Annotated in this window: 113 protein-coding genes; 42 read left to right on the top strand and 71 right to left on the bottom strand. The window is 62.3% G+C overall.

Annotation, left to right across the window (positions count from 1 at the left end; all coding sequences use genetic code 11):
* The first annotated feature begins 69 nt into the window (after positions 1-69).
* Positions 70-330 carry a hypothetical protein gene (locus AB0305_RS03965; protein WP_366171576.1) on the top strand — a complete coding sequence of 87 codons (261 nt, stop codon included), beginning with the start codon at positions 70-72 and terminating at the stop codon, positions 328-330.
* Positions 331-408: 78 nt separating this feature from the next.
* Here AB0305_RS03965 and AB0305_RS03960 read toward each other — a convergent pair whose 3' ends face one another.
* Positions 409-972: a hypothetical protein gene (locus AB0305_RS03960; RefSeq protein WP_366171574.1), complete on the bottom strand. Its 564-nt coding sequence runs from the start codon at positions 970-972 to the stop codon at positions 409-411.
* Between the two features lie 153 nt (positions 973-1,125).
* On the opposite strand from AB0305_RS03960, the gene AB0305_RS03955 reads away from it, so the two are divergent.
* Positions 1,126-2,562 carry an aldehyde dehydrogenase family protein gene (locus tag AB0305_RS03955; RefSeq protein ID WP_366171572.1) on the top strand — a complete coding sequence of 479 codons (1,437 nt, stop codon included), beginning with the start codon at positions 1,126-1,128 and terminating at the stop codon, positions 2,560-2,562.
* Positions 2,563-2,624: 62 nt separating this feature from the next.
* Here AB0305_RS03955 and AB0305_RS03950 read toward each other — a convergent pair whose 3' ends face one another.
* Both AB0305_RS03950 and AB0305_RS03945 read right to left on the bottom strand, forming a co-directional pair.
* A complete protein-coding gene (locus tag AB0305_RS03950) occupies positions 2,625-2,885 on the bottom strand; it encodes a DUF1289 domain-containing protein (RefSeq protein ID WP_366171570.1) in 261 nt (86 codons plus the stop codon).
* Between the two features lie 11 nt (positions 2,886-2,896).
* The gene (locus AB0305_RS03945) at positions 2,897-4,786 is read right to left on the bottom strand and encodes a glycoside hydrolase family 15 protein (protein WP_366171568.1); all 1,890 of its coding nucleotides are present in this window, start codon (positions 4,784-4,786) and stop codon (positions 2,897-2,899) included.
* 15 nt (positions 4,787-4,801) lie between these two features.
* Here AB0305_RS03945 and AB0305_RS03940 point away from each other — a divergent pair, with 15 nt between their 5' ends.
* The 3 genes from AB0305_RS03940 to AB0305_RS03930 all read left to right on the top strand — a co-directional run bounded on the left by AB0305_RS03940 (position 4,802) and on the right by AB0305_RS03930 (position 8,320).
* Positions 4,802-6,055: a DUF2252 family protein gene (locus tag AB0305_RS03940; protein WP_366171566.1), complete on the top strand. Its 1,254-nt coding sequence runs from the start codon at positions 4,802-4,804 to the stop codon at positions 6,053-6,055.
* Positions 6,025-7,746 carry a methyl-accepting chemotaxis protein gene (locus tag AB0305_RS03935; RefSeq protein ID WP_366171564.1) on the top strand — a complete coding sequence of 574 codons (1,722 nt, stop codon included), beginning with the start codon at positions 6,025-6,027 and terminating at the stop codon, positions 7,744-7,746. The genes AB0305_RS03940 and AB0305_RS03935 overlap by 31 nt, the downstream gene beginning before the upstream one ends.
* A gap of 106 nt (positions 7,747-7,852) precedes the next feature.
* Positions 7,853-8,320 (top strand): hypothetical protein, encoded by a 468-nt coding sequence (locus AB0305_RS03930; protein WP_366171562.1) that lies wholly within the window; start codon positions 7,853-7,855, stop codon positions 8,318-8,320.
* 15 nt (positions 8,321-8,335) lie between these two features.
* On the opposite strand, the gene AB0305_RS03925 is transcribed toward AB0305_RS03930, so the two are convergent.
* Together AB0305_RS03925 and AB0305_RS03920 are read right to left on the bottom strand one after the other, a co-directional pair.
* The gene (locus tag AB0305_RS03925; protein ID WP_366171560.1) at positions 8,336-9,058 is read right to left on the bottom strand and encodes an MgtC/SapB family protein; all 723 of its coding nucleotides are present in this window, start codon (positions 9,056-9,058) and stop codon (positions 8,336-8,338) included.
* 99 nt (positions 9,059-9,157) lie between these two features.
* On the bottom strand, positions 9,158-10,261 hold the full coding sequence (locus tag AB0305_RS03920; RefSeq protein ID WP_366171558.1) for an SDR family oxidoreductase: 1,104 nt from the start codon (positions 10,259-10,261) through the stop codon (positions 9,158-9,160).
* A 57-nt stretch (positions 10,262-10,318) separates the two neighbouring features.
* On the opposite strand from AB0305_RS03920, the gene AB0305_RS03915 reads away from it, so the two are divergent.
* Positions 10,319-10,510 carry a hypothetical protein gene (locus tag AB0305_RS03915; protein WP_366171556.1) on the top strand — a complete coding sequence of 64 codons (192 nt, stop codon included), beginning with the start codon at positions 10,319-10,321 and terminating at the stop codon, positions 10,508-10,510.
* Between the two features lie 33 nt (positions 10,511-10,543).
* On the opposite strand, the gene AB0305_RS03910 is transcribed toward AB0305_RS03915, so the two are convergent.
* From AB0305_RS03910 to AB0305_RS03865, 10 genes are all read right to left on the bottom strand, one after another.
* Positions 10,544-11,575 carry an XdhC family protein gene (locus tag AB0305_RS03910; protein ID WP_366171554.1) on the bottom strand — a complete coding sequence of 344 codons (1,032 nt, stop codon included), beginning with the start codon at positions 11,573-11,575 and terminating at the stop codon, positions 10,544-10,546.
* Between the two features lie 62 nt (positions 11,576-11,637).
* Entirely contained in the window at positions 11,638-12,282 is a 645-nt protein-coding gene (locus tag AB0305_RS03905) for a carbon monoxide dehydrogenase subunit G (protein WP_366171552.1), read from the bottom strand.
* Positions 12,273-13,511, bottom strand: coding sequence for a VWA domain-containing protein (locus AB0305_RS03900; RefSeq protein ID WP_366171550.1), 1,239 nt, complete (start codon positions 13,509-13,511; stop codon positions 12,273-12,275). Before AB0305_RS03900 ends, AB0305_RS03905 begins: the two co-directional genes overlap by 10 nt.
* Positions 13,512-13,514: 3 nt before the next feature.
* Complete coding sequence (locus tag AB0305_RS03895; RefSeq protein ID WP_366171548.1) at positions 13,515-14,411, bottom strand: MoxR family ATPase; 897 nt, start codon at positions 14,409-14,411, stop codon at positions 13,515-13,517.
* Positions 14,412-14,432: 21 nt separating this feature from the next.
* Positions 14,433-15,239 (bottom strand): xanthine dehydrogenase family protein subunit M, encoded by an 807-nt coding sequence (locus tag AB0305_RS03890; RefSeq protein ID WP_366171546.1) that lies wholly within the window; start codon positions 15,237-15,239, stop codon positions 14,433-14,435.
* A gap of 15 nt (positions 15,240-15,254) precedes the next feature.
* The gene (locus AB0305_RS03885; protein ID WP_366171544.1) at positions 15,255-17,633 is read right to left on the bottom strand and encodes a xanthine dehydrogenase family protein molybdopterin-binding subunit; all 2,379 of its coding nucleotides are present in this window, start codon (positions 17,631-17,633) and stop codon (positions 15,255-15,257) included.
* A gap of 30 nt (positions 17,634-17,663) precedes the next feature.
* On the bottom strand, positions 17,664-18,191 hold the full coding sequence (locus AB0305_RS03880) for a (2Fe-2S)-binding protein (protein ID WP_366171542.1): 528 nt from the start codon (positions 18,189-18,191) through the stop codon (positions 17,664-17,666).
* Between the two features lie 374 nt (positions 18,192-18,565).
* Positions 18,566-18,742 carry a hypothetical protein gene (locus tag AB0305_RS03875; RefSeq protein ID WP_366171540.1) on the bottom strand — a complete coding sequence of 59 codons (177 nt, stop codon included), beginning with the start codon at positions 18,740-18,742 and terminating at the stop codon, positions 18,566-18,568.
* A 160-nt stretch (positions 18,743-18,902) separates the two neighbouring features.
* Positions 18,903-19,382, bottom strand: coding sequence for a CreA family protein (locus tag AB0305_RS03870; RefSeq protein ID WP_366171538.1), 480 nt, complete (start codon positions 19,380-19,382; stop codon positions 18,903-18,905).
* A gap of 39 nt (positions 19,383-19,421) precedes the next feature.
* Positions 19,422-20,384, bottom strand: coding sequence for a LysR family transcriptional regulator (locus AB0305_RS03865; RefSeq protein WP_366171536.1), 963 nt, complete (start codon positions 20,382-20,384; stop codon positions 19,422-19,424).
* Between the two features lie 64 nt (positions 20,385-20,448).
* Here AB0305_RS03865 and AB0305_RS03860 point away from each other — a divergent pair, with 64 nt between their 5' ends.
* Positions 20,449-21,840, top strand: coding sequence for an MFS transporter (locus AB0305_RS03860; protein WP_366171534.1), 1,392 nt, complete (start codon positions 20,449-20,451; stop codon positions 21,838-21,840).
* A gap of 428 nt (positions 21,841-22,268) precedes the next feature.
* Here the strand turns inward: AB0305_RS03860 and AB0305_RS03855 are convergent, their stop codons facing one another.
* Positions 22,269-25,289 (bottom strand): transglycosylase domain-containing protein, encoded by a 3,021-nt coding sequence (locus AB0305_RS03855; RefSeq protein WP_366171532.1) that lies wholly within the window; start codon positions 25,287-25,289, stop codon positions 22,269-22,271.
* 129 nt (positions 25,290-25,418) lie between these two features.
* On the bottom strand, positions 25,419-26,330 hold the full coding sequence (locus AB0305_RS03850) for a LysR family transcriptional regulator (RefSeq protein ID WP_366171530.1): 912 nt from the start codon (positions 26,328-26,330) through the stop codon (positions 25,419-25,421).
* Between the two features lie 110 nt (positions 26,331-26,440).
* Here AB0305_RS03850 and AB0305_RS03845 point away from each other — a divergent pair, with 110 nt between their 5' ends.
* The 7 genes from AB0305_RS03845 to AB0305_RS03815 are packed head-to-tail and all read left to right on the top strand — an operon-like array spanning position 26,441 to position 32,597.
* Complete coding sequence (locus tag AB0305_RS03845; protein ID WP_366171528.1) at positions 26,441-27,550, top strand: muconate/chloromuconate family cycloisomerase; 1,110 nt, start codon at positions 26,441-26,443, stop codon at positions 27,548-27,550.
* A 38-nt stretch (positions 27,551-27,588) separates the two neighbouring features.
* The gene (catC, locus tag AB0305_RS03840; RefSeq protein ID WP_366171526.1) at positions 27,589-27,879 is read left to right on the top strand and encodes a muconolactone Delta-isomerase; all 291 of its coding nucleotides are present in this window, start codon (positions 27,589-27,591) and stop codon (positions 27,877-27,879) included.
* A 39-nt stretch (positions 27,880-27,918) separates the two neighbouring features.
* Positions 27,919-28,869: a catechol 1,2-dioxygenase gene (gene catA / locus AB0305_RS03835; protein ID WP_366171524.1), complete on the top strand. Its 951-nt coding sequence runs from the start codon at positions 27,919-27,921 to the stop codon at positions 28,867-28,869.
* Positions 28,870-28,897: 28 nt separating this feature from the next.
* The gene (locus tag AB0305_RS03830; RefSeq protein ID WP_366171522.1) at positions 28,898-30,256 is read left to right on the top strand and encodes a Rieske 2Fe-2S domain-containing protein; all 1,359 of its coding nucleotides are present in this window, start codon (positions 28,898-28,900) and stop codon (positions 30,254-30,256) included.
* Complete coding sequence (benB, locus tag AB0305_RS03825) at positions 30,253-30,741, top strand: benzoate 1,2-dioxygenase small subunit (protein WP_366171520.1); 489 nt, start codon at positions 30,253-30,255, stop codon at positions 30,739-30,741. Before AB0305_RS03830 ends, benB begins: the two co-directional genes overlap by 4 nt.
* Before the next feature lie 48 nt (positions 30,742-30,789).
* A complete protein-coding gene (gene benC, locus AB0305_RS03820) occupies positions 30,790-31,818 on the top strand; it encodes a benzoate 1,2-dioxygenase electron transfer component BenC (protein WP_366171518.1) in 1,029 nt (342 codons plus the stop codon).
* Positions 31,815-32,597 carry a 1,6-dihydroxycyclohexa-2,4-diene-1-carboxylate dehydrogenase gene (locus tag AB0305_RS03815; protein WP_366171516.1) on the top strand — a complete coding sequence of 261 codons (783 nt, stop codon included), beginning with the start codon at positions 31,815-31,817 and terminating at the stop codon, positions 32,595-32,597. Before benC ends, AB0305_RS03815 begins: the two co-directional genes overlap by 4 nt.
* Positions 32,598-32,672: 75 nt before the next feature.
* Here the strand turns inward: AB0305_RS03815 and AB0305_RS03810 are convergent, their stop codons facing one another.
* A complete protein-coding gene (locus AB0305_RS03810; RefSeq protein ID WP_366171515.1) occupies positions 32,673-32,846 on the bottom strand; it encodes a hypothetical protein in 174 nt (57 codons plus the stop codon).
* Between the two features lie 55 nt (positions 32,847-32,901).
* On the opposite strand from AB0305_RS03810, the gene AB0305_RS03805 reads away from it, so the two are divergent.
* The 6 genes from AB0305_RS03805 (at position 32,902) to AB0305_RS03780 (ending at position 37,811) form a co-directional block, all read left to right on the top strand.
* Positions 32,902-33,120 carry a hypothetical protein gene (locus AB0305_RS03805; protein WP_366171513.1) on the top strand — a complete coding sequence of 73 codons (219 nt, stop codon included), beginning with the start codon at positions 32,902-32,904 and terminating at the stop codon, positions 33,118-33,120.
* 88 nt (positions 33,121-33,208) lie between these two features.
* The gene (gene bioA / locus AB0305_RS03800; protein ID WP_366171511.1) at positions 33,209-34,624 is read left to right on the top strand and encodes an adenosylmethionine--8-amino-7-oxononanoate transaminase; all 1,416 of its coding nucleotides are present in this window, start codon (positions 33,209-33,211) and stop codon (positions 34,622-34,624) included.
* Positions 34,611-35,858 (top strand): 8-amino-7-oxononanoate synthase, encoded by a 1,248-nt coding sequence (gene bioF / locus AB0305_RS03795; protein WP_366171509.1) that lies wholly within the window; start codon positions 34,611-34,613, stop codon positions 35,856-35,858. The genes bioA and bioF overlap by 14 nt, the downstream gene beginning before the upstream one ends.
* Position 35,859: 1 nt before the next feature.
* Entirely contained in the window at positions 35,860-36,549 is a 690-nt protein-coding gene (bioD, locus tag AB0305_RS03790; RefSeq protein WP_366171507.1) for a dethiobiotin synthase, read from the top strand.
* Positions 36,550-36,590: 41 nt separating this feature from the next.
* Complete coding sequence (locus AB0305_RS03785; protein WP_366171505.1) at positions 36,591-37,133, top strand: hypothetical protein; 543 nt, start codon at positions 36,591-36,593, stop codon at positions 37,131-37,133.
* Between the two features lie 153 nt (positions 37,134-37,286).
* Complete coding sequence (locus AB0305_RS03780; protein ID WP_366171503.1) at positions 37,287-37,811, top strand: hypothetical protein; 525 nt, start codon at positions 37,287-37,289, stop codon at positions 37,809-37,811.
* Positions 37,812-37,907: 96 nt separating this feature from the next.
* On the opposite strand, the gene AB0305_RS03775 is transcribed toward AB0305_RS03780, so the two are convergent.
* On the bottom strand, positions 37,908-38,117 hold the full coding sequence (locus tag AB0305_RS03775) for a DUF1653 domain-containing protein (protein WP_366171501.1): 210 nt from the start codon (positions 38,115-38,117) through the stop codon (positions 37,908-37,910).
* Between the two features lie 7 nt (positions 38,118-38,124).
* The gene (locus AB0305_RS03770; RefSeq protein WP_366171499.1) at positions 38,125-38,472 is read right to left on the bottom strand and encodes a hypothetical protein; all 348 of its coding nucleotides are present in this window, start codon (positions 38,470-38,472) and stop codon (positions 38,125-38,127) included.
* A 157-nt stretch (positions 38,473-38,629) separates the two neighbouring features.
* Between AB0305_RS03770 and AB0305_RS03765 the strand changes: the two genes are divergently transcribed.
* Positions 38,630-38,968: a zinc ribbon domain-containing protein YjdM gene (locus tag AB0305_RS03765; RefSeq protein ID WP_366171580.1), complete on the top strand. Its 339-nt coding sequence runs from the start codon at positions 38,630-38,632 to the stop codon at positions 38,966-38,968.
* Positions 38,969-39,322: 354 nt separating this feature from the next.
* Here the strand turns inward: AB0305_RS03765 and AB0305_RS03760 are convergent, their stop codons facing one another.
* The 10 genes from AB0305_RS03760 to AB0305_RS03715 form a co-directional block, all read right to left on the bottom strand.
* On the bottom strand, positions 39,323-39,955 hold the full coding sequence (locus AB0305_RS03760) for a hypothetical protein (RefSeq protein WP_366171497.1): 633 nt from the start codon (positions 39,953-39,955) through the stop codon (positions 39,323-39,325).
* Between the two features lie 480 nt (positions 39,956-40,435).
* Entirely contained in the window at positions 40,436-41,344 is a 909-nt protein-coding gene (locus tag AB0305_RS03755; RefSeq protein ID WP_366171495.1) for a hypothetical protein, read from the bottom strand.
* A gap of 196 nt (positions 41,345-41,540) precedes the next feature.
* Positions 41,541-42,353 (bottom strand): zonular occludens toxin domain-containing protein, encoded by an 813-nt coding sequence (locus AB0305_RS03750; RefSeq protein WP_366171493.1) that lies wholly within the window; start codon positions 42,351-42,353, stop codon positions 41,541-41,543.
* 137 nt (positions 42,354-42,490) lie between these two features.
* A complete protein-coding gene (locus AB0305_RS03745) occupies positions 42,491-42,811 on the bottom strand; it encodes a DUF5455 family protein (RefSeq protein WP_366171491.1) in 321 nt (106 codons plus the stop codon).
* Position 42,812: 1 nt separating this feature from the next.
* Complete coding sequence (locus AB0305_RS03740) at positions 42,813-44,327, bottom strand: hypothetical protein (protein WP_366171489.1); 1,515 nt, start codon at positions 44,325-44,327, stop codon at positions 42,813-42,815.
* 137 nt (positions 44,328-44,464) lie between these two features.
* Positions 44,465-44,722 (bottom strand): hypothetical protein, encoded by a 258-nt coding sequence (locus AB0305_RS03735; RefSeq protein WP_366171487.1) that lies wholly within the window; start codon positions 44,720-44,722, stop codon positions 44,465-44,467.
* 910 nt (positions 44,723-45,632) lie between these two features.
* On the bottom strand, positions 45,633-45,860 hold the full coding sequence (locus AB0305_RS03730) for a hypothetical protein (RefSeq protein ID WP_366171485.1): 228 nt from the start codon (positions 45,858-45,860) through the stop codon (positions 45,633-45,635).
* The gene (locus AB0305_RS03725) at positions 45,857-46,159 is read right to left on the bottom strand and encodes a hypothetical protein (protein ID WP_366171483.1); all 303 of its coding nucleotides are present in this window, start codon (positions 46,157-46,159) and stop codon (positions 45,857-45,859) included. The genes AB0305_RS03730 and AB0305_RS03725 overlap by 4 nt, the downstream gene beginning before the upstream one ends.
* A 148-nt stretch (positions 46,160-46,307) precedes the next feature.
* Positions 46,308-46,571: a hypothetical protein gene (locus AB0305_RS03720; protein ID WP_366171481.1), complete on the bottom strand. Its 264-nt coding sequence runs from the start codon at positions 46,569-46,571 to the stop codon at positions 46,308-46,310.
* Positions 46,568-46,882 (bottom strand): hypothetical protein, encoded by a 315-nt coding sequence (locus tag AB0305_RS03715; protein WP_366171479.1) that lies wholly within the window; start codon positions 46,880-46,882, stop codon positions 46,568-46,570. The genes AB0305_RS03720 and AB0305_RS03715 overlap by 4 nt, the downstream gene beginning before the upstream one ends.
* Positions 46,883-47,047: 165 nt before the next feature.
* On the opposite strand from AB0305_RS03715, the gene AB0305_RS03710 reads away from it, so the two are divergent.
* Entirely contained in the window at positions 47,048-47,341 is a 294-nt protein-coding gene (locus tag AB0305_RS03710; RefSeq protein WP_366171477.1) for a hypothetical protein, read from the top strand.
* Positions 47,342-48,083: 742 nt separating this feature from the next.
* On the opposite strand, the gene AB0305_RS03705 is transcribed toward AB0305_RS03710, so the two are convergent.
* Complete coding sequence (locus AB0305_RS03705) at positions 48,084-48,473, bottom strand: AbrB/MazE/SpoVT family DNA-binding domain-containing protein (RefSeq protein WP_311529532.1); 390 nt, start codon at positions 48,471-48,473, stop codon at positions 48,084-48,086.
* A gap of 1,342 nt (positions 48,474-49,815) precedes the next feature.
* Between AB0305_RS03705 and AB0305_RS03700 the strand changes: the two genes are divergently transcribed.
* Positions 49,816-50,121 (top strand): helix-turn-helix transcriptional regulator, encoded by a 306-nt coding sequence (locus AB0305_RS03700; protein WP_311529531.1) that lies wholly within the window; start codon positions 49,816-49,818, stop codon positions 50,119-50,121.
* Complete coding sequence (locus tag AB0305_RS03695; RefSeq protein ID WP_366171474.1) at positions 50,102-51,070, top strand: reverse transcriptase family protein; 969 nt, start codon at positions 50,102-50,104, stop codon at positions 51,068-51,070. The genes AB0305_RS03700 and AB0305_RS03695 overlap by 20 nt, the downstream gene beginning before the upstream one ends.
* Before the next feature lie 37 nt (positions 51,071-51,107).
* Here AB0305_RS03695 and AB0305_RS03690 read toward each other — a convergent pair whose 3' ends face one another.
* From AB0305_RS03690 to AB0305_RS03670, 5 genes are all read right to left on the bottom strand, one after another.
* A complete protein-coding gene (locus tag AB0305_RS03690) occupies positions 51,108-52,808 on the bottom strand; it encodes a phage integrase family protein (protein ID WP_366171472.1) in 1,701 nt (566 codons plus the stop codon).
* A 145-nt stretch (positions 52,809-52,953) separates the two neighbouring features.
* Positions 52,954-53,232, bottom strand: a complete 279-nt coding sequence (locus tag AB0305_RS03685) for a DUF1488 domain-containing protein (RefSeq protein ID WP_366171470.1) — start codon at positions 53,230-53,232, stop codon at positions 52,954-52,956.
* Positions 53,233-53,262: 30 nt separating this feature from the next.
* The gene (locus AB0305_RS03680; RefSeq protein WP_366171468.1) at positions 53,263-54,204 is read right to left on the bottom strand and encodes a ribose-phosphate pyrophosphokinase; all 942 of its coding nucleotides are present in this window, start codon (positions 54,202-54,204) and stop codon (positions 53,263-53,265) included.
* Positions 54,201-55,565, bottom strand: a complete 1,365-nt coding sequence (locus AB0305_RS03675) for an MBL fold metallo-hydrolase (RefSeq protein ID WP_366171466.1) — start codon at positions 55,563-55,565, stop codon at positions 54,201-54,203. Before AB0305_RS03675 ends, AB0305_RS03680 begins: the two co-directional genes overlap by 4 nt.
* Positions 55,566-55,581: 16 nt before the next feature.
* Entirely contained in the window at positions 55,582-56,004 is a 423-nt protein-coding gene (locus tag AB0305_RS03670; RefSeq protein WP_366171464.1) for an Hsp20/alpha crystallin family protein, read from the bottom strand.
* Between the two features lie 339 nt (positions 56,005-56,343).
* Here AB0305_RS03670 and AB0305_RS03665 point away from each other — a divergent pair, with 339 nt between their 5' ends.
* From AB0305_RS03665 to ftsH, 3 genes are all read left to right on the top strand, one after another.
* The gene (locus AB0305_RS03665; RefSeq protein ID WP_366171462.1) at positions 56,344-56,850 is read left to right on the top strand and encodes a lecithin retinol acyltransferase family protein; all 507 of its coding nucleotides are present in this window, start codon (positions 56,344-56,346) and stop codon (positions 56,848-56,850) included.
* Between the two features lie 14 nt (positions 56,851-56,864).
* A complete protein-coding gene (locus AB0305_RS03660) occupies positions 56,865-57,086 on the top strand; it encodes a hypothetical protein (protein WP_366171460.1) in 222 nt (73 codons plus the stop codon).
* A 143-nt stretch (positions 57,087-57,229) separates the two neighbouring features.
* Positions 57,230-59,158 carry an ATP-dependent zinc metalloprotease FtsH gene (ftsH, locus tag AB0305_RS03655; RefSeq protein ID WP_366171458.1) on the top strand — a complete coding sequence of 643 codons (1,929 nt, stop codon included), beginning with the start codon at positions 57,230-57,232 and terminating at the stop codon, positions 59,156-59,158.
* Between the two features lie 12 nt (positions 59,159-59,170).
* Here ftsH and AB0305_RS03650 read toward each other — a convergent pair whose 3' ends face one another.
* From AB0305_RS03650 to AB0305_RS03635, 4 genes are read right to left on the bottom strand one after another with little or no spacing between them, the layout of a single operon-like run.
* Positions 59,171-61,561: an exo-beta-N-acetylmuramidase NamZ domain-containing protein gene (locus AB0305_RS03650; protein ID WP_366171456.1), complete on the bottom strand. Its 2,391-nt coding sequence runs from the start codon at positions 61,559-61,561 to the stop codon at positions 59,171-59,173.
* Positions 61,516-62,778 carry a putative glycoside hydrolase gene (locus AB0305_RS03645; protein WP_366171454.1) on the bottom strand — a complete coding sequence of 421 codons (1,263 nt, stop codon included), beginning with the start codon at positions 62,776-62,778 and terminating at the stop codon, positions 61,516-61,518. The genes AB0305_RS03650 and AB0305_RS03645 overlap by 46 nt, the downstream gene beginning before the upstream one ends.
* Positions 62,771-63,556: a polysaccharide deacetylase family protein gene (locus AB0305_RS03640; RefSeq protein ID WP_366171578.1), complete on the bottom strand. Its 786-nt coding sequence runs from the start codon at positions 63,554-63,556 to the stop codon at positions 62,771-62,773. The genes AB0305_RS03645 and AB0305_RS03640 overlap by 8 nt, the downstream gene beginning before the upstream one ends.
* 47 nt (positions 63,557-63,603) lie before the next feature.
* A complete protein-coding gene (locus AB0305_RS03635; protein WP_366171452.1) occupies positions 63,604-64,197 on the bottom strand; it encodes a rhomboid family intramembrane serine protease in 594 nt (197 codons plus the stop codon).
* A 176-nt stretch (positions 64,198-64,373) separates the two neighbouring features.
* Between AB0305_RS03635 and polX the strand changes: the two genes are divergently transcribed.
* From polX to AB0305_RS03620, 3 genes are all read left to right on the top strand, one after another.
* The gene (polX, locus tag AB0305_RS03630; RefSeq protein ID WP_366171450.1) at positions 64,374-66,122 is read left to right on the top strand and encodes a DNA polymerase/3'-5' exonuclease PolX; all 1,749 of its coding nucleotides are present in this window, start codon (positions 64,374-64,376) and stop codon (positions 66,120-66,122) included.
* Positions 66,123-66,706: 584 nt separating this feature from the next.
* On the top strand, positions 66,707-67,015 hold the full coding sequence (locus tag AB0305_RS03625) for a hypothetical protein (RefSeq protein WP_366171448.1): 309 nt from the start codon (positions 66,707-66,709) through the stop codon (positions 67,013-67,015).
* Between the two features lie 148 nt (positions 67,016-67,163).
* Positions 67,164-67,481, top strand: coding sequence for an HPF/RaiA family ribosome-associated protein (locus AB0305_RS03620; RefSeq protein WP_366171446.1), 318 nt, complete (start codon positions 67,164-67,166; stop codon positions 67,479-67,481).
* 14 nt (positions 67,482-67,495) lie between these two features.
* Here the strand turns inward: AB0305_RS03620 and phbB are convergent, their stop codons facing one another.
* Genes phbB through AB0305_RS03600 form a run of 4 tightly spaced genes read right to left on the bottom strand, consistent with a single transcriptional unit; the run spans position 67,496 to position 70,506 of the window.
* Entirely contained in the window at positions 67,496-68,242 is a 747-nt protein-coding gene (phbB, locus tag AB0305_RS03615; RefSeq protein ID WP_366171444.1) for an acetoacetyl-CoA reductase, read from the bottom strand.
* Between the two features lie 7 nt (positions 68,243-68,249).
* Positions 68,250-68,759 carry a hypothetical protein gene (locus AB0305_RS03610; protein WP_366171442.1) on the bottom strand — a complete coding sequence of 170 codons (510 nt, stop codon included), beginning with the start codon at positions 68,757-68,759 and terminating at the stop codon, positions 68,250-68,252.
* Between the two features lie 11 nt (positions 68,760-68,770).
* Positions 68,771-69,421 carry a SagB/ThcOx family dehydrogenase gene (locus tag AB0305_RS03605; protein ID WP_366171440.1) on the bottom strand — a complete coding sequence of 217 codons (651 nt, stop codon included), beginning with the start codon at positions 69,419-69,421 and terminating at the stop codon, positions 68,771-68,773.
* A 47-nt stretch (positions 69,422-69,468) separates the two neighbouring features.
* On the bottom strand, positions 69,469-70,506 hold the full coding sequence (locus AB0305_RS03600) for a zinc-dependent alcohol dehydrogenase family protein (protein WP_366171438.1): 1,038 nt from the start codon (positions 70,504-70,506) through the stop codon (positions 69,469-69,471).
* A gap of 121 nt (positions 70,507-70,627) precedes the next feature.
* Here AB0305_RS03600 and AB0305_RS03595 point away from each other — a divergent pair, with 121 nt between their 5' ends.
* The 5 genes from AB0305_RS03595 (at position 70,628) to AB0305_RS03575 (ending at position 74,720) form a co-directional block, all read left to right on the top strand.
* A complete protein-coding gene (locus tag AB0305_RS03595) occupies positions 70,628-72,223 on the top strand; it encodes an AAA family ATPase (protein ID WP_366171436.1) in 1,596 nt (531 codons plus the stop codon).
* An 88-nt stretch (positions 72,224-72,311) separates the two neighbouring features.
* Complete coding sequence (locus AB0305_RS03590) at positions 72,312-72,860, top strand: hypothetical protein (RefSeq protein WP_366171434.1); 549 nt, start codon at positions 72,312-72,314, stop codon at positions 72,858-72,860.
* A gap of 22 nt (positions 72,861-72,882) precedes the next feature.
* Positions 72,883-73,347, top strand: a complete 465-nt coding sequence (locus tag AB0305_RS03585; protein ID WP_366171432.1) for a CBS domain-containing protein — start codon at positions 72,883-72,885, stop codon at positions 73,345-73,347.
* Between the two features lie 34 nt (positions 73,348-73,381).
* Entirely contained in the window at positions 73,382-74,065 is a 684-nt protein-coding gene (locus AB0305_RS03580; RefSeq protein WP_366171430.1) for an alpha/beta hydrolase, read from the top strand.
* A gap of 37 nt (positions 74,066-74,102) precedes the next feature.
* Positions 74,103-74,720: a phosphoribosyltransferase family protein gene (locus tag AB0305_RS03575; protein ID WP_366171428.1), complete on the top strand. Its 618-nt coding sequence runs from the start codon at positions 74,103-74,105 to the stop codon at positions 74,718-74,720.
* Between the two features lie 31 nt (positions 74,721-74,751).
* Here AB0305_RS03575 and mgtA read toward each other — a convergent pair whose 3' ends face one another.
* The 11 genes from mgtA to AB0305_RS03520 all read right to left on the bottom strand — a co-directional run bounded on the left by mgtA (position 74,752) and on the right by AB0305_RS03520 (position 88,801).
* Positions 74,752-77,313, bottom strand: coding sequence for a magnesium-translocating P-type ATPase (gene mgtA / locus AB0305_RS03570; protein WP_366171426.1), 2,562 nt, complete (start codon positions 77,311-77,313; stop codon positions 74,752-74,754).
* Between the two features lie 68 nt (positions 77,314-77,381).
* Positions 77,382-78,566 (bottom strand): acetate/propionate family kinase, encoded by a 1,185-nt coding sequence (locus AB0305_RS03565; RefSeq protein WP_366171424.1) that lies wholly within the window; start codon positions 78,564-78,566, stop codon positions 77,382-77,384.
* A complete protein-coding gene (locus AB0305_RS03560) occupies positions 78,563-79,987 on the bottom strand; it encodes a bifunctional enoyl-CoA hydratase/phosphate acetyltransferase (protein ID WP_366171422.1) in 1,425 nt (474 codons plus the stop codon). Before AB0305_RS03560 ends, AB0305_RS03565 begins: the two co-directional genes overlap by 4 nt.
* Positions 79,953-80,471, bottom strand: a complete 519-nt coding sequence (locus AB0305_RS03555; protein ID WP_366171420.1) for a hypothetical protein — start codon at positions 80,469-80,471, stop codon at positions 79,953-79,955. Before AB0305_RS03555 ends, AB0305_RS03560 begins: the two co-directional genes overlap by 35 nt.
* Before the next feature lie 16 nt (positions 80,472-80,487).
* On the bottom strand, positions 80,488-82,236 hold the full coding sequence (locus AB0305_RS03550) for an alpha/beta fold hydrolase (RefSeq protein WP_366171418.1): 1,749 nt from the start codon (positions 82,234-82,236) through the stop codon (positions 80,488-80,490).
* A gap of 86 nt (positions 82,237-82,322) precedes the next feature.
* On the bottom strand, positions 82,323-83,798 hold the full coding sequence (locus AB0305_RS03545) for an efflux transporter outer membrane subunit (protein ID WP_366171416.1): 1,476 nt from the start codon (positions 83,796-83,798) through the stop codon (positions 82,323-82,325).
* On the bottom strand, positions 83,795-84,880 hold the full coding sequence (locus AB0305_RS03540; RefSeq protein ID WP_366171414.1) for a biotin/lipoyl-binding protein: 1,086 nt from the start codon (positions 84,878-84,880) through the stop codon (positions 83,795-83,797). Before AB0305_RS03540 ends, AB0305_RS03545 begins: the two co-directional genes overlap by 4 nt.
* Complete coding sequence (locus tag AB0305_RS03535; RefSeq protein ID WP_366171412.1) at positions 84,877-85,575, bottom strand: ABC transporter ATP-binding protein; 699 nt, start codon at positions 85,573-85,575, stop codon at positions 84,877-84,879. The genes AB0305_RS03540 and AB0305_RS03535 overlap by 4 nt, the downstream gene beginning before the upstream one ends.
* A gap of 2 nt (positions 85,576-85,577) precedes the next feature.
* Positions 85,578-86,714 carry an ABC transporter permease gene (locus AB0305_RS03530; protein ID WP_366171410.1) on the bottom strand — a complete coding sequence of 379 codons (1,137 nt, stop codon included), beginning with the start codon at positions 86,712-86,714 and terminating at the stop codon, positions 85,578-85,580.
* A 144-nt stretch (positions 86,715-86,858) separates the two neighbouring features.
* On the bottom strand, positions 86,859-87,506 hold the full coding sequence (locus tag AB0305_RS03525; protein WP_366171408.1) for a response regulator transcription factor: 648 nt from the start codon (positions 87,504-87,506) through the stop codon (positions 86,859-86,861).
* On the bottom strand, positions 87,503-88,801 hold the full coding sequence (locus AB0305_RS03520; protein ID WP_366171406.1) for a PAS domain-containing sensor histidine kinase: 1,299 nt from the start codon (positions 88,799-88,801) through the stop codon (positions 87,503-87,505). The genes AB0305_RS03525 and AB0305_RS03520 overlap by 4 nt, the downstream gene beginning before the upstream one ends.
* A 547-nt stretch (positions 88,802-89,348) precedes the next feature.
* Here AB0305_RS03520 and AB0305_RS03515 point away from each other — a divergent pair.
* Complete coding sequence (locus tag AB0305_RS03515) at positions 89,349-89,945, top strand: helix-turn-helix domain-containing protein (RefSeq protein WP_366171404.1); 597 nt, start codon at positions 89,349-89,351, stop codon at positions 89,943-89,945.
* Positions 89,946-90,008: 63 nt separating this feature from the next.
* Here AB0305_RS03515 and AB0305_RS03510 read toward each other — a convergent pair whose 3' ends face one another.
* From AB0305_RS03510 to AB0305_RS03485, 6 genes are read right to left on the bottom strand one after another with little or no spacing between them, the layout of a single operon-like run.
* Positions 90,009-90,656 carry a BON domain-containing protein gene (locus AB0305_RS03510; protein ID WP_366171402.1) on the bottom strand — a complete coding sequence of 216 codons (648 nt, stop codon included), beginning with the start codon at positions 90,654-90,656 and terminating at the stop codon, positions 90,009-90,011.
* 30 nt (positions 90,657-90,686) lie between these two features.
* Complete coding sequence (locus tag AB0305_RS03505; protein WP_366171400.1) at positions 90,687-91,049, bottom strand: TraR/DksA family transcriptional regulator; 363 nt, start codon at positions 91,047-91,049, stop codon at positions 90,687-90,689.
* A 46-nt stretch (positions 91,050-91,095) separates the two neighbouring features.
* Positions 91,096-91,626 (bottom strand): flavodoxin family protein, encoded by a 531-nt coding sequence (locus AB0305_RS03500; protein WP_366171398.1) that lies wholly within the window; start codon positions 91,624-91,626, stop codon positions 91,096-91,098.
* A gap of 55 nt (positions 91,627-91,681) precedes the next feature.
* Entirely contained in the window at positions 91,682-92,335 is a 654-nt protein-coding gene (locus AB0305_RS03495) for a BON domain-containing protein (RefSeq protein WP_366171396.1), read from the bottom strand.
* A gap of 33 nt (positions 92,336-92,368) precedes the next feature.
* Positions 92,369-93,208: a universal stress protein gene (locus AB0305_RS03490; RefSeq protein WP_366171394.1), complete on the bottom strand. Its 840-nt coding sequence runs from the start codon at positions 93,206-93,208 to the stop codon at positions 92,369-92,371.
* 40 nt (positions 93,209-93,248) lie between these two features.
* Complete coding sequence (locus AB0305_RS03485) at positions 93,249-93,749, bottom strand: universal stress protein (RefSeq protein WP_366171392.1); 501 nt, start codon at positions 93,747-93,749, stop codon at positions 93,249-93,251.
* Between the two features lie 286 nt (positions 93,750-94,035).
* Between AB0305_RS03485 and AB0305_RS03480 the strand changes: the two genes are divergently transcribed.
* The gene (locus tag AB0305_RS03480) at positions 94,036-94,503 is read left to right on the top strand and encodes a CBS domain-containing protein (protein ID WP_366171390.1); all 468 of its coding nucleotides are present in this window, start codon (positions 94,036-94,038) and stop codon (positions 94,501-94,503) included.
* A 33-nt stretch (positions 94,504-94,536) separates the two neighbouring features.
* Complete coding sequence (locus AB0305_RS03475; RefSeq protein ID WP_366171388.1) at positions 94,537-94,719, top strand: DUF2892 domain-containing protein; 183 nt, start codon at positions 94,537-94,539, stop codon at positions 94,717-94,719.
* On the opposite strand, the gene AB0305_RS03470 is transcribed toward AB0305_RS03475, so the two are convergent.
* Positions 94,720-96,102 carry an MgtC/SapB family protein gene (locus tag AB0305_RS03470; RefSeq protein WP_366171386.1) on the bottom strand — a complete coding sequence of 461 codons (1,383 nt, stop codon included), beginning with the start codon at positions 96,100-96,102 and terminating at the stop codon, positions 94,720-94,722. It abuts the gene before it with no gap.
* Here AB0305_RS03470 and AB0305_RS03465 point away from each other — a divergent pair.
* Positions 96,101-97,111 carry a zinc-dependent alcohol dehydrogenase family protein gene (locus tag AB0305_RS03465; protein ID WP_366171384.1) on the top strand — a complete coding sequence of 337 codons (1,011 nt, stop codon included), beginning with the start codon at positions 96,101-96,103 and terminating at the stop codon, positions 97,109-97,111. The genes AB0305_RS03470 and AB0305_RS03465 overlap by 2 nt on opposite strands.
* A gap of 80 nt (positions 97,112-97,191) precedes the next feature.
* Positions 97,192-97,647: a universal stress protein gene (locus AB0305_RS03460; RefSeq protein WP_366171382.1), complete on the top strand. Its 456-nt coding sequence runs from the start codon at positions 97,192-97,194 to the stop codon at positions 97,645-97,647.
* Between the two features lie 448 nt (positions 97,648-98,095).
* On the opposite strand, the gene AB0305_RS03455 is transcribed toward AB0305_RS03460, so the two are convergent.
* The 4 genes from AB0305_RS03455 to AB0305_RS03440 form a co-directional block, all read right to left on the bottom strand.
* The gene (locus AB0305_RS03455) at positions 98,096-98,722 is read right to left on the bottom strand and encodes a hypothetical protein (RefSeq protein WP_366171380.1); all 627 of its coding nucleotides are present in this window, start codon (positions 98,720-98,722) and stop codon (positions 98,096-98,098) included.
* 787 nt (positions 98,723-99,509) lie between these two features.
* Entirely contained in the window at positions 99,510-100,784 is a 1,275-nt protein-coding gene (locus AB0305_RS03450; protein ID WP_366171378.1) for a glycerate kinase, read from the bottom strand.
* A gap of 35 nt (positions 100,785-100,819) precedes the next feature.
* Positions 100,820-101,887, bottom strand: a complete 1,068-nt coding sequence (locus AB0305_RS03445; RefSeq protein WP_366171376.1) for a tartrate dehydrogenase — start codon at positions 101,885-101,887, stop codon at positions 100,820-100,822.
* 526 nt (positions 101,888-102,413) lie between these two features.
* Positions 102,414-103,085, bottom strand: a complete 672-nt coding sequence (locus tag AB0305_RS03440; RefSeq protein ID WP_366171374.1) for a haloacid dehalogenase type II — start codon at positions 103,083-103,085, stop codon at positions 102,414-102,416.
* Between the two features lie 126 nt (positions 103,086-103,211).
* Between AB0305_RS03440 and AB0305_RS03435 the strand changes: the two genes are divergently transcribed.
* Entirely contained in the window at positions 103,212-104,171 is a 960-nt protein-coding gene (locus AB0305_RS03435) for a LysR substrate-binding domain-containing protein (RefSeq protein WP_366171372.1), read from the top strand.
* A gap of 461 nt (positions 104,172-104,632) precedes the next feature.
* Here the strand turns inward: AB0305_RS03435 and AB0305_RS03430 are convergent, their stop codons facing one another.
* The 4 genes from AB0305_RS03430 to AB0305_RS03415 form a co-directional block, all read right to left on the bottom strand.
* Entirely contained in the window at positions 104,633-105,832 is a 1,200-nt protein-coding gene (locus tag AB0305_RS03430) for a PepSY-associated TM helix domain-containing protein (protein WP_366171370.1), read from the bottom strand.
* The gene (locus tag AB0305_RS03425; RefSeq protein ID WP_366171368.1) at positions 105,829-108,150 is read right to left on the bottom strand and encodes a TonB-dependent receptor; all 2,322 of its coding nucleotides are present in this window, start codon (positions 108,148-108,150) and stop codon (positions 105,829-105,831) included. The genes AB0305_RS03430 and AB0305_RS03425 overlap by 4 nt, the downstream gene beginning before the upstream one ends.
* Positions 108,151-108,304: 154 nt before the next feature.
* Positions 108,305-109,141 (bottom strand): FecR domain-containing protein, encoded by an 837-nt coding sequence (locus AB0305_RS03420; protein WP_366171367.1) that lies wholly within the window; start codon positions 109,139-109,141, stop codon positions 108,305-108,307.
* Entirely contained in the window at positions 109,125-109,715 is a 591-nt protein-coding gene (locus AB0305_RS03415) for an RNA polymerase sigma factor (protein ID WP_366171366.1), read from the bottom strand. Before AB0305_RS03415 ends, AB0305_RS03420 begins: the two co-directional genes overlap by 17 nt.
* Before the next feature lie 302 nt (positions 109,716-110,017).
* On the opposite strand from AB0305_RS03415, the gene AB0305_RS03410 reads away from it, so the two are divergent.
* Positions 110,018-112,123: a TonB-dependent receptor gene (locus tag AB0305_RS03410; protein WP_366171365.1), complete on the top strand. Its 2,106-nt coding sequence runs from the start codon at positions 110,018-110,020 to the stop codon at positions 112,121-112,123.
* Between the two features lie 12 nt (positions 112,124-112,135).
* Here the strand turns inward: AB0305_RS03410 and AB0305_RS03405 are convergent.
* Positions 112,136-112,512 (bottom strand): hypothetical protein (locus tag AB0305_RS03405; protein WP_366171363.1); only part of this gene is annotated, 377 nt, incomplete at its 5' end.

Genomic DNA, 112,512 nt, shown 5'->3' with positions numbered 1-112,512 from the left:
GCTCGTCTTCTTGATCTTCATGCTCATGACGGCGGCCGAGGTTTGGCCGCGCAGGATGTGCTCGGCGCCGTGGATCCACTGCGCGAGCATCTGCGCCGCCACAACGTGCTGGCGCTGGACGAGCCGACCAACCACATGGACATGGAGTCGATCGAGTCGCTGCAGATCGCGCTGGACAAGTTCGAAGGCACGCTGATCTTCGTGTCGCATGACCGCGAGTTCGTGAGCGGCCTGGCTACGCGCATCATCGAAGTGCGCCCGGACGGCACGCTCACCGACTACCTCGGCACGTACGACGAGTACCTGCAGAGCCAGGGCGTGGAAGTTTGATCGTCGATCATTCTCTGTTCGACAAAAAGAAAGGCGGCCGGTGTGCCGCCTTTTTTGTTGCTACCGCCCACTTGGCCGCTAACTCGTCGCCTCGTCAATCAATAGATCGAGCTGGGCGATCACGTTGCCGGTATCGGGTTCGCCGCGCGTCTTGGTCAGGGCAGCCTTGAGCGTCTCGCGCAGGGCAACGAGTTCTTCAACGTTGCCGGCTTTTTCAACCTTCATCTCGAGCAGGTAGCCGCGCAGGCCGAGGTAGCGGCTGATGGTCTCGGTGTAGAACCGATACAGCCGCTGATAACCATCGATACCTTGCTCGCCCGTGGCCGAGGCTGTGGCGGGAGGCGCCGGGGCGGCCGCAACAGCAGTGTGTGGCGTGGAACTGGGCGGCGGCGGACTGGCCGGAGCACTGGTGCTGGGAGCAGCCGCGCCCGCGACATGCGCGCGGACGTATCCGCCTTGCTCCAGCTCATCGAACACCGCCCGCGTCATGCCCAGCGGCTGAAGCTGGAGCAGGATCTCGTCGCAGGTTTTTTCACCGTTGACCATCAGAAGCACGGCACGGTGACGTTGGTCGAGGTGGTTCGCGCGTGTGCGGATCTCGTCATGCCCCTTGTCGGTCTTCTGGTAGATGGTGGTGGTCATGCGATGTCTCCCTCGGCCGGCATGTCAGCGGCGCGCGCGCTGCTGGCTCTACAATAGGCTGATCATAACCGCCCGGGCGAGGCGTGAATCTTAGTCGCAACCCGGATAGCACAACGCGCAGACCGCGCATCGACCAGAGCGAGACGACCAACGATGCAGCAACGCGACAAGCTTTTCATCAACGGCAAGTGGGTGGCGCCGCAGGGCAAGGGCGTCATTGAAGTGATTCATTCGGCCACCGAAGCGGTGATGGGTACGATTCCCGAAGGCAGCGTAGCCGATGCCGAAGCAGCCGTGGCAGCGGCCCGCGCCGCATTCGACAGCTGGGCCGCCACGCCCGTTGCCAAGCGGGCGGAATACATCCAGAAGATCGCCGATGGCCTCAAGGCCCGCAGCGAAGAACTGGCGCAAATGATTGCCGGTGAAGTCGGCATGCCGATCAAGCTGGCGCGTGCCATCCAGGTGGGCGGCCCCGTCTACAACTGGGGCAATTTCGCCAAGCTGCTCGACACGTTTGCATTTGAGGAACACGTCGGCAACTCACTGGTGGTGCGTGAGCCCGTGGGCGTGGTGGGCGCTATCACGCCGTGGAACTACCCGCTCAACCAGATCACGCTGAAGGTCGCGCCCGCGCTGGCGGCAGGCTGCACGGTGGTGCTCAAGCCATCGGAAGTGGCACCGCTCAACGCGTTCGTGCTGGCAGAAGTCATTGAAGAAGCTGGACTGCCGCCGGGCGTATTCAACCTCGTCACCGGCTACGGCCCGGTGGTGGGCGAAGTGCTGGCGAGCCACCCGGAAGTCGACATGGTGTCGTTCACGGGGTCGACCCGCGCGGGCAAACGTGTGGCCGAACTCGCATCGCAGTCCGTTAAGCGGGTGGCGCTGGAGCTGGGCGGTAAATCGGCCTCGGTGATTCTGGAGGACGCGGATTTGGCAGCGGCGGTGAAGGGTACGCTGTCGGCGTGCTTCCTGAACTCAGGCCAGACCTGCTCGGCGCATACCCGCATGCTGGTGCCACGCGCCAAGTACGAAGAGGTGAAGGCCTTGGCCGCGCAGTTCGCCGAAAGCTATGTGCCGGGTGATCCCGCGCAGGAGAGCACGCGCCTGGGCCCGCTGATCTCGGCCGTGCAGCGCGACCGTGTGCTCGGCTACATCCGCAAGGGGCTGGAAGAGGGCGCGGAACTCATCACCGGTGGTGCGGAGGCGCCCGAAGGCCTGTCCACCGGTTTCTTCGTTAAGCCGACGGTGCTCGGCAACGTCAAGACCACCGACACCGTGGCGCGCGAAGAAATCTTCGGCCCCGTGCTGACCGTGATCTGCTACGACAACGAGGAAGACGCCATCCGCATCGCCAACGACAGCATCTACGGCCTGGGCGGTGGCGTGTGGTCGGGCGACGAAGCGCGCGCGATTCGTGTTGCGCGTCGCATTCGTACCGGGCAGGTCAATATCAACGGTGGGCCGTTCAACATGCAGGCGCCGTTTGGCGGCTACAAGCAATCGGGCAACGGGCGCGAGAACGGCAAGTACGGGCTGGAAGAGTTCCTGGAGTACAAGGCGCTGCAACTCAACCCCGCGCAGAACGGTTGATCGACGCGCGGCGCCCAAGAAAAACCCGGCTTCGGCCGGGTTTTTTGCGTTCGGTGCCCAGCTTACTTGCGGCTGCCGTCGGGGTTGTAGCCCTGTGCGGTGCCTTCGGCCAGGACGCGTGTCCAGACCACGTTGCGTTCGTCATCGCTCATGAACACCCAGTTGCTGACTTCCAGTTGGGTGCGCCCGCAGCCTTGGCAGACCTCGTCGAAGAGGGTTGAGCAGATGCCGATGCAGGGGCTATCGGGGCGGCCCAGCAGCGTGCTGCCGGACGCACTGGTTTCGTCGTCGGTCATGGGCGGGAAAGCGGTCGATTCGGTCATGGGGCGCTATTTTACCGGCTTCGCTTCGGCTTCGACCCTGGGCCCGGCTGCCCCGTCCGTTGGCCCACGTGATCCGCCGCCGCACACAGCGTAAGCGCGGAATTGACGAGCGCAATGTGCGAAAACGCTTGCGGGAAATTGCCGACCAGCCGCCCCACGCGCGGGTCGTATTCCTCCGCAAGCAGCCCCACGTCATTGCGCAGCGCCAGCAGCTTGATGAAGAGCGCGCGGGCTTCGTCGTCGCGGCCTTGCATGACGAGGTTGTCGACATACCAGAAGCTGCAGGCAAGGAAGACACCCTCGCCCTCGGGCAGGCCATCGGTCACGGCCTCGGTGCGGTAGCGGCGTACGAGGCCATCGACCAGCAGGTCTTCTTCGATGGCTTTGACGGTACCTCGGATGCGCGGGTCGGACGCCGGCAGGAAGCCGACCAGCGGCAGCATCAGCAGGGCAGCGTCCACTTCTTCGCTGCCGTAGCTCTGCACGAAGCAGTTGCGTCCGGCGTTGACGCCATGGGTGCAAACCTCGGCGTGGATGCGGTCGCGTATGGTGCGCCAGTGCTCTACGGGGCCTTCCAGGTTGAAGTCTTCGATGGTCTTGACCGCGCGGTCGAATGCGACCCAAGCCATCACCTTGGAATGCGTGAAATGCCGCGACGGACCACGCACCTCCCAGATGCCCTCATCGGGCGTCTGCCAGATGCTCTCCAGATGCGTCATCAACGCAACCTGCAGGCGCCAGGACGCTTCATCGCCATTGAGGCCGCCCTTGCGCGCGATGTAGAGCGCGTCCATCAGTTCGCCATACACGTCGAGCTGCAACTGCAGGGCGGCCGCGTTGCCGATGCGCACGGGTTGCGCACCTTCGTAGCCCGGGAGCCACGGTACAGTCCATTCGCCCAGGCGGCGTTCACCGGCTATGCCATACATGATCTGTACTTGCGACGGACTACCCGCGATGGCGCGCTCCAGCCATTCACGCCAGGCGCGGGCTTCGTTGTAGTAGCCGGCGTTCATCAGCGCGAGCAGGGTGAGGGTGGCATCGCGCAGCCAGCAGTAGCGGTAGTCCCAGTTGCGTACGCCGCCAAGCTGTTCGGGCAGCGATGTGGTTGGCGCGGCCACCACGCCGCCGGTGCGGTGGTACGTGAGTGCCTTGAGCGTGATGAGCGAACGCAAGACGGCCTCGGTCCATTCGCCCGCGCCCTGGCAGCGGCCAGACCACGCTCGCCAGCGGGCCTCGATGTCGACCTGCGCTTCAAGCGCATCGATGGAACCCGGCAACGGCAGATGCGATGGCGAATGCGTCAACACGAAGGGCATTGCCTCGCCTTCGCTCACAGAAAAGTCCGCCACGGTGGACAGGTTCTCGCCGCGGATGGGCGCCGGCGTGCGCAAGGTCACCATATCGGGCCCGGCGATGGCACGCAGCACGCAGTCGGGCATGTCACAGGGGGGGGCGGTGGGTGCACCGGTGGTTTCCGAGACGCGGCTGACCCACGGCACCGAGGCGCCGTAGTCAAAGCGCAGGGTCAGATCCATGCGCATCTCGACGGTGCCCGACAGCCCGCGCACGATGCGGATGAGATCGGATGTGTCATCGCGCGTGGCGGTGCCGGGCAGGCGCGCGGTCATCAAATCCGTCAGGCTGACCGTGCCGGTGTCGGTCTCAAACACCGTCTCCAGTACGAGCGTGCCAGGCAGATAGCGCCGATGCACTGTGTATACGTTGCCCTGCGGGGCGATACGCCACCGGCCATGGTCGGGCGTGCCGAGCAGCGCGGCAAAGCACGCACCCGAGTCAAATCGGGGCCAGCACAGCCAATCGATCGAGCCATCGCGCGAGACCAGCGCCGCGGTTTCGCAATCGCCAATCAACGCGTAATCTTCGATTTTCGAGGGCATTGCACTCCACTCCAGATGATCGACGAGGCCGCGACCATGCACGACAGCACCCGCACCATTCTTGAATACAACGCCGGGCGCGATCCTGAACGCCTTACCCGCAAGCTCGCCGCCATCGCGGCCGACCCGTTCTCGTTCTTTCGCGGCACCAACAACTTGTACGCTGCCTCTCTGGCCGAGGCCCCATTGCTCCATGATGCGCCGCGCACGCTGGTCTGCGGCGATCTCCACCTGGAGAACTTCGGCAGCTTCAAGGGCGACAACGGCCTCGTCTATTTCGACATGAACGACTTTGATGAGGCCCTGGTGGCGCCTTTCACGGTCGACATCGTGCGCGTGTTGTCGAGCCTGCAGGTGGCTGCACGCGGCTGGAAGCTGGCTGACGAAGACGCGCACAACCTGTGCCGCCGCTTTCTCGATACGTATGCTGCGTCGCTGGTCGATGGCAAGGCGCGCTGGGTGGAGCGCGCCACGGCCACTGGCATCGTGTACGACCTGTTGCGCGGTCTGCGCAAACGCAATCGCGCCGCCTATCTCGCCAGCCGGACCGAGCGCGACGGCAACCGCGTCAGCCTGCGCATCGATGGGCGCCGCACGTTGCGTGCCAGCAAGGAAGAGGCCCGCCGCGCCCGGCGCATCCTTGAGGCATATGGGGAACAGGGCAATGGCCACGGTCAGCGCTTCATCGCGATTGACGTGGCCCGACGCATTGCCGGCACCGGCAGCCTGGGGCTGGAGCGCTATGCCGTGCTCGCACGCCCCGAGAAAGACCCCGCCACGCTACGGATGATCGATATCAAGCTCTCCGTGCCCAGCGTCTGGGCGGATACGCTGGGCAGCGCGTGCAGTGTGGCGCCGTGGCGTAGCGAGGCCGGGCGCGTGGTGGACATCCAGCGCGTGTCGCAGGCGATTTCACCCGCGTTGCTGCGGGGGGTGGTCTATGGTGCCAAGGGCGAAAAACCGAAGTCGTACGTGGTCAAGAGCCTGCAGCCGACCGCCGACCGCGTGTCGCTGGGCACGGGCAAGCACGTTATCGCCAACCTGGACGACGCCCTGCAAACCATGGCGCGCGTGGCCGCGTGGTGCCACCTGCGCGGCTGCGGCCGGCACGGCACCGACCTGGTGGAGCGCGTGCAGGACTACGCCGCCGGCACAGCATGGCGCAAGTCAGCACTCAAGCTGGCGGCCCACGGGCGGCAGGTGTCCCTCAAGCAGTGGGCCGAATTTGCCGAGGACTATTGGCGGGCTCGCAGGGGCAAGCCCGGCTGACCCTGCGCCAAAATGCGGGCGATGGGTGCACTGATGCGCACATCACCCTCAAGTTCTGCGCCAAGGGAACCGATAGTGCGGAGGTAGCCGGCCGCCCGGCGCGATCGTCGCGCCTGCGTGAGAAGCCGTGCACGCCACTTTCGCCGCCCATGTCCGCCCGTCTGACCATCCGCACCCGTCTGGTGCTCTCGGTTTCACTCCTGTTCTTGCTCGCTTTGCTGATTGGCGCTGCCGGCTTGCTTGGGCTGCGCGATGCCAACCGCGCGCACGAAGAAACCTTCACCAACCAGTTTCCGTCCGCACTCGCGCTGGGCGAGTCTGACCTGAGCCTCACGCGTGCCCGTACGGCGCTCGACAAGGCAATGCTGTATCCGGAAGACAAGGGCGCGATGAAGCTGCTGGACCGCACCGAAGATCTGATTGCCGAGTCGGATGTCGCCTGGAAAAAATACCTGTCCCTGCCGCGCGACGCGGAAGAGGAGCGCTTGGCCAAGGACGTGGCCACCAAGCGTGAAGCTGCGTCCGGCAGCCTGCGCGACATCATCAAGGCGCTGCGCGCTGGGGACCGCGCAACGGCAGACAAGATCATGGAAAAGGGCGTCTCGGCGGCCTTCCGTGATTCCAATGATTCGAGCCAGGCACTGAGCAAGAAGCAGCTCGCGTTCTCGAAAGCCAACTACGACGCATCGCGCGAGGCGTATGCGCGCTTCCGCATGATCGTGGTCGCCGCCATCGCCTTTGCGCTGGTGGTGGCGCTGTGGTGTGCGTGGTCTTTGCTGCGCGCGATTGTGGGGCCGCTCAATGCCACGCTGGCGCAGTTCGAGCGCATTGCCGCCGGCGACCTCACGCAACCGGTGCACATTGACCGCCAGGACGAAATGGGCCGCCTGCTCGAAGGTTTGGCCCGCATGCAAAATGCGTTGACCGATACCGTGCGCCGCGTGCGTAACGGCTCGGAATCGATTGGCGCCGCCACCAAGCAGATTGCCGCCGGCAACGCAGATTTGTCGCAACGCACGGAAGAACAGGCCAGCTCGCTGGAAGAAACGGCCTCCAGCATGGAAGAGATGACCTCCATCGTGCGCCAGAATGCCGACAACGCCCGCCAGGCCAGCCAGCTGGCCGACAGCGCGTCGGACGTCGCCGCCCAGGGCGGTGCCGTGGTGACCGACGTGGTCGCGACCATGCGCGAGATCAGCGCGTCCTCGCGCACGGTGTCGGAAATCATCGGCGTGATTGACGGCATTGCGTTCCAGACGAACATCCTCGCGCTCAACGCCGCCGTGGAAGCGGCCCGTGCAGGCGAGCAGGGCCGTGGTTTTGCCGTGGTGGCTGGCGAAGTGCGCAACCTCGCGCAACGCAGTGCCGCTGCCGCCAAGGAAATCAAGGAGATGATCGAGGCGTCGCTGTCCAAGGTCGAGACCGGCAGCGCGCTGGCCGAACGCGCTGGCAGCACGATGGAAGACATCGTGTCCTCCATCCGCCGTGTGACCGACATCATGGGTGAGATTGCTGCCGCCTCCAACGAGCAAAGCTCAGGCATCGAGCAGGTCAACAAGGCCGTCACGCTGATGGACGAAGCCACGCAGCAAAACGCTGCGCTGGTGGAACAGGCAGCGGCCGCAGCCGAATCGCTGGAAGAGCAGGCGCAGGCGCTGAATGCTGCAATTGCGGCATTCCGCCTGGTCTGAGTGTATCGATACGATTTGCCGTATGCGTCGGCATGTGTTGCGATAACTTGCCTTGAGCACGGTTTCCGGTTGATATAACCGGCTGGCTCAATCAAGGAATCACACCATGCCGTTCATCATTGTCGGGTTTGCGCTGATTGGTCTGCTCGTCTACGGCGCAGTCCGGTTGTATGCAATCGTCGCTGCGGCTTACGGCGCCGTGGCAGGCAGCGCGGCGGTGCTGGTTGCCGTGACGCTGCTAGCCTGCGCGGTCATCACCCTCATCCGGCGTTACCGCGCCGTTCATGGCGTCAACGTGAAAGGGCAGCGGATCGTGTCCCTCACCGGGAGCTGGGGCCAGGTCGCAGTAGATGCCGAAAGCAAGCGCGGGACGCTGCAACTCCATGGCCAGGACGCCCGCTTTCTCTTTGCTGATATTGCCGGCGCCGATGCGGTCGAGCGCGAAGGCGCCTGGACGCTGGCGCTGCGTCTGAAGCATCAGGCGCAGGCGGAGTGGCTGATCCCGATGCGCAATCATCAGGAAGCCAAGCGCTGGGCGAAGATTTTTGCCCTGGCTGCCACGCAAGAGCTTTGATCGCAGACGGCGCGCTTACTCCGTCGTGCTCGGATTCCAGAACGCCTGGGCCACATGCGGCTGCGATTGCAGCGCATTGACGATGCGGTCCAGCTCGGCCGCATTCACGGCGGTGGACATCAGCATCGCTTCGATTTCCACATGGTCTTCGCCGAACGGCTCGACCGAGAGATCGCTGATCGGGTAGCTGGCGTCTTCCAGCAGGCGCTCCAGATCGGCCAGCGCTTCCTTTTGACGCTCGCTCGTGGAGATCACGCACATCGTGTACGTGACTTCGCTGGCCTGGTTGTCCAGCGGCGTGCGGTTGATGCGGTCCACCACGGGCCGCAGCAGGATGTTCGACGCAAGCACGAATAGCGTCACCAGAATGGCTTGACCGATCAGATCCGACCCCGCCGCCGCGCCCACCGCGGCTGAGCCCCACAGCGTGGCCGCGGTGTTCAGCCCACGCACGTTCAGCCCTTCCTTCATGATCGTGCCGGCACCCAAAAAGCCGACACCCGATACCACGTAGGCGATCACGCGGGTGGTGTCCGATGCGGTGCCGATCTGCGCGGCCATATCGACGAAGGCAGCGGCTGCCACAGCCACCAGTGCGTTGGTGCGCAAGCCAGCCGTGCGCTGCCTGACCTGCCGCTCGAAGCCGATCAATGACCCCAGCGCAAACGCCGAAGCAAGGCTGATGAACGAATCCACCAGCGTGGCGACATTGAGATGGACGAGGGCTTGCAGCGTCATCGGCAGCTCCTTATGGATGGTGACCGGAGTCTCAGTTCGGGCGCCGAGGGTTATAGCACGGCGCCATGACACGCCGTGCAGGCAGGGTAGGCCTGACGGCTACTTATAGTCCCACTGCATTTGCTCGGGGATCGGCACGGCGTCCGAGGTTTCGAGGCAGCGGTCAAGGTAAGCGAGCAAGGAACGCGGCTGGAATCCGGTCTCCTGCAGCAGCCGCGTGTTGTCGAACACGTAGCTCATGCTGGCGAACTTGGCGTACAGGTGGATGCAGCGCGCGACCAATCGCACGTTGCCGTCGCCTGTCATGCTCAGGAATTTGCGGGCCAATGCTTTTTCGGCGATTTTTTCCTGGTACACGTAGCCGGCCAGCGCCTGGGCGTCTTCTTCCGGCGTCTGGCAGCGCTTGAAGCGCGGGTACAGCGTTTCAATGCGCTCCGAGTTCGCATCGCCGGCGCTGATGTGGTACAGGTCGTGCGCCAGCGTGGGCTTGGTCGACAGCCGCACGATGGCTTCAGCGCAATCGTCCACGGGCAGGATGTCGACGCGGTCGCTCAGGCGGCAGCTGAAGGTCTCGAGCATGGCCACCATGCGCAGCATCCAGAAGATGCTGCCCGAGGGCTCGCAGCCCAGCGTGCTGTGTCCCACTACGATGGACGGCCGCACCACCACCAGTGGCAGCTCAGGCACGTCTTCGCGCAGCTTCAGCTCGGCCATCCCCTTGGAATACGTATACGGCACGGCGTGCTGCTCGATGGCCGGCACGTCCCAGCTTTCGCTGACATGACGGTTGGCCAATTGACCACACGACATGGCTGTGCCGATCTGCAGGAAGCGCTTGAGCCGCTTGCCCTGCGCGGCCAGCTTGCCGAGCGCCAGCACACCACCAACGTTGGTTTCCCACAGCGACGGGTGATTCGAGAACGTTGCCAGCGCCGCGCAATTGATGATGACTTCCGGATTGCCCAATTTGGCGGCCCCGGCATCGCGCAGGTCGAACAGCACGATTTGCGATTCGGTGATGGCGTCGAGCGCGGCCGCCTCGAACGCAAACCGGCGCAGATTGCTGCGCAGCCGCGCCAGCCCTTCGGCAGGCGTGTCACCGCGCACGGCAAAGCGCGTGTCAGCCAGCAAACCTTTGGCTGCCAGATTCGCGGCAATGGCGCCGCCTACGAAGCCGGTCGCGCCGGTCAGCAGAATACTCATGCGAAAAAACTCGAAATCCCAAGGGTGCGAAGCGGATGACCTTTCCGCTTGCAAACAGTGTTCCGCTACGACATGAGCGGCGCGCTATGCGGCATGCTCTGGCCGGGAACAGGCGTCGCCGCCCGCTCTGGGCAGCGCACGGTGCGAGGCGTGTCGGCGCGGCATCGCTGGCGCAATGCGGTGCGGCCGGAAACCCGCGCAAAACCGATCATTTATATGAATGTAACCTTTCAGGCACCTTTCGGTTAGGCCTTTTTGAGCGGTTCCTCGGGAGGGTTGACATCAGAGATGTGGTACGGCGCAGCCTGATGTCGCATTCGCGGCAATTTCGCGCGCGGCCTTGGCGCCTTCCACCTGCAGGATGGTTGGCAGCGACACGCCGTTCTTGGCGGCCGTCACCTCGGCCAGAATGGAAATGGCGATCTCTGGCGGCGTGCGGCTGCCGATGTAGATGCCGACCGGCCCGTGCAGGCGTGCCAGTTCGGCATCGCTCAGGTCGAATTCCTTGAGACGCTCGCGGCGATTGGCGTTGTTGCGGCGGCTGCCCAGCGCACCTACGTAGAACGCAGGCGTTTTGAGCGCCTCCATGAGCGCGAGGTCATCGAGCTTGGGGTCATGCGTGAGGGCGATAACGGCGCTGCGTTCATCCAGCTTCATGGCCATCACCGTGTCGTCGGGCATGGTGCGGACCATGGTGGCGCCCGGGATTGACCAGTCTTCGCAATATTCCTCGCGCGGGTCGCACACCGTGACCTGGTAATCCAGGCCCACGGCGATCTGGCACAGGTAGCGCGAGAGCTGCCCCGCACCAATCACGAGCATTCGATAGCGTGGGCCATGGATGGTGATCAGGCGCTGCTCGTCAAACTGCAGGCCGTCGATGGCGCTAGCGTGTTGCAGCAGCGTCGCGCCGGTGGCCATGTCCAACGTGCGGGCGACGAGCTGGCCGGCTTCCACGGCGTGCAGCAGGGCATCGATGCCGCTGGACGCGGTGAGCGGCTCCAGCACCAGTTGCAGCGTGCCGCCGCAGGGCAGGCCAAAGCGGTGGGCTTCTTCTGCGCTGATGCCGTATTTCACGGCTTCGGGTTTGGTGTGGTGCAGGCCTTCGCGGCGCACGCGGTCGATGAGGTCATCTTCAATGCACCCGCCCGACACCGAACCCACGACGACGCCGTCATCGCGCAGCGCGAGCATCGCGCCTTCCGGCCGGGGTGATGAACCCCACGTTTTGACCACCGTGACGAGCAGCACGCGCCGCCCCTGTTCCAACCAGCGCACGCTGGTTTTCAAGACTTCAAGATCGACGCTGTCCATGATGCGGCTCCTGCGCGTTGGCGCCAGTGCAAGGTGCGAGGGCGATACCCGGGGAGGCCAGATTATGCCCCGTGGTGCAAAAACAGGTAGGCCGCCACCACGGCCACCACGGCCACGATGATCCACGGCCACGGGTTGCGCGGCTGCACCGCCGGGCTGATGGCGGATGTGCCTTGCCGTGCACCGTGGGCCTGTAGTTCGCCGCCTGCCAGATCGGGGATGGCGTGTTCGGCGGACACGCCGTCCACGGCGGGTGCAGCGCCGAGCTCCGCTGCAAAACGCTGGAAAAACTCATCTGCCAGCTTGCGCGCGGCGCCATCGACGAGCCGCGAACCGATCTGGGCGAGCTTGCCGCCCACCTGTGCCGTGGCGGTGTAGGCCAAGCGGGTGACAGTCGGTCCCTCGGGTGTTAGCTGGACCAGCGCCGTGCCCTTGCTGAAACCAGCGGCGCCGCCCTGGCCATCGAAATGCAGCGTGTAGCTGCGCGGCGGGGTGATCTCCGACAGTTGCATGCGCCCCTTGAAGCGCGCCTTCACGGGCCCGACGGCCGCTTGCATGGCGATGTCGTAGGCAGGCGCATCGCCGTCGGCGGCAGCAGTGAGGCTTTCGCAACCGGGGATGCAACGCTGCAGCACGGCGGGGTCGTTCAACGCATTCCAGGCGGTCTGCAGGGGCACGGGCAGGAGGTGGGTCTGGGTCAGTTCCATGGGGCGGTCGATCGTGCTGGGGGGGTGTGAGACGGCGTGCGCGGGGTGCGTGTGCGGCGAGCATGCGCCAATTCCTGTTCCAGCGCAGTCAGGCTGTCGAAATGGTGAGCAGGCACCATCGCGTCGACGTGCGGCAGGATGGCTCGCACGCCACGTGCCCGGGGTTCAAAGCCCGCAAAGCGCAGCAGCGGGTTCAGCCAGACGATGCGGTGGGCGAAGCGTGCCAGACGCGCCATTTCCGCATCCAACAGGTCGATGTGTTCATGGTCGAGCCCATCGGTCACCAGCAGCACCGTCGCGCGGCCGAAGAGTGTGTGGCGCGCCCAGTGGCGGTTGAATTCCGCCAGCGCGGCGCCGATGCGCGTGCCACCAGACCAATCCGGCACAAGCTGCGCGATGGCTTGCACGGCGATGTCCGGATCGCGCTCACGCAGTTGCCGGGATACGTTGGTCAGCCGCGTGCCGAACAGAAACGCCTGGATACGCTCGCGCGATTGCACCAGCGCGTGGCAGTAGTACAGCACCGCGCGCGAATAGCGGCTCATCGATCCGGAAATGTCGAGCAGCAGCACGAGCGGCGGTGTGCGGTCGACGGGCTGGCGGTATTTCCAACCTGTCCATTCCCCGCCGGCACGCACAGCTTGGGCGGCGGTGGCGCGCAGATCCGGGTGCCGGCCGCGCGAGGCGGCTTTCAGCCGGCGCGTGCGTTCCTGCGCCAGACGCACACGCCTGCGCCGGATCATGTGTTGCAGCGCCCGCCATTCCGCAGCGTTGAGCGTGTCGAAGTCGCGCGTACGCAGGGCTTCGTTCGCAGAAAACGCCAGCGGCGCAACGACGTCATGGCGCTCGCCGTCGGGTGTGGAGGTACGCGGCAGGCTGGTCGATGACTGCGCGCGCAGCGCATCGGCCAGGCGGTTGCTGCGTGCGGCGGGTGGAACGCCGCCGCGCACCTTGGGCAGCAGCAGGGCGCGCAACTTGCCTTCCCAGTCCGGGTCACGCCAGAACACGTTGAAGGCGGCATCGAACAGCGTGCGTTCATCGGGGTGCGAGACGAGCAGGGCGGACAGCGCGGCCTTCACGTCGCCTCGGTGGCCGATATCGATATGGCTCAGCGCTTCGATGGCATCGACCGCACGTGACGGCGCCAGCGGCATGCCGGCATTGCGCAGCAGGCGTACGAAATGCGTCACGTTGCGAGAGAGCATCGGCAATGCGGTAGTGGCGTGCATGGCCTACTCCGGCAATGCGGGCGCGGCCAGCAATTGCTCGATGGTTGGCGTATCCACGCGGGCCAGGTCATCCTGATATTTGAGCAGCACACCCAGCGTGTCCTGCACCGATTGCGGGTCGAGCTCGGTCACATTCAGCGCGGCCAGTGCGCGACACCAATCGATCGCTTCGGCAATACCCGGTGCCTTGAATAGATCAATGCCGCGTAGGCGGTGTACGAAATCCACCGCGCGTTGCTGCAGGCGGGCAGCGGTTTCGGGCGCGCGTTGCGCCACGATCTGCAGCTCGCGCGCCTTGTCCGGGTAGCCGATCCATTGATACAGGCAGCGCCGCTTGAGCGCGTCGTGCACCTCGCGCGTGCGGTTGGAGGTCATGATGACCAGCGGAATCGCCTGCGCGCGCACCGTGCCGAATTCCGGAATCGACACCTGGAAATCCGAGAGCAGCTCCAGCAGAAAGGCCTCGAACGGTTCGTCAGCGCGGTCGATTTCATCGATCAGCAAGACGCGAGGCGTATCAGGGTGGTTGGGGTCCGGCAGCAGCGCCTGCAGCAGCGGGCGCTTGAGCAGGAATTCGTCACGGTACAGCGTATCGGCGCGCGGTCTGTCGCCTGCCGCTTCGGCCAGGCGCAGGGCCATGATCTGGCGCGGGTAGTCCCATTCGTAGAGCGCGCTGGCGGTATCCAAGCCTTCGTAGCACTGCAGCCGCAGCAGCGATGTACCTAGCAGCCCGGCCGCCGCCTTCGCCAGCTCGGTCTTGCCGACACCGGGTTCGCCTTCCAGGAACAGCGGCCGCTGCATGCGCAGTGCGAGAAACAGGGCCGTGGCCAGCTCGCGGCTGGCGAAGTAGCCCTGGCCTTGCAGTTGCGCGATGCAGTCGTCAATGGAGTCGACCGGCATGCCGTTCCTTGGCCAATGCGCTCAGTGGTGTTTCACCAGAGCGTGCTCGACCGCGCGTGCCGCCAGCACCGGGATCAGGTGCGCCCGATATTCCGGCGAGGCATGCAGATCGCCCACCAGATCATCGGCCGGCACCACCACGTGGCGCGCGGCTTCCGACGTGAAATTGGCCGACAGCGCCTGCTCCAGCGGCGTACAGCGAAACACGCAAGGCGCCGCGCCTGTCACGGCCACTCGCACGTTGTTGCCCTTGCGGCTGACGAACACGCCCACCAGCGCAAAGCGCGACGCCGGGTTGCGGAACTTCACATAGGCGGCCTGATCCGGCACGGGAAACTGCACCTCGGTGATGAGTTCATCTGATGCCAACGCCGTCTCGTACATGCCGAGGAAGAAATCATCCGCCGCGATGTTGCGCCGCTCGGTGACGACGGTGGCGTTCAGGCCCAGCACAGCCGCTGGGTAGCACGCCGCCGGGTCGTTGTTGGCGAGCGATCCGCCCAGCGTGCCCATGGCGCGCACCTGCTGGTCGCCGATACCGCCGGCCAGCTCTGCCAGGGCGGGCAGCATGCGGACGATATCGGCGTTCTCGGCTACGTCGGCATGGCGTGTGGCCGCACCCACGGTGATGACGCCCGGCTGCGAGCGGATGCCCCGCATGCCCGGAATGCTCGTGACGTCCACCAGCGTGGACGGTTGCGCCAGCCGTAGCTTCATCGCCGCCAGCAGGCTCTGGCCGCCGCCGAGGTACTTGGCATCGGCGTGCGTCTTCATCGCGGTGACGGCGGTCTGGGCGTCGGTGGCTTTCTGGTACTCGAAGTCGTACATGGTGGGCTCCTCTACCTAGGCCTTGGCCGCTTGGATGGCTTGCCAGACACGGTGGGGCGTGGCGGGCATCTGGATGTCTTTCACACCCAACGGCGCCAGCGCGTCGACGATGGCGTTGATGAGCGCCGGCGGCGAGCCGATCGCCCCGGCCTCGCCGCAGCCTTTGACGCCCAGCGGGTTATGCGTGCAGGGCGTACCCTTGGCGGTTTCTACCGTGAAGCTCGGCAGGTTGTCGGCGCGCGGCATGGCGTAGTCCATGTACGAGCCGGTCAGCAGCTGGCCGTTTTCGTCGTACACGCATGCCTCCATCAGCGCCTGGCCGATGCCCTGGCCAAGTCCACCGTGCACCTGCCCCTCGACGATCATCGGGTTGATGATGTTGCCGAAGTCGTCCACCGCAACGAACCTGTCGATGTGCACCTCGCCGGTATCGGGATCAACCTCCACTTCGCAGATGTACGCGCCGGCCGGATAGGTGAAGTTGGTCGGGTCGTAGAAGGCGTTTTCGTCCAGCCCGGGTTCGAGCTTGTCGAGCGGGTAGTTGTGCGGCACGTACGCCGTGAGCGCAACTTCACCAAAGGTCTTGGTGCGATCGGTGCCGGCCACGCGGAAGACGCCGTCCTTGAACTCGATGTCTTCGGCCGACGCCTCCAGCAGATGCGCGGCGATCTTCTTGGCCTTGGCCTCGATCTTGTCGAGCGCCTTCATGATGGCCGAGCCGCCCACGGCAATCGAGCGCGAACCATACGTGCCCATCCCGAACGGAATGCGGCCGGTATCGCCGTGCACGATCTCGACGTTCTCAAGCGGCACGCCCAGGCGATCGGCCACCACTTGCGCAAACGTGGTCTCGTGCCCCTGCCCATGGCTGTGTGAGCCGGTGAATACCGTGACGGAGCCCGTTGGGTGTACGCGGATTTCGCCGGCTTCAAACAACCCCGCACGTGCGCCCAGTGCACCGGCAATGTTGGATGGCGCCAGCCCGCAGGCCTCGATGTAGCAGGAGTAGCCGATGCCGCGCAGCCGCCCCTTGGCGCGCGAGGCATCGCGGCGGGCGGCAAAGCCCTTGACGTCGGCCAGTTCGATGGAGCGATCGAGCAGGGGCTCGTAGTCGCCGGTGTCATACGTCAGGCCCACCGGCGTGGCATACGGGAACGTGCGGATGAAGTTGCGGCGGCGCAGCTCCGCCGGGTCCATCTGCAGTTCGCGCGCAGCGGTTTCCACCAGCCGCTCCACCACGTAGGTCGCTTCCGGCCGTCCGGCACCGCGGTATGCATCCACCGGCGCCGTGTTGGTGAACACCGCTTTCACCTCGGCGTAGATGGCGGGCGTCTTGTACTGGCCCGCGAGCAGCGTCGCATACAGGATGGTCGGCACGCTGCTGGCAAAGGTCGACAGATACGCCCCCATGTTGGCCGTGGTGTGCACGCGCATGGCGAGAAAGTTGCCTTGCGCATCGAGCGCCAGTTCGGCATGCGTGACGTGGTCGCGGCCGTGCGCATCGGTGAGGAAGGATTCGGAGCGCTCCGCTGTCCACTTGATCGGTCGGCCGACCTTCTTCGATGCCCACGTGAGCGCCACATCTTCCGGGTACAGGAAGATCTTCGAGCCGAACCCGCCGCCCACATCGGGCGCAATCACGCGCACCTTGGCCTCCGTCAGGCCCAGCACGAACGCCGACATCAGCAGGCGTTCCACATGCGGGTTCTGGTTGGCGACGTAGAGCGTGTAGCTGTCGTCCTGGCGCGAATAGCTGGCGTTGACGGCGCGCGGTTCGATCGCGTTCGGAATCAAGCGGTTGTTGACGATATGGAGCTGCGTCACATGCGCGGCCTTGGCGAAGGCGGCATCGGTGGCGGCCTTATCGCCGTGGCCCCAGGTGTAGCAGGTGTTGTTGGGCACGTCGTCGTGCACGGCAGACCTGGCGGTGTCCGCGGTGGCGGTGTCGATCACGGCGGGCAGCTCGTCGTACTCCACGTCGATCATCTCGGCGGCGTCCTTGGCGATCTTCACGGATTCGGCCACCACCAGCGCCACCTGGTCGCCCACGTGGCGCACTTTGCCTTGCGCGAGCACGGGGTGGGGCGGCTCCTTCATCGGTGTGCCGTCAATGCTGTGGATCAGCCAGCCGCACGGCAGGCCATTGACTTTGTCAGCGGCCAGGTCGTCGCCGGTGAGCACGGCCAGCACGCCCGGATGCTTGCGCGCCGCATCGGCGTTGATGTGCTTGATGCGCGCATGCGCATACGGCGAGCGCAGGAACACCGCGTACGACTGGTGCGCCTGGACGACGTCGTCTGTGTACTGTCCGGCGCCGGTCAGGAAGCGGAAGTCTTCCTTGCGCTTGACGGCTGCGCCGATCAGGTGGTGGTTGGGTTCTGCGGGAGCGTTCATGGTGGTGTCCTCGCGTCGTGGGTCGCCTGATCAGGCAGCGTGGGCGCGGGCGGCGGCCAGGCCTTGCAGGGAGGCATCGTTGCCTTCGGCCTTGGCCATCGCTTCGGCGCCCTGGAGTACGGCGCGCACGATGTTGTGATAGCCCGTGCAGCGGCAGAGGTTGCCGTCGAGCTGTTCGCGCACCTGCTGTTCGCTTGGATGCGGGTTTTGCGCAACCAGCGCGGTGGCGGCCATGACCATGCCGGGCGTGCAGAAGCCGCATTGCAGGCCGTGGCATTCGCGGAAGGCCGCTTGCATCGGGTGCAGCGCACCATCTTTGGACAAGCCTTCGATGGTGGTCACATCCGCACCGTCGGCTTGCACGGCGAGGATGTTGCACGACTTCACCGCGCGCCCGTTCATATGCACCGTGCAGGCGCCACATTGCGCCGTATCGCAACCGACGTGCGTGCCGGTCAGGTGCAGCTGCTCGCGCAACAGTTGGACCAACAGGGTATGGGGTTCGACACTGACGGTGACAGGCGCACCGTTGACCGACAGCTTGAGGCTGATCGCCATGGGAGTCTCCTTGGGGATTGGGTCGCCGTGTGCCTGCGTCGCAGCGTCAATGCGCGCGTGGTCTGGGTATCGGTGGGCGCGGCTCTACTCAGTAAAGCACAGGCGATGGAGAAGACAACCGGGAAGCGGTCCGGGCAAAGCGGAGAGGAAAGCAATGCCGCAGCGCGCAAGAACAGGCACATGCGCGCGCCGCAGACATGACAAAGGGCCGGAAACCGGCCCTCGATTGGCACCAGGCGGTCATGACCTGGCGGGTGTGGCGGCAGGTGTCAAAACACATGGCCGGCGCACGATGCTACGGGTGTTGCGAGTACAGCGATACAGCTAGCTCGGGCACACGCCCATCGACAACAACGGCGGCTGATGACGACAGATCAGGCCTTGGCGGTGCGGTGCGTGCTGAACAGGCTCGCGATTGCCGAGAAGAACTGGGCAAACGAGAACGAGGTGCCGTTCGGACGGCGATAGTAGTAGATACCTTCGGACATTTCGCGCTCGATCAGTTCGCGTTCGAGTTGATCGGTCAGCTTCAGGTCGTTCGTGTTTTGCATGATTGGCCTCTTAGGGATTTCCCGGTTAGGGAATACCCTGACTATACACTAGATGATGCAATGCACCATACGTAGGCTTACGTATGCACCACTTCGCGTTGTTTGGCCGCCACGCTTGCGTCGAAGCGCACCACCATGGTGCGCACGCCGCTTTCGCGCCTTATTTGACCGGGATAGGCTGGCTGGCGGGCACCGGCACGGCCGTCACACTGTTCTTGGGGCTGCCCGAGATGACCTTGTCGGAATACGTGAGGTAGACCAGCACGTTGCGCTTGCGGTCCACCACCCGCACCACGTGCAGCGTCTTGAAGACGAGCGACAGGCGCTGTGTGAACATGTCGTCCTGCTGTGGCAGCGGCTTGACGAAGGTGATGTCGCCCACCTGGCGGCAGGCTACGGCGGCTTCGCTCACGTCTTCAGCCACGCCGAGCGTGCCCTTGATGCCGCCGGTGCGGGCGCGCGACACGTAGCAGGTGACGCCTTGCACGAGCGGGTCGTCATAGGCTTCCACGACGATCTTGTCAGAGCCGGTGATGCGGAAATTGGTGCTGACGCTGCCGATATCTTCGGCGCGGGAGCAGGCAGTGGCGCTCAAGGTGAGCAGGGCGACCAAAACAGGAAACCGGGTAAACGGGCGCATGGCTTTGCGTGATGAACGAGAAAAGGGCGGGTTGCAGGATCAGAGCAGCGATTCGGGCGGCCACGGCGCGGTTTCGTCCGCAAACGTGGGGCGCACGTCGCTGTGCTGGCGAGACTGTTCAATGCGGCGGTGCAGCGCATCCATGAAGACTTTCACCTTGGCGGGCATGAGACGGCGTCCGGGGAAGATGGCGTACACGCGCATTGGTGGGGACTGGAAATCGGTCAGCACCTCTTGCAGCGCGCCGGAGGCGATCAGATCCGTCGCAAACACCGAGGTGATTCGCGCGACGCCCAAGCCAGCGATGGCCGCCTGCATGCGCAATTCGCTATTGGAAGTCCGCATGCGGAAATCCAACGGCAGATTGAGGGTTTCGCCGCCGGGCGTGCGGAATTGCCATTCGGCTTCGTTCGAGACGCCGAGGCAAGGCCAATCGGCGAGTTGGTCCGGGTGGGACAGCGGCCCCAGTCTTTGCAGCAACTGCGGGGCGACCACCACCGCACGGCGCAGATCAAAGACGCGCTGCGCGACGAGGCCTGAATCTGGTAGCGGCCCGCGCGGCACCGTCAGCATGATGTCGTAGCCCTGGGCGAGCGGGTCGATCTGGCGCGGTGCGACATCCACTTCGATGCGCAGGCCGGTGTGCTCCCGCATGACTTCCAGCACCACCTCGGCAAACTGCCGTGCGGCAAATTCATATGGCATGGCAATGCGCAGGGTGCCCGCGGGCGACTGGAATGTGGCGGCCGCATCTTCGGACACTTCGCGCAGGCGCTGGAATAGGGGGCCGGCATCACGCAGCAGCGCTTCGCCGGCGTCGGTCAGGCGCAGGCGGCGCGTACTACGCTCGAACAGGCGCGCGCCGAGTTTGCCTTCCAGCCGCGACACCGCCGTGCTGACTGACGATTTGGGCAGCCCCAGCCGATCTGCCGCCCGGGTGAAGCTGCCGAGGGTGGCCACGGTGCAGAAGGTGTCCCAGTCGTTCCAGTCCGTCGTTCGCATAATTGAACAATGAATTTGTTGGCAGGCGATTTCCGCCGGTTTGCGGGCAAATTACCATCCCTGCATGAACACGCCAAGCACAGACCACACCATTTCACCCGCCCCTGCGCCGCGCCGCGCACCGGGGGAATCGACCGTCGGCAGCCGGATGGAACTGCGCATGGTGGGCATGGTGATCGGCCTGGCGACAGGCGTGGACTACATGGCCAACCTGATGTTTTCGATTGCGGGGCCGCATATCGAAGGCGGGGTGCTCGCGTCACAAGATGTGTATCTATGGGCCGTGACGGCGTATGCGGCGGCCGCCAGCCTGGCCATTCTGGTGATGGGCCGGCTGGCGGATCACATGACGTACCGCCGGCATACGTTGTTGTCGCTGGTAGTGTTCATTGCAGGCACGCTGATGTGCGCAGCGGCTGAGGGTGGCACGATGCTGATCGTGGGCCGGGCGGTGCAGGGGTTTGGCGCGGGGCCGATGCTTTCCACGTCGCGCATCTTTGTGCAGCATAGCCCTGCGCATGAGCGCCGCACGATGATGAAGGGGATGATCTACGGCATCTTCGGGCTGAGCTGCGTGTCGCCGATGCTGTCTGCGGCGCTGACCGAGCAGTTTGGCTGGCGCGCCATCTTCGTTGCGCAACTGCTGGTGGCGGTGGTGGTAGCGGGGCTGGTGGCGGCGTTCTATCCGCACCCCAAGATGCACGAGCGCAAGGGCGATTTTGCGTCGCTCGATTGGCCGTCGGCTATTGCCTTCGGGCTGGCGGCGCTGATTGCATTGCATGGCTTTCAGCAAGCGCGGTTCGTGCACCCGGATGGCTCGCCGGCGCAAGTGCTGCCCATCATTGCGGTGGCGGCGCTGATTGCCTGGATCGGCATCCGCCAGACCGGCCACCCACTGCCGTGGGTGGACTTGCGGGCCACGCTGCAGCGGCGCTTTCTGATGGGGATGGTGTTCTACGCCATCTACTACGTGTTTGCGAGCGCGTGGGGTTTTTTGTCGTCGAGCCTGCTGCAGAACGGGCTGGGGTTCCGCTATGAGACCACCGCGCAGTTGATGAGCCTGGGCGGGCTGGTGACGGTCGTGCTGGGCATCCTGAATTTCCAGTTAACAAATGTGCTGCCGCCCAAGCGGGTGCTGATCTCCGTCGGCTTTGTGCTGATGGCGGTGGCATTCCTGTGGATGTCGCATGCGGCGATGCCCGGGGGCGTCTGTGATGGCGGTGGCGCCGGGGTTTTTGATCGAAGGCATGGTGGGGATGTTTGTCGTCATCCAGGTGGCGGGGCTGACGTATGTCGATATGCCGGCCAAGGATTTCGGTCATGCGTATCAGTTCAAGGGGATCATGCGCGCCTGGGCACAGGCGTTTGGGACGATGGGGGCGACGTTGTTGTTGCAGCGCGGGCAGGCGCAGCATCGGACGGACCTGGTGGGGCATGTGAGTGCGTTTACGCCTGACTGGCAGTGGCCGCATGCGCTGCAGGGTGCGGAGTTGATTCGGATTTCTGCGGAGATTGATCGGCAGGCGGCGTTGTTGGCCGTGAGGGATTTGTTTGCCTGGGGGGCGTTGATTGCGGTGGTTTGTGCTGGTGCTATTTGGTTGCAGCGTCATCTGCGTTGATGGTGCATCCCTTGTTTCATCCCCTGCCGGGGCTGACTCACTTTCTTTGTCTTGCCAAAGAAAGTAAGCAAAGAAAGGCGCGCCCGATGCGGCGACCCCCCTCCTTGGATTTCTGTCGCGGGGAGGGAAGGGAGGCAAACTCGCTTCGCTCAGACAGGCCTCCCTTCTTTATCCTCCCCGCAACAAAAATCCAAGGCGCCGCATAGGGCAGGGCACGGCCACACCATCTGGACGCGGGCGCAACGCCAGGGGCTTGCCCGTCGCGTCAATCCAGCTTTTGTTCGGGGGCGGTGGCTTGCGGGAGCTTGCAGTTGAACGCTGGGGCTTCGTCTTTCAGGTCCAGGTGGTCCATCAGGGTGGGGGCCAGGACTTTGAGGACCTGCACGGTTAGTGCGCTGGTGAACTTGTATTTGGCGGCGTCTGCGCCGGCTACGTAGGCGACGACGGTGCCGAAGTAGCGGTCGCCCAGGTAGAAGACGAAGGCGCCGGAGCGGCTGACGACGCGTTCGGAGATGAGGCCGCCGCCGCGGCTGAACGTTTTAAAGCGGTTGTCGCCCGTGCCAGTTTTGCCCCCGATGGGGATGGGCTTGCCGTCTTTCTGGACGAAGGTGCCGGAGATGCGCTTGGCGGTGCCGCCTTCCACCACGCCCGCCAGCGCGGATTTGACCAGTGGCGGAATTTCGGGCGGCAGCACGCGTTCACCGGCGTTGGGGTCGCGGCAGAGGATGACTTCGTAGGGGGTGTTGGCGGCAAAGCGCAGGCGGTCGATGCGTACGGTGGGCAGGCGGATGCCGTCGTTTTCGATGATGCCCATCAGCTCAGCCAGTGATGCAGGACGATCTGCCGATGCACCGATGGCCGTGCCATACGAGGGCACCAGCGATTCGAACGGATAGCCCAGCCGCTTCCACATCGCGTGAATCTGCTGGAACGCTTCGATCTCCAGCATTTGCTTGATGCGCTTGTCCTGCGCGCCCTTGCGACGCGACTGCAACAGCCACTTGTACACGGCCAGCCGTTCATCGGCGCTTGCCTCGTTCACCTGCGTGAGCGTGGCCTGCGGGTGGGTCCGCAGATACGCCACCAGCCACAGTTCCAGCGGATGCAGTCGCGCGATGTAGCCGCGGTCGGCCAGATCAAAACGCTGGACGGAGTACTTCTCGTACAGCTTGGCGAGCGTTGCCTCGTCAAGCTTTGCGCCAGGTAAATAGCTGCGGATGAACGCGGCGAGTTTGCCCGGGCCGGCCTCGGGGTCGATGCTGCGGAAGATGGTCGCCAGCCGCACCGGTGTGGCATGCGTGCTCTGCACAAGGATGGCTTCGCGTTCTGCGTCGGTTTTGCCTTTGTACTTTGCGTAGAAGCGGCCCATGAAGAGCTTGCCTTCGCGGTCGGCAAAGCGTTGCAGGTAGACCTGTCGCTGGGGTGATTCGGGATCGGTCAGCGCTTCGGCGCCGGCGCTGGGCAACTGGTGCTGAAAGTAGCGCGAGATGTCGCGCATGATCCGCACGAAGACGAGGTTGACGGAGTGCTTGAGCCCCTCGCGCACCGTGAAGAATTGCGTGCCTTCCCATTTCTCGAAGTTTTCGAAACTCTGCATGCCACCGCCGGTGGCAAACCACTCGCCGGCGTTGCCGGAATATTTGCGCTCCATCGATGCATCCAGCATTGTCGCGAGCGAGCGGTCTTGCGGGTTGTCGGGCGTGTGGGCGAGGTAGTCGACGGCCCAGCGCTCGATTGGGTTCTGCACCGGGATGTTGAGCTTGCGCAGCGCCGCGGCAGGCTGGTCGGCATAGCGCTGGTGCAGCTCGGCCACGATTTGCAGATACGTCACCAGCGTGCGCAGCTTGGCCGTAGAGCCCAAGTCCAGCTTCACGCCTTCGTTGATGTCGAATGGCTTGTCGAAGGTGTCGGCCTGCACCAGCACGCGGTTGCCGCCGGGCGCGCGCTCATACAGCGTGAAGCTGTAGGTCACGCCGCTCGGGTCGCCGTGTTCAAGCATCTTGTCGCCGACGAGGCCCGCGGCTTTTGCGCGTGCAGGGTCGCGCAGCTTGCGCAGTTCGGTGGTGATCTCGCGCTGAAAGGGCGCGTCGAGCGTGCTGCTGGCCGTCAGGTCCAGCCGGTCGAGTGAATACATGCGCGAGATGCCCAGCATGCTCGCCAGGTTCACGCGCACGGCATTGGTGCCTTTGTGCTCGACCGGCGGAGGTGGCACGCGGGTGTTCAGGGCCTGCTGCTTGAGCGATTGCGCAATCGCTGCGTCGCGTAGCGCGGGCGGAATCACGCCTGTGGCGGCGAGCACGCGCAGGTAAGCGTTCGTCAGCGCTTCAAGCTCATCGAGGTTTTCCAGGTAATACGATGGGCGCCGCTGCGATACCAACAGGCTCAACGCCTCCTTGTAGGCCAGTGCACGCTCATCCAGCGACGCCTCCGAGGTGGTTGATAGCAACGCATTCACCTGCGCAAAGTCCCGGCCGTACCAGACCCAGAGCGCATCCCCAATGCCTTGAATTTCACCAAACCCGGCACGCGCGCCCAGCGGCACGGTGTTCAGATAGTCGACCACAAGTTGGTGGCGCGTGGCGGTGGTGTCTTCGCCGTTGAGGTAGGCGCGTGCGGATGCGGACGCCATCTGGCGCAGTTTTTCGCTGGGGGATTCGGTGCGGCCTTCGGGTGAGTGTCGGTACTTTTCGATTTGCGTGGCGAGCGTGCTGCCGCCGGGCGACTCGTGCGCGGTGTTGACGGTATGCAGGGCACGGTCCCACACCGCGCGCGCCAGGCGCGTCCATTCCACAGCTGGATTGCGCTTGGGATATTCGGTCTGCAGCAGCGTGCGGTTTTCGATCGCGAGCAGCGAGCTGACCAGCAACGGCGGCACCGATTTAAAACCGTCATACACGCGTTCGGGGTGGCGTACGCGGTAAATGGGGCGGCCGTCGTCGTCGAGCAGTTCCAGCCCGGCTTGGTCTTTCTCGCGGTACAGGGCGTTCAGGCCGCGGTCCATCAGCGAGAGCATGTCTTGCGACGGCACGGCTTGCTGGGCGACGAGGTAGCCGCGCGAACGCAGGCGATCAAGAAAGGTCGGGAGCTGGTGATAACCGAGGCGTTCGTCGTAGGGGCCGGAGTTCGGAAACCGCGCGGAGGCGTTCGGCCCCGGCTGGACGGGAAAGGTTTGCGACTCGCCCAGGTGCGCCAGATAGCGTGCCTGCAGGTCGGAAGTCTTCAACTCACCGGCGACGAGCCAAGCCGCGATCGCAAGCAGCACGAGCGGCACCGCGATGAGGGTCAACTTGACGAGGCGGCGTCTTCTTGTCACTCGCTACGCTCCAATCGCAGGCGGACGGGCGCCTCGTTTCAATCTAGCCCATGCGGGCCTCGTGTCCAGCGGCTTGTAACTTTGGGGCCGCTATTGCAAGCCTTACGACGGCGTGTAGTACCGAATGTTCTGCTCATCGTACAACCGGTACGTCAGGGCCAGCATAGCCTGGATGTCTTCAGATTCATCCAGCAGCCGCGTACTGAAGATAATGGGCGAGACCAGTTGCGGATCGTCGAGTTCCATATAGCAAACGTCTTCCCGCTTCAGGCCCGCCACGCTGCGCGGCACCACCGACACCCCTTCGCCAGCCGCCACCAACCCGAGGGCGATTTGCAATTCCCGTGCCTCGTAAATCTTGCTCGGTTCCAGCGCGCGATCGTGGAACAGGGCGAGCACCTGATCGGCATAGCTCGGGCGTGGCGCGCGCGGATAAATGATGAGCGTGTCGCCGACCAGATCGCGCAACGACACCTCAGGCTTTGTCCCCAGCAACGGATGACCCGAGGGCAGGGCAACCATCAGCCGTTCGTCGCGCAGCAGGATGCGCCGCACGTTCGGGTCTTCATAGCGGATGCGGCCGAAACCCACGTCGATGCGACCGTCCTTGAGCGCCTGGATCTGGTCCATGGTGGTCATCTCGTGCATGGTGAGATCGACCATCGGGTATTCCGCCCGGAAACGCCGGATGACTTTCGGCAGCATCCCGTACAGCGTCGAGGCGACAAAGCCGATCGACATGCGGCGCTCGATCTGCCCGACGCGCTGCGTCATGGAGGCCAATTCGGCCGTCTGCGCCAGCAACTGGCGCGCGTGCGCGTGGAAGAAGCGGCCGGCTTCCGTCAGCTTGAGCGGGCGGCTGCCGCGCTCGAACAGCAGCACGCCGATCTCCTCTTCCAGTTGCTGAATCTGCCGCGAGAGCGGCGGCTGGGCGATGTGCAGGCGCTCAGCGGCGCGCGTGAAATTCAGCTCTTCAGCAACGGCCACGAAGTAGCGCAGGTGGCGCAGTTCCATATCCAACCTTATAGGTATGAAGCTGATACTAAATCGGTGTTGGACGCAATAAATCGCGCTGCGTAATCTGGTTTCCAAGTTGATCGTCATCACTCTGATACCTGGAAAACATGATTCGCTCGATCGAGGCCATTCTAGTGGATGTGCCCACCATCCGTCCGCACAAGCTCTCTGTCGCCACCATGCACACCCAGACGCTGGTGCTCGTGCATGTGTGCTGCGAAGACGGCATCGAAGGCTGGGGCGAGGCCACCACCATCGGTGGCCTGAACTACGGCGAAGAAAGCCCCGAGAGCATCAAGGTCAACATCGACACGCACATCGCGCCGCTGCTGATCGGCATGGATGCGCGCAACGTGGCGGCTGCCATGGCACGCGTGCGCAAGACCATCCAGGGCAACCGCTTTGCCAAGTGCGCGCTGGAAACGGCGCTGCTCGACGCCCAAGCGCGCCGGCTGAACGTGCCGCTGTCGGAACTGCTCGGCGGCCGGCTGCGTGATGCGCTGCCGGTGGCTTGGACGCTCGCCAGCGGCGACACAAAGAAGGACATTGCCGAGGCAGAAGCGATGCTCGCCGAGCGCCGCCACCGCATCTTCAAGCTGAAGATCGGCCTGCGCCCGGTGGCCGACGATGTGGCCCACGTGCTGGCCATCAAGCGCGCGCTGGGTGACGCGGTAAGCGTGCGTGTGGACGTCAACCAGGCCTGGAGCGAACTCGACGCCGCCAACGGCATCGCGGCACTGCAAGCCGGCGGCATCGACCTCATTGAACAACCCGTGCGCGCCGAAAACCGCGCCGCGCTGGAACGCCTGGCCCGCCAGTTCGCTGTGCCGATGATGGCCGACGAAGCGCTGCATGGTCCGCTGGATGCGTTTGAGCTGGCCTGTAGCGCCAGCGCCGATGTCTTCGCCGTGAAGATCGCCCAATCCGGTGGCCTCGTCCCTGCCATGCAGGTGGCGGCCATCGCGCAGCTTGCGGGCATCAGTCTGTATGGCGGAACGATGCTCGAAGGCGCGGTCGGCACGGCAGCTTCGGCCCACGTGTTTTCCACCTTTGGCGACCTGCAATTCGGCACCGAGTTGTTCGGCCCCTTGCTGCTCACGCAAGAACTGCTGACCGAGCCGCTGCAGTACCGCGATTTCATGCTGCAGGTACCAACAGGCCCCGGCCTCGGCATCCAGATCGACCGCGACAAGTTGACCCGCTTGCGCCGGCAATAAGAGCACCAAAACCAAACAACCCCGCCAAGGAGACCGCAATGCTGTTCCACGTCCGCATGGATGTTCACCTGCCGGCCGACATGCCCGCCGATGTCGCCGACGAGATCAAGACGCGCGAGAAGGCCTACTCGCAGGAGCTGCAGCGCAGCGGCAAGTGGCGCCACATCTGGCGCCTGGTTGGCGAGTACGCGAACGTCAGCGTCTTCGACGTGCAAAGCAACACCGAGCTGCACGACATCCTGACCGCGTTGCCGCTGTTTCCGTACATGCAGATTGCCGTGACGCCCCTGTGCCGTCACCCGTCGTCCATTCATGACGATGACGCCTGAGTCTGAAAGATCGCCCGGACATTTCCCCAAAAGAACCCAGTGGAGACACCCATCATGAACGCACGCGTATTCCAAACGAAAGAAGTGCAGGACCTGCTGAAGGCCGCCACCAACCTGGACGGCAACGAGGGCAATGCCCGCCTGAAGCAGATCACCCACCGTCTGTTGGCCGATCTGTTCAAGGCCATCGATGATCTCGACATCACGCCGGATGAAGTCTGGGCGGGCATCAACTACCTGAACAAGCTCGGCCAGGATGGCGAGGCGGCACTGCTCGCTGCCGGTGTGGGCCTGGAGAAGTACCTCGACATCCGCATGGACGCTGCGGACGCGGCACTTGGCCTCAACGGTGGCACGCCGCGCACGATCGAAGGCCCCCTGTACGTTGCAGGCGCAACGGTGCGCGATGGTGTATCCCGCATCGACATCGATCCGGACCCGGCTGCGGGCCCGCTGATCATCCACGGCACGGTGACTGGCCCGGGCGGCAAGCCGGTGGCCGGCGCGCTGGTCGAGTGCTGGCACGCGAACTCGAACGGCTTCTACTCGCACTTCGATCCGACCGGTGAGCAGAGCGCGTTCAACCTGCGCGGCGCAGTCCGAACCGGCGCCGACGGCAAGTACGAATTCCGCACGCTCATGCCCGTGGGCTACGGTTGCCCGCCGCAGGGTGCGACCCAGCAACTGCTGAACGGGCTTGCCCGCCATGGCAATCGTCCGGCGCACGTGCACTTCTTCGTCTCCAGCGACGGCCACCGCAAGCTGACGACGCAATTCAACATCGAAGGCGATCCGCTGATCTGGGACGACTTCGCCTACGCCACCCGCGAAGAACTGATTCCGCACGTGACCGAGAAAACCGGCGGTGCCGCGTTCGATCTGAAGACCGATGCGTACAAGGACATCGAGTTCAACGTCGTCCTGACGCCGCTGGTACAGGGCAAGGACAACCAGCGCGTGAACCGCTTGCGCGCCTCGGCCGAGGCCTGAGACCCGATGCCTCAACGTGGAGACGACCATGTCCGCCTTGATCGACAAAGCCAACGAACTGGATCACCTGCTGTCAACCGCGGTGGTGGATGACGAAGCGGCGGGTATTTTCCGCTGCCGCCGAGACATCTTTACCAACCCGGATTTGTTCGAACTGGAGATGAAGCACATCTTCGAGAACAACTGGGTGTATCTGGCGCACGAGAGCCAGATTCCGAACAACAACGACTACTACACCACGTGGATCGGCCGCCAGCCGATCGTCATCACCCGCGACAAGACCGGTGAGCTGAACGCCGTCATCAACGCTTGCGCACACAAGGGCGCCATGCTTTGCCGCCGCAAGCACGGCAACAAGGGCAGCTTCACTTGCCCGTTCCATGGCTGGACGTTCTCCAACACCGGCAAGTTGCTCAAGGTGAAGGACGAAAAGACCACCGAGTACCCGGTGCAGTTCAACACGCATGGCTCGCATGACCTGAGGAAGGTCGCACGGTTCCAGAACTACCGCGGCTTCCTGTTCGGCAGCCTCAACGCCGACGTGCTGCCGCTCGAGGATTACCTCGGCGAAGCGCGCGTGATCATCGACCAGATTGTCGATCAGGCGCCGAACGGGCTCGAAGTGCTGCGTGGCAACTCGTCCTACATCTACGAAGGCAACTGGAAGATGCAGATGGAGAACGGCTGCGACGGCTACCACGTGAGCACCGTGCACTGGAATTACGCCGCGACGATGGGCCGACGCAAGGAAGGCGGCACCCAGGCCGTGGATGCGAACAGCTGGAGCAAGTCGGTAGCTGGCGTCTATGGGTTCGAACACGGCCATATCCTGCTGTGGACCAAGACGATGAACCCGGAAGTGCGGCCGGTCTATGCGCACCGTGAGGAAATCCAGGCACGCGTGGGCGAAACCCAGACGGACTTCATCGTCAATCAGACCCGCAACCTGTGCCTGTATCCGAACGTGTTTCTGATGGACCAGTTCAGCACGCAGATTCGCGTGGTGCGGCCGATCAGCGTCGACAAGACCGAAGTCTCAATCTTCTGCTTTGCGCCGAAGGGCGAGAGCGCCACTGACCGCGCCACGCGCATCCGCCAGTACGAAGATTTCTTCAACGTGACCGGCATGGGCACGGCTGACGACCTAGAGGAATTCCGCGCCTGTCAGAACGGGTATGCCGGCACCACGGCGCTGTGGAACGACCTGTCGCGCGGCGCGCCGCTGTGGGTACATGGCCCCGACGAGAACGCCACGAAGATGGGCTTGAAGCCGCTCATCTCGGGCGAGCGCAGTGAAGACGAAGGCTTGTTCGTCTGCCAGCACGAATACTGGGTGCAAGTCATGCGTGACGCATTGAAGAAGGAATGCGAAGGGGTGCCAGCATGAGCGCCGATTACCAGAAGATCTGCGCCGCCCTGTACCGCGAGGCGCGGCTGCTTGACGACCGCCAGTGGGACGCCTGGCTGGAGTGCTACGCCGAAGACGTCACGTACTGGATGCCCGCCTGGGATGACGACGACCAGTTGACCGACGACCCGCAGAGCCAGATCTCGTTGATGTACTACCCCGATCGCTGTGGGCTGGAAGACCGCGTCTTCCGCATCAAGACCGAGCGCAGCGGTGCATCGACGCCGGAGCCGAGAACCAGCCACGGCATCACCAACGTGGAAGTCATGGCCGAGCGCGACGGTGAGGTCGACGTGCGCTACAACTTCCACACCCTCAGCCACCGGTACAAGACCACCGACCACTTCTTCGGCACGATGTTCGTCACCCTGCGCAAATCCGGTGACGACTTCCTGATTGCATCCAAGAAGATCGTCCTGAAGAACGACTACATCCGGCAGGTACTCGACGTCTATCACGTCTGAGATCGCACCCACGTATAGGACACGCGCAAGAGGCAGCGGAGGTATCCCATGTCCAGTTTCACAGTTGCATTGAATTTCGAGGACGGTGTCACGCGGTTCATCGACTGCAAAGCGGGGGAAAAGGTGCTCGACGCCGCCTTCCGCGCCAAGATCAACCTGCCGATGGACTGCTCCGATGGCGTCTGCGGAACCTGCAAGTGCCGCGCCGAGAGCGGCAGCTACGACCTCGGTGACGATTACATCGAGGACGCCCTGACCGAAGACGAGAAGAACACCGGCCTCGTGCTGACGTGCCAGATGGTGCCGCAAAGCGATTGCGTGATCGCGGTGCCGACCACCTCGACCACATGCAAGACCGGGCAGAGCAGCTTCGGCGCAACCCTGTCGAAAGTCGAGTTGCACAACGATGCCGCCGTCGTGCTCGAACTGGATGTGGATGCCACGGCGCCGGTGTTCCTGCCTGGACAGTACGTCAATATCGGCGTGCCCGGGAGCGGTCAGCACCGTTCGTATTCGTTCTCATCGGCGCCCGGCGAAGCGAAGGTCAGCTTCCTGATCAAGAAGATTCCCGGCGGTGTGATGAGCCACTGGCTCGAAGCCGCGCGGCCGGGCGACAAGCTCGATCTGCAGGGGCCGCTGGGCAGCTTCTATCTGCGCGAGGTGCAGCGTCCGCTGTTGTTCTTGGCTGGCGGCACGGGCCTCGCGCCGTTCCTGTCGATGCTCGAGGTGCTGGCGCGCGGCCATTCGCAGCAGAAGGTGCATCTGATTTATGGCGTGACCCGTGACCTCGACCTCGTGCAAGTCGATGCGCTCGAGGCCTATGCGGCGCGGTTGCCGAATTTCAGCTACGCCACCGTCGTGGCCGACGCCGCTTCGAGTCATCCGCGCAAGGGTTGGGTGACGCAGCACATCCCAGCCAACGCCCTGAACGATGGCGACGTGGACGTCTACCTGTGCGGGCCGCCGCCAATGGTCGACGCCGTGCGCACCTACTTTGACGACGCAGGCGTGAAGCCCAACAGCTTCCACTACGAGAAGTTCACGCCCAACGCCACACCGAACGCGAAGGCAGCATGACCATGCAACGATTCTCAGGCAAGGCCGTCGTCGTAACCGGCGCGGCGCAAGGCATCGGGCGCGGCGTCGCGATGGCCGCAGCGGAAGAGGGCGCCCAGGTGCTGCTGGTGGACCGCGCGGAACTGGTCTACGAAGTGCAGGCTGAGATTGCCGCAGCGGGCGGCCAGGCCCACGCCGTCACCGCCGATCTGGAAACCTACGCAGGCGCCCAGCATGCCGTGCAGACCGCACTCGACACCTTCAGCCGCATTGACGTGCTCATCAACAACGTCGGCGGCACGATCTGGGCCAAGCCGTATCAGCACTATGAAGAGGCGCAGATCGAAGCGGAGATCCGCCGCTCGCTGTTTCCAACGCTGTGGTGCTGCCGTGCGGTGCTGCCGCATATGGTGGAGCGTAGGCAGGGCGTGATCGTCAACGTGTCATCCATCGCCACGCGCGGCATCTACAGGATTCCGTATTCGGCGGCCAAGGGCGGTGTCAACGCGCTCACGGCCAGCCTGGCGCTCGAGCATGCGGACGACAACATCCGCGTCAACGCTGTCGCCACGGGCGGCACGGAGGCGCCGCCGCGCAAGATCCCGCGCAACGCGGCGCCGCTGTCGGAGCAGGAAACCGTCTGGTACCAGGGCATCGTCAACCAGACCATTGCCAGCAGCCTGATGCACCGCTACGGCACGATCGACGAGCAGGTAAGGGCGATCCTGTTCCTGGCTTCGGATGAAGCCTCGTACATCACGGGGACGGTGTTGCCGGTTGGGGGCGGGGATCTGGGCTGACCACGCTGGTCGTACGCCCCAAAACAAAAACGGCGCCGATGCGCCGTTTTTCCTGATGTACTGCTGGAGCGGGGATTAGCCGATATACGAGCCGGACTTGCCAACCACTTCGGCGTTTTCCAGGTTGTCATCCCAACCGTTGCGGAAGTAGTTGAACACGGCGCGCATCAGCGCCAGCGGCTTGCTGTCGGCGGCTTGTGCCTGCGCTTCGGCGGCGAACTTCGGGGTGTAATAGGCTTGCTGGATCATGATGTTGTTCTCTCTAGGGTTTTCCCGAGTATAGGGTTATCCCTAGGAGGCGGCAATGTCCGGCGCCATACTTTCAGTACATTCTGAATATCACCCGCTCCTGATGGGCAGCCAGTCCCGGCAGATGACGAAAAAGGCGCTTCGCCGCATTTCCCGAATTTTTTTTTGCGCAAAGATCGCCACAAGACCGCCGACGTTTTGCCGAAAAACATTGCTTCATCGTGCTTTATCGGTAATTTTTATCGCAAAAAGCGCTGATTTGTCCGCTTGTTGATTGACCGGCAAGCCGCCTACCATACGCCGCCATGTGCCGGCCCCGTTCTGCTGCATCGCGGGGCCGGCGTTGCTACTTGGAGGTTCGTATGGCGTATCCCCCCATCCCTGTCTCAGTTGACGGCGCGCAAGGTGCCCGCTCGGCCAACGCGGCGTGGCAGGCGCGCAGCCGTGCGGCGGTCTGGCATCCGTGCACGCAAAACGCGCGGCTTGATGCCATGCCGCCGTTGCCCATTGCGCGCGGCCGGGGCCCATGGTTGATCGACTTTGATGGCAAGCGCTATCTGGACGGCACCAGCTCATGGTGGGTGAACCTGTTCGGCCACGCGAATCCGCATATCAATGCGGCGCTCAAAACGCAGCTCGATTCGCTTGAACACGTGATGCTGGCCGGCGCCACGCATCGCCCGGCGGTTGAACTGGCCGAGCGCCTGGTCGACCTGACGGGGGGCGTGCTCGGCCACAGCTTCTTCGGCTCGGATGGCGCCTCCGCCGTGGAAATCGCGCTCAAGATGAGCTTCCATGCGCATCGGAATGCCGGGCAGGGTGCCCGCAGCCGCTTCGTCTGCCTGGAACACGGCTACCACGGTGAAACGCTCGGCGCGCTGGGCGTGACCGACGTGGCGATCTTCCGCGATGCGTATGACCCGCTGATCCTGCAATCGCACCGCGTGCCTTCACCCGACGCTCGCCTGGCCGGCCCGGGCGAGACCGCCGCCGACGTTGCCGAACGCGCCCTGGCGGCTTTGCGCGATTGCCTTGCCAGCAACTCCGGCACCATCGCCGCCGTCATCATCGAGCCGCTGGTGCAGTGCGCCGCCGGCATGGCCATGCACGACGTGAGCTACCTGCGCGGTGTGCGTGCGCTGTGCGACGAGTTTGGCGTGCACTGGATTGCCGACGAGATTGCCGTGGGCTGTGGTCGCACCGGCACCTTCTTCGCATGCGAGCAGGCCGGCGTGTGGCCCGACTTGCTGTGTTTGTCCAAGGGCATCAGCGGGGGGTATCTGCCGCTGTCGATCGTGCTGTCGCGCGATGCCATCTACAACGCCTTCAACGACGATGCGCCCGTGCGCAGCTTCCTGCATTCGCATTCGTATACAGGCAACCCGCTGGCATGCCGTGCGGCGCTGGCCACGCTGGATTTGTTTGCGGAGGAAGACGTGTTCGCGCGCAACCGCGTGACTGCCGCACGCATCGCCCAGGGGCTGGCACCGTTGTCGCACGACGCGCGCTTCGCGCATCTGCGGCAGACGGGAATGATCACTGCGTTCGACGTCCACCCCGAGGTGGCCGGTGCGCGCTTTGCCGAGCGCTTTGCACTGACGGCGCGCACGCATGGGCTGCTGCTGCGCCCGATCGGCAACACCGTCTATCTGCTGCCCCCCTATGTGCTGAGCGACGAAGAGACCGACACGTTGGTCGAACGCACGCTACAGACGCTGGAAGATACGCTTGCCCAGGCCACTGGCGAAACGGAAGGACACACCTATGCGATTGCTTGACGACCTGCAGGCCGGCCTCGATGCCATTGACGCCGCACACTTGCGCCGCGTGCGCCGTACCGCCTACAGCCCCACCGACCGCAGCCAGCGCACCAGCATGCCGGGCGGTGAGCCGCGCGACATCCTCGGCTTTTGCGGCAATGACTACCTTGGCCTCGCTGCGCATCCGGCATTGGCTGAGGCCGCGACGGCGGGCGTGCGGCAGTACGGCTTCGGTAGCGGCGGGTCGCACTTGGTGAGCGGCCATTCGGTTGCCCACACGCGATTGGAAACGCGCATGGCTGCGCTGCAGGCGCCGCACATCCCCGAGGCAGATGCACTGTTCTTCTGCACCGGCTACATGGCCAACCTGGCCGTGGTGAGTGCCATGGCACAGGCCGGCGGCATCCAGCCCTCGCAGGACTGCACGGTGTTTTCCGATGCACTGAACCACGCTTCGCTCATTGATGGCGCGCGGTTGTCGCGGGCACCGGTCAAGGTTTATCCGCACGCTGACGTGGCTGCATTGGACGCGCTGCTGGCCGCCAGCACGAGCCGCAACAAGCTGATCGTCACCGATGGCGTGTTCAGCATGGACGGTGACATCGCGCCGCTGCCCGAACTGCTCGCGCTGGCCGAGCGTTACGACGCCTGGCTGATCGTGGACGACGCTCACGGCCTGGGTGTGGTGGGAAAGAACGGCGCGGGTGTGTTGTCGCACTTTGGGTTGCGTTCCGAGCGCTTGGTTTATGTCGGTACCTTTGGCAAGGCGGCGGGCGGTTCGGGCGCGGCCATCGTGGCGCACCGCATGGTGATCGACTGGCTCATCCAGCGTGCGCGCACCTATATCTTTACGACGGCCACGCCGCCGGCGATTGCGTGCGCCGTCGAGGCGGCACTGGATGTGATTGCGAGCGAGGAGGGCGCTGAACGTCGTGCCCGCCTGACCCGCCACATCGCCGTGTGGAGTGCGCATGCGCAACGCCTGTCGGCACGCTTTGGCTGGGAATGGATGCCGTCGCCCACGGCCATCCAGCCGATCGTGATTGGCGAAAATGCCCCCGCACTGGCCCTGGCCGCCGCGCTGGAACGCGAAGGCATCCGCATCGCCGCCATCCGCCCGCCCACGGTGCCGGTGGGCACCGCGCGGCTGCGCATCACGCTGTCGGCGGCGCATACGGATGCGGACATCGAGCGGTTGGCGCATGCCCTGGAAGCGGCCGGCCAATCGCTGCAACCGGCAAAGGCCGCTTGAGATGCCAACCCGCTTTGATTGCTTCGTCACCGGCACGGATACGGAGATCGGCAAAACGCTGGTCAGCGCGGCATTGCTGACCAAGTTGGCCAATGCCGGTTATCGCACGGCCGGGCTCAAGCCAATTGCTGCCGGTACCTTGCCTGACCAAGCTGAGCGATCCAACGAAGACATTGAGCAGTTGCGTGCAGCTGCCTCTGTCGACCTGCCGGTCACAACGATCTGCCCGTGGTTGCTGGACGCTCCGATGTCGCCACACCTGGCCGCTGCGCGCGAGGGCTTGACGATCACGCTGCCGCCGATTCTCGACGCCTTCGCGCACGCCAAAACCTTGTCGGATGCCGTGGTGGTGGAGGGCGTGGGCGGCTTTCGCGTACCGCTGTCGGACGACTTTGATACGGCGGAGATGGCGGTGGCGCTCGGCTTGCCCATCGTACTGGTGGTCGGCCTACGCCTGGGCTGCCTGAACCACGCCGCACTGACCGCCGAGGCCATTGCGGCGCGTGGGCTGCACCTGGCTGGCTGGGTCGGCAACGTGGTCGATGCGTCCATGGCGGGCTTGGATGACAACGTGGCCACCCTGCGCCGATGGATCAGCGCGCCGCATCTGGGCACGATCCCGCGCCTGCCACGCGCGGACGCGCACCTTGCTGCCACGCACCTCGACATCGCCCCGTTGCTAGTCCGCTGAAGGATGGCGCAGCGCTACACTGTTCCGCTTGAATGGACGCGATGGAGACAGCTGTCATGCGCGCAATGCGTTGGCTGACGGTAGTAAGTGTGATGGTGGTGGCTGTGGCAACGGCCGGATGTGCGGCATTGGAATCTCCGGTCACCAAGGGGCAGCGGCTCGTTGGCGCCGACGAATCGGCCGTGCAGGCGCAGTTCGGCCCCCCGCGCGAGACGTATCCGCTGGACGGCGGCACGCGCTGGTTGTATCCCACCAAGCCCTACGGCCAGTTCACCTACGCGGCGGACTTTGACGCGAGCGGCAAGCTCATCGACTTCAAGCAAGTACTGCGCAGCCTGGAATTTGCCCAGGCCAAGGTCGGCGTCTGGACCAAGGACGATGTGCTGCGGCATTTCGGCCAACCGGTCGAGACGGCGTACTTCCCCCGTATGGATCGGCTGGTCTGGTCGTACCGCTTCAAGGCGGACGATGTCTGGCCATCATTGATGCACTTCTACTTCGACCCCGCCGGCGTGCTGCAACTCACGCAAATCACGCCCGACCCGCTGTACGACCCAGACCGCCCACGGCTCTTCCGCCGGTAGTTGATGTGGCACAAGCGGCTTGTGCGCTCAGGGTTCCTCCTGCGTTGCGTGCTTGGCCGCGCGACCTAAGCTAGAGAGCAGGGGAGGCAGACGCCGCTGGCGTTGGTCGACAGCAACCCGTCATGAGAACGGGCGCATCGTTGGGGGTGCATCATGCTGACGCATCACTGGGTCGACATCGACCCGCTTGAAGCGGAGCGCCATCCGCTCTACGGCATGGCCGGCTGGCTGCCGTGGGTAGTCGCCGTGGCCATTGCCGGGCCAACGTGGGTGTTCTGGCAGGGCTTGTCGGTCGACGCCTTGCAGACAGCGGGCGCCGATCTTTTCAATGCCGACACGCCGGGCAGCGGGGCCATCAACCTGACCATGCTCTTGTATCTCATCTCTTGCGTGACGGTGCTGGTCCTGGCCACCACGCATGACAGTGCGTTCCGACGCGCCATGATTGTGCATATGGCGCTGTTGCCGCCGATGATCGGGTTGACGCTGATGGCTGGCGGTGTGCCGGGCGCACAGTCCACGCTCATCCTGGGCATCGGTGTGGCAGTGGCGCTCCTTTGCACTTGCGGTGTTTATCTGCAGGTGTCTCGGCGCGTGCGGGTCACCTTTGAGCTACGAGATCGGATGCACGGTGAGCATGCAGGGTTCAGGCGACGCCACGGGGCCGCAACCGGTTGATGGGCATCACCATCACGTAGTTCCGCCGCCAATTCATCGCTCGAACCGGAACGTCTGGACGCTCTGCACTGTGGCGTCATCCGTTCCGACAAGTACTCAATCAATCAACGCAAAGCGCGGCACCTGCTGGCCGTCCACTTCGACCATCTCATGAAACATGGTGGAGGGGCGCGTCCAGATCGTGCCGTTGGCGGCACGGTACACCGTCATCTTGATGGTGGGATCGGGCTCGTACGTGGCCTCGCACAGCCATTCGTATTCGCCGCCCTTGTAGTGGCGGTAGCGGCGTGCCGGGGTGTTCTGCATGGACGCCTCAGTGCTGCGTGGGCTTGTCTTCGTCATCGACATAGGGCGTGTGCTTGCCCTCTTGCGTTTGCGCGCCGAGTTTGGCGTTCTCCATGGCGTCTTGATACGCCAGCATGGCAGCGGCCACGGCTTCGGGCTCGCCATTGAAGGAGATCACGCTTTCGCCGCAGTTCGGGCATTCGCCGCCGAAGATGGCGTGGATACCGGGCATATCGCGCGGCTCCATGCCTTCAAATTCGGTAAAGGCGGTCTGGCAGGCGCCGCAGACCAGCTTTTCTGGGCGCAATGCCTCCAGCCGGCTTTGCGCCTGAGAAATGCGTTCGGCTTGCGTGCCGCGTCGTTTGGCTTCGCCCATGGTGGTCTTCCTGTGTTCAGAGGTGGAGGAGGGGATCATACCGAACTGGCGTGGCAGCACGCGCTCAAGCGGTCTCAGCGTGACGCTCGTCAACTGGCTGGGGCGACCCGGCTGGTATAGTGCGCCCCCTTATCCGCTATCTGCTTTCCCGTACGCCATGCCGACCATTCCTGCTTGCCCGCAATGCGGCTCTGAAAACACCTACCCAGACGGCGACCTCTACATCTGCCCGGATTGCATGCACGAGTGGAACCCGGCCGCGCAAAACGAAGAGGTGGAAGCCGAGGCCGTCATCAAAGACGCTAACGGCAACCCGCTGGCCGTGGGCGACTCGGCCACCCTCGTCAAGGATCTGAAGCTCAAGGGCGGTTCGGGCACGCTCAAGGCCGGCACCAAGATCAAGAACATCCGCTTCGTCTCGGGCGACCACCCGATCGATTGCAAGATCGATGGCGTGAGCTATCTGCTCAAGCCAGAGTTTTTGAAGAAAGCGTAAGCAGCCACACCGACCGGACACCCAGGTCATCGGTGTGGCTTCCGTTCAAGATTGTCTGACTCCTGCGGCTGCGCCAGCCAGCGCCGTCGCAAAATCACGGTACGAGCGCAGCGGGCGGCCGAGGATGCGGGTCAATCGCTCCACATCGCCGCCTCCGGCACCATGCCATCGCTGACCTAGCGTTCGGCCATCAGGCGCATTTCATACGCCATTCACTTCGGCAGGAAGTTCGCCACGTTTTGCTCGAACCCGGTAGGGGTGTCACCGGCATAGGCAACAGGGCGATCAAGAATCTCTGAACTGGGCTGTGACCATCCACAAGTCTAGCTATGACCGAGATGCTTGACTGCTGCATTACGAACTCTTTCTGGTGATTGCGGCGACCATGCCAATGTGATTGTGGTCCACCGCAGCTCGGGTAGCCTCTGTCACCTCAACGTCGAAGTTCTTCCAGTCGCCAGAAATGTAGATGCGGTCGAGCTTCCAATCTGAAAAGCCTCCTCCCGCAAAGATGCACTTTGCGTTCAACTCTTCGACCAGGTATTCATCATCGGCACGATTGAAGTCGCCAATCCATAGGGTTGGTTGTTTCTGCTGGTACTTGAACCGGGGCTCGGAAGTTAGACGCGTCGCTGCCGCGCGCAGTGCGAGGGTTGCCACGCGTTCGTTTCCTGACTTGAGATGAACGAACACGATTCGAATCCCCTCCCGCGCAAGCTGAAACGTCACCATGGGGCGGACTTGTTGCAGCGTTAGGTCGAGGTCAAACACGTCCGTGATGACGCGGAGGCGACCGTCCGAATCCTTGGCCTGTATGGACATAGTGGGTACACCGCCTTTCCAGACCTCCTGAAAACGAGGCTTTACAGCGGGATTCTCCGCGATCAGAACGACGTCGTAGTCCTGATAGGGGGGCGTGCCATACTCGCCGCGGCTGCCTTGGTTCATGTAGAAAAGTTTCACGACGCTCGCTCCGATGTTTTCCATGAGCAGTGTAGGTAGCGGACGGTTGGGATTGAATAGGCCGGGCGTCACGGCGGCGACCCGTGCCGCTACGCCGGTTGCACATGAACGGTTAGGTCGTTCCATGCAGGTCGTTGGTGGCAGCCACGTGGTTTTTTATTTTACATAATACCGATTATGGGAATCTGAACCGAGGGAAAGACCCACCTGAGACGGGTCCACAAATGAAGCCTCCAGCACTAAAACTGGAGGCTTTTTCTTTGCCTATGCAAGACCCTTCAAAGCGCTGGGCCAACCCCGCCGAATTCGACTATTGGGCCAAGGTCTACACCGTCAAAGTCCTGTCCAAGAAGCTCAAGCGCACACCCCGAACCATCCGCGATTGGCTCCGAGGCGCACGCCCAATTCCAGCCTGGACTGTTGCAGTTTTGCGACTCTCAGAGATTGACGCCGAAGCTTACCGCCGCAGCCTGTACCCGATGCACAAGCGACGACAGCTTCCCCTCACACTGCCAGACGATCCGAACGGATGTCAGCCAGCACACGATCCTGCTCAGTCTCAAACGGGCTAGGCGGCCCAAAGAAATGCCCCGGCCGTGGGCCTGTAGCCATCCAGAACGACCCATCACGAGCGCTCACGTAGGCCACCAAGTCATGCACCCCAAAATCCCGGTGCAGATCGGCCAAGATCGGCTTGAGCGCCTCATACATCGACGGATAGTTGCCCCAGTTGCCGTACACCTGCCGCTGCGGCACAACGATGCCACGCGAGGTCCAATAACGCTTGCGGTTCAACTCATGGCCATCAACGTCTTTGCCGATGTACTTGGAGATGTAGTCGGCCAGCTTATGGACCTCCCAGGCACCACGACCCTTGCCGCCGTTGGGGTTGCGAATGTGGCAATACCCCTTGCCCTTGCCGCCCACGACACGCAGCCATGCGCGAATCGCAAAGTGTCTGGCCACCCGACCCTCTACCGCGATGTGAAGGTGCCATGCGCCCCGTTTCTGAAGCTCCGGGACGGCCACATAGTGGAAGATGCGCGCCTTCGACATGATGCGACGGAAGCGGTCAAACAGCTTCAGGAACTCATCCAACTCCGTGATGGGCTGGCGTGTACTGAGCGTGAGCATGACGCTGGCAGCGATGGCCTTGCAACGCAGCCGAATGGCCTGCCGGGCACGCCGAGCGGACGACTCGACGCTCTGACCACGATTCTCCGACTCCCCACGCTTGGTGGCCTTGGCGCGCCACCGATCGCGCAACTGATCCAGGCGCTTCCACTGTGTCATCGGGAAGCCTGACACCTCCACCTGCCCATTGGGGAATATACGCTGCCTAACGGCGATGCCTTCCTGATAGCAATATCCCTTATCAAAGCTAGCTCGCTCGCCTACAATGTCATGGCGCATGACTTTCTCCAGTTGTGTTGTGTGCCACCGCCCCGATTGCCTGCCAGCAATGCGGGGCTTTTCTTTTGCCCGGAAACCCGCGTATCTGTTGGGTTCCCCGGTTCTCTGTACGTTAAGTGTTATTGATACAAGTAGGGCCGGCTCCGCCGGCCCTGGCCCGCGCTGCGCACAGGCCAGTGCCGTCTGATCCGGCCGGTCAAATCCGCTTCACCATGCCGCGCCATTCGTCATACGACACCAATCCAGCCTCGTGGAGCTTCCAGAGGCGTCGCGTCTCCTCCAACCTAGCCTTGACCGAAAAACAGCGCCTGACACGCTTCCAGCCGTCGGTATAGGCCGGTGGCAACATCGACCAGGGCGCTTGCTCCGGATCGTCCACAAACACCTGCCGGGTGTCATAGCACTTGTAGAGGTCTTTAGCCCGATAGACCCAGCGATCGGCAACCACGGCATTGGCTTCGGTGCCGTAACGGACGACGGCCATGTGAACCTGCGGCAGACGCGGCTTGACGAGCCCAAAGGTGGCGAACTTGATGATGGGACCGAGAACCGGAATGCCGATGCGGTCTAGCCGACGACACGTGACGCGGTACTCAACGATGGCGGTGCGCAGTTGCTTGTCCAACTGCTCTATGTTCTGACACAGCAGATACAGGTCCCACCCGAGCTTGCGGCTGTGCACCAGCCAATCGAGCACAGCCTGCCGCGTCTTATCCGCAAAGGTGCGTGCGTTCAGCCACGTCGCAAGCTCATCGAACACCAGCACGCCGTTGCGGCGCTCATCGTAGGACTCATTGCCCTTGCCGAGCGCTTGGAGGTGTTCCGCTTTCGGCTTGTCAGGAAGGCGCACAACACGCGCGAGCTTCGACTTGTAACCGATGAGCGGACCGAGATTCAGATCGAGATTGGTGCCCACAGGCACGCCCCTGACGAGCGCATCACGGATGATGCCGGTCGCAACCAGAGACTTCCCTGCCCCAAGTTTCCCTTCGATGAGATAGATGGCCATGACACCCTTCCTCGCGGAGTCGCTTCCGCGCAATTTTGTTGCGTGCCGGCAGGCTGAAAACGCCGACCTGGTTAAAGAAAACGGATCCGCCAACGCCAGATGATTGCGCCGACAGATCCGTTTTTTGAAATTAACTGCTAGCGCGCAGTCAACTCAAGGGACTTGACCTGCCAGCGATAGAGAGCGCACGCAGACCACACCGTACACACCGCGCTGATGCAGTACGCCGAGACAGGCGGAAACGCGGCATAGAGCCCGCGAGCAATCCACTCATTGGTGGGCAGCATGCCGAACAGCGCAGACGCCGCGGCCTTCATCACAGCCACCAGCGCAGCAAACGCCGCAACGAAGACGCCGACCACCAGCAGGTTGTTGGCGACACGACGAACCATCAATTCGCCGAACAGCCCACCGAGCCACGTCAGCAAGCCAGAAAGCAAAGCACCAAGCAAAGGCATATCAGGCTCCGTTAATGGCGTCACGCACAAGCAGGATGGAAACCAGGGCGCTGACTACAAGCCACACCCAGGAGACCACATCACGAGTAGCGTCGATCGTCGGACAGATATCGATGTCCATTGAGTCAACGCCCGTGGCTTTGGGCAAGGCGTATGAAAACGAGGAGCAGGTGCCTTGCAAGGGCTTGACCACATCACCGATGCCGAACTGATCCGGCCTCGTTTGCCCAATGTCTGCAAGCTTCGACTTCAACTGCGTGTCAGCCGTGTCCATCTTGTCTTTGGCAACCGCTGGCTCTGCATAGCTGGCAGTGCCACTCTCATCAATCTTGCACGGCCCCGTATCAGCAAGACCACACGTCTTCAACTCGACCTTCGGCGCGGTACCACCACCGCCAGTCACACCACTAGCCGGCCCACCACCCGTTTGCCTACCAGTATCCCCGCTGTCCTGGCCATTCGTCGTGGTCGTGGTGCCAGTAGACGGGCAGCTACGCGTCGTGGTCGTGGTGCCCTGATAGTTGAGGGGCGAATCACCCGCCGTCGCACTGGTGTTAGGCCGAGCCTGCACACGAACGCCAGTCGTCGTCGTACACGTCTCTGTCGTGCCATCGGGCTTGGTTTGCGTGTCCGTACTGGTCTTTGCAGCAGGGTCGCTCACCGTGTCCGAGCCATTAATCTGCGCTGGCTGATTCTGCGCATTGGCGGAGGCCTGGGCTTGCTCATCCGGAGTCATCGCGTGCCAGTAGTCAGGCAGACCCATAGGATTCGCAGCCATCTGACGATTCCACGCAGCAGCAACATCGGGATATGCCACAGGCACCGGATCAACCTTGACGCTCGGATCAGGAACGCACTTACCACCAGACTGCACATAACCAGAAACACACGCAGCATCCGAACCGATAACAGCACCAGAGTAACTAATCCCATCAGGCCACACCAATGGACAGTAATACGACCCATCAGCACGCGGCGTCACAGCACCAGCAGTAAAGCCCGTCGATTTCCAGTACGAAGAAAACGCATCGACAACAGCCTGACAAGCAGATTGCGGACTATCTCCCGTAGCACGCGGCGGACCTCCAGAAAGCTGACCAGACCATCCCTGGCCGTTGAACCCAGCGTCACCCTGACTCTTATTGACCTGCCCCGGCTTACACCACCCCGACTGACTCTGCATACAACGCTGCAAACCTTCCACTGCAAGCGTACCAACCATCAACGCAATCATTGCCGGGTTGACGGAGCGCGCAGCAACAGCAGCAATATCACCGAGCCCAATAGCAGCAGTTTCCGTCATCGCAATCTGCCCGATGCGCTTGCCTGCATAGCCGATGCGCACAACGCCGTTCGCATCCATCGCGATACCAGCCGGAGAGTTCAGCGCACGAATGGTCTGATTCATCATCCGTTCGTAGTCCCACGAGATCGCGCCCATGCGACCACCACCCGTGACCGTAGCGGACGACGACAACGACCAGCCGCAAAGAAAAACGGCCAGTGCAAGCAGCACCAGCCGTAGGCGTTCAGCCCTTTTGCCAAACGCAGAAGTGATCCGCTTTCCCACAGGCATAGAAGGTCTCGTATTGGGGATCAAGCACCGTGCCACAGCCCGCGAGGCAAAGCCCCGCGAGCAGACCCATTAGAAGCTTAGGCAGCACCACGCAGCTTCTTGACGTACTTGATACCCACGCCGATCAGCACGCCGATCACGGCAGCGCCCATCAGCTTCGGCCCGTTCGTGGTGGCCACCGACTTCAACTGCGACACGCCGTCATCGACAGCCGAGGCGATGGCGCCCGACAGATCGACGGTTTGCGCCGAGGCAGGCAGCGCCGACATGGCAGCGACCGACGCAGCGGCAGTGATGGCCCAGTACTTGGCATTGGCTTTCTTCAGCAGATTCATGATTGCTTCCTTCAACTGTTTTCCCCGCCCTTGTTGATGCATCCGGCCCGGGCGGTGTTGGGCCAGATTCGTAAATCCGTGGCGCGCGCGACCTCGTCGTTAAGGTCTTGGTATCTGAACCACGCCCGCCTCTTCGGTACTCCGCGTTGCGCTCCGCTACGGGCACCCCCGTTCATCGCTGAAAGTGGGCCCCGCCTTCCACTCCTGCAGCCACCCCCCGTTCAGCGCCGAAAGTGGGCCCCGCCCTACGTTCCTGCATCCACCCCCATTCAGCGCCGAAAGTGAGCCTCCCCACTCCGTTCCGCAGACACGCGGCGCGCGGCGGAAGACAGACGGTGCGAGACGGCCCACGGGGGCAAGCCCCCGTGGGGACTCCGCTACAGAGTGTGGACAACTCCGGCACTCACCCGTGGACAAGCCGTGCATCGGGGATGGACAACGATGCGGCCGTTGCCCACGCCCGCTACACAACTTGCCCACAGGTTCGTCAACGCCGGTTTGCCCACACCCATTCCGCTACGCTCGCCACGAATTTCATTCATGACGACCATCCAGGGCACCGTCTGTCTTCCGCCGCGCGCCGCGTGTCTGCTCCACTCCGGGTACTCCCGTTCGGCGCTGAAAGTGGGCCCCGTCTGCATCCACTCCAGGCACCCCCGTTCGGCGCTGAAAGTGGGCCCCGTCTGCATCCGCTCCAGGCACCCCCGTTCATCGCTGAAAGTGGGCCCCACCCTCCACTACTCGCCCCGCTACGCACCTACGAGGCGAACGCTCTGAACAAACGAATGCGCCATCCAACAGATCGGCGCGCGCGGCTATACGACTTCTTCAAAACGCGCCATGAAACGCAGCATGCAACCGAGGAAGAAGCCGAGGAACCCAGCCCCAGCGACCCATGCATAGACAATCGTCATCGCAACCTCCCAACCACCATGCCGATCAAGAAGCCCACCGAGGCGGCAGCAGCAATCACCACTTGCATGCTCTTCACCGCCGTATCCCGTATCTGCGTGAGCATGTCCAACTGCATCTGTGCACACGTGGTAGCGGGGTCGCACTGCGCTGTATCAGCGAAGGCTGCAGGCGACAGCAGCAGCGCGATCAAGGCCAGCGAGGTCAGTACATGTCGGGCTTTCATTCGACACGCCCCACGCCGACCACAGCGACAACACGAGGTACGCCGTTGTCATCCACGAAGAAAAAACCCACGCCACGTCGTGTACGAATGCACTCGCTGGCGTGCGCATACGCTGGATCAGCAGGGCAATCCACGCGCACAGCATCAAGGAACAAATCAGCAGTTGGGACATGCTCTCTCTCCACAGGCACACCACGAAATTGCTGCCACGCCTGCACCAAACCAGCAGCGACAAGCCCCAGAAACAACGCCGTGACCCACTTCACGACACCATCAAAGCGACCGAACAGCTTCATCACCACACCCCCATCAAGCCACCGAGCGAGTGCAACGAAACACGACACAGCGAACCACTCCAAGCCACCGTCTCAGCATCACCACGCTCTAACGCCAAACCACGCCGCCACAGATCAAGCAGCAGCAGCGACCGTTTCATGTGTGCGTTTTTCACCATGGCGAGGCGAGGCCTCCAAGCTGCATCAAAAACAAAGCACCTTGCCGATTCACCATTGGCAGCAAGGCCGGGTTAAGCGCTTCTGCAAGCTCACGATGCACAAAGAAATCGCAAAACCGAACGCGAGCTTTGCGAACCAAAAACGGCAACTGCATCGTCTTGTTGTCATGCGGATCAACCATCACGACCCCCGTTAACCGAAAACGCCCGGCAAAACTCATCGCTTCACCGGGCTTCTGTTCAATCAGGTAAATCACGCGGACGCCGTGGCAGCGGCTTTGGGCGACGCCGAAGGACGACCGAACGGCACCAGCGACGCCACACGGAAATCCAACATGCCCTTGCTGTCAGCGAACGGGGTCAACTCAAGAAGGTATTCGCCAGCAGGCGTACCGACATACTGCTCCGGGAGATTCTTGCGAGCGACAAAAGTCTCTTCAACCTGCTTCCCGTCCACCTCGCGAGCACTGGTGATGATCAACTGCGCTTGATGCCGCGTGCCCTTCTTGCCTTCGAACTCCCAATCGCTGCTGTTGATGCAGATGAGTTGTGCCTTGTACTTGCTCATGTTGTTTCTCCGTTGTGCCGACGCAGGGGTCGGGCGGTGTTTCAAAGCCACTGAGGGCAAATTGAGGTATGTTTACCCGCGGAAACACACACTGCGGGTGACACACAACATGTGTCATGGCGAACAATGACACACGCCGTGAGTCACTACCAATTGGAGTTAGCTATGAGCTTTCGAGACGTGATTGAGCTAGCCTTGCACGGACGAAGCGTGCGACAAGCAGCACTAGCGATGGGGATGTACCAGCAGCAATTGCAACGCTTCTATAGCGGTAAATGCCTTCCGAAATATCCGGAGGCCTACGCAATTGCTAAAGAATCCGGAATGGACACCGGAGAAGTTTTTAAAATTTTGGCCGAAGAGGAAGCCAAAAAATCGCAAAAAACGGAAAAAATTTCCAATTCTTTTAATAGGCTCATCGAACTGCTGAATCCGCGCCGGGACTGGCTCCCAGCGTGATTCGATGAGCCAAAGATTCAGGTTTTCATAACACAAATTATGAGATGAATGGATGTTGGGGATTTTTTCTAATGTCGTACTTGGACCGCTCCAACGCAAACATGGGCCGAAATTCGGTACTTTTTGACGGAACGCAGTGCCGTAATGACGGATTCGGGCGTCTCTGCCATTTGGTACCGGCTTTGCGTTGGCGAATTCTGCTGATTCGCATTAGATCCCTCGATTCCGTTAAGTGGGTCTCATGAGCTCCAGCTGTCGGCGTCCGCGCCGACGCTGCGTTAGCCAACGGAGTACAGCGCCTAGCGACTAATCGGCCCCGTGGAGTCAACATGGTGTTTGTAGGCCGCGATCCAATCGTGCGCCATCTCCCATTGGGCTTGCGCCAAGGGAATCTTGCGGGATGTTGGCCTGCGTTACGCGGATCAACGGCTTCCGGAGTCAGTCTGGGATTGGGGCACGGCCGCTCGACAGGTGCGATGGCGTTATAGGCACCGCTACCCCCTCAACGCCTCCCTTGCTTTTTCGTGCGTGCGCCGGATGGAAAATCAACACCGCCGCGCACGGCGCAACGAACAACCACAGATGTCGGACCTGATGCTCTTCGATGACCGGCGGCTTTGGCATCCCGAAATGCTCCCGCTTGTGGTTGCGTTACGAGACAGTATGGGAAAAGTTACATCCGAGAGCAAAACGAGGCCGCACCGTCCGACCAATCGAGGGTTGCAGACAAAGCGAATACGACCTAGATGCGCCGCAGCATCATGGTGTCGGGATCAACCCTTTCAATCGACAGCTCGTCACCGACCTTCCAACCCAACTGTTCAACTAGATCGTAAGGCAGCGGGACGATCAGATCACCGCTTCCGTCGGCAGCTTCGCCTCCAGCGACTCGCCAAACAGGTTGTGACCTCGCGCTCGGCAGATACTTGACCAGAATCTGCAGTAAGGCTGCATTGCTTTCCGGAAGCGTCAGCCAACCGGCACAATTGTCGTCGGAATATTCCGCCCAGGCCCGCACCCCCTCATCGTCAGTTGCTTTGAAACCGGCTTCCTGCATGCATAGCAGCATCCGGTCGACATCGTTGGTGAACTGCTTCCTGAGTTCCTGTCGTTCCCTGAAGGTCGGCTTCATGGCGCTAGCTCCGTTGTTCATGCCAATTGCGCGGTGGCGCAGCCCGTAACCGGGGGCTCCACCGATTATTCTGTCGCAAATGCGGCCCCGATCTGACGTGCGCGCTCGTTCGTTTTCCGAATTTTGTTCTCGTTTTTGTCGCAATTCTGTTCCCGATAGCGCTCCAACGTAATTCCGTGCACTGATGAGGCATGAATTGCTCAGATTGTTGGGGAGCCGGCACTTCCGCAATTCCGTGCATGCCTTCTTGCAAATCGGATTTTGCCTGCTCCGCGTGCGCGCATTGTCGCCGCACGCGCCCTGCGACCAAGTCTAGTCGACCAGTACACGCTTCATTTCACTTGCGCTGATCTTGTTTTGAGCGCGACAGTCTTGGCGCGTGCGCGTCGCCTAGTGGCCCCGTCCATTGCGATTCTTCTTACCGGGAGCGCCTCTATGAAAGTCACTGTGACTCAATGCAAAGACATGCTCAAAGCTACGTTTGCGGACGGCAACGAATTGACGGCCGGCGACCCCGTTGTGCTTGGCGCCCGCCTCAGGGATCTGGGCATCCAGCCGGTAGACGTGACGATGCCAGATTGGCGTGAGGGAGAGATATCGCACCACACTTACCGGCAGCAACATCGCGCTGTTGATGGCTCTGCGCGGTCTGAAACTGATCGCAATGGATTGACTTGTGGTGGGCCGCACCATCGGATCAAGTGGCAACGTAGCTCTCCCCGCCGGTAATGCCGCAGCCATCCTGCGAGGTTGGCTGGCTCGCTAAAGGACTCCAAAGGTTGGGCCCGCGCTCGTCGGTCCCGAGCACTAGCCGCGTGAGCGGGCGTTAAACGCCACTTCGCTGTACGCGAAAATATTTCGCCAGCAGCGAATATTGTGCTATGCTGAAGGCTGGTTGGCGTTGAAGACAAAACCAGCGTAGTACCAGGACCTTTTATCGGGTCTGCGGAGGGGTAACTCTCCACACACTGCCCCGGACCGCGCGTTCTGGGCGCCCCCGCCCGCCGCCTGGTGCGGCGGGCGGAAACGGATAGGCAGGGGAAAAGTCGTCCCTCTTCGCTTTCTCATTACGTACTGGTCCCAAGGCAATCGTGCCGCGGGGTAATGAGGAGTACTTATGGTTAAAAAGACCATACCCAACCAGGGGCGACAGTCGGTTGAAGTGTCTTGGCGGCATAACTTGGGCAAGCTTCGGCGAGTCCTGACGAGTCGCAAGACGTTGTCACTTATGATGGGATGGCTGCGCATTGTAGTTTTGGTGTCGCGGCTGTTCGATCGCTGGTGACAAGGTGACAACGACTGACACCCCTGTCTAGTCCTTGTTTTGAATGGAGGTGTTCAAATGTTGCACAAAGCGCTACGCCACCTTCGCCGATACCACCAGATGACCCAGGAAGAACTAGCCAAGCGTCTGGAAATCTCCAACAACTATTTGTCGGAGATCGAATCTGGCAAGAAGGCCCATGCGATTACCGTTGATTTGCTGGGTCGATATGCGGCGGTATTTGACGTCCCCGTTTCGAGCTTAATGCTTTTCTCTGAACAACTAGACTCAAATCGTCGTAGCGAAAAGATCCGCGTTGCGATGGCGGCGAAAGTTCTCAAAGTCCTCGACTGGGTGGCTGCCGATGAAGAATCCGTTGCATAGACGCGAGAAGGCAGTGGGGCGTGCTCGTTTGCGGAAAAACAAATCAGCACGCTATCCCATTGAACGATCGCCGCTGTGGAAGCTGACAAGTACTCATCGGCTGGCTGCCTTGATCGATGTTCCCGTCGGGGAACTGGAAGCTATCTGTATGGCTCCCACATACAACAGATTCCTCGACCAGCCGAAGCCAGGCAAGGAGCCCCGTAATATTCAGGAGCCAACAGAGGCCACACTGCGTATTCACTATCGCCTCGTGAAGTATCTGGACTGCATTCAACGGCCAGAATTCTTGCACTCGGCGACGAAAAAGCGATCGCATATCACAAATGCGCGGGCTCATCTCGAAAGCGGAGGAGCCGTGGTTGCGATGGATATCCGAAAATTTTTTGAGAGCACGACCTACCATCACGTCAAGAGCTTCTTCCATAAGGACTTAGGGTGCTCTCTTGATGTTGCGCGGCTGTTGGCGACGGTTTGTACCGCGGACGGTCACCTGCCGACGGGTAGTTGCATTAGTCCATTGCTTTCGTACTTCACGCATCGTCGCTTGTTTTCCGAAATTGAAGCGCTTTGCTTGGAAAAATGCGTAACGATGACGCTTTATGTTGATGATCTAACGCTGTCTGGAGTCTGTGCTACGAAGACACTCATGTTTCAAATCAAAGCGTTAATTCAACGACAAGGGCTTCAAACTCAATCAGCCAAAGACGCAGTCATCCGTCCAGGAAAACCCGCCATTATCACCGGCACGATTCGGCGGGATGGCACGTTGCGACTGCGGAATATGCATCACAATTCCATCGTGGCGATTCAAAATCGGATTGCACAGGGCGAGACCCGGCCTGGGAATGAGCTGCGTGGCCGAGTTGCTTCGGCACGGGCCATCGAGCCACCAGCAGCGGCGCGCCTTGAAGCTCGGCTGGACAAGATCATTCGAGGCCAGTCCTAGTTTGCTTAGAGAGTCCTTCGCTCAAACAGCCCCACCGCTAACGCGTCCCGAACGCAGTGTTGATCTGCCGGGCTCGCTTCACGTCGTCGCCGTGTAGATAGATTGAAGTCGTTGAGACGGACGCGTGCCGCAAGTTGTCCCGCACAGTGGTCAGTTCTGCGCCGCGCGCGAGGGCGTGGGTGGCGTGCGTATGCCGCATCCAATGCGGACTGGCCTTGCGTAGCTTCTCCGCCAGCACCGCATGATCGCTCTCGATGGTGTCGGCCGCCGTCTCAAAAAACCTTCTAACCACACTCCACAGCCGCGTCCCCGTGATCCCGCCGTCAGGATCCAACCCTAGCCCACCAATCAGCGGCGTCTTCGGATTCCAGCGCGCTCGCGTGACCGGTAGCCCGCGTTCCACCAAGTAGCGATCGAGCGCGTCGCGCGCCAGCGGTGGCAACGCCACCTTCCCGGCGCGACTGCCCTTCCCCACCAGGCTCAACCAGTGATCGCCCTGCCGGTCCGTTTCGATGTCAGCGAGCTTCGCAGAAACGAGTTCGCTCGCGCGCAGCCCCGTCGCATAACCAAGATCCAACACGAAGCGCAGCCGCTGCGCCGCCGGCGCCTCCCAACCATATGACCACTCCAGGCCGTCCGCGATGGTGCGCACCAGCGCCCATTCACCCTCGCTGAAAGCGTGCGAGGTATCGAGCGCTGTCGTTCGCCCACCTCCGCGCACCTTGATGCCCGCAAACGGATTGGCCAGCACGTAGCGCTGCTGAATCAACCAACGGAACATGGCCCCCAACACGGACAACGCGTAGGAGACCGAGCGCGCAGACAACCCGTCCGTGAACGGCCGCCATTCGGCAGAGGTGCGTGGACGCGCCGACCCGACCCAGCGCTCGCGCGGCGTCGGTCGGCGCAGGAAGCTGCGGTAGGCAATCGCGTCCTCGGTGGTGAGCGACGACAGCGGTCGACCGCGTTCGACGATCGCCCACAAGATCAGGCGCTCTGCCTCTTTTCGGTACGCCCTCTGGGTGGCGGGCGATTCGTGTAGGGACAGCCACGCCTGAACGGCCTCGTAGTCGTTGTCAGCGGTGAGCACGCAGGTCTGGCGCGGCGCACGGAATTGCCCCTGCGAGCCGTCAACCTCATTGGGCAGGCGCAATTGCTCCCACGGCACCACCACGCCGCGGACCTGCTCTGCGATGAGCGCCCGGGCACGCTCGGTCAATCGAGGGTGTTTGGCAAAGAATGCCTCGATGCGTCGCGCGCTGGCCTGCCCCAATCCGGGGATGACGGCCCACCAACGGCGCCGGCGCGGCACGCGGACCGTCAGATCGGCCAGGGTGTTGATGCCGGCGGCGCGCAGCGCGGCGACAGCACGAGCATCCAGCCACAGTTCCACATCATCGCTGATGAGCGGGGCTGGTAGCGGCAGCGTGCGGAGCAACTCGATCGTCTGGTCAGCTGCCCTCCCCTGTTTGGCACGTTCGGCCGCTTGCATCTCGAACAGCGCCGCGAGGTCTTCGCGCTGGCGTCGGCGTGCAAACGCGGCGAGCTGGCGCCGGATACGGCCGAGCACGCCGCGCGAGGACTGCCCTGGCGTCAGGCGCTCGCCCAGGTAGCGGTCAACGGCCTCGCGGGTTGACAAGCCGGCATGCCAGGCACGTAGTGCTGCCAGTTCGGCGGCATCGGGGAAATCCGGTGGGATGCCGACGGAAGGATCGACGGGAAGCAGACGCGTTTTCATGGAAGGCAGTTTAGTTCTTCCATACAGCTATTGCGATAAGAATAGTTATCGTAATAAGTTGATAAGCGCCTTGAACCGGAGGCATCCCTGCGGCATAACTGCTGTGTCAACTGATGGTATGGAGATGGTGCTCATGACGGGCCCATCAGCCAGCGAAACGGAAGTGCCCGCTGTGGAGCGTGATCTCCTTGGAACCGGTCTGCTCGAACAGCGCACGTGCGACGTCTTCGATATGACCGCGGTGCACCCGAAACGCGCTGAGCAGATCGTCTGACCGACAGGAGCGCGCACCAAAATGGTCTTCAAGGGCCTCGGCTGTGATCGCGTAGCTTGCACGGCTACCATCGATCGACGCTCCGCATTGCAGCCGCGGACCGGCTGCGCAGTATGTGGGGTCGTCGGGCAGGAACCTGATCTGTTTCATGATGGACTCCGGAGTACGAGAGCGCCCCTATCACACAAGCATCTGCTTGCTCACAGGCAGGGGCAAATCAAACATGCGTGAAATGGCGTTGACCAATGGTTCGGTCAGGGCGATCTGGTTTGACGGGTGGGCGACGGTGTCGCACGTGACAACATCCGCGCTGGCGGCGCACAGTCGGCTGTAAGCGTCTGCGGCGAATACCGCGTGCACCCCGACGCAAATCGGCTGTGGTAGACCGGCGCGGCGTAGTAGGTCCGCTGCGGCAAGCAGCGTGTGCCCAGTCGAGACAATGTCGTCGACTAGCACGGGCACACACCGCGGTGGAATATCCGGCAATTCTGCGATTTCCACGTGCGACGCACTGTGCCGCGTCTTGGCCAGCGTCGCCCAAGGCGCTTGGCAAATGCCGGCCACATGCTCGACCCACTGTTTGCTTTCTTCGTCGGGTCCGATCAGAAAGGGCACGTGTACATGGGTCTGGATCCATGCGGCAATTGCAGGGGCGGCCTCTACGGCGGCGGTCGGCATACGATAGACATCCGACAACTGCGCAATACGATGCAAGTGCGGGTCTACTGTGACCAGCCAATAGAACGCGCGATTCAGCAGGGCGGCAAAGTGTTCTGCAGCACGAATCTCGCCCATGTTGAAGATGGCGTCCTGTCGCATATAGGCGAGGTAGGGGGCAATCAGTCCAATACGGCGTGCCCCACCCTCGCGTGCGGCAATCGCCAACCAAAGTAAGGGCAACAGTTTCGAGTCAGGATGATCAAGTGTGCAGACAATGGCAACTTCTGCCTCGTGCACAGGCGTGTGGAGCCGCACGTAGGATTCACCATCCGGAAAATGGCTCACGGCGGCATGCCCCAACTCGGCGCCCAGGGGGATGGCGAGTCGCATGGTGGCTTCCTCGCAGCCCGGCATAGAAATCAGTACGCGCTGCGGGGCCAGACTAACGGCGGGGGCGGTCATGCGGCCCCCAGATCGTAGGACTGGCGGTACTCCGGCATGCGGACTGGCCACTGCAACTCATGCTCGATGCGCTGGCGCAAGGCGTCGCTGGCTGCCGGCTCACCATGCACGATAAACGTCTGTTTCGGTGCCCGCGTAAAGCCGCGCAGCCAAGCCATCAACTCATTGGCATCTGCGTGAGCGGAAAGATTCTGAATCTGCTCGACCGAAGCACGAATGGCCACCTCCCGGCCGTGCACACGCAACGCCCGCTGACCTGCCAGCAACGCAGCGCCCCGGGTGCCGGCCGCCTGAAAGCCCGACATCAGGATGGCATTGCGCTTGCCGCCGCCAAAACTCTTGAGGTGATGCAAGACGCGGCCACCTGTCGCCATGCCGCTGGCCGCCAGAATGATCTTGGGCGCGCGATCGTTCCCCAGATGCATCGACTGCTCAGGGCTCTGCACCGGGATGGCCAACGCACAAGCAGCCTCGCAGTCGGCAACTCCAATACGCAGATCGTCAACGTGACGCGCAAACACCTCGGTCGCCAGCTCGGCCATCGGGCTGTCGAGATAGATTGGCACATGCGGAATCCGATGTTCGCGGATCAGCGTATAGAGGCAATACAACAGCTCTTGTGTACGGCCCACGGCAAAGGCGGGGATCAGCAGCGTACCGCCCTGCCCGATCGTTCGCAGCACAACCTGCTGGAGAGCGTCGAGCGGGTCACCTTCCGGATGCACGCGATCGCCATAGGTGGACTCCACCAGCAACGTGTCAGCTTCGGCAATGGGCTCGGGTGGCCGCATAACCGGATCGATCTGCCGCCCCAGATCGCCAGAGAAGACGATCCGGCGGCCCTCAGTCAGCAGTGTCACCGTGGCTGCACCGATAATGTGCCCCGCACGATGGAACTCCGCCTCCACGCCATCGGCCACGGGGAAGCGCTCGCCATAGGCGATAGGATGCAGCCTGCGCAGCGCTCTGGCGGCGTCCTTTTCATCGTAAAGCGGCAACGCAGGATGATGACGCGAGAACCCCTGGGCATTGGCGTACTGCGCATCCTCCTCGGCCAGCCGCGCGCTGTCAGGCAAGAGGATATTGCACAGCTCCGCCGTGCCTTTCGTGCAATAGACGGGGCCATGGAACCCGTTGCGGACCAGCAGCGGCAAGTAGCCGCTGTGGTCGATATGGGCATGCGTGAGCACGATGGCGTCGATGTGGTGCGGGTTAACAACAAGCTTGTCCCAGTTGCGCAAGCGCAAAGACTTGTAGCCCTGGAACAGCCCGCAGTCGACCATGACACGGCGCGCGCCGGTCTCAAGGACGTACTTCGAGCCAGTCACCGTGTCGGTGGCGCCGAGAAATTGCAGCCGCATGCCGCACCCCTAGTGCTCAGCGAATCGTGACGCGCTGCTGAGGGGATGCTTCCTTTTTGGGAAGCGTCACGCGCAGCAGTCCATTCTCGTACGTTGCATCGACCTTGTTTTCGTCGACGGCCGCATCCAGGGTGAACATGCGCTGCATGGATCCGCTGTAGCGTTCGCTGCGGATGATGCGTTCGCCCTCTTTTTCCTCGGATTTGCGCTCCACCTTGGCCGAGATCATGACCGTGCCGCGATCGACCGTCACGTCGATGTCTTCCTTCTTCGCACCCGGGATTTCCGCAACGACGCTGTATGCCTTGTCGGACTCCGTTACATCCACTTTGAACGGCAGCGCACCGTCCATGTTGCCGCGAAACGAGCGCAGAAGTCCCTGGAAGATATCGCCGACCGGTTCAATGGCGAACGGGTCGTGGCGCTTGAGTTGACTCATGACTACCTCCTGATGAGTGGCCCCGGGAATCTTGGGGGCCGGCAGATTCATCGTGGCACGGCGGCGCCCGAGTGCCTTGCGGTAGATCAACGGCGGCGCACGGTGGCCTCTGCGCGGGCTTCGCGGGATTCGTACTGAGCACATCGCTTCCGAGGTTCCGACCGGCATGTCAGGCTTTCCTGACATGGGAATCCGCCGCTCCGACAGTATTCTCAGCGCAGCCTGCATGACGCCAGCGAGTGCGCTGCCAATACTGGTGACACGCAAACCAGCAACGCAGTGTCTTGTCGAATCGCCCCAGAACGCGACAATGCCCAGCCATCAAAAAAGGAGCGCGCCATGAACCTGAACATTGAAGCCCTCGCGCAGTGGAATGGTCCGCACGACGTCGCCGCTTTTGACGGGACGCTTCCTCTGGGTGCGCACCTTGTGACAGAGCGCAATGGGTACGAACACCACGGCATCTATGTCGGCAATGGGCAGGTAATTCACTACGCCGGCTTCTCGCGTCGCCAGCGCCGCGGGCCGGTGGAGCGCATCTCAATCCGCTGCTTTGCATGCGGTTCTGCGGTGACTATCCGACGCGACGCCAGACCCTGCTATGACGGGGAAGAAGTCGCTCGCCGTGCCTGGTCCCGTTTGGGGGAGAGCGACTATCGGCTGCTGACCAACAACTGCGAGCACTTTTGCATGTGGTGCCTGTTCGGAGAGTGCCGCAGTGCGCAGGTCGAGGCGTGCATGAAAAACCCAGTGCGGGCTGCACGCACGCTCTTCAAGCTGATGCTGCTGGCACTTTCCGTCGAATGGCGGGCTGCGCAGACACAGGCTCAAGCTCAAGCCGCGTGATGGCGGAGGACACCATGCTTCAACACCACACCTCATTGCGCGAGCTGATCACCAAATGGTTTGGCTTGAACGACACACCGCACCTGCGCATCACACGTTTGCATTGTCCCGGTGTCGATTGCGGCTGCGTACGGGCGGAACTGACGACGTCAACGCCGCCGCTTGTCATCCTCTTCTTCCGGCACCAGGCGGGGTGCTGGTGGCTGTTTCCGCCTTCGCACGTGCAGCGTCGGTAGCCGCAGCACAGGCTGCTTCTTCTGGACGGCAACACCGACTTGTGGACTGGTTGATCCGCATCAAGCGCTCCGTCGGTGCAAGTACGAACATCCATATTTGATGGGACGTCGGTCTAAGACTGCGACCATGCGAAGGTGAAAAAGTGAAAGAGAGTATGCAGCCATGGCAGCAAAGATTCTCGCTCTGGTACGCCGTCATCGTCGTCCTGAGCATGCTTGTGCTCCAAACGCTGTTCATGTCAGATCAAGTCGATACCCTCCCCTACAGCGATTTCAAGCTTCTGCTGCACGCCGGCAAGGTCAAAGACGTCGCCATTGGCGACCAAGACATCACGGGCACCTTCTCCACGGAAGGCATCGAGACACTTTTGACGAAGCAGCAGGTCGATGTCATCCGCCGCACAGGAATGGGCGACCATCCTTTCCAGACGCTTCGCGTGAACGACCCGGCGCTTGTGCAGGAGCTGGAGGCGGCCAAGGTGCGCTTTGTCGGTCGACCAGACAACAAGTGGTTGAGCACGCTTTTGTCGTGGATCGTGCCTGCGTTGCTGTTCTTCGCAGTTTGGAACTTTCTGATCCGGCGCATGGGTGGGGCAGCAGCTGGTGGGCTGATGGAGATCGGAAAGAGCAAGGCCAAGGTCTACATGCAGAAGGAAACCGGTGTGACCTTTGCCGACGTTGCCGGCATTGACGAAGCCAAGGACGAACTCGCGGAAATCGTGAGCTTTCTGAAAGAGCCGCTGCGGTATCAACTCCTGGGCGGCAGGATTCCCAAGGGCGTGTTGCTTGTCGGCGCACCCGGCACGGGCAAGACCCTGCTTGCCAAGGCAGTTGCAGGCGAAGCAGCGGTGCCCTTCTTCAGCATGAGCGGGTCGGACTTTGTCGAGATGTTCGTCGGGGTGGGTGCGGCGCGCGTGCGGGACCTGTTCAGCCAAGCCGAATCCATGGCGCCGTGCATCATCTTCATCGATGAGCTCGATGCCCTGGGCAAGACGCGCGCGTTCAACCTGGTAGGTGGCAACGAAGAGCGTGAGCAGACCCTGAACCAGCTTCTTGTCGAGATGGACGGCTTTGACAGCAACAAGGGCGTCATCATCATGGCCGCGACGAACCGCCCAGAGATTCTCGACCCTGCCCTGCTGCGGCCGGGCCGGTTTGACCGGCATATCGCCCTGGATCGTCCAGACCTCAAGGGGCGTGAGCAGATTCTCAAGGTGCACGCCAAGACCGTCACGTTGAAGTCCGATGTCGACCTGAGCAAGATCGCGGCGCGGACGCCGGGCTTCGCCGGTGCCGACCTAGCCAACCTTGTCAACGAAGCGGCTCTTCTTGCTGCGCGCGAAGGTAAATCCGCCGTGGAAACCGTTGACTTTGACGAGGCACTTGACCGCATCGTGGGCGGTCTGGAGAAGAAGAACCGCGTGATGAACCCCACGGAGAAGGAAACCATCGCCTACCACGAAGCGGGGCACGCCATCGTGGCCGAGCACCGGCCACTGGCTGACCGCGTCTCCAAGGTTTCCATCATCCCGAGGGGCATCGCCGCCCTGGGCTACACGCAACAGACACCGACAGAGGACCGCTACCTCCTCAAACGCAGCGAACTATTGGACCGGCTTGACGTGCTGCTGGGCGGTTACGTTGCCGAGCAGATCGTGTACCAGGACGTATCGACCGGTGCACAGAACGATCTGCAACGCGCAACCGACATGGCCCGTCAGATGATCACCCAGTTCGGCATGAGCGAACAGCTCGGTCTGGCCACCTACGAGCAGACGCCCAACCCGCTACTTGCCGGTGCTGGCCTGATGCAGCGCGAGCGCAAGGAATATAGCGAAAATACAGCTCAGCTGATCGATGGGGAAGTGCGCAAGGTGCTGTCTGACGCCAGCGCGCGCGTGACCGCCACGCTGGAAGGCCAGCGCTCCAAACTGGAAGCACTATCGCGCATGTTGCTCGAAAAGGAAGTAGTCGACCGCCGTGATCTGGATATGATCCTAGCGGGAAACGTGACCCCGATGCTGCCTCCAAAGACAGAAGCCGCTTCCTCCAGCGGCCCGTCTCACGGGTAGCGCCGATCGCCGTCAATACAGCAGATACGGCGCTCGCCGCGAAAGGAAGGCATCAAGCTGTGCAGCCTCGGTACGCTCAATGGTGTCCAGAGAAACGCCGTCGCGCAACATCGCCCAGACTGTCTCTGCCCCTACCGACGTGCGAATTGCATCCAGCTTGAAATGTTCCGGATAGCGTTGTGACAGCACGCGCGCCAACGCTAAGCCGATGCGCCCTGGGCGCATCAACTCCGACATCCGATGGATCCCCACACCCGAGCAGGAGCGCCCTTTGTACGGCCCCTCCGCAGGAACAAAATGGATGGGCTTGTAGGTGGCGCCAGTATCCAGCGCGTTGAGTTCTCGCGCTACCACTGCGCCGTCCATCCATGGCGCGCCGACCATGCCGAACGGCGCCGACGTGCCCCTGCCTACGCTGACACTCGCTCCCTCGATCAGCCCCACATCCGGATACAGCTCCAAAGCAGTAAAATCGCGCAGGTTTGGCGATGGCGGAACCCAGCCCAGTCCAGTGTTGACAAAGCGCATTGCTCGGCCGTACTGCTCCATGGCCACGACATGCAACGCTGCGCCGATGTGCAGCTCGCCGTTCAGGAATCCAGCCAGTTCGCCGATCGTCATGCCATGCACAAGCGGCATGGGTACGTAGTTCGTCAATGAGCGGTCCGCGGTATCCGATACCGGCCCGCCAACAAGGTCGCCGCCCAACGGGTCGGGTCGGTCCAGCACCAACACCGGAATATGGGCTCCCGCCGCGGCCTCCAATGTTGCCCCCAAAGTGGCAAGGTAGGTAAAGAAGCGTACGCCCACGTCCTGGAGGTCGAACACCAGCACGTCGATGTCGGACAGCGCGCTGCGTGGTATGCCCTTGCTGTTGCCATAGAGGCTATGGACCACCACGTTGGAACGCGTATCGATCGTGTCACCAAAAGGCGCATCGAGATCCGTGCTGATGCCATGCTCCGGCGCAAAGATGGCGCTTAACCGTACCCCTGGCGCCTTGGCGAGTACATCAATGGTGCGCCGTCCCTGCGCATCGAAACCACTGTGGTTCGTGACCAAGCCGACCCGCTTTCCGACCAGCGGAGCGAAGCCGTTGGCCTCCAATACGTCGATCCCAGATTGCACGGGACCAATCGCCATGGGTAGGCGCTGGTCGGCGCCGATCACCGCCTCAGCCATGGTGGGCGCGCGCTCTGCAATCTGTTCGTTTGAGAGGGGTGGCGCCGCGCTCGATACCAGATTCAGCACGGCCTCACGCAGCGGCATGGCGTCACCTCGCTCATCCGGATATAGGCGGCTCGTGAGCACGATCACGAATCGGCGCGTGACCAAGTCGATCCACATGCCGGTACCGGTGTAGCCCAGGTGCTGCAGGAGCCCGGCGCGCGGTGCACGATAGCGGTTGGGAATTATCGGCGCCTGAACTTCCCATCCCAGGGTGCGCGTAGCCTCAACCGCCATGACGCTGTCCGGCGTCGACAGTTTGGCAACGCTGTCCGGCTGCAGGATATGGCGATCCCTAAAGCGGCCACCATTGAGGAGCATCCTGGCGAACTGCGCAAGATCATCGGCGCTGGAGAACAGGCCCGCATTGCCGGATACACCGCCCAGCGCCGCAGCCGTCGGGTCATGCACCTTGCCGCGAAGCCGTTGACCATTGCGAATGATGGTCGGCGCAATGCGGGCGCTCAACTTGTGGCCCGGTCGGAACGCGGTATCGCGCATGCCGAGCGGTCGGAAGATATTCTGCGCACACCACGCGTCCAGTCTAATTCCGCTGACGCGCTGAACGATCTCGCCCAGAGCGACATAGTTGAGATCGCTGTAATCAACACGGCGCCCTGGCTCTGCAATCGGCGGCATAATCCCAATCGCGTGAAGCACGGTCGCCCGGCTACGAAACTCCGATTGCGCTGCCAACCCAGGAGGCAGACCGGAGGTGTGGTTGAGCAATTGCCGGACCGTGATGCTCGCCTTCCCTCCTTCTGCAAAGGCCGGCCAGTAGCGGCCGACTGGCGCATCCAGTTCCAGGCGTCCACGCTCCACCAACTGCAACACTGCCGTGGCTGTGGCGACGGCTTTGGTGAGCGAGGCCAGGTCGAAGATCGTGTCCTCGGTCATCGGCTCGGCGGCGGGTCCGACGGATCGCTGACCCAGCGCGATGCGCTCACGCACCCCGTCGGCATCCCCGATCACCACGACCGCCCCGGCCACGTTGGCATCGGCGATCTGCGCGGCAACCACGGCGTCGAGTTCGCGCATGGGCACCGGCGTACCCAGCGGTGCTTCGTTGGCGGCACGCTCGGCGCGCGCAACGTGTGTCCAGACCAGCAGGGCAGCGGCCAGCACCGAGACTATCGCGGCAAATTGGCAGGGTCGTAGCGGTTGCGTGCGTTCCATAGCATCCACCCATTGGTGCCCTCCGCATCGGCGGCTTCGACCTGAGCGCGGATCATGTCAGCGTTGAACTCGCGATGATCGAAGGCGTAGTCGCGAAACGCCTGCAGCCAAGGCCGGAACCTTACCCCGGGCAGCCCAGTGCGTCGCTTCGCCTCAGCCAAGGATCTTGAGACAATCTCGCCGGGCCTCTCAGTGGGCTTTCTGCAGCCCGGCAAGCCCCAGGTGAAGCCCGACGGATAGAGCATGGGCGAAATGTAGTCGACCACAGCGCCCAGCGTGTTGATCTGCTGGCCAATTGCCGTGTCGTCGGCGTTCCAGCAAACGTAGCCAAAGATGTCGGCCGCCAGATAGATGTTGTAGGCGCGCAGCCGCTCGCGCGCTTGTGCAAGAAAGCCTGTGATGGCCGCAACCCTATGCGCTTGCGTATTGGCTTGATGAAACTGCAAGCCATTGGCATCGGGAAAGCGCAGATAGTCGAACTGGATTTCGTCGAACCCGAGTCTGACCGCCTCTTCCGCCACATCGAGCGTACTGCCCCATGCAGCTTCGACACTGGGGTCAATCCACCGTTGGTTTTCGCGATCGCGCCAGATCTCTCCAGCGTGATCACGGACAGCCCAATCGGGATGCGTCGCGGCCAGGCGGTCGTCCTTGAATACGACGATACGGGCGATCAAATACAGACCACGCGAATGGAGTTGCCGGATCAGGGCGGCAAACTGGTTGGAGCGCACCGAACTGGTGCCCTGTTCCCGTGCCGCACCCACCGCCATACGGGCTGCACTTGGGTAAGGCGTGTCCCCCCGATCGCCCTTCACGTCGATCACGAGTGCGTTGATGGCCGTTTCACCTTGGAGCGCAACCGCCGCGTCGCGCAAAACCCAGCTGGAAACGCCCTGCACGGACAGATAAACCGCCCTGGGCTTGATCTGCCTGAGCTGAACCTCGAATGTGGCACTCTGGGTTTCAAGCACCCTCTCCGCACGCGCATAGCCAGGGGCACGAATACTGACCATTGCGTGTGCATCCACGGCTGACGCAGGAATGGTGACCAGACCCGCCGCGTTGGTCGTCTGGCTTTCGCCCTGGACAAGGGTGATCGCGCCCTCTACAGGGGTGTGGCTGTGTGCGTCCACCACCCTTAACTCGGCCGCCCCGGCACCTCCGGCGCAACACAGCGAAAACGCGGCAAACCAAAAGCATAGGCGGCTACTCATGATCGCCCTCTCCTGCGTTGAGAATGTCCGTCATGCATCGCGCTCCACAACTATCCGTGATCAGGTACCGCGGCAACGCCATGGCGGGTTGCCTCGGTCGGAGCGGTTGCGCTTCCAGCGTAAAAGCAGCGGTATAGCCTTCTTCTCGTGCGATACGCTCAAGCTCCGGATCGTGGATCCCGAACGGCCATGCCAGTAGGTGCACCGGTGCACCCATCTCTGTTTCGATCCGCACCTTCGAGCGCCGCAACTGATCATGCGCGAACTGGGCAAAATCATCGGCGCTTCGGTGTGCCCGCTCAACCCGGAAGTTCGGGTGCCAGTAAGTGTGAGACTGCACGTCAAACTGACCAGTCCCTGCAAGCTCACGCAATTGCGCCCAGGTCATCGCATATGTGGCATTCGAGATGGCAGATGGGTAGACAAACAGCGTCACGGGAACCGCTCGGCCATGCAAGGCCGGCCACAACGTGTCGTACACAGACCGATGGCCGTCATCCACCGTGATGGCAACAACCTTCGCCGGCAACGCATCTTGCCTGCCTTCGTGCCAACTCAGGATGTCTGCCAGCGGCACGATGCGATAGCCGGCGGCCTCGATCGTGTGCAGGTGCGCCTCGAATGTCTGCATCCGGACCGTCATGGTGCTATCCACCGTTGGTGCAAACCGGTGATAGACAAGCACCACCACATGTCGATCCACAGCGGGCATATCGGCATTGGCACGCGGGCACACAACCATCAGCGCCCAGCACAGCGAGAAGACCATGAGGTTCATCAAGCGAAGCTCCAAAAAGGGGGGCGCACCGCCCATTCTGCGCAGTCCTATGACTCGCGTGGTGCGGCGTGTAACCAATGCCAGAGCAGCAGCCCGCTGCCCGCCATACCACCCAGATGCGCAAAGTGCGCGACGTCGCTTTCGGTTCCGCTCACGCCAAGTGTCAGTTCGACGACCGCATAGAGCGCCGCAAATACCCAAGCGTGCATCGGGATCGGCGGAATCAACGGAACGATCGTGCGATTAGGAAACAAGGCGGCGTAAGCGAGAAGCAAACCAAACACCCCACCGGAAGCGCCAATGACTGGGGCTGCGGGCAGGACACCCAAGACTGTACAAACGATTTGCGCGAACGCCGCGCTCAAGATGCTGGATAGATAGAGCAAGCAGGAACGACGAGTACCGATGGTGCGCTCCACGTCGCGCCCGAACATATAAAGGCCAAACATGTTGAGCGCCAGATGGCCGCCATTTGCGTGCAGGAAGGCGTATGTCAACGGTTGCCACGGCATGAACGCGCCGTGCATGCCATCCGTTGATATGACGAGCGGCCAGAGCGCAAAGGTACGCAGCAGTTCGTCTCCAGCAAAAATCTCTGCAACGAACACCGCCACGTTGATGAGGATGAGCAGCTGGATCATGAGAGCTCCTCTGGTCTGTCCTCACGATACGGCTACATGCGTTGGGCGGGTTGATCTCGCGCAACCCGATTCGACCGCGTGTCGTTCTCCTGCAAAGTCACGCCTTCGTTTGATGTGCCGCAAGACCTTTCCACGGCCAGATGAAACGATGGAGGAACGTGCACGCAGGAGGTCCCATGCCAATGACCGCGGCCTACCAGAGTCCGGCGAACCAAGCCATCGCCGCGATCTTCAACGAAATTGCCGATCTGCTCGAGGTCGAGCAGGCCAACCCATTTCGGGTGCGTGCCTACCGCAATGCCGCACGCATGGTCGAAGGCATGACCGAAGGCGTTGACACTATGCTGGCACGTGGCGCAGATCTAACCGCGTTGCCGTGTATCGGGGCCGATCTTGCGGCAAAGATGCGCGAGATTGTCCAAACGGGAACCTGCGCCATGCTCACACGTGTGCGTACCGAGGTTCCACCGGCCATTGTTCAGCTTCTCCAGTTACCAGGGCTGGGGCCAAAGCGCGCGCGCATACTGCAGCACGAACTGGGGATCACCTCGCTGGACGAACTGGCCCAGGCAGCGGCAGCGCATCGCATTCGCGAACTGCATGGCTTTGGCGCCCGAAGCGAATCGCGTTTGCTTGAAGCCCTCACCGCACGCCTGACACGCGATCGGCGTTATAGCTTGGCGATCGCCAAGCCATGTGCCGACGCATTGACGCACTACCTGCTGGCAAGCGGATTGGTCGACCAACTTGTGGTTGCCGGCAGCTACCGGCGGGGGCGGGATACGGTCGGGGATCTTGATCTGCTCATCGCCGGAACGAACCGAGCGCAGATCGTTGAGCACTTCGTGCACTACAACGAGGTTGTCAGCCGAATCTCGGCTGGGCCAACCCGTGCCAGCATCGTCCTGAAGAATGGCATGCAGGTGGACTTGCGGGTGGTACGAGCTGACGCTTTCGGCGCAGCACTGGTGTATTTCACCGGCTCGAAGTCCCACAACATTGCACTGCGCAAGCTTGCACAGGCGCAGGGATTGAAAATCAATGAGTACGGTGTCTTCCGCGGAAAAGAAAGCATTGCCGGTCGGACTGAGGCATCGGTCTACCAGGCAATCGGCCTGCCTTGGATCTGCCCCGAGCTGCGCGAAAACCAGGGGGAGATTGAAGCCGCACGCTCAGGTACGCTTCCCGCCCTTCTCGAGGAAAGCGACATCAAGGGGGATCTTCATGTCCACACATCCGCAAGCGATGGAACCGCCAGCCTCGAAACCATGGCCGCGCAGGCGCGCTTGCTTGGCTATCAATATCTCGCAGTGACCGACCATTCGCCCCGGATTGCTGTCACACACGGACTGACGGCAGAACGTCTGGCTGCGCAAGCCGACGCCATTGACCGTTTCAACGCTGAACACAAGGGTTGGCCGACGCTGCTCAAAGGTGTGGAAGTCGACATCCTGGAGGATGGCGCACTGGACCTTCCCGACTCGGTGCTAGGCCGTCTTGATCTTGTCGTGGGCGCTATCCACAGTCATTTCAGCTTACCGATCGATCAGCAAACATCCCGCATTCTTCGTGCGATCGACCATCCGCACTTCAGCGTCCTTGCCCACCCTCTGGGCCGTTTGATCGGCGAGCGCAACGCCTGCAACGTTGACCTGAAACAGATCCTGACGGCCATTGCGCAGCGCGGCTGCTACGTTGAAGCCAATGCGCAGCCCACGCGCCTAGACCTGTCGGACTTTGGATGCCGCCTGGCAAAGGCGGAAGGCGTGCTGGTAAGCATCGCGTCCGACGCACATAGCCCGGCCGATCTGGCAAACATGTCTTTTGGTGTGACGCAAGCGCGCCGGGCTTGGTTTGGGCAGGCGGACGTAATCAACACGCGCCCGCTCGATGCTCTGCTTCCGCTGTTGAGGCAAACCATGTAATGAGCGCCCCTGTTCGATGTCCTCGCACAATGGTTCAAGCTTTGCTCTTGATCAACTGGGCTTGCGGACGATCTCGTAGATTGAGACAAGGACACTGCCTGCATGGAGAGCAATCACGATGGCTATCCCGCACGCCAATCACCAATCCGCTCACGGTGCAGCGAGTCAAAACGCTAGCAGCGACAGGCGCGCGCCTACGTTCTTCTCGCGGCCGGGCCTACCCATGCTCACGGATCACTCGCTTGCTGTTTTGGCAAGAACGGCTGCCGGTTGGTTTGCACCGTCTCAGGCGGATCGTCTTTGCATCAGCGTGACAAATGGACGAATTCACTTGACTGGACATATCGAAGACGCTCGTCCCCTGGCGGCCCTTCAGACCGCGCTGCTTCGGCTCCCGGGTGTCATCGGGCTGGACCAGATGATCACTGTGGATGCACCCAGCTACCCGACAACGCAGATCGCTCCCGTGCGTTCGCGCCGCTTTTTTCTCGGATAACCGAGCGACGATCATGCCCACGGCACGCTTTTGCACGGAGCCCTGCCCATGTCCGCGTGTTGCCATCGATCCAGCTTGTCCCGAAACGATGGAGAACATCTTGCGCGCCTACGCGGTGCTCTTCTGGTTCAATTTCTATCTCCGATGCCCGGACTTTCCTGTCGCTGAGGGCATGTTTCCGATGCAGCCGGATGTTCGGGGCGCGTATCTGCAAGTCCATTCGAAAGTCTTTGCACACTGGGCGACAGCCGCCAACCGGATTGGCATCAGCACGGCAAGATTCCGTGAGGCTTGCGTGAATGTGCGCGCGTCGTGGATCGGGCCAGGTGACCTTCTGCGCAAGTGCCGCTCACGAGCGAGTGTGCTGGCCGCCTGTCCGCAGTTGGATCTGGACTGAATGCCATATCGGGCCGTTCGTATCTATACGGCAACACGCAGCCCGCACCAACAGGCGAGTTGATCCGAGTCAAGGGTTCAGAATCCGCGGGATCGAGAATGAACGTACCAACATCTCTGCCCGCAACCAGACAAACCGGAATCTGACCATGAGCCTGCCCGTCGATATTTCGTTCCAGGATGTCCCCCATTCTGAAGCCGTCGAAGAAGTGGTGATCACTCGCGCAAACCGTTTGATACACATTCGTGGTGACCTTGTCCGCTGTCGCGTCAGCCTCGCTCTGGGAGCTAAACATCAGCATCAAGGCAGGCCGTTCGATGTCAACGTCCACGTGTTTACGCCGCACCGAACGCATGTTTCGAGCAACAGTTCAAACGAAGATGCGTACATCGCACTGCACGAGGCATTCACGCACGTGGAAAGGATGCTCGTCGAGGCCAAAGGCAAGCGATCCCCTCAGCCTTGATACACCGAGGTCATTTACTGCATGTACAAGCCGCCGTTCACGGCCAGGTTTGCACCGGTAATGTAGGCGGCGTCCTCGCTGCATAGGAAGGCCACCAAAGCAGCCACCTCTTCCGGTTTCCCGAGGCGGCCTGCCGGAATCTGCGGAAGAATGCGCTGCTGCATGACGTCGCTCGGGATGTCACGCGTCATCCGCGTGGCGAGGTAACCAGGCGATATCGTGTTGACGGTCACGCCTTTTGCGGCGCATTCGAGTGCCAGTGCCTTGGTGAACCCGTGGATGCCCGCCTTGGCCGCCGAATAGTTGGTCTGGCCGAATGCCCCTTTCGATCCGTTGACCGACGAGATGCTGACGATGCGGCCCCAGCCGCGCTCGATCATCCCCTCATACAGCGGCTTGGTCATGTTGAAGACCGAGTCGAGATCTGTGGCCAAGACGTTCCGCCAGGCATCCAGCGTCATGCGCTTGAAGGTCATGTCCTGCGTGATGCCGGCGTTGTTCACCAGAATGTCGACCGGGCCCATCATCGAGAGCACATCCGATGCGCACCGCTGGCAAGCGTCGTAGTCAGCAACGTCTACCACAAAGGTCTGGAACAGGCGCCCCTGGGCGTGCTGCTTCGCCAGCCAGGCGGTCACATGCGTGTTGCCCACCGAATGCGTGACTGCCACCCGATGCCCCTGTGCATGCAAGCGGATGGCAATGGCTTCGCCCAGCCCGCCCATGCCACCGGTGATGAGCGCGACACGGTGTGTTGTCATGGCAGCCTCATCGTGCCGTCGTCGGGTGTGCACTGCTGCGAGCGCATCCACGCTTGCACAGCAGCCACTCGTCTGGGCCGGGCTCGACACGCAGGCGCACGACAGCATCAACCGGCAGCTTGCCTGCGCGAACGGACACGGTCTGCATCGCACCCCGATACGTAGCTGTCATCTGGTAGCGCCCGTGAGGCAAGCGCATGTACAACAGCGGACCCTCCGTGCGCACGCGCAAGCGCAACTTCCCGCGATCATCGGCGACCGAAATATCAACATCCGAGAGCGCCTCACCAGTCCTGGCTGCCACCACATTCAACCGCACATTGAATCGACCTGCCATCGCATGCATGGTGTCGCGCTCATCGCGCCCCACGCCGCCCGACACATAGGCGATCTCATTCTGGAAGCGGATCTCCGGTGAGGCCACAACATTCGGCTCGGCTGCGACGGCGTGTGTGCTGGCAGCCAGAATCAACGCGGTAAGAACGTACCGAGATTGCGGGCGACTTGCTTGTTTCATTACACACCTCATCACGCGGTGGCCGGCCGCCCGACCGTTTGCGCCAGCACCGGAATCTCGTCTTCATTGAGCGACAAGGCTTCTGCCAGAAGACGTTGGTTGAGCCAGCCGCGCACCACGCATCCCAGCCCGGCGGAGGCGCAGTACAGCGACACGTTCTGCGAAATGGCCCCAGCTGCCACACCAGCAAAGGTTTCACGCAATGCTTCTGGCATCTGGTCTGCGCGCGCGTGGTTGACCACATACACCAAGTCCAGCGGCGCTTTTCCAACAAAATCTTGATAGCCGGTGAGGTTGCGTGCGTCCACGGCATGCTTGAGCCGCAACCGGTGAGCCACCGGCTCATACTGATAAACCCCTTCAGGCAAGGCGACGTAGACGTCGATCTCGTTCAGGCCATGCGCTGAAGGTGCGGTACGCCCACCTGTTTCCGGCCGATTGATGCCGTCTGCTGCCCATAGCAGTTCGCTCAGTTGTTGGAGTGACAGCGGCGTGGGCGCGAACTCCCGCACGCTATGGCGCTTGGTCAGCGCGCCAATCAATGTGGTGCCGCTATCGAGCAGCGGCGGCGCCAGTGCGATCGTTGCCGGCGCGACATGGGACGTTGGCTGCGGCAACACGTGTTGTACTGGGTCGTAAGACAGGAGCATCGTCTCACTCATGGCATCCACCTCGCAAAGCTGAAGATCCAATGGACATGTGTCACCACCTAAGCGGAGATGATCACCTTGAGCGCCTGCGTTTTTGCAGCATTGCGGAAGGTGTCGTAGGCGCTGAGGATGTCATCGAGCTTGAACCGGTGCGTAATGAGTTGCCCCGGCAGCAGCTTCCCCGCGCGCACCGTTTTCAACAGCATGGGAGTACTGACCGTATCCACCAGCCTTGTGGTGATGGCGATGTTCTGGCTCCACAAGGTCTCCAGATGCAGGTCGGCCTTGACGCCATGCACGCCAATGTTTGCGATCACCCCGCCTGGCGCAACCAGTTGCTGGCACAGTTCAAACGTCGCGGGTACGCCCACCGCCTCGATCGCGCAATCAGCGCCTACTCCGTCCGTCAGCCGTTTCACGGCGGCAACCGCGTCGTCACTGGAGACGTCAATGCAAGCCGTGGCGCCCAGCCGGCCAGCCACTTCCAGCCGGGCGGCGTTCGTGTCGATCATGATGATCTGCGCCGGCGAGTAGAACTGCGCTGTCAACAATGACGCCAACCCGATGGGTCCCGCACCGACAATCGCCACGGTATTGCCCGGCTGGACGCGGCCATTCAGCACGCCGCACTCGAAGCCGGTTGGGAAAATGTCCGACAGCATGACCAGCGCCTCTTCGTCGACACCCGGCGGCAGCTTGTAGAGGCTGGTCTCCGCGTGCGGAATCCGGACGTACTCGGCCTGCACGCCATCGATGCGGTGGCCCAGAATCCAGCCGCCCGTTTCGCAATGCGAGTACATACCGCGCCGACAGTTCGCGCACTTGCCGCAAGACGAAATACACGAGATCAACACGTGGTCACCGGGCTTGAGCGATGTCACAGCGGTACCGACGGACTCCACCACACCCACGCCTTCATGCCCGAGCGTGCGCCCCGGCTCGCACGTCGGAACATCGCCCTTGATGATGTGCAGATCGGTGCCGCAGATGGTCGTCAACGTGACACGCACCACTGCGTCGCTGGGCGCCTGCTGTTCCGGTTTCGGCTTGTCGGCCAGGATGATTTGGCCGGGCCCTTCGTAGACGAGCGCTTTCATGGGAATCACCAATGAGGTCGATGACTCCATGCTAGGCAAGCGCCCTGCGCGGACGTTGATCTACGTCAGGGCACACAGCGACTGCCAAGCGATATTGAACTTCAATGTCAGGAGGCGAAACATGCGCATGGTCGAACAAGCTCCCCCACCCTCCTCCGCCCCGCCCGATCAAGCCCTGGTCACTAGCATGCTCGAGGCGGCGGCGTATCCACACCCCGCTGCCGATCTGCAGATGATCGAAACCCATCTGTCGTGGGTATTCCTGGCGGGCGAATTTGCGTACAAGGTGCGCAAGCCGGTCAAGCTTGATTTTGTGGATTTTTCATCTCTCGCTGCACGGCAAACCGATTGCGAGGAGGAGTGCCGCCTCAACCGCCGCCTCGCCCCTGCCCTGTACCTTGGCGTGGTACCCATTTCGCACCATCCGGTCACTGGCGCCATCTGCGTCAATGGACAAGGCATGCCCTTCGAGTACGCCGTTTGCATGCGCCGGTTTGCTCAGCAGGGCGTGCTAAGCGCAATGGCTCGAAACCGGCGGATCAGGCCGCCCATGATCGACGCGCTGGCCGACCTGATTGCAGACTTTCACGCAACTGCACCTGTTGCCGACTCGAGCGCAGACGATGGCACACCGTCAAGCATTCGGCACACACTTGAGGACTGCGCAGCCGGGGTCATTGCCCTAAGCACGGAGCCGAAAGTTGCGGAAGCCACGGTATCGCTGCTCCGGCAGCATGCGGATCGCCTTGAGAAGGCATTTGCGTCGCGTCGTCGCACCCACCATGTCCGCGAATGCCACGGTGATCTGCACCTCGGCAACATCGTGCTGATCGGAAACCAGCCAACGCCGTTCGACTGTCTGGAATTTTCACCGTCGCTCCGATGGATCGACACCATCTACGACACCGCCTTTCTGTTCATGGACCTGCTTGCCTCAAGTCTGCATGGACTGGCATATCGCCTGATCAACCGTTACCTCGAACGATGCGGTGACTATGGCGGATTGGCGGTACTGCCCTTCTATGCATCGATGCGTGCATTGGTGCGCGCGCGTGTGCTGCTAGAGCGCGCCCACCAGTTGGAGGGAACACCGGATCTGGCTGCCGTGCCTCGCCGCGAGGCATGCCGGATGCTCGACTTGTCTCGTGAGCTGCTCTGCCGCAACGACGGCTGCATCCTTCTCATGCACGGTCTCTCCGGCAGCGGAAAATCCACCCGCGCCGCGCTGCTTGCCGAGGCAGAAGGAATGATCTGCGTGCGCTCTGATGTCGAACGACAACGTAGCCGGCACATCAACGCTGTCGACCGCTACACGCCGCTTGCAGTCGAGCGAACCTATCGGCGCCTGGCTGCGATTTGCAAGCTCGGTGTGAGCGCCGGTTTTCCGATGATTGCGGATGCCACGTTTCTCACCAAGCACCAGCGCAGACGGTTCTTCTCGTTAGCACGACGGTTGGATGTGACTGTGGCCATTGCGGACTGCGTTGCCGACGTCGAGACGTTGCGATCGCGCATCCGCACGCGCATGCGCAGCGGACTCGATGCATCGGAGGCGGACCTGCGCGTTCTGGACGCCCAGATCGCCACACAACAGCCGCTCAACGTGGAAGAGCGGGCACGTCTTATCCCTGGCGAGATATCGCCGGTGGTGCCTTACATCAACGGCAGACAGGGCAACGATTTCGCACCCCCTAGCTCAGGCAATCAAGTGTGCTGAATCGAAGCGCCGGCGCCATGGTGTTTCGCGCGCGCCAGCCAGTTTGCGCCATATCAACGCACTCACCCACAGAGTGCCTACGCTGCATATGGATTTCTCATTCGGCGGCCGCACTCACCTGTCCGCCAAGACCCCACCGGAGATGGCAATGGAACAACCTTCTGATATGGCCTGCAACCTGGCATGCGCGGTCATGCGCGATATGAGCCGCACCACCAGTTTCATGCTCGAGGCGCAAATCGACCTGTCCAACTTCCGCCTCAAGCTCGCCGAAGCTGCACTGGAAGATGTGCGCGAGATGGAGCATGAACTGAGCGGCACGCATGACTGGGCATCATTGGCTACCGCGCAAAGCATCTTCATGAAGATGCAATCGACCCACAGCGCTACGGCGCTGAAAACTTGGATCGACTTCACGAACAAGCTGCAGGCCGCCTATTTGTGTCGGTTGACAGAATGGACTCAGCAGGTGCAACGACCGGAAGGGCAAACCTCTTCCGCGCAATTGTTCGCCGCGTCCTCCGATTCGCTGCGGGCCTTCTTTGACAGCTTTAACCTCATGACCTTGCCCGACTCCGAGGCAAAGAAAACCCGGCCCGCGCGTTCTGCAACCGCAAGAACCGAACAGGCCGCCTGATCGACACGCCAAGGAGCGCATCATGCGAGTGCAGGACGTCTATTCACACAATGCAGTACATATCCCGCTCTCCTGCACACTTCAGGAGGCGGCACAGCAGATGCGCCAGAAACACGTCGGTGCGCTGGTAGTAACGGAGAACACACCGTCCGGGCCCCACGCAATCGGCGTCGTCACGGATCGCGACATGGTGCTCGATGCGGTCGCTGTTGGTGTTGACCCCTCTCAGACCTGCGTAGCCGATGTGATGAGCCGAGGCATCTCCAACGTACCGCTTGATGCAAGCCTGAGCGACGCGCTGCAGGAAATGCTGTCGGCCGGCGTCCGGCGCGTTGGGGTGACGTCCGACGGCGCACTGGTTGGCGTGCTGTCGTTGGACGACGTGCTCGGTGCCATGGCCACCGAGTGGAGCCTGATCGCGCGCCTCGTCCATAACGAGCGAGAGCGCGAGACGACCGGCAGCGTTCAACCGCCACTGAGCGTCTAAGCCGGCAGCCAATCCACTTCAGGAACTCTGCTCCATGAATGCCGAGCCGCTTTCTCTAAGCATGGACATTGTGGCGGACGACGCCGTGCTGGAGGGCAGCCTGACCTGCCCCCGCAATGCATTCGGCCTGGTGATCTTTGCGCATGGCAGCGGCAGTTCGCGGTTCAGCCCGCGCAACAGGTATGTTGCCGATCACCTCCATGCTGCCGGACTGGCCACGCTGCTGTTCGATCTGCTGAGCGCCGAAGAGGCGGCACATGCATCGTGCCGCTTCGACATCGGCCTTCTGGCACAGCGCTTGTGCACCGCCACTCGCGCAGTAGGCAGCATCGCACGAGAACGGAAGCTGCGTCTCGGGTACTTTGGAGCCAGCACCGGTGCCGCTGCCGCGATCCTTGCAGAAACTGAGTCGGACGAGGCCCGCCCGATCGATGCCATCGTCAGCCGCGGTGGCCGTCCGGATCTTGCCGGCCAACGTGCGCTGAGCCTGCTTGCTTGCCCGACCCTGCTGATCGTCGGCGCGGCCGATCAGGACGTTCTCGACCTCAACCGGCAAGCCCTGAGCCACATGCAATGTGAGAAAGCACTGGAGACGGTGCCCCGCGCAACACACCTTTTCGAAGAGGCCGGTGCGCTTGAGCAAGTCGCCGAACTCGCGCGGGCATGGTTTGTTCGCCATCTGAGTTCCACCACGCAACTCCACCCACACGCGAGGTAACCCTGTGCGATTCAAAGATCGATTGGATGCAGCGCGCATGCTGGCACTCGCGCTGGACAAGTACAGGGGCACGCATCCCCTGGTGTTGGCCATCCCACGGGGCGCAGTTCCCATGGGCGCGCTCATTGCAACCGCACTCGACGGTCAGCTGGATGTGGTACTGGTTCGCAAGATTGGCGCACCCTTCAACCCCGAACTGGCCGTGGGCTCCGTGGAGGAAGGCGGCTGGAGCTACATCGCGCCCTATGCGGGACGTATTGGTGCAGATGCGACGTACCTTGAGCAGGAAAGCGCCGAACAGATGTACATCATTCGCCGGCGCCGTGCGCTCTATACCCCGCACCGTGGCCCATATGACGTGCAGGGGCGTGTTGTGATCGTCGTCGACGATGGCCTGGCAACTGGAGCGTCCATGAAGGCGGCGCTCCATGCCATCCGCCAGCGTCATCCGCAACGCCTTATCTGCGCGGTACCAGTGGCCGCGCCAGATAGCCTGGAGGACATTCGACCGCTGGCCAATGAGATCATCTGCCTCTACGCGCCGCAGGGTTTCCGCGCGGTCGGCATGTACTACGCCGACTTTCCGCAAGTCGAGGATGCCGAGGTGCGTGCAGCGCTGGGCGCATCCGCGCAAACCGAACGCTTGGCGGGCTGATCGGACTCTTACGAGCGCGACACGCCCACGTTCAATCCAAGCCGTACCTGCGCACGTACCAGGCTTTCATCACGTAAGCGGACAACCCATAGGCCAATACGATTGCCGCTAGGCAGGGCCAGTACGCCACTGGCAGCGGCACAAAGCCGAACAATGCACCGGCCGGGGTCAATGGCATGGCCACGCCCACACAGGCAATCGCAACGCTGGTCAACACCAGTGCCGTGCTTGCGCGGCTTTGCACAAACGGCACCTTGCTCGTACGGATGATGTGGATGATGAGGGTCTGCGTAAGTAGCGATTCAACAAACCACCCCGACTGGAAGAGCGACGGATCGGCCCACGCGTGAAAGACGCCAAGCAGCAGCGCGTAGGTCGCAAAGTCAAACAACGAGCTGACGGGCCCCATGTACAGCATGAATTTCAGGATGCTGCCGATCTCCCATCGTCGTGGCTTGACGAGGTACTCCTCATCCACGTTGTCTGTCGGGATGGCGGTTTGCGAGAAGTCGTACAGCAGGTTATTGAGCAGCACCTGCACCGGTGCCATCGGCAGAAAAGGAAGAAACAGGCTGGCGCCTAGCACGCTGAACATGTTTCCGAAGTTTGAACTGGCGCCCATCTTGATGTACTTGACGATGTTGCCGAACACCTTGCGCCCTTCCGTCACGCCCTCGCCCAGCACGACCAGGCTCTTCTCCAGCAGGATGATGTCGGCGGACTCCTTGGCAATGTCGACTGCGCTATCCACCGAGATGCCCACATCCGCCGCCTTGAGCGCAGGTCCATCGTTGATGCCATCACCCATAAAGCCGACGACATGGCCCCTGCGGTGAAGCGCCTCGACAATGGCCGCCTTCTGCGCAGGCGACACCTTGGCGAAGACCGACGCACGTTCGGCAATATCGGCCATCTGGTCAGGCGACATCGCGGCCAGTTCGGTGCCAAGCACCACCGGCTCGACAGCCAGCCCGACCTCGCGGCAGATCTTGCGCGCGACAATCGCGTTGTCACCCGTCAGGATCTTCATCGCCACGCCACCGGCTTCCAATGCGGCAATGGCAGCCGCTGCGGTCTCACGCGGCGGGTCGAGAAAAGCGATATAGCCCAGCAATGTCAACCCAGACTCATCCGCCACGGCATATTCCTTCTGCTGGGGCGGCATCTCCTTGTATGCGACCGCCACGGCACGAAAGCCATCGGCGTTCAGGTTCTCGGCCAGTTGCCGCGTCTGTTCGAGGTGGCTTGCCTCAAGCGTGCCGGCCTCGTCACCGCTGACGTAGTACGTACTGACAGCCAGCACCTCCTCCACCGCACCCTTGCAGATCAGCACGTGTGTGCCGTCATCCCGTGCCAACACCACCGACATGCGCCGGCGCTCGAAGTCGAACGGCAGCTCGTCGATCTTCTGAAAGCGTGCGTGCGCGTCCAGACGTTGCTCCAGTTCCACATGTTTGAGCACAGCCACATCCAGCAGGTTTTTCAGGCCCGACTGATAGCAGCTGTTCAGAAACGCGTACTCCAGCACCTGATCGGATTCTTCGCCCCGAAGATCCAGATGATGCTTGAGGATGATCCGGTCTTGCGTGAGCGTGCCGGTTTTGTCGGTGCACAGCACATCCATCGCGCCGAAGTTCTGGATGGCGTTCAGCCGCTTCACAATGACTTTCTTGCGCGACATCGCGATGGCGCCCTTGGCCAGATTGACCGTGACGATCATCGGCAGCATCTCGGGCGTCAGGCCAACGGCCACGGCCACCGCAAACAGAAGCGCCTCGAACCAGTTGCCCTTGGTCAGGCCGTTGATGAGGAAAACGGTGGGCGCCATCACCAGGATCAGCGTCAGCATCAGCCAGGTGAACCGCGTAATGCCGCGGTCAAAGCTGGTCTGCACGCGTTGCGCGGCGATCAGGTTGGCCACATGGCCGAAGGCGGTACGCTGGCCTGTGGTCAGCACCACGCCCGTGGCATAGCCGCTCACCACGGCGCTGCCCATGAAGCAAAGGTTGGGTTGGTCGAATTCTGCGTTCGTTTTCTGATCGGAAGGCTGGGCGTGTTTTTCTTGCGGCATGGCTTCGCCGGTCAGGGCAGACTGATTGACGAACACGTCTTTGGCACCGAGCAGCCGCAAGTCCGCCGGCACCATGTCGCCAGCGGAAAGCTGCACGATGTCGCCCGGCACCAACTGTTCGATGGGGACTTCCTGGCTTGCTTCAGCGCCGTCGACATCCATGCGCCTTACGGTTGCTGTTGTATGCACCATGCGCCGCAGCGCTTCCGCAGCCCGGTTCGAGCGGTGCTCCTGCAGAAATCCCAGGACAACGCTCAACACCACCATGACGGCAATCAACACGGCGGCCCGCACATCGCCCAACGCTGCCGAGACACCTGCCAACGAGATAAGCAGCAGATTCAGCGGATTGATCGAACGGCGCAGCAACTCCAGCAGCACAGTCTCATGATGGCCATTGGCTACGCGGTTGAGTCCGTATTTGTCCAAGCGCTGTGCCGCGGCTTCCTGCGTCAGACCGTGTGTCTGGGTCTGCAACCGGTCCAGCACATCTTCGGCCGGAAGGCTGGCCCATATCGACATGTCATCGGCTGCTACATGAGAGGGCAATACATTGGGCAGCGTTGGCCAGTGTGGTCTGCCGCGCATCGCTAGTCTCCTTGCGTGCAGGCAAGTGCATGGCGCGCCGCCACCCATTCTTCATTCGTAGGCTCGACCACGACCCGCACAGGGCTCTGCGGTGCAGAGACCACAGGCGCGTTGCCTGCATTGGCCACGGAGTCGGCGATGACACCCAGATAGGCCAAGGCGGCCATCACGCGCTCGCGGATGACGGCGTTGTGCTCACCGATGCCTGCGGTGAAGGCCAGCATGTCCAACCCGCCTAGAACGGCAACAAGCGCACCGATCTCACGCACGATGCGACGGACATACAGCGCTAGAGCCAGCTGGCACCTTGCGTCCTGGGCCTCCAGCGGCAACAGTGCTCGTGGGTCGGCCGATACGCCGGACACGCCCAGCAACCCTGACGCGTGATACAGCAGGTGGCCCACTTGTTCGAGCGAGAGCTTCTCCACTTCCATCAGGTGCAGGACGACACCGGGGTCGATGGCACCGCATCGCGTTCCCATCATCAGCCCATCCAGCGCAGAGAACCCCATCGTGGTGGCCACGCTGGCGAGATCCTGCATGGCACAGAGGCTCGCCCCGCTGCCCAGATGCGCAACGATCGTACGGCCTTTTGCTACGCCGCCGTGCCGGATCGGCAGCGCATATGTCATGTACTCGTACGACAGGCCGTGAAAGCCATAGCGCCGCAGACCCCGATCGAACAGCGCATGTGGCAGCGGCAATATCTGCTCCACACGCGGGATCGTGTGATGGAACGCCGTATCGAAGCACGCTACCTGCGGCACGTCGGGGTGCTCTTCCAGAAATGTGCCGATCGCCTCCAGCGCGAACGGCTGATGCAATGGCGCAAGCGGTATATAGCTTTGTAGCTCGGCCAGCACCGCCAGCGTTACGCGTACAGGCGCAACATATTTGCTACCTCCATGGACCACGCGATGCGCAACGGCCGCCAGGTGTCTTTCGTCGAGCCACTCCCTGGCGCGTGTACGAATCTCCAGCAACGCTGCGTGGTATGGCTGCGCGGCAGCCAACGTCACAGCGGCTGGCGTGCCACCCTGCTCCGTCACGGTTGCATGTCCACTGCCGATTGCTTGGATCTCGCCCCGCCATATCGCGGCATGGTGCGTGCTCAACGTGCCCACATCAAACAGGGCGAACTTGATGCTCGATGAGCCGCAGTTGAGCACGAGAATACAAGCACTCATGGCGGTACCATCCGATAGCGATGTGCCAGCAGAACAGCCACTGCACACGATGCAAGCCGCGAGACACGCAGATCAGCGCGACTTGTGAGCACAATCGGCACGCGTGCGCCCAGCACGATCCCCGCACTGATGGCGCCGCCCAGATACTCAAGCTGCTTGGCCAGCATGTTGCCGCTCTCAAGGTCCGGCACCACGAGGATATCGGCCTGCCCAGCTACGGGCGAGACGATGCCCTTGATCAGCGCAGCTGCGGCAGATACTGCATTGTCGAAAGCCAGTGGCCCATCCAGAACGGCCCCCGTGATCTGCCCGCGATCCGCCATTTTGCACAGTGCTGCGGCGTCCAGCGTAGCAACCATGCGCGGGTTGACGGTCTCCACCGCAGCTAGGATCGCAACGTGCGGACACGCCACGCCGATGGCATGTGCCAAATCGATCGCGTTGCGTACGATGTCTGCCTTTTCGTCCAACGTCGGGGCGATGTTGACGGCGGCATCGGTCAGGATGAACGGACGTGGATACGCCGGCGTCTGCATGAGAAAGCAATGACTGACCCGGCGCTTGGTCCTCAGCCCCGCATCTGTGCGCAGGACAGCCGACATCAACTCATCTGTATGCAGGCTGCCCTTCATCAACGCTTCGACTTCGCCTTGCGCGGCCAGCTCTACGGCACGCGTGGCTGCGGCGTGGCTGTGCGGCACATCGATGATCTCCACGTCTGCCAACGTCAGGCCAGCCTCTGCCGCAACGGCTTCCAGCCGCACGCGCGGAGCGATCAGACGCGGCACGATCAGGCCATCCGCGTGCGCGTCCAGTGCCGCCGACAGGCTCAGCGCATCACACGGATGCACGACCGCCGTGCGGACAGCCCCCAAGCTTCGCGCGTTGGCGAGCAACCGTTGAAGACCACCCTCGCTGTCGCGCAGATCCGGTAGCGCATTGCGTGGCACTTCGACTGGCTTGGTGGGCGCAATCACATCCGCCTCGCCGCTGATGGCAATGATCCCATCGGCATTGATGCATTGGCACGCCAGCGTCAACCGATGTTGCTCTGCATTCCGGCCCACCACGGTCACGGACACCTTCAACGTATCGCCCACACGCACGGGCGCCAGAAACTGCAGCGTCTGTCCGACATGGATGGCACCCGGCCCCGGCAACCGCTGACCAAGCAACGCTGCGATCAGCGCACCACCCAGCATGCCCGGCACGGCGGCGTGCGCCTCGGCAGTGCTTTGGCCCCGAGCCCCCAGCGCTGGGCCTTCCGTTTGCCCCATCAGCATGACGAACAGCTGAACGTCTTCCGCCGTGAGCGTGCGTTCCATGCTCGCCGTGTCACCCACGGCAATGTCGTTGAATGTGCGATTCCGGATGACACCGAGGTCATCAACCACCGCTAGCGGCACGTTCTCGATGCTCATGGTCTGTCCTCGCGCGGAGGGATGTGAATGATGTATCGCCAGGCAGCGCAGAAGATGCGGTTTGCGGTACCGTGCCGCGCGCTGCAAGCGTGGTCTTCCAGAAGCCATGGAGTGGCATCGTGTCAGCGGCAAGATGAAGTGCTTGAACGACGGCCTGCTGCCATTGCCGTACCGCCTGCTGGGTTTCGATTACCAGCGTCGTGTGGTTCGTCAGCGCCGTGCGAACGAACCCCTCCAGTACTGTCACACCGTGCTGCTGAATGCGCCACCAGGCGTTCGGCCACATGGCGGCAACCGCCGGCCAGTTCTGCGCATCACACAACTCCGAGCGCGCAGCCAGGATCTCGTCGATGTCGTCTGCCAGCAGTTCGACGCCCAAGCTCAACCAATGCTGCCGCGCGGACACCATCACTTTGCATAACTGCTGCGTCAATACCAGTTGAGACTTGTATAGCGCCAGCAGCAGATCGGGCTGCTCGTCCATATGCTCTCCTTCGGCGTCATTTCTCCAAGACGTAGGTGCCGGGTGCGTCTGCCAGCGGCGGATACGCATGCGAACCGAGCGCAGGTGACTCTGCAGCTTGATCTGACGCGCCATGCGCCACCAGCCATGCATGCCATGCGGGCCACCATGATCCGGCGTGGTCCGTGGCGGTACTTAACCAGAGGTCCGGCGCCAAGCTGCTGCCGCCGGCGCGGCGCGTTTCCATGCGGAAGTGGCCATGCGGATGCCCCGGTGGGCTGACAATGCCGGCGTTGTGTCCGCCACTGGTGAGCACGAATGTCAGCTCCGCCGGACACAGATGATGGAGCTTGTAGACCGAGCGCCAAGGTGCGACGTGGTCGGTTTCCGTCCCCGCAAGAAACACGGGCTGTGATATATCCCCCAGCGAGACAGGTCTGCCCCTCACCGGATACCGTCCCTCGCTCAGATCATTGTTCAGGAACAGGCGGCGCAGATACTCGCCTTGCATGCGTGCGGGCATGCGCGTGGTATCGGCATTCCAGGCCATCAGGTCGTTCAGCGGTGCGCGTTCGCCCATCAGATATTCACCGACCATGCGCGACCACAGCAGGTCATACGAACGCAGCATCTGGAAGGCGCCGGCCATCTGCCGCGCGGTCAGGTAGCCCGCCTCGGCCATCTGGGCATCCAGCAGGCTGATCTGCGCCTCATCAATAAAGAGGCCGAGCTCTCCTGGGTCGGCAAAATCCGTGTGCGCGGCAAACAGTGTCATCGACGCCAGACGCTCGTCGCCGTCGCGCGCCATCGCGGCCGCAGCCATGGAGAGCAACGTGCCACCCAGGCAGTACCCGGTTGCATGAACGCGCCGCCCGGGAACAATGTCGTTCACGGCATCCAAGGCGGCCATGACGCCGAGTTCCAGATAGTCGTTCATCGCAAGGTCGCGCTCCCCCTCGCCAGGGTTCTTCCAGGAGATGCAGAACACGGTGTGCCCTTGCTCCACCAGATACCGGATCAGCGAATCCTCCGGTGAGAGATCGAGGATGTAGTACTTCATGATCCACGCGGGCACGATCAGAATTGGCTCCGCATACACCTTGGGCGTCGCAGGCGCGTACTGGATCAGCTCGATCAGCCGGTTGCGCAGCACAACCTTGCCGGCCGTGACGGCAACATCGCGACCCGGCACGAAGTTTTCTGCGCCGGGCGGTGGCGCGTTGCTCAGATAGCGCTCGAAATCGCCTAGCGCGTTGAGGGCGCCACACACCAGATTGGCGCCATGCTGTTCGAAGGTCCGCTGCAGTACCACCGGGTTGGTCATGAGCTGGTTGCCGGGAGACGCCATATCCAACCATTGCCGTGCGGCAAATGCGACCATGTCTTCGTGATGGCTGGAGACGCCCCATACGCCATGGGTGGCAGCATCCCACCAGCGCTCCGTCAGCAGGAAGGACTGATGCAGCACGTTGAACGGCCATAGACGCCATGCGTCAGCGTGGAACCTTCGATCCTGCGTCGGAGGTTGCACGCAGCACTCCACCTGTAGCGGCCCACTAGCGGCGCAATTCTCCCCGTAGTGGAACAGCGCTTCGGCCTGTGTGAGTGCCAGGCGTAGCAACTCCAACCGTTTGCCTGGCGAGATCGCAATATGCAGCGCCCAATCCAGCCAGGCCATCAGCATCGAGGCATGCGAAAGCGACATCGACGCACGTGCCATGGCGGCGTGTAGCGGAATGTCGATCTTGTCGGCAGCAGACGGAGATGGCGCGGGCGTGGTGCGCATGAACAGTAGCTGGCGAAGCGCGTGGATATGCAAACCATTAGAGCGCATTACATGCCCTGGGGCTTGATGCAACTCAACGGCTGTCGTTATCCCGGCGATCCCTGTGCGTCTGCTGCCACAGGCGCCTGGAGGCGGGTGCCATGCCACCCGCCTCCCAAGGCAAGAAATAGTGCAACCGTGTCCTGCAACCGCTGCGCACGCAACTGCAGCGTGCCAAGCACAGCCTGTTGGTACTGCAGATCGGCACTCAACACTTGGAGATAGCTGGCGACTCCCGCGCGATAGCCAGCATTGATTTCATCCAGTGCAGCGCTCGCTGCCGTCTGCGCTCGCAGCTGCGCGTCAAGCTGGGCAGCATCGTGTTCCAACGCACGCAACACATCCGCCACCTGCTCGAACGACGTGAGCACCACTTGCCGATAGTCGGCGTCTGCCGCCTGCAATGCCTGCTTGGATGCGGCCCGGCGGAAGTACAGGGTACCGCCTTCAAACAGCGGAGCGACAAGGTTCGCGCCTGCGCTCCAGGCGCCGGCCTGTACGCCAAAGAGATCGGCACTGCGGCCGCTCATGCGGGCATAGTCTGCGCTCAGCGTCAGTGCTGGGAGCATCGCCGCCGTCGCCACACCCACCTCGGCACTGGCCTGATGCAGGCGCGCTTGTGCGGCAAGAACGTCGGGGCGCTGACGCACCAGTTCAGATGGCACCAGCATGGGTAAGTCTGCCGGCAGTTGCAAACCGGTGAGTGCAACATCCGGGGGGGCTGCCTCGGAGGGGAACCGGCCCGTCAACACTGCCTGCAGATGAGCAGCTTGGTCCCGCTTCTGCTCCAGTGGCGGCAAGGACGCTTCCAGCGACGCCAACTGCGCCGCAAGGCTCAACTCGCTGGCATGTGCCATAACGCCTGCTTTTACCTGCGCGTGCGCAATCTCCACCTGTTCACGCACCACGGCAATCAAGCTACGCGTGATGTCGATCTGCGCCCCATAGGCAGCATGGGCGATGATGGCGTTCACCAGATTGCCTGTCAGTGAGAGGTAAGCGGCGGCTACCGCGTACCGCTGTCCTTCGGTTTGAGCCGCCAGTGCTTCCACAGCCCGCCGATTGCCACCAAAGATGTCGACTGCGTAGCTGACGGATGCCCCCAACGTCCACAGCGTGAACAGGCTTGGTGTGCCGGTCTGCCCGAGTCGGGCGGGCACCACCGCCTGGCGTGATACATCGGCTGAGCCGGCCACCTGCGGATAGAACACCCCCGCTCCGGCACGCAGCAGATCCTGTGCAGAGCGCAGATTGGCTTGCGCTTGCTGCAGGGTGGGATTGAACTCGACGGCCATTTCCACGGCTTGATCCAGCGCCGGACTGCCAAGCGCGCGCCACCAGTCTGCCGGCACCGTCGCGGCCGTAAAGCGCTGCGCGACGCCGTCTGCGAAGGTGGCTTGCACAGGGTTGCCGTCACGCAGATAACGGTCAACGTCGGGCGCTGGCGGCGTATGGAAATCTGGCCCGACCGCGCAGCCAGCAATCATCAGCGCCACGGCCATCGCCCACACCGCGGCTTTCACGATGCCCCCTGCAGATACACGTCGACCAGTTGGCCAGGATAGACCGCAAGCTTGTCCGGCTGCTTGAAACGAAAGAGCAACGGCAGCACGCGCACATCCACGCGTTCGGAGCGCTGGTCAGACAGCTCCACCTTGGGCGACACATACGGCTGTATACGTACGAATTCGAGCGGCACGCTGATGTCGGTGCCGCGCAGAAACATGCGTGCCTGCACTGTGCCGGGTGGCAAGCGGTGCACCAGGATCTCATCTACATACACGCGTACGGCCAGCTTGCTCTGACTGGCGCTCATGGTGACCAGAGGCACATTGGCCCGCGTATAGGCATCATAGGTGCCTTGCGGCGACACATAGGCACCCGCCGCTGTATTGATGGACATGACAACGCCATCCACAGGCGCACGCACGACGGATTTTTCTAGCAGCGCCGCAGCCGCAGCCGCGCCTTTCTGTAAGGCGTCTCGTTGCTTCTGCAGCGTGCGGATGTCGTAGCTCCAGGCGCCGGCACGAGTCAGGTCGTACTGGCGCTGTGCGACAGCCAGATTGCCGTGGGCCACCCGCACAGCGTTGGCCGCATTGTCCATGGCATCGCGGCTGACTGCCTTGGGGTTGAGCCGAGCAGCCGCTTCAAGCTTGTCCAGCTGATCCCTCACTGTGTGCAGGCTGGCGTCCGCGGCTGTTACCTGGGCACGGGTGACTTCCAATGTTTCCTTGCGCGGCTGGGCGAGTAGCGCGTTTAACTGGGCATCCACGGCATCCGCCTGCGACTGCTGCTGCGCTGTCAGGGCACGCTGCACGGAGTCTTCAATCTGGATCAATACATCGCCGCGCTTAACTGCCTGGCCTTCTTGCACTGCGATACGTGCCACCGTACCCGACACCTCCGAGTACAGGTTCAGGTTGGCGCCGCTGGGCTGGTCGCTTTCGATGATGCCGTTGGCATAGATGCCTGTTGCGTAAGGATTGGCCGCAGGCTGGAAGACTGGCGGCAGCGGCGGGCTCTGCCGTGCGTAGTAGACGGCCGCCCCAATCCCTAGCAGCGCGCCGATCACAGCGAGCACAAACAACCATCGGATCTTCATCGCATCTCTCCATGTTCGATGCGGCTCAGCTTGCCGTCTTCCATATCGAGAATGCGGCTGGCCATGTCGAGAATGCGCGCGTCATGCGTCACGATCACGATGCAGCGGTGCTCGTTCAGGATCTCTGTCTTCACGAACTGCATGATGGAACGGCCAGTGTCGCCGTCTAGTGACGCCGTGGGTTCATCCAAGATCAGGATGTCGGGCTGCGTGACGATGGCGCGCGCAATGGCTACACGCTGCTGTTCACCGCCGCTGAGCTTGACGGGAGGCAACTGCGCACGGTTTTTCAGGCCGACCACATCGAGGTAATGCATGGCCTGGTCAAGCGCAGCGTCCCAGGCGACATGCCGTAAGATCAGCGGGATCGCGACGTTCTCGACCGTGGTGAGGCGCGGGAACAGATGGTAGTCCTGAAACACGAAACCGATCTTGCCTAAGCGAAAATCAGCCAGCGCGTCGGCACCCAGGCTCCAGATATCGACGCCGTCCACCACGGCCCGGCCGCCGTCGGGGCGCAGGATGCCCGAGATCACACTCAGCAGCGTGGTCTTGCCGCTGCCCGATGGCCCGACAATGAAGAGCATCTCGTTGAAGTAGGCCTCAAAACTGACCTGCATGAGTGCGCGGGTGCGCGCGTCTCCCTCACCAAACCATTTATCGAGTGCCTGCGCGGCAATGGCGACGTTGGTCACAATCAGCCCCGGAAGATATCGAAGGGCTCGATACGCAGTACCTTGCGCACACCGATATAGCCCGAGATGCCGGCAATCACGATCACCATGGCCAGCGCCAACATCAGATTGGAGAACGTGATCATGGCCGCGTAGTCCGGAATGCGCAGCCGCACCACGGCGATTGATACCGCGCATAGGCCGATCCCCAGCCCATAACCCACCAGTGCTACGAACGTGGCCTGAAAGATGATCATCGTTACCAACTCCCGCCCCTTGGCCCCAATGGCCTTGAGCGCGCCAAACCGCTCAAGGTTTTCCAGGATGAAGGTGTAGAAGGTCTGCCCCGATATCGACAGCCCCACCACAAAGCTGATCACGGTCATCAGCAGGATGTTGGTACCAAGCCCGGTCTGGTAGGTATAGAAATGCGAGATGCGTGCGATGAACTGCTCTTTGGTCAGCGCGCGATAGCCGAGCCGGTCCACCGCACGTTCGATCGCAGCAATCTCGGCCTCGCTTTTGGGTTCGATCAAAATGTACGACATTGCGTAGCGCGTACTCGGCAGGTATTGCACGGCGCGGCGGTACGTTGTGTACAGGGTGGGGACACCAAACAACCCGCTGGTGGCGACTTCGCCAATGCCGACGATCACCCCCCGGTGGTCATTGACCTCGAACTCGGTGCCGATGTGCGGGTTCTCCAGTTTTCCAAACTCAGCGTCTTGGATGACGATGAAGGCGTTCTCGCCGTACAGATCCTGAATACGGCCGCTGAGCATGCGTGGGCGGCCGAACAGGCTGGTGTCGTCGATGCCGACGACAGTGACGGGCTGATAGGTGCCGCTGGTCAGGCGCACAAGCGCACCGCCGGAATACAGCGGCACGGCAAACTTCACACCGTCGATACTGCGTACCGCATCGAGCACGTAGTCCGGCATGCCAATGGTGTTGGCCACAGTGTTGACTGCCGGGTCCATGACCCACATGCGCGCACCGATGTTGTAAACGGCGGACGAAGACCGATTGAGTACGCCGGCAAACAGCGACGTCATCTCGATCATCAGGAACACTGCAAACGTGATACCGACCAGCAAGCCGCTCAACTTTGCCTTGTCATTGACCAAGAGCTTGTAGGCGAGTTTGAGAATGGCTTGCACATGCCCCCCATAGCGTCATGCACAGCAGACAGAACTGCCCCGGGGTGATGGCGGCCGGCCGATGCATGTGCATCAACGATAGCGATTCTGGGGTGGAGGCCTTTGATGTGCCGCAAGGCTGCGCCGGGTGCTGCGGCGCGCAGGCTACAGCGTATCGTCGTCGGAGAACAAGTGATGACGTATCGCGTAGCGCACCAGGGCGGCTTCGCTGGCAAGCTGCAGCTTGTCCATCAGCCGCATCTTGTAGGTGCTGATGGTCTTTGCGCTCACGCACAGGCTCGTGGCAATATCGGTCAGCGGCTCGCCATGCACCAACCGGCGATAGACCTCCATCTCGCGGTCTGACAATCGGGTGTGCGCAGCTTCCTCGCTGGGCTCGCCCAGGCTATGCGCAAGCTTCTCCGCCATGGGCGGGCTGACATACGTGCCGCCAAGGGCCACCTTCTGCAGCGCGGTGACGAGTTCGGTTGCCGCGCTCTCCTTGGTCAGGTAGCCGGCTGCGCCCGCCCGAAAGGCGCGCGCCACGTATTGTTCCTCAGCGTGCATGGTCAGTACCAGCACGCGCACCCTGGGGTGATCGTCGTGCAGTTGGCGCAGCAGCTCCAGCCCGCTGCGCCCGGGCATTGAGAGATCAAGCACGATCACCTGCGGTTGATGGTCACGCACCAGTTGCAGAACCTGCGTGCCATCCGAGGCTTCGCATGCGACTTCGAAATCCCCCGCGCGCTCCAGGATATGACGCACACCGTCGCGCATCACAGCGTGATCGTCGGCGATCATCACGCTGATCATGTCCGGACCTCCTCGGTGGCTTCGTGAGCGGCGGGAAAGCGTACGGTCAATCGAAAACCACCCTCGGGTACGTGCGTGATCGTCGCCTGCCCGCCCAGCAGCCGGGCCCGCTCGCGAATGCCAAGCAACCCCAGCGGCTTGCGTTCTCCCACTGCTGGGGGCGCCCCACTCCAGCCGTGACCGTTGTCTTGAATGGACAACTCCAGGACGTCGTCCTGTTGCGCAAACACGATCTCCACACGCGTGGCATCTGCATGGCGAACGACATTATTGAGCGCCTCTTGCACGATCCGAAAGACCGAGATGGCGGCCCCCTCGTTCATTGCCGTTTCTTGCGCATGCACGTTCACGACCAGGCCAAAGCGCTGGCGAAAATTCTTGGCCATCCACTCGATGGACGGCACGAGCCCCAACTCGTCGAGTAATGGCGGCCGAAGGTCTGCGGAGATCTGCCGCACGGCTGCAATCGTTTCGTCAATCACGTGCTGCATCGCCTGGGTCTGGTCGATCAACGCCTTGTCACCCCGCGCGGCCTGCAGATCTGCCGCCAGCAGCGAGATGTCCATCTTGAGCGCGCTCAGCCGCTGGCCCAGGTCATCGTGCAGCTCGCGGGCAATGCGATGCCGTTCTTCTTCTCGCGTGGCCAGAATGCTGTCCGACAGATGCTGCAATTCTTCCTGAGAGCGCCGCAGCGCCGCTTCCGCGCGAACACGCTCTGTGGTGTCGCGCAGCATCACGGTGAAAAGCTTGCCGCCGTTCACTTCGATCTGCGAGATCGACGCTTCGATGGGGAATTCCCGCCCGTCCGTATGCAGCGCAAAGAGCGGGCGCTGCTTGCCCATCTGGCGCTCGGACACGCCCGTCACCCCAAAGCGCCGCACGTGTGCCTCGTGCGCGCCGCGAAAGCGCTCGGGAATGAAGTCTGACAGCGGGCGCCCGATGGCATGGCGGGCTGGGCATCCAAACAGCGTTTCGGCCATCGGGTTGAACAACACGATGCGTTGCGTTTCATCCACCGAAATGATGGCTTCCATGGACGAACGGATGATGCCGGCCAGCCGAGCTTCGCTCTTCTCAAGGTGGGTCAGATCCCGCGCCACCACGGCGCGCAGCTTCCGAAGTCGAAGCCAATAGAACACCAGCGCCAGGATCGCGGCGATGCTTGCCGAGGCCAGAAAAATAAACGCAGCATCTCTAGCCTGAAGTGCCAGCGCCAACCGTGTGACAGACGCCGCGAGCAGCAGGATGGCCAGCACCCCGACCACGAGTTCCGCTGAGGTGGATTGCAACTGCAATAGGCGCCTGTGCGTTGCCTTCGAGGATTGCGTGTCTTGGTCCGCCACCGAACACCACCAAAAGGTCGGGATGCAAACAACATAGCCCATTCTGGGGGCGGTAGATACTAGCCGTGTGAAGGAGACGCCCCCCGGAAAACCCTGCCGGGGCTGTCAGAAAACCCTGACAAAGACATTGCCGATCCCGACATGCATCTCAGCGCTGCCTGATTTCGCGCAAACACCACGCGTCCGATACTGAGCCTACGGACACCGTGCCTTGATGGAACGTAGTGGCCGGATACCCACCAACCTACCAAGGATGTGTGGATCAGAGACCACAGACGCCTTCCGGAGCCGCCCCATGATTCCGCGCACGCTAGAGTCCCCCGCCCCCGTTGACACCCCCCGCCCTGCTGCGTTTCCCCAGCTCAGGCTCGTTCGCGACGCTACGCAGGCCCGCCAGACAACGCCATCGGTTCCCAGTAGCCAGTGCGGCAACTGCATGATGCACTGGGCGTGCATTGCGAGCGCCGTGCCGTCCGCGCAACGAGATAACCTGGATCGAATGATTCATACCTGGCGCAAGATCGCCAGAGGCGAAGCCCTCTTTCGCGCGGGCGACAGCTTCCACGCGCTGTATGCCATCCGCTCAGGTTCGTTCAAGACCGTGGTATCGCACCCCAACGGGGCAAGCCATGTCACCGGATTCCAGCTAGCGGGCGAAACGCTGGGGCTCGACGGCATTGCTGGCGACCACCACACCTGCGACGCGATTGCCCTGGAAGACAGCACGGTCTGCTCCATGCCCTTCCATTGCGTTGAAGACCTATGCCAGGACATCCGCCCACTTCAGCATCGCCTTCACCAACTGATGGCCGAAGAGATCGTGCGCGAGTCGGGGCTCATGCTGCTGCTTGCCGGGCTGAGCGCGGAAGCGCGTGTTGCGACCTTCCTTCTGAACCTCTCCACGCGCATGCAGGATCGCGGGTACTCCGCTTCAAGCTTCACGCTGCGCATGACCCGCGAGGAAATCGGCAGCTACCTTGGCATGCAACTGGAGACCGTCAGCCGGGCGCTGTCGAGATTCCAGCGCGAAGGCTGGATTGTCGTGAGCGGCAAGAACATCGAGCTGACGGACAAGAACGCGCTGACGGAGCTTTGATCGCCCCACTGCAAAAAAGAAGCCGCCCCGACTTTGGTGGGGCGGCTTCGTTCCTTTTCTGCGTTACGGTGCGATCTGGAGATGATCAATGACTTCCGTGACGCCGGGTGCAGACCAGGCCGCACCCTTGGCCGCACGCCGTTCCGATGCGGAATCGATGCGGCCGCTGAGCGTCACCGTCCCGCCCTGGACTGTGACACGGATGTGATCAGCTTCGCGCGCAGCATGCCGCTTGAGCGCGGCGCCGATCTGCTCGGCGACATTGGTTGGTGCCACGCGCGTCTTGATTCGCAACCGATTGATCAGGCCCGCCACACCACGCAGCGACCCCACTGCATGGGCTGCCTGCTCGCTCTGATAAGGCCAGTCCACCTCCCCCGACAGCGTCACCCAGCCGTTTTCGACAAGCACCTCGATACGGTTGGACGGCAGGCTGACATGCCATTCAAGCGCGGTACGGGCCGCCTGAGCAACGTCCGCATCCGTGTGCGTGCCCGGCAGGCGGACTTCGATCTTCTGCACGACACCACGCACACCTGCGACACGTTCGGCCGCATGCTCGGCTGCGAGCTTCTCCATGTAGCTGCGCACGTGGCCGGTGAGCGTCACCACCCCGTTGTCCACTTCCACACCAATCGTCGCGGCGTCTATCGCCGGTTCCCAAATCAGTTCGTCGTTGACGTCTTGCTTGATGCCCAGATCGCTTTTCATACCTCACTCCTGCCTGATGTTGTCGCCCCGCTATGCCCAGCGACGCTCACGCGCTGTCTGACAGGGCAGACAGCACACGGCGGTCGGCTGGGCTTGCAGGCGTAAGAACGGAATCGCTTCGCCACAATCGACGCAGATACCGTAGTGATGCTGCTGCATGCGCTCGCGTGCAGCGTTCAGTTGCGCAAGCTCGCTTCGGTAACGAGCGAGCATGACGTCGTTCGTTTGGTCCCCCGCCTCTTCATCAGCAAGATCCGCATTCTCGAGCGGCGCCTCTCGCGGCACCGGCACGACGGATGCGCCCAGCGCGGACAACTGGCGCTGCACGCGCGCTTCCTGCTCGTCAAGCAAACGCCTCAGTTGTTTCCATTGCGCCTCGGTAAAGCGGCTCATGCCTGGTCTCCTTCGATGGACTCTGCGTCAAACTGCGTGCCCGACTTTAGGCCTCCGTCGGCGACAGCCACGCTGGCCGGTGCCTCGACTGCTCCCACCGACCAGCGGTCTTCACCTGATCGATGAAGCCCGCAATTTCATCCTGCGACAACCCGCTGAGCACGTCACGCTGGAACAGCGCCAGCACCGGCGCCGGAATGTTGGACGTAATGCGCATGATCTCTTCAACGGCGCTGAACGCCCCACGCGCTGCCATGACACAGATCACGGACAAATGCCCTGACAACGGCAGTTGATCCGCCAGGAAGTCCCGCATGGGCGAAGCCAGATGGCCCATCCAGATCGGCGCGATCACGATCACGTGTTCGATCTCGTCAAGCGGTGGGCCTTCATAGTGATACTTGGCACGCGCATGGAACACCGTTTCGATCACACATCGCGCATCTCCCAGGAAGCCTGCGCGCGGGTGCTCATCGGTCACCTCTGCAAGCTGCCAACCGCTCTGCGCAGCCATTTGCTCGGCGACCTGACGTGCTGTACCGGTGCGCGAGTAGTACACGATCAGTTTCTTTTCCATGTCGTACTCCAGGGATCTCGAAAGCTGTGGAGCTGGTCTACCGCCTAATTTCCCGCTAGGAGCCAACCCACATCTGGTCAACGACGGCGCGTACACCTGGCGCGTCCCATGCGGCCTCCCGGGCCGCACGGCACTCGTTGAGGTTGCGTAGCGGCCCGCGCAAGGTCACCGTCCCGTCCGCCACGGAAACATTCAGGCGCGAAGCGTCGACTGCAGCCAAGCGTTGCAGTGCCTTTGCAATGCGATCACACAGATCGGCCGGGCCGGACGCGGCGCGCAATGTAAGTGCATTGGCTACCGACGTAACGCCGCGCACTCTGCGTACGGTATCCAACGCCGCGCGGCGTTGGAAGTCCTGGTCAACTTCGCCGCGCAGCGTCACAGCACCGTCCTCGACGGTGATCCGGACAGCATTCGGCGGCACTGATGGATTCCAATGCAACGCACTGCTGATGGCTTGTGCAATCTCGTTATCCGGGCGCTGCATATCCGGCGGCATCCGCACATCCACATGGACGACAAGTGCAGTCACGCCGGCCACCCGCCGGATCGCCTCTTCCGCGGCATGCTTATCCGCAAACGTATCGACGCCACCGGAGAGTGTCACCACACCATCTTTGGCCTGTACCGCAAAGCGACTGGCATCCACTGCCGGGTCCCATTGCAACTCATCCTCGACATCACGCTTGAGTTGGATATCGTTTTTCATAGCGATCTCCTCAGGGTCAATCAAGGTCGGGGCTTAGTGCGACATGAGCACAGGCACGGTCATCGTCTTCAGCAGGGTGCGCGTCACCCCGCCGAGCACGAGTTCTCGCAGGCGGCTGTGCCCATAGGCACCCATCACAATCAGATCTGCATTGAAGTCGGCCGCACGTGAGAGCAGGAGTTCGCCCACGGCGGTGTCGGAATCTGCGCAATCGGCCTCCTCCACCGTCGTGTGAACGCCGCGCGCGTTCAGCGCCCGCGCAACCTGACCGACCGTGGTTTCTTCGGCCCAGTGCTTGGGCTGCGTGCTGTTGATCTGCAGCACGTGCACGTTCGCGCCCGTCATCATTGGCATGGCGTCATGCAGCGCACGAGCCGACTCGCGCCCACCGCTCCACGCCACCAGAACGCGCTGCGGCAATGCCGTGAAGTTGCCTGCATATGGCACAACCAGCACCGGACGGCCCGACTCCAGGATCAGCGTTTCGACAAAGTCGCCGGCGATAAACTCATCCGCCTCATCCGGGTTCCATTGTCCGACTACCAGAAGATCGACTTCTCGCGCTTCCCGCAGCACGAGCGCCAGGGGATCGCCTTCCACGGCGCGCCACTCGGTTTCCACCGACAGCCCTTCTGTCGCCGTGCGAAAGCGTGCGTGCACGGCATCGCGCACGCTGTCACGCCGGAGGCGGTCTTCCTCCAGATAGCGTGCAGCGTCTTCCATCATGTAGAACCAGTTAAGGCTTGGCGCAAAGCTCGCATAGATACCAACAAGTTTGGCGTCGTGTGCCTTCGCATACTGGGCGGCGAGGTTAAGGCGATGCATGGCGCGTTCACTGCGGTCCAGATGCACCATCACGCTGGTGTAGCTCATGGTCAGATCCCGATGTCGGGTCAGAGGATGGGGTGCCCGGCTAGGCAATGACGACCTTGCTCAGCGGTTCCGTAGTGGCGTGCGGTGTCTCCGTCGGCACCGAACGGACCAGCAGCACCGGCAGCGTGCTCAGGCGTACCACGCTCTCGGCCACGCTGCCCAGGAACAGGCGCCGGAACCCGCGTCGGCCGTGCGTGCCCAGCACCAGCGCTTGAGCACCGACGTTGTGCGCCACCTGCTCGATCGCGCCACCGATATCGAAGGTTCCAATGGGATCGTCCACCACCACGCTGTGGACATGTACGCCAGCCTTCTCGACCTTGGCACGTGCATCGGCAACGATCTGATTGCCTTGTTTGATCAGTATCTCGGTAAAGGCGCCGACATCGACATAGCCAACGTCGTACATCAGGTAGGAGTTGTCGATCACGTGGGCGATGACTAGCTCCGAGCCAAGCTTTTGCGCGAGCTGGATTGCCTCATCCAGCGCGCGATCTGCTGTAGGACTGCCATCTACCGCTACCAGAATCCTGTCATACATGATGTGCCTCCATCGAATCCGTTATCCACCCCGAGCGGGCTTACTGGATTCCATGTTGGACCACCAAGCGGATTACCCATTGATTTACATCAGCGTTTGGCGAACCGGATCCCGCCGCAGCGCCAATTGATCTGCCTCAATAGCTGGAGACGGTCACTCGATAGACCGGTTCGCCATATCCCGCCCCTCAGGTGCAGGCATTGAAAGCTCTCGACACCTTGTGCGGGATCAACCTCTGACACCGGCCCGTTCTTATAGTGAAAACGTACGCGCATCGGAGTTCAGCATGAGGGTTGATCAGATTTGCTCTCACCGCATCGTCCACGTCCAGGCAACGGCGACGCTGCAACAAGCCGCCCAGTTGATGCGGGACGAAAGCGCCCGGGCGTTGCTTGTCACGGAACGCACTATTGGTGGTGCGCGCGTGGTCGGTATCGTCACAGATCGGGACATGGTGGTGCACGGTATCGCCAGCCGCAGCGATTGCACCCGGACCGAGGTATCCGAAGTCATGACGCGCGGCCTTTTGACTATTCACGATGACGCCGTCATCAGTGAAGCCCTGCGTTCAATGCTGAGCCACGGCCTGCACCGCCTGGCGGTGGTCAACCGCCAGCAACGACTGGTGGGCATGCTCAGCCTGGACGACACGATCCGCGCGATGGGCGGCGAATGGACTCTGCTGGCAGGCATTCTGGGCCGAGACAACGTGACCGAGTCTCGCCAGCATGCACCGTCCGACCTGATTCTCTAAGTCATCACCCAACCATTCTTCAGGAGAGCTGCCATGTTTCCCAATGTAGGAACCGCGGACCGTGCCGTCCGCATCTTGATCGGCATCGCCATGATCCTGCTGGCGTTCTTTGGCAAAGTGCCCGCATGGGTGGGCTGGTTGGGGCTCGTGCCTTTGGTGACGGGCCTGATCCGCATGTGCCCGCTCTATTGGGTACTGGGCATTGGCCGGGATTGACTAGGCTACAAACCAGAATACCGCCCAGCTTGAAAGAAGCATCGTCAGCAGGCCAGCGGCAACCTTGCCGGCAAAGTCTCGGCCTCCACTGACGGCCACCACAACCTTTGAGAGCGTGTTGGCGGTTAGCGCGAGCATCACGAGCGTGCCTGCTGTTGAGGGCTGCAGCGTGTGACCGGCAACCTGTGTTGCGATGGATGCGGTCGCTGCATGCACATCGGCAAACGCACCAAACACGGTAACGGCCGCCACGGCCGCGGTCCCGAGCCATGTGCGCGCTGCGGCTGCAGCCAGCAGCAAGGCCGCCGTCCACAGCGCAAAGCCGATCGCGACTCGCCAGTTGATCGATGAAGTTGAGCCCTCCTGCGCTTGCAGAAGCGGCTCGCTGTCACGCCATATCCATAGAGCGGACCATGCCACCGTCGCCATCACACCCATCACCAGTGGGGCGGCCAGCAAGCGCAACAGGTCGATACTGATGGCGGCAGTCAGCAGCACCATCTGCGCCAGCGTAGCGACATTGGACAGCAGGGCTGCGGCAACCGCGCCCTCAACAGGGCGATCCTCTTTCCGGACACGCGCGGCCATGTCCGTGATCGTTGCCACACTCGAGGCGAACCCGCTGAACAATCCTGCCAGCGGTAACCCGATGCGCTCACCAAACCATCGCGCCGCGAAGTGGCCCGCGTTGCCGGTCAGCATGACCAGCAGCACAACCAGCCAGAGGGTATGCGGATTCCAGGCGTTCAGTGGCCCCATGGCTTGGTTCGGAACCGCAGGCCAGATCAGCAATGCTGCTACGGCAAGGATCAGCAGATCGGCAAGCTCGCGCTGGGTGAGCATGGTGCGGGCGAACCGGTGCAAACCTGCCTTGGCATAGAGCAAGACAAGGAGAACAGTCCCGAGCGCGGCCGCCATCTCCGGCTCGCTTACAGCGTAGGCGCCGAGCAACGTTGTCGCGACAAGCGCGAGCTCCGTCGTCACACCAGGATCGACATCAGCCGAATGGTGATAGCCCACCGTAGCGAGTACCGCGACCGCCAGCAACACAACCGGTACAGCAAACGGAATCGGCAAGCTCGCTGCAATGGCACCTACCAGGGCTCCAATGGCAAACGTCCGCATGCCCGCCGGCAGCTCTGCACTGCCGGCATGGCTACGCTCGCGCTCAAGGCCGATCGCCAGTCCTACGCCCAAGGCAACCGAGAAGGACAGCAGTGAAGACATCTGGTGGATACGGATGGCAGTTGCGTTGCACGCATTCAGTATTGCGCGCAGCAACGCTTTCCGATTGATCTGGCGCAGTCGATGGCCAACGCGGGAGACGCAGCGCCGCACCACCCGTCCATACTGGACAGACGCGCCCCACTCGGAGACGGCCATGTCTGAATCCATGCAGGCCATGGTGATGGAGGAAGCAGGAAAGCCATTGGTCTGGCGCCACGTGCCGGTGCCCACACCTGGGCCGGGCGAGGTCCGGATCGCTGTGTCCATGTGTGGCGTTTGCCGCACCGATCTCCATATCGTGGACGGCGAACTGACCGCCCCGAAACCCTCCCTCATTCCCGGTCACGAAATCGTAGGCATCGTCGACTCGTGTGGCGAAGGTGTGACGACGCCGGCGCCAGGCGAGCGCGTTGGCGTGCCGTGGCTTGGCTGGACATGCGGAGTCTGCCCGTACTGCCTGCATGGACGCGAAAACCTGTGCGACCACCCTGCCTTCACCGGGTACACGCGCGATGGTGGATATGCGCAGTACGTCGTCTGCGACGCGCGATACTGCCTGCCGATTCCAGCCCAATACGATGATGCTCACGCCGCGCCTCTGCTCTGTGCTGGTGTGATCGGATACCGCACACTGCGTATGGCTGGCGATGCACACCGGATCGGCATCTACGGCTTTGGCGCTGCGGCTCACCTCATCACCCAAATTGCCGTAGCGGAGCAGCGTGAAGTCTTTGCCTTCACCCGAGCCGGTGACGCAGCAGCCCAGCAGTTGGCGCTGGACACAGGCGCCACGTGGGCCGGCGCAAGCAATGCGCCTGCACCAGAGCCCCTCGACGCCGTGCTGATCTTCGCACCAGTCGGCTCGCTCGTACCGCTAGCGTTGCAGGCGGTAGTTAAAGGTGGCACGGTTGTTTGTGGCGGCATTCACATGAGTGACATCCCCGCGTTTCCGTACCGGTTGCTATGGGAGGAACGCAAACTTGTCTCCGTCGCAAATCTGACGCGAGCGGATGGACTCGCGCTCATGCGCATCGCAGCAGAAATCCCCTTGCGGGTTCACGTTACGCCCTATCGATTGCAAGACGCCAACACCGCGTTGGAAGACCTCCGCTCTGGTCGGGTAGCCGGCGCTGCCGTTCTGCAGGTGTCTTCGGAAGACATTTGACACGCATCAACAGCCTGAGCGCCCCGCGGTCTACGCTGGTGCCACGCGGTGCCCTACTGCGCAACGCCTTGGAGACCACCATGTATCAGCGAATCCTGCTCGCCATCGACGGCAGCCACGCGTCCTATCTTGCGCTGCACCAAGCCATTGTGGTCAGCAAAGCAACGGGCGCGGAAGTCGAAGCCCTGTTTGTCGCCGATAGCACCGACGTGACTTTCGACATGGTTGGATCTGACTCGATTGCCTACGCCAAACAGGTGGTCGATTATGGCCGCGACACATTGGCGGAGGTATCAAAGAAGCTGGACGCAGCGGGCGTCAAGCATTCGACTAAGTTGCTGGAAAAATCCATTGTGCCGGGACAAATCTCCGCAACGATTGTCGCGGAAGCCAACGAGACCGGATCCGACCTGATCGTGCTCGGCACGCATGGTCGGCGTGGGCTCAAGCACTTGGTGCTGGGTAGCGTGGCTGAAGGCGTGGTGCGCAAGACCAACAAGCCGGTGTTGATGGTCCGCAGCGAGATCGATGAGTGACGCGACTGGCAGTGGAGCAGTCATTCTTTTCGTGCGAAGAATCTGCCAGTTTCTTGCCATGGCGAGAGGCGGACAGTACCACGAGCACCCTATTTACTGCGCGGTTAACAATCCAGTTCACCGAATATGGAAGGCCACTATTCCGCCGCTCGGCTCAGTTCGTGACCCGCACGCACGGCCGTGAGTTTGTACCCTAATCGCCGCGAACAGAGGGTCGCGCTCCGTCTCCGTTCAGGCTTGGCTGGTCTATTAGATTTCCGCCTGCCGTTGTTGGACCGCGGCCGACGCTCCCCGCCTATCTGGCCCGACGACGACCGCTCGTTCGAACGCCCCATTCGACACGCGACGCGAATCCGAGGCAAAGACGCGATTCGCCGCCCCCCGTCGGGGCGCCAAAGGGTGTCGCTCCCTTGCCGCCGCACCATGCGCACCTTGTCCACCGCGCGCCTTATCCGGCGGGCTTGCGCGCTTCGTGCGTCTCATCCTGATACTGCATCACCCGATCTGCGTAGCGCTCAACTAGCCATTTAACCAGTGACCAGGTAGCCCGGGGCCGGACAAACAGGTAGCCGCTCGCGGCCACCCATCGCCACGCGGGGCAGAACAGGTCCGGTGGCGGACAGTCCGCCCACTCCACCTGCTCAGTCTTTTGCACTGCCACCAAGCGCTTGAGTAGGATGCAAAACAGGCCGAGCACCTCGTACTCGGCAAGAACCTGATTGGCCCGCGTGGAACCGGGCACTAGGCATGTGCGCATCGACAGATATTGCAGCCCAAGCCAGAGACCGGAATGGCTGAGGCTCCATGCGTGGCTCGGCACCCCGGCAAGCGGAGTGAGTCCGTACAGAACGGCGAGTTGGCAGTAGGCGAGTGCCACGACCTTCGCGCCCGGTTGGACGCGCAGCGTCCGGTACTGGACGCTCGATTTCGTGTGGTCGCTCACCGCAGAATGCAGGTCCGCACCGGACAAGGCGCGCAACTTTTCCTGCATGCGCAGTATCGTCTGCGTTGTCCCTTTCTGGATCGATTCCCAGCTTACCGGCGTGCCCTGTGGATCGAACTTGTAACGCAACACCTTGTGCGCAGCATCGGTTTCTGAGTCGGTATCGGCCCAAACCAGATGCCGCAGCGCATGGCGATGAATGCGCGCAGCGTTCGTTGGGTGGGTTAACCTCTGTGAGCGTGCAATGTCGGCTCTCAGGCAGACAAGGCAGCAAGGATTACGGACGTGCTAACCCGCAAGGTGGACGGTCGGCGGATTCGAAAACGTCGCTAGGTACATTTTCTCTTCGCACCAGGCCTCAGAGGCGCAAGGCGAAACGTAGCCCAGGGTGGGCTCTATCAAACCTCTGGGGCAATCACACCATCTTGGTTTTGTGAGTAGCGATGATTGACGACGGAACCGTTGACGGGTGCGCCTCAAGTCTGGCTATGAAGGAGTGCGCCTTGGGAGTTAAGACGCGCGTTGATGCCATCAAGGACAGGAAGTGGCGCTTCCGAGCGTAGGCCGGATACGTTGCCCAGCACGCTCTTCTGACATTGGAAAAGCAGATTACAAGGCCGATGTATCCACACATTCTCTAGGACGTCGATATCCCGCTGCAGCGGCCGGACCTGCCTCCTGAGTTCGCGAATGCGTTACTCCTAGGCTGTCAACGACTTGCCAATTCCTGGGCGGCTTGCCTGTTCGGATTGGTATGCGCAACGCGGCGCCTCACCGCTGTTTTTTCAAGGCTTGCGCTGCGGCAGGTGACGCAGCAGATTTTAGACTTTATCTGTCTTCGAATGTCTGCCAAAAACTGTGTTTCCTGGTACCGCTTGTGGATGTCTAGTGCTACCTTGAGTTCGCTGAACCCTGGACATCACTCGGAAACGAGAATAGCTCGGAAGTCGTTGATATTGGTGAGTGTCGGGCCGGTAACAAGGGCATCACCGAGTGCTTCGAAGAAACTGTGGCCGTCATTTTCCGCCAGGCTGTTTTGCGGAAGCATCCCCTTTCTGTACGCCCGTATCAGCGTGTCGGGAGTAATGAAGGCTCCTGCGATATCGCCGTTACCATCCACGCCATCTGTGTCTGCGGCCAACGCATAAATGCCGTCTCGTCCCTGCAGAGCGATGGCAAGTGAGAGCAGGAACTCCGTATTGCGCCCGCCCTGCCCGCTTCCGCGCACTGTGACCGTAGTTTCGCCACCGGAAAGCAGCAGGCACGGCGGGCGGAACGGCTGCCCATGGTCAGCGCAAAAATGCGCGATGCCTGCCAGGACCTTGGCGACATCGCGCGACTCACCCTCGATAGCATCACTGAGAAGATAGGCTTGCATGCCTGACGTCCGCGCCACCTGCATCGCGGCCTCCAGTGCGATACGTGGATTGGCGATGATGGTGATCGTATTCCGCGCAAGGCGCGGATCGCCCGGTTTGACGGATTCCCCGCCGCTGCGCAGCACACGGTCAACGTTGGGTGGAAGCGGAATCCGGTATTTGGTAGCAATAGCCAATGCGTCGGCGCAGGTCGTCGGATCAGCAACGGTAGGGCCTGATGCGACATCCAGCGGATCGTCGCCGGGCACGTCTGAAATCACCAAGGTCGCCACCCGCGCCGGATGGCAGGCGGCTGCAAGCCGGCCGCCCTTGATGGCGGACAAATGCCGCCGTACGCAATTTATTTCGGCGATCGATGCGCCGCTAACGAGCAGCACCTTGCTGAGCGCCTGCTTGTCTTCCAAGCTGATGCCCGGCGCGGGCAACGTGAGCAGAGCCGAGCCCCCGCCGGAGATCAGGCAGATGACCAGATCATCTTCGGTCAGGCCCTGCACGAGCTCAAACACGCGTTGTGCGGCGGCCAGCCCAGCTGAATCCGGAACCGGATGAGCCGCTTCGATGATTTCGATCCGGCTGCATGGGGTTGCGTGCCCGTATCGGGTGATCACAATGCCCTCGAGCGGCCCTTGCCAATGCATTTCAAGGGCACTGGCCATCGCAGCCGAAGCTTTGCCCGCCCCCACCACGAGTGTCCGGCCCGCGGGAGGTGGCGGCAAATGCTTCGGCAAGCAAAGTGCCGGTTGAGCGGCATCGACCGCCGCTTGGAACATGGACCGCAGCAGATGCCGGGCCTGGGCGTGTTTGAACTCTTGCATATGGAAGCGGTAGGTGCGATTGCTAAAAGCTTCGCTTACGCTCGCGATGCCGCGATGTAGTCGCTCACGGCCTTTGTGACCTGCGCGGTCGTGGCCTTGCCGCCCAGATCTGGCGTGTGGACGCCGCTCGCGGTGGCGCGCTCGACGGCTTGCATCAGGACCCTGGCCGCGCTGTTCTCACCCAGATGTTCAAGCATCATCGCTGCGGTCCAGAAGGTGGCGATCGGGTTGGCAATGCCTTTGCCAGTGATGTCGAACGCCGAGCCATGGATCGGCTCGAACATCGACGGGAAGGTACGCTCCGGATTCAGGTTGGCCGTCGGCGCGATGCCCAAGCTGCCGGAAAGCGCCGCTGCGAGGTCAGACAGGATATCCGCGTGTAGGTTGGTTGCGACGACGACATCCAAGGTCTTCGGCTTTAGGACCATGCGGGTCGTGACCGCATCAACCAGTTCGCGGTCTATCTTCACATCTGGATAATCGGCCGAGATTTCGTAGAAGATTTCGTCCCACATAACCATGCCGAAGCGCTGCGCGTTCGACTTGGTCACAAGAGTGAGATGTTTAGCGGGGCGGCTGCGCGCGAGCTCGAAAGCGAAACGATGGATGCGTTCGACGCCTGCTCGTGTGAAGATGGCCGTCTCCGTCGCAGTTTCAATCGACAGGCCGCGGTGCGCACGGCCGCCGTGGCCTGCATATTCGCCTTCGGAATTCTCTCGCACGATCACCCAGTCGATGTCCTCGCCGTTCTTGAGCGGACTCTTGACGCCTGGAAGGACACGTGCCGGCCGCACATTCGCGTATTGGTCGAAGCCTTGCGCGATCGGAAGACGCAATCCCCAGAGCGAAACGTGATCCGGCACAGCTTGACTGCCGACAGCGCCAAAGAAGATTGCGTCGAAAGTCTTGAGCTTCTCGAGCCCGCCTTCAGGTATGTAGTGGCCGTGCTCCAGGTAGTGCTCTGAGCTCCATGGAAAGTGTTCCACATCGAGCCTGAAGCCGCCGTCGCGCTTCGACAGCACGTCAAGAACTTCAAGTCCGGCGGCAATGACTTCGGTGCCGATGCCATCTGCGGGGATCGCGGCGATCTTGTGTGCGCGCATGAATTCTCCTGGTGTTTCTTGATCAAGCATCCACCGGAAACACGCAAATGCGCGGCAATGGACACCGTGTTGTTATCAAGTAAAAAGGACCTTGCCAAGCGGCTGTGAGGGTCCGGTTGGAATACCGTCAAGCAGGGCGGGGGCGGCATTCGATGACGATTTCCGACTCGTTTCCGACCGCGGTGTTTCGTATTCCCAGCGCTAGTCCGACGCCAGACTTGCCCGAGTGCATCTACGCACTGGCTTTCTACACTAGGCCGCCGTGGAAGCAGGCTAAGCCGACCTCCGACCGGATGTCAGTCGCGCTTACATCTCAACATGGCGGCGAGCCGCGCGGTGCGCCAGTCGGTCGCGCCCACCAGCGCCGCCGACAACCCGGTAAAGCCAGTCCCCCGACCACAACGATCTCGCTATATCCCGAGATAGACCCTTCGGCGCCTGCTGTGATGGGGGCGGTGTCAAGCCGGCGGGATTACGATTTCATCCCGCCCTACCTAGATGGCTTGCCTGGTGCATCCGCATCGAATTACAGGCCAACGAGGGCTGGCAGGCCGCCCAGATTCTTGATTTCGTGGCTACCCCACACCGGCCAGCTTGGCTCGTGGCCGCGCGCGACGAACACCCTGTTCTTGATGCCGATGTCATCCGCCGACAGGTGGTCGTAGCGATAGCTCGACGACACGTGCAGGATGTCTTCCGGGCTGCAGCCAAGTTGCTCGATCATGTATTCGAAGGCTTGCAGGCGTGGCTTGTAGGCTTTCGCCTGCTCCGCCGTGTAGACGCGGTAGAACGGTGCCCCCAGCTTCTCGACGCTGTGGGGGATCAGATCGTTCATAGAGTTGGAAAGGATGACAAGTTTGTATTCCTTCGCCAACGTGGCCAGCGCATCCGGTACGTCCGGGTGCGGCTGCCAGGTCTTCACGGCTTCGTAAAACTTCAGGCCTTCGTTATCGTGACATTCGACTCCCCAGCGGCGGCAGGTACGCTCGACGGAGTTGCATAGGATCTCGTCGTACGGCCTGAAGTCGCCCATCACCTCATCCAGGCGATAGCGCGCAAAGTCCGTGGTGAACTGCTTCATCTCTTCAGGAGCGACACGGTCAGCGAAAAGCTCCTCCATCTTCTCCTTCATCTGGAAGTTGATCAGCGTCCCGTAACAATCGAAGGAAATGTATTTGGGCCTCAAGCTGGTAGTCATGATTCAGGTTCCTTTGTTTGACAGATGGTCAGATGTCCGACCAGAGCCGTGCTCGTGTACCGGCATTCGAGAGCTTGCTTGATCAGTACGGCGCCATTCTATGCAGCGGTACATCCGATAGAATGGATGCGAATTCACACGACCTTTTCCCTGGAGTCAAAAATGGTTCACTCGCATGAACTCAGCTTTTTCCAGGAAATCGTCAAGCAAGGAAGCCTGTCGGCAGCGGCGCGCGAACTCGGCGTCACGCCGGCGGCGGTCAGCAAGCGGCTGTCGAAGATCGAGGAAAGCCTAGGCGTTTCGCTAGTGCGGCGCACGACGCGCCGGCTCAGCCTGACTGATGAAGGGGAGCTGTTCCTCGCCCACGCCCGCCGGATACTGACGGAACTCGAGGAGATGGAACAGCAGGTGGCCCAGAACCGCCTCGCCCCCAAGGGCTTGCTGAGGGTAAATGCACCCCTGGGTTTCGGGCGTACCTACATCGCCCCGATCGTTTCTCGCTTCGTCAAGCGCTATCCCGAAGTGGAGGTCCAGTTGCAACTGACAGACCATCCACTCAGTCTCGTCGACGACACCTTCGAAATCGGCATCCGCTTCGGCGAGATTCCGGATGCGCGTCTCATTGCACGGCGCATCGCGCCCAATCGCCGTCTCGTCTGCGCGGCGCCGTCCTACCTCAAGACGCATGGCGTGCCCAGGGTCCCGCATGACCTGGTCCACCACAACTGCATCGTGCTGCGACAGAACGAGTCGGCCTACGGCTTGTGGCGCTTCTCAAAGGGAAAAAAGACCGAGACCGTCAAGGTACGCGGAACGCTCTCCAGCAATGACGGTGAGGTGGCGCTCAATTGGGTGCTGGCCGGACATGGCTTGATGCTCAGAGCCGAGTGGGACACCGCAAAGTATGTTCGGACGGGACGACTGGTGATTCTGTTGGAAGACTATGTGACGGAGCCAGCGGACATTTTCGCCGTCTATGCAGAGCGGCAGGGACGATCGCCACGGGTGCGCGCTTTTACTGATTTTCTCGTGAATAGTTTTGCGCAAAGCGCGGGGAAATCGCAAGCGCTCGAGTTGAAGTGGTAAATGTTCGTCCTTGGCATTCCGCCGATCTTTCTTACCTGCACGAGGGTTGGCTGGCGTTCGTAAAAAACCCGCAAATTCTCGACCTACGCTGTTGAATGCGAAATCGACCGTTTACATTCGAGCGGTTGGCGGCGCTGGTGGCGAAGCCCAAGTAGCGTGCACGGTGTTGCCCTTTCCGGGAGGAGACGCCCCCCTTCCTTTTCCAGATCCACGATACCGAGCAATGTGGTGCGGCTTCGCAGCCGGAAGGTGACATAGGGCATTTCGGGAATCCGCGCCGGCGTGGTCTAGGAATACGCGAATCCCGCGCGCTTTGCCCGGATACCCTTCAGGCACTTGTGGCAACACGTAATCGATGGTGTCGTGGTCCGCACAGCCCAGAAGCTTTTCATATCGACCACGACCACCCGGTGCCGAGCAGGGTTCGTCAGCAAGCTGGGGTTGGTGAAGCCGCCGCGTCCTTAGTGTCGAGCATGCCTTTTCCACCACAGGCACGTGCCGCTGATGGCGATTCCCGCCAGAGCCAGCCCAAACACGCATTCGAAGATGCGATAGGCCAACGCGCCCAAATCGGCGCGATGCAGCGCAAGAAGCCAGGCGGAAATCCACTGCCCACGCGCCGTTCCAGTCGTCGGTTGGAAGGCTAGGGGCTTGCCGGTCTGCGCATCGAGCCACAACGTGGTGTGCGCACGGCGGTTGCCGATATCGGCATTGGTGTGCACGCGGTAAGCGAATGCGGCACGCGTGCGGTCGTAACGCAGGGCGTCCTCCCACTCCACACGTTCTCCACGTGTGCGCATTTGCTGGTCCACGTGGGCCCGAGCGGTCTGCAGTGCTTGGCTCCAACTCAGCGCTGGCGATGCGATGGGCTGTGCCAGACGAGGCACGCCCGGTGGTTCCGCACCACCCAGCGCACGCATTACCGGCTGATACACCTGCGTGCCGAGGGTCAGCCCCACGGCGGACCACGCCATGACGATGCACATCAACCACAGCCAAAGCCCACCGGCACGATGCAAGCTAAAGCTGACGGCCAATTCGCTGCCTTGCACTCGCGGTCGCCAGGCCGAGCGCCATACACGCCATCGCGCGACGCTGCCTCGCGCCGTAGCGGGAAACGTCAGCGCAAGACCCAGCACGCTCGCAAACAGCCATGCCAGCGCAACGCACCCCAGGATCTTTTGCCCTATCCCGTCGACTGTCAGGCAATAGTGGACGCGGTACACGAATGGCACCGCATTGATCAGCCCTTGTCCGGCGTCACCCCAACGCCGCTCGCCTTGGATCTTTCCTGTGTAGGGGTCGACATAGAGCTCATCGTTGCCCTTGGGTTCTGCGGGCTGCACCGGAAACATCAACGTCTTGCCGGGTTCGGTGCGCAGCGGCAGCGTGTCAGCTTCAACCCCGGGGCGCTGTTGCAGCAGCCGTTCGCGCAACACGAGCGGATCGAGCAACGGTGCATCGCTTGTTGGTGGCTTGGCACGAAACAGCGAGGGCGCGGTGATGGCGTTCAGCTGCGGGTAGAACGCCATCATGCTGCCGGTCAGACCAGCAACGACCAGAAAGCCCACCAAGGCCAGACCGAGCCAACGGTGGGCTGCTAGAGCCCACGTGCGCAATACTGCCTTGCGCACGCGCTTCGTTTGCGGACTCACGCTCACATATCGAACTGTGCCGACAGCCACACCGTGCGTGGCTTGCCTGCCCACGCGCCATTGATGCTCGGGTCGCCCGCTGCCCAGTAACGCTTGTCGGTCAGGTTCTGCACGCTGAGCGCAAAGGTCGTGCGGTAACCGGCCAGCTTCGTGGTGTAGCGCGCCCCTGCATCGAAGCGGGTGTAGCCCGCCATCCAGCTCGTGTTCTGCGCGTTGAGCGCACGACGGCCCACCACGTACACGCCACCGTTCAGGCTCAGGCCCGGCACCGCCGCGATGCGGTAATCCAGGAAGGTGCTGGCCTGGAAGTTCGGCACATCGGCAATGCGCTTGCCCGCGACGCTCGGGTCGGCCGGGTTGTCGGCCTCGGTGTGCAGGAAGGCCAGGCCGCTGACCACCGACAGCGCATTGGTGATGCGCCCGTTGCCCGTCAGCTCCACCCCAGTGTGACGCTGCGTACCGCCCTGCACGGTGAAGTGCGCGTCGTTCACGTACTGCAGCGTCTTTTCCAGGCGGAACACCGCGCCGGTCAGCAGCAGGTTGTCGCTCACGCGCGACTTGACACCAAACTCGTACTGCTTTGTCTTCAGCGGCGGCAGGTTTTCGCCGGCGTTGTTGGTGTCGTAGCCGGCCGGGCCGGGTTGCTCGTAGCCTTCTGCGTAGCTCACGTAGGTGGACAGCGACGGCATCGGCTTGAACGTCAGCGCAAACGACGGTGCGTTCACGCTGGCGGTCTGCTCGGTGTTCTTGCCCGAGGCCGGCATGCTGTCATTGCGGTAGTTGATGTGGCGCAGGCCCAGCAACAGATCCCAATGCTGTCCAAACGACAGCACATCGCTCACGAACACGCTGGGCTGGTAGTTCTTCGAGAGGTTCTTATTCGGGAAGGTCAGCCCCGTGGGCGCCGCCGAATACACCGGCTGGTAGATGTTGCCGACCGTCGTATCGAGCACGCGGAAGCCCGACTCCGCCGCGCTGAAGTTACGCGTCGACACGCCCGTCACAAGCTGGTGCTTGACCGGCCCCGTGCTGAAGTTGCCCGACACATACGTATCGGTCGACAGCACGCGGAAGTTCTGGTCCGGGTTCAGGTAGATGTCACCCGACAGGATGTTGCCGGTCGTGCTGACGTTGTAGATATCGGGAAACGCCGCCACGCGCGCGTTATACGACTGCGCAACGCGGCTGGTGAACTTCCAGTCGTCATTGAAGCGGTAGCTGAAATCCGCACCGATGTTGTACGTCTTGGTTTCGTACTGCAGCCACGGCTGGCCCAGCAGCACGCGCGGGTCGACCGGAGCCGGCAGTGTGCCGTCAGGGTACGGGCCAACAGCAGGCTGTGCGGCGATCTTGCGGTTCTGATAATCGAAGTCCAGGCGCAGCAGCGCCTGCGGCGTGAGCGCCCAGTCGAACGCACCGGAAATGAACTCGCGCGACAGATCGCCGTTGTGGCCGAAGTTGCCGAGCTTCTCGCCAGCCACGTTGAGCCGGTAGCCGAAACGGCCATCGGCCAGCGGACCACCCAGGTCCACTGCGGCGTAGTAACCATCGTGATCGCGGATCCCGGTCTTGATGCTGGCGAACGCATCCTTGGTCGGCCGCTTGATCACGTAGTTGATCGTGCCGCCCGGCGAGTTGATGCCATACAGGAAGCCCGACGGCCCCTTGAGCACATCGACCTGCTCAATGTTCTCCAGCGGGATCTCGTAATACGGCGCCACCGACATGCCGTCGCGGCGGATGGTGTTGGTCCAGTCGACGAAGAAGCCGCGGATGCGCACGGTCTCGTAGGCGCCGGCCTGCGTGGCGTCCTGGATAGACGGATCGTTCTTGAGCACGTCCATCAGCGTGCGGGCGTCCTGCGTGTTCATCAGCTCGCCGTTGTACGACTGCACCGAGAACGGCACCTGCTCGGGCGGCTTCTCGCCCAATGCCCCCATGCTGATGCCCTGGCTGGCGAACAGCGACGGCCGGGTGCCACGCACCTCGGACGGTGCCAGCTTCACCTCGGGCGGCGGCGCGGTCTCGGCTGCCGTCGTCGTGATGACGAAGGCCTGCGCTCCCGTTTGCTTGGCACGCAAGCCACTGCCGGAGAGCAGCCGCTCCAACGCCTGCGACACGGTCAGGTTGCCGTCAACGGCTGGTGCCGCGCGCGAGCCAAGCTGGTCGGTGCCAAAGACAATCTGTGCGCCGGATTGCTTGGACAGCGTGCGCAGCGCTTGATCCAGCGGCTGTGCCGGAATGTGGATGGACTGCGCCACGCCTTGCGCCCACGCGCCGGCAGCGGCAACCATGCCGGCAGCCAGCACGGCCAGTCGGGTCATACGGTGAATGGTGCCCTGACGGCGATGACGTTTCGAATTCGACTGCACGCGATTTCCCCCTGTTGTTATGCGTTCGCGGGAGCCCCGTCGTGGGGCTCATAGGGGAAGGCGAATTGATTCGCGTTTGTGTTGATGTCGGTTACAAATTTTTTCTTCAACGCGCGGCGATGTCGACCGTGCCATCGGGCTGACGCTTCACGCGCACGGGTAACACGTCAGGCAGTGCGTCGAGCAACGTGTCAATGCCGGAGGTCGCGTATTCGCCCGACAGGCGCAGGTTGCCCGCACGGGTGTCATGCAGGCGAATCGGTGCGTTGCGGTAACGCTGCATTTGCGCAAGGGCTTCGCGCAGCGGCATGCCGTCAAAAACGAGGCGGCCCGACGTCCATGCCAGCGCCCCACTGGGCAAGGCGGCCATCGGCCCCACCTGGCCATCCCGAACCGCCAGCATCTGGCCGCCGTTCAGTCGGACAGGCGCGTCTTCAGGATGCCCCTTGACCTCGACCGCCCCTTCGGCCACCGCAACATCCACGCGGCCTGTGTCACGCCGCACATTGAAGACAGTGCCGATATCGCGCACTTCGGTGTCCCCCGCTGTCACGACAAAGCTGCGCCAGCCGTGCGCCACGGTAACCATCGCCTCCCCCTGCTCCAGACGCAGCCAACGCCCGCGCAAGCGGTTCTCCAGCACGGCGACCGTACCGGTATTCAGTTGGATACGCGTGCCATCGCGCAGCGACCATTCGGCATGCTCGCCAATGCGGGTGGCAAGCTGCGTGCGTTCGATGGTGGGATTGGCAAACCACAGTGCCGCGACAGCCAGCGCGATGGCAGCTACACCTTTGCCTGTATGCGAGCGCTGGCGATAGGCCCGTGCCTCGCGCAGCAGCTCGTCCTTGCTCGGAAAATGCGGGCGCAGACCGTCCTTGTACGGGTTCAGCGGATTCGGCGGTGGCGGCGCCTTGCCGCGGCGCTCAGATGATCCGGCCATCGAGCGCTCCGGTTGCGGTTGCAGTTGCCGGGATGACAATCACCCGTGGCTCGTGCGTTGACTCGGGTGAGTCCAGCACGGGCCGCAGCGACTTCATGGCCCGCATGACATGCTGGGCAACCATGTTGCGCGAGATGCCGAGCGCATGCGCAATCTCCTCCTGGGGCATGTCGTGCAACCGGTGCAACAAGAACACCTGCCGACAGCGCGGCGGCAACTGCTCGATCGCCACGCGCAACCGCTCCACCTGCTGCATCAGATGCACATGGTGCGCACCGTCGACGTCGTGACTGCGCAGGTCGGGCACCTCTTCCATCGACACGACCGTATTGGCGTGCGCTGCGTCCGCGCGCTGCCGATCAATGGCGCGATAGACCGATGCGCGCCGAAGGAAGGCGAGCGGATGGACAGCCGTGGTGCGTGCCGGGCGTTCGAGCAACTGCAGGCAGAGGTCGTGCACGACATCGCGCGCGAAGCCCCGGCTGGAAAACCGGCGGCGTACGTGATCCACCAGATCCTCGTAGTGCCGCACCAGCGTGGCTAGCAGGCTCGGGTTGTCGGGATGGAGCGGCACGTGAGGTCGATTGTCTGACGAATGCGAAGGCTCAACTATAAATGATAATCGTTATCATTTGTTGGGCCGTGCCCTATGTGGCGCCACCGTGGGGTTCTAAGTCGAAACCCCATGATTGACTCATGCGGGCGTTGCTGTTTTGGTGCCGGCTTTTCCGCATGCGCTTTTTTGAGCCTCTCCGCCCTCCGGAAGGATTGCAACAATCCCGCCCAGAATTGATAATCACTCGCATTTGAAATGAAGTTGCAATAACTGCTGCGTCTTCCGCAGCAGTACAGCACGCATAAGGAAGGACGGGGTTCATGCAAAGCACAGGGTTGGCGGCCGGCGTGGCAGCCACATTGATCAATATCGTGGGCATCACGGATCTAGCCGCACAGGAGATACAACTGCCGACCACCACGGCAACGGGCCAACGCCAGGGTGCCGCGTTTCGCCCCACCGATTCGTCGTTGGCCACACGCACCGACGCCAGCCTGATGGAAATTCCATTTGCCGTGAGCAGCGTCAATGCAGAGTTGATGCGCACCGTGGCTGCCGGCCGGGGCGACGACCTGTACGACTGGGTGGCCGGCGTGTCGCGCCAGAACAGCTTCGGCGGCCTGTGGGACCACTACGCCGTGCGCGGCTTTGCCGGCGACGGCAACTTTGCTGGTACCGACTACCTGCTCAACGGCTTCTCGTGGAACCGTGGCAACAGCGTGCCGCGCGACACCGCCGCCCTGGAGCGCATGGAAGTGCTCAAGGGCCCGGCCTCCGCGCTGTACGGTCGCGGTGACCCAGGCGGCATCATCAGCTACACCACCAAACAGCCGCAGTTCAAGAGCGCCAACACCGTCAGCGTATCGGCGGGCAGCTACGGCGCCACCCGGCAAACGCTGGACTCCACCGGCCCCTTGTCCGACACAGTGGCTTATCGGCTGAACCTGATGAACGAGGACAACGGCAGCTTTCGCGATACGGTGTCCAGCAAGCGCTACCTGATCGCACCGGCCTTCACGTGGATGGCGGGCCCCGACACCGTCGTCCACTACGAGATGGAAGCCGTGCGCCAACGCGCCCCGCTTGACCGAGGCGTGGTGGCCATCAACAAGCAATTGGGCGCAGTCCCGACCTCACGCTTTCTTGGGGAGCCGGGCGACGGTGACTACGAAGTGCGCAACCTGGGGCACCAGTTCACGGTAGACCACCGCATCAACGCAGATTGGTCGATCAACGCCGGCCTGGCACAACGCGAGACGGACCTGTACGGCCGCTCGTCCGAAGCGTTCTCGCTGCAGGCCGACGGGCGCACGCTGTGGCGCCGCTATCGCCATGTCGATTTCCACACCAATGACCTGCAAGGCCGCCTGGAGTTGAGCGGCAAGCTGCAGACCGGCGCCGTGGGGCACACGTTCGTCATGGGCACGGATGCGTACCGCTTCAATTACGACCAGCTCGTGCAGCGCTCCACGCCCACGGCCGCTGCACCCTACGCCATCGACATCTTCAACCCCGTCTACGGCCAGGCCACCCCGGCCCTGCGCCCGGCCACCAATGCGCTGGAGCATGACGAAGGCCAGGGTGCCTATGCGCAAGACACCCTGGCGCTGGGCGAGCAGTGGAAACTCATCGCCGGACTGCGGTGGGACAACTACCGCCAATCCATCGAGAACCGGATCACCGGCAAGACCGCCAGCCAGCAGCAGACGGCCTTCAGCCCGCGCCTGGGCGTGGTCTACCAATGGAGCCCCGCGTTGTCGGTTTACGCCAACACGGCGTATTCATTCCGCCCCAACAACGGCATTGACGCGGGCGGCAACGCCTTCGCCCCTGAGAAGGGCCATGGCTACGAGGTGGGCGCCAAGTGGGCCGGTGCGCGCTGGCTGGCCACCGTGGCCGCGTTTGACGTCACCAAGCGCAATGTGTTGACGGCCGACCCGTCCAACGATGGCTTCTCGCGCGCCGCCGGCGAGGTGCGCAGCCGCGGCGTGGAACTGGAATGGAGCGGTGAACTGGGCGGCGGCTTTCGCGGTATCGCCAACCTGGCGTACGTGGATGCGGAAGTCACGCGCGATACGGTCCTCACACCGGGTGCTCGCCTGGTCGACATCCCGCGCGTCAATGGCAGTGCGCTGCTGATGTATGAGTTTGCCCCCGCCTTTGCCAACAAGGCAGGTGTGGGCGCAGGCGTGGTCTATGTTGGCCGCCGCGCGGGCAATACGGCCAACACGCAAGACGGCTTCCAATTGCCCGCGTACACGACCGTGCAGCTCAACGGCTACGTGCAGCTCGACAAGCACTTGCGCGCTTCAGTCGTGCTCAACAACCTGTTCAATCGCACGTACTACGTCAGTTCGTACAACAGCGTGTGGGTCACGCCGGGCGCGCCGCGCAGCATTCTCGGCACGCTGTCGTACACCTTCTGACCGCCTGGCCGCTCAGTGCACGCCGCCCTCCGCCGCGCCGTGCTGCGCGGCCAGTGCCGGATCATCCAGTATCTCCAGATCACGCACCGCCAGTTCCGCCAGCACGCGCTCGCCGGCCGTGGAAGTGGCGGCCGCCGCCTGCAATAGCATCGATGGCCCTGCCGCATAGCCACGCGTGTTGATCTCGTAGACGTAGTAGCCGGACGCCTTCCAGCTTTCGGATGCCTTGAGCATGCGCACCGTCTCGTTGGCCAGCAGCTGCACCTGGGCGACGTCCTGCTCGCTCAGGCCCGCCAGCACTTCGCGCAAGGCCACCTCGCGCGCAGCGGGGTCGCTCACCGACGCCTGGCTTTCCAGCTCGGCAAAGATGTGCTCGACGATACGCTGGC

The sequence above is a fragment of the Arthrobacter sp. NPDC080086 genome (assembly GCF_040702285.1).
The sequence above is the reverse complement of the archived record's forward strand: the minus strand, read 5'-3'. Positions and strand labels throughout refer to the sequence as shown.

Excerpts from the sequence above, each read along its gene's own strand:
- AB0305_RS03945 (WP_366171568.1), bottom strand. The coding sequence starts at position 4,786 with ATGCCCTCGAAAATCGAAGATTACGCGTTGATTGGCGATTGCGAAACC.
- AB0305_RS03685 (WP_366171470.1), bottom strand. The coding sequence starts at position 53,232 with ATGAAACAGATCAGGTTCCTGCCCGACGACCCCACATACTGCGCAGCC.
- AB0305_RS03440 (WP_366171374.1), bottom strand. The coding sequence starts at position 103,085 with ATGACTACCAGCTTGAGGCCCAAATACATTTCCTTCGATTGTTACGGG.
- AB0305_RS03830 (WP_366171522.1), top strand. The coding sequence starts at position 28,898 with ATGTCCGCCTTGATCGACAAAGCCAACGAACTGGATCACCTGCTGTCA.
- AB0305_RS03670 (WP_366171464.1), bottom strand. The coding sequence starts at position 56,004 with ATGAGTCAACTCAAGCGCCACGACCCGTTCGCCATTGAACCGGTCGGC.
- AB0305_RS03575 (WP_366171428.1), top strand. The coding sequence starts at position 74,103 with ATGCTGGCACTCGCGCTGGACAAGTACAGGGGCACGCATCCCCTGGTG.
- benC (WP_366171518.1), top strand. The coding sequence starts at position 30,790 with ATGTCCAGTTTCACAGTTGCATTGAATTTCGAGGACGGTGTCACGCGG.
- AB0305_RS03875 (WP_366171540.1), bottom strand. The coding sequence starts at position 18,742 with ATGCAAAACACGAACGACCTGAAGCTGACCGATCAACTCGAACGCGAA.
- AB0305_RS03910 (WP_366171554.1), bottom strand. The coding sequence starts at position 11,575 with ATGGACAGCGTCGATCTTGAAGTCTTGAAAACCAGCGTGCGCTGGTTG.
- phbB (WP_366171444.1), bottom strand. The coding sequence starts at position 68,242 with ATGACAACACACCGTGTCGCGCTCATCACCGGTGGCATGGGCGGGCTG.
- AB0305_RS03600 (WP_366171438.1), bottom strand. The coding sequence starts at position 70,506 with ATGAAAGCGCTCGTCTACGAAGGGCCCGGCCAAATCATCCTGGCCGAC.
- AB0305_RS03845 (WP_366171528.1), top strand. The coding sequence starts at position 26,441 with ATGATTCGCTCGATCGAGGCCATTCTAGTGGATGTGCCCACCATCCGT.
- AB0305_RS03515 (WP_366171404.1), top strand. The coding sequence starts at position 89,349 with ATGATTCATACCTGGCGCAAGATCGCCAGAGGCGAAGCCCTCTTTCGC.
- AB0305_RS03850 (WP_366171530.1), bottom strand. The coding sequence starts at position 26,330 with ATGGAACTGCGCCACCTGCGCTACTTCGTGGCCGTTGCTGAAGAGCTG.
- AB0305_RS03595 (WP_366171436.1), top strand. The coding sequence starts at position 70,628 with ATGCGCATGGTCGAACAAGCTCCCCCACCCTCCTCCGCCCCGCCCGAT.
- AB0305_RS03950 (WP_366171570.1), bottom strand. The coding sequence starts at position 2,885 with ATGACCGAATCGACCGCTTTCCCGCCCATGACCGACGACGAAACCAGT.
- AB0305_RS03895 (WP_366171548.1), bottom strand. The coding sequence starts at position 14,411 with ATGCCGGTCGACTCCATTGACGACTGCATCGCGCAACTGCAAGGCCAG.
- AB0305_RS03810 (WP_366171515.1), bottom strand. The coding sequence starts at position 32,846 with ATGATCCAGCAAGCCTATTACACCCCGAAGTTCGCCGCCGAAGCGCAG.
- bioF (WP_366171509.1), top strand. The coding sequence starts at position 34,611 with ATGCGATTGCTTGACGACCTGCAGGCCGGCCTCGATGCCATTGACGCC.
- AB0305_RS03490 (WP_366171394.1), bottom strand. The coding sequence starts at position 93,208 with ATGAGCTACACCAGCGTGATGGTGCATCTGGACCGCAGTGAACGCGCC.
- AB0305_RS03510 (WP_366171402.1), bottom strand. The coding sequence starts at position 90,656 with ATGAAAAGCGATCTGGGCATCAAGCAAGACGTCAACGACGAACTGATT.
- AB0305_RS03690 (WP_366171472.1), bottom strand. The coding sequence starts at position 52,808 with ATGAAAACGCGTCTGCTTCCCGTCGATCCTTCCGTCGGCATCCCACCG.
- AB0305_RS03450 (WP_366171378.1), bottom strand. The coding sequence starts at position 100,784 with ATGCAAGAGTTCAAACACGCCCAGGCCCGGCATCTGCTGCGGTCCATG.
- AB0305_RS03695 (WP_366171474.1), top strand. The coding sequence starts at position 50,102 with ATGAAGAATCCGTTGCATAGACGCGAGAAGGCAGTGGGGCGTGCTCGT.
- AB0305_RS03955 (WP_366171572.1), top strand. The coding sequence starts at position 1,126 with ATGCAGCAACGCGACAAGCTTTTCATCAACGGCAAGTGGGTGGCGCCG.
- mgtA (WP_366171426.1), bottom strand. The coding sequence starts at position 77,313 with ATGTCGATATGGGCCAGCCTTCCGGCCGAAGATGTGCTGGACCGGTTG.
- AB0305_RS03900 (WP_366171550.1), bottom strand. The coding sequence starts at position 13,511 with ATGCACGCCACTACCGCATTGCCGATGCTCTCTCGCAACGTGACGCAT.
- AB0305_RS03605 (WP_366171440.1), bottom strand. The coding sequence starts at position 69,421 with ATGAGTGAGACGATGCTCCTGTCTTACGACCCAGTACAACACGTGTTG.
- AB0305_RS03775 (WP_366171501.1), bottom strand. The coding sequence starts at position 38,117 with ATGCAGAACACCCCGGCACGCCGCTACCGCCACTACAAGGGCGGCGAA.
- AB0305_RS03660 (WP_366171460.1), top strand. The coding sequence starts at position 56,865 with ATGCTTCAACACCACACCTCATTGCGCGAGCTGATCACCAAATGGTTT.
- AB0305_RS03705 (WP_311529532.1), bottom strand. The coding sequence starts at position 48,473 with ATGAAGCCGACCTTCAGGGAACGACAGGAACTCAGGAAGCAGTTCACC.
- AB0305_RS03435 (WP_366171372.1), top strand. The coding sequence starts at position 103,212 with ATGCGAATTCACACGACCTTTTCCCTGGAGTCAAAAATGGTTCACTCG.
- AB0305_RS03665 (WP_366171462.1), top strand. The coding sequence starts at position 56,344 with ATGAACCTGAACATTGAAGCCCTCGCGCAGTGGAATGGTCCGCACGAC.
- AB0305_RS03880 (WP_366171542.1), bottom strand. The coding sequence starts at position 18,191 with ATGGCGATCAGCCTCAAGCTGTCGGTCAACGGTGCGCCTGTCACCGTC.
- AB0305_RS03940 (WP_366171566.1), top strand. The coding sequence starts at position 4,802 with ATGATCGACGAGGCCGCGACCATGCACGACAGCACCCGCACCATTCTT.
- AB0305_RS03760 (WP_366171497.1), bottom strand. The coding sequence starts at position 39,955 with ATGGAAAACATCGGAGCGAGCGTCGTGAAACTTTTCTACATGAACCAA.
- AB0305_RS03785 (WP_366171505.1), top strand. The coding sequence starts at position 36,591 with ATGGAGACAGCTGTCATGCGCGCAATGCGTTGGCTGACGGTAGTAAGT.
- AB0305_RS03650 (WP_366171456.1), bottom strand. The coding sequence starts at position 61,561 with ATGGAACGCACGCAACCGCTACGACCCTGCCAATTTGCCGCGATAGTC.
- AB0305_RS03920 (WP_366171558.1), bottom strand. The coding sequence starts at position 10,261 with ATGAGTATTCTGCTGACCGGCGCGACCGGCTTCGTAGGCGGCGCCATT.
- AB0305_RS03480 (WP_366171390.1), top strand. The coding sequence starts at position 94,036 with ATGAGGGTTGATCAGATTTGCTCTCACCGCATCGTCCACGTCCAGGCA.
- AB0305_RS03475 (WP_366171388.1), top strand. The coding sequence starts at position 94,537 with ATGTTTCCCAATGTAGGAACCGCGGACCGTGCCGTCCGCATCTTGATC.
- polX (WP_366171450.1), top strand. The coding sequence starts at position 64,374 with ATGCCAATGACCGCGGCCTACCAGAGTCCGGCGAACCAAGCCATCGCC.
- AB0305_RS03930 (WP_366171562.1), top strand. The coding sequence starts at position 7,853 with ATGCCGTTCATCATTGTCGGGTTTGCGCTGATTGGTCTGCTCGTCTAC.
- AB0305_RS03675 (WP_366171466.1), bottom strand. The coding sequence starts at position 55,565 with ATGCGGCTGCAATTTCTCGGCGCCACCGACACGGTGACTGGCTCGAAG.
- AB0305_RS03750 (WP_366171493.1), bottom strand. The coding sequence starts at position 42,353 with ATGGCCATCTATCTCATCGAAGGGAAACTTGGGGCAGGGAAGTCTCTG.
- AB0305_RS03765 (WP_366171580.1), top strand. The coding sequence starts at position 38,630 with ATGCCGACCATTCCTGCTTGCCCGCAATGCGGCTCTGAAAACACCTAC.
- AB0305_RS03640 (WP_366171578.1), bottom strand. The coding sequence starts at position 63,556 with ATGAACCTCATGGTCTTCTCGCTGTGCTGGGCGCTGATGGTTGTGTGC.
- AB0305_RS03755 (WP_366171495.1), bottom strand. The coding sequence starts at position 41,344 with ATGCGCCATGACATTGTAGGCGAGCGAGCTAGCTTTGATAAGGGATAT.
- AB0305_RS03485 (WP_366171392.1), bottom strand. The coding sequence starts at position 93,749 with ATGTATGACAGGATTCTGGTAGCGGTAGATGGCAGTCCTACAGCAGAT.
- AB0305_RS03495 (WP_366171396.1), bottom strand. The coding sequence starts at position 92,335 with ATGAAAAACGATATCCAACTCAAGCGTGATGTCGAGGATGAGTTGCAA.
- AB0305_RS03805 (WP_366171513.1), top strand. The coding sequence starts at position 32,902 with ATGTCCGGCGCCATACTTTCAGTACATTCTGAATATCACCCGCTCCTG.
- AB0305_RS03860 (WP_366171534.1), top strand. The coding sequence starts at position 20,449 with ATGAACACGCCAAGCACAGACCACACCATTTCACCCGCCCCTGCGCCG.
- AB0305_RS03610 (WP_366171442.1), bottom strand. The coding sequence starts at position 68,759 with ATGAAACAAGCAAGTCGCCCGCAATCTCGGTACGTTCTTACCGCGTTG.
- AB0305_RS03410 (WP_366171365.1), top strand. The coding sequence starts at position 110,018 with ATGCAAAGCACAGGGTTGGCGGCCGGCGTGGCAGCCACATTGATCAAT.
- AB0305_RS03925 (WP_366171560.1), bottom strand. The coding sequence starts at position 9,058 with ATGACGCTGCAAGCCCTCGTCCATCTCAATGTCGCCACGCTGGTGGAT.
- AB0305_RS03505 (WP_366171400.1), bottom strand. The coding sequence starts at position 91,049 with ATGAGCCGCTTTACCGAGGCGCAATGGAAACAACTGAGGCGTTTGCTT.
- AB0305_RS03730 (WP_366171485.1), bottom strand. The coding sequence starts at position 45,860 with ATGAAAGCCCGACATGTACTGACCTCGCTGGCCTTGATCGCGCTGCTG.
- AB0305_RS03870 (WP_366171538.1), bottom strand. The coding sequence starts at position 19,382 with ATGCGCCCGTTTACCCGGTTTCCTGTTTTGGTCGCCCTGCTCACCTTG.
- AB0305_RS03525 (WP_366171408.1), bottom strand. The coding sequence starts at position 87,506 with ATGATCAGCGTGATGATCGCCGACGATCACGCTGTGATGCGCGACGGT.
- AB0305_RS03715 (WP_366171479.1), bottom strand. The coding sequence starts at position 46,882 with ATGAGCAAGTACAAGGCACAACTCATCTGCATCAACAGCAGCGATTGG.
- bioD (WP_366171507.1), top strand. The coding sequence starts at position 35,860 with ATGCCAACCCGCTTTGATTGCTTCGTCACCGGCACGGATACGGAGATC.
- bioA (WP_366171511.1), top strand. The coding sequence starts at position 33,209 with ATGGCGTATCCCCCCATCCCTGTCTCAGTTGACGGCGCGCAAGGTGCC.
- AB0305_RS03550 (WP_366171418.1), bottom strand. The coding sequence starts at position 82,236 with ATGCGCACCACGCCCGCGCCATCTCCGTCTGCTGCCGACAAGATCGAC.
- AB0305_RS03445 (WP_366171376.1), bottom strand. The coding sequence starts at position 101,887 with ATGCGCGCACACAAGATCGCCGCGATCCCCGCAGATGGCATCGGCACC.
- AB0305_RS03710 (WP_366171477.1), top strand. The coding sequence starts at position 47,048 with ATGAGCTTTCGAGACGTGATTGAGCTAGCCTTGCACGGACGAAGCGTG.
- AB0305_RS03745 (WP_366171491.1), bottom strand. The coding sequence starts at position 42,811 with ATGCCTTTGCTTGGTGCTTTGCTTTCTGGCTTGCTGACGTGGCTCGGT.
- AB0305_RS03680 (WP_366171468.1), bottom strand. The coding sequence starts at position 54,204 with ATGACCGCCCCCGCCGTTAGTCTGGCCCCGCAGCGCGTACTGATTTCT.
- AB0305_RS03780 (WP_366171503.1), top strand. The coding sequence starts at position 37,287 with ATGCTGACGCATCACTGGGTCGACATCGACCCGCTTGAAGCGGAGCGC.
- AB0305_RS03645 (WP_366171454.1), bottom strand. The coding sequence starts at position 62,778 with ATGAGTAGCCGCCTATGCTTTTGGTTTGCCGCGTTTTCGCTGTGTTGC.
- AB0305_RS03590 (WP_366171434.1), top strand. The coding sequence starts at position 72,312 with ATGGATTTCTCATTCGGCGGCCGCACTCACCTGTCCGCCAAGACCCCA.
- AB0305_RS03585 (WP_366171432.1), top strand. The coding sequence starts at position 72,883 with ATGCGAGTGCAGGACGTCTATTCACACAATGCAGTACATATCCCGCTC.
- AB0305_RS03565 (WP_366171424.1), bottom strand. The coding sequence starts at position 78,566 with ATGAGTGCTTGTATTCTCGTGCTCAACTGCGGCTCATCGAGCATCAAG.
- benB (WP_366171520.1), top strand. The coding sequence starts at position 30,253 with ATGAGCGCCGATTACCAGAAGATCTGCGCCGCCCTGTACCGCGAGGCG.
- AB0305_RS03905 (WP_366171552.1), bottom strand. The coding sequence starts at position 12,282 with ATGGAACTGACCCAGACCCACCTCCTGCCCGTGCCCCTGCAGACCGCC.
- AB0305_RS03560 (WP_366171422.1), bottom strand. The coding sequence starts at position 79,987 with ATGAGCATCGAGAACGTGCCGCTAGCGGTGGTTGATGACCTCGGTGTC.
- AB0305_RS03500 (WP_366171398.1), bottom strand. The coding sequence starts at position 91,626 with ATGGAAAAGAAACTGATCGTGTACTACTCGCGCACCGGTACAGCACGT.
- AB0305_RS03580 (WP_366171430.1), top strand. The coding sequence starts at position 73,382 with ATGAATGCCGAGCCGCTTTCTCTAAGCATGGACATTGTGGCGGACGAC.
- AB0305_RS03960 (WP_366171574.1), bottom strand. The coding sequence starts at position 972 with ATGACCACCACCATCTACCAGAAGACCGACAAGGGGCATGACGAGATC.
- AB0305_RS03555 (WP_366171420.1), bottom strand. The coding sequence starts at position 80,471 with ATGGACGAGCAGCCCGATCTGCTGCTGGCGCTATACAAGTCTCAACTG.
- AB0305_RS03735 (WP_366171487.1), bottom strand. The coding sequence starts at position 44,722 with ATGAATCTGCTGAAGAAAGCCAATGCCAAGTACTGGGCCATCACTGCC.
- AB0305_RS03865 (WP_366171536.1), bottom strand. The coding sequence starts at position 20,384 with ATGCGAACGACGGACTGGAACGACTGGGACACCTTCTGCACCGTGGCC.
- AB0305_RS03815 (WP_366171516.1), top strand. The coding sequence starts at position 31,815 with ATGACCATGCAACGATTCTCAGGCAAGGCCGTCGTCGTAACCGGCGCG.
- AB0305_RS03635 (WP_366171452.1), bottom strand. The coding sequence starts at position 64,197 with ATGATCCAGCTGCTCATCCTCATCAACGTGGCGGTGTTCGTTGCAGAG.
- AB0305_RS03540 (WP_366171414.1), bottom strand. The coding sequence starts at position 84,880 with ATGAAGATCCGATGGTTGTTTGTGCTCGCTGTGATCGGCGCGCTGCTA.
- AB0305_RS03700 (WP_311529531.1), top strand. The coding sequence starts at position 49,816 with ATGTTGCACAAAGCGCTACGCCACCTTCGCCGATACCACCAGATGACC.
- AB0305_RS03470 (WP_366171386.1), bottom strand. The coding sequence starts at position 96,102 with ATGGCCGTCTCCGAGTGGGGCGCGTCTGTCCAGTATGGACGGGTGGTG.
- AB0305_RS03885 (WP_366171544.1), bottom strand. The coding sequence starts at position 17,633 with ATGAACGCTCCCGCAGAACCCAACCACCACCTGATCGGCGCAGCCGTC.
- AB0305_RS03890 (WP_366171546.1), bottom strand. The coding sequence starts at position 15,239 with ATGTACGACTTCGAGTACCAGAAAGCCACCGACGCCCAGACCGCCGTC.
- AB0305_RS03625 (WP_366171448.1), top strand. The coding sequence starts at position 66,707 with ATGGAGAACATCTTGCGCGCCTACGCGGTGCTCTTCTGGTTCAATTTC.
- AB0305_RS03425 (WP_366171368.1), bottom strand. The coding sequence starts at position 108,150 with ATGACCCGACTGGCCGTGCTGGCTGCCGGCATGGTTGCCGCTGCCGGC.
- AB0305_RS03420 (WP_366171367.1), bottom strand. The coding sequence starts at position 109,141 with ATGGCCGGATCATCTGAGCGCCGCGGCAAGGCGCCGCCACCGCCGAAT.
- AB0305_RS03620 (WP_366171446.1), top strand. The coding sequence starts at position 67,164 with ATGAGCCTGCCCGTCGATATTTCGTTCCAGGATGTCCCCCATTCTGAA.
- AB0305_RS03460 (WP_366171382.1), top strand. The coding sequence starts at position 97,192 with ATGTATCAGCGAATCCTGCTCGCCATCGACGGCAGCCACGCGTCCTAT.
- AB0305_RS03465 (WP_366171384.1), top strand. The coding sequence starts at position 96,101 with ATGTCTGAATCCATGCAGGCCATGGTGATGGAGGAAGCAGGAAAGCCA.
- catC (WP_366171526.1), top strand. The coding sequence starts at position 27,589 with ATGCTGTTCCACGTCCGCATGGATGTTCACCTGCCGGCCGACATGCCC.
- AB0305_RS03770 (WP_366171499.1), bottom strand. The coding sequence starts at position 38,472 with ATGGGCGAAGCCAAACGACGCGGCACGCAAGCCGAACGCATTTCTCAG.